The sequence below is a fragment of the Ruegeria sp. BE9 genome (assembly GCF_056538765.1).
The window spans coordinates 1-115,343 of sequence record NZ_JBQFTS010000009.1 but is presented as its reverse complement, the minus strand read 5'-3'; the positions used below and the strand labels follow the sequence as shown (position 1 = coordinate 115,343).

The window sequence follows — 115,343 nt, the reverse complement described above, 5'->3', positions numbered from 1 at the left end:
GCAGGAAGAGGTCTTTGGCCCACTTGGTATCGTGGTACGAGCTCGAGACGTCGATCAAATGCGTCAGATCGCACGCGCGATCGAGGGTCAGTTGACCTGCACGCTGCATCTGGACGAAGGCGACAAACAGACCGCCCTGACATTGCTGCCGTTGTTGGAACGAAAAGCAGGACGCCTTTTGGCCAACAGCTTCCCGACCGGTGTTGAAGTTTGCGACAGCATGGTCCACGGCGGCCCCTACCCTGCGTCGACCAACTTTGGGGCCACTTCTGTAGGCACCTTGTCCATTCGACGCTTTTTGCGGCCTGTCTGCTACCAAGACATCCCCGTGGACCTTCTGCCAGAAAACATGTGAGGCGCGATATGCCAACTTCGATCTCATCCAACCGCCTGTCCGGTAAAACTGCTCTGATCACCGCTGCGGGCCAGGGCATTGGCCGCGCAACGGCAGAGCTATTTGCGGCAGAAGGCGCATCTGTCATCGCCAGTGATATCAATGACAACGCCTTGGCGGAACTGGCCGAGATTGAAGGTGTCCGGGCACTGAAACTCGACGTTACAGATGCCGAGGCGGTTCAGGCGGCGGTGGCCGAAATGCCGCCGCTGGATGCTCTGTTCAACTGCGCAGGATATGTTGCAGGCGGTTCCATACTGGAATGTAGCGAGAAAGATTGGGACTTCAGTTTTGATCTGAACGTGAAGGCCATGTACCGCCTGATCCGTCTAACATTGCCAAACATGTTGGAAAACGGCGGCGGGTCTATCATCAATATGTCCTCGGTCGCGTCCTCAATGAAGGGGGTCCCAAACCGGTTCGCCTACTGCGCGTCCAAAGCAGCAGTCTTGGGTTTGACCAAGTCTGTCGCCGCCGACTTCGTGACACAAGGTATCCGATGCAATGCCATCTGCCCTGGTACAGTCGATAGCCCCAGCCTGCACGACCGGTTGCGCGCCACGGGTGATTACGAACAGGCCATGACGGATTTCATCGCGCGCCAACCGATGGGCCGTATAGGCACAGCGGACGAGATCGCGGAACTCGCGCTTTATCTGGCTAGTGACGCCAGCAAATACACAACTGGTCAGCCGTTTGCCATTGATGGCGGCTGGACCATCTGAGTTGAAAAGGAAAACCAAATGAAGCTTTTACGCTACGGGCCGGCAGGCTCGGAAAAGCCCGGTGTATTGGATGATGCTGGCAATATCCGCGATCTATCAGGTGTGGTCAGGGATATCGCTGGCCCGACGCTGGGAGAAGACGGTCTTGCCGAATTGAAAGCACTTGATCTTTCTTCGTTGCCCCTCGTCGATGGGAACCCGAGGATTGGCGCCTGCGTCGGTCAGGTTGGCAAGTTCATTTGCATCGGCCTCAACTATGCAGATCATGCAGCAGAAAGCGGTATGGAACTGCCCGAAGAGCCTGTGATTTTCTTCAAAGCGACCTCAGCCATCATGGGGCCGAATGACACTGTGGAAATTCCACGCGGGTCGGTCAAAACTGATTGGGAGGTCGAGTTAGGCATCGTTATCGGTAAAGAAGCTAAGTATGTTTCAGAAGCCGATGCGCTCGACTATGTCGCTGGCTATTGTGTGGTCAATGACTTGTCAGAGCGAGATTTCCAACTGCACCGCTCTGGCCAGTGGGTCAAAGGTAAATCGGCCGATACATTTGGCCCCATCGGCCCCTGGTTAGTAACGCGCGATGAAGTTCCTGATCCGCAGAACCTGCCTATGTATCTGGAAGTAAACGGCCATCGATATCAGGACGGCTCAACCAACACGATGCACTTTGGTGTAGCTACGGTCGTTTCGCACCTGTCGCAGTTCATGTCTTTGCAACCTGGCGATGTGATTTCGACCGGCACCCCTCCTGGCGTTGGAATGGGACAAAACCCCCAAACCTATTTGAAACCAGGCGACAGAATGGAACTGGGGATCCAAGGTTTGGGGGTCCAAAAGCAGGAAGTTGTACAGGGTTAAGCCCCTAATCTGTCTACAAAATTTTGCGCCCCCGGCTTGTTACTCAAACCGGGGCATTTTTTCGCAACTTGACTGCACAAACGGTGACTGGTTGTTCGGGCCTAGGTAGCGACTTTCTCCATTTCGCGGCGCATTTTCGGGAACAACGGCTCAGCAATACAGTTGCCAAAAGCACCGGCCATTGCGGGGTTGTTAATACTTGTATCGATACCAAAATCCGAAAATGTCCAATCGACGATCGCGTCTTGCATATTGACTGCCACAGATCCAGATAGGCGGACATAAGACGTCGTTGATGAACCATCCGCCAATTGCCGAACCTCACGTGATTTCATGCTCAGACGAGATTAACCTGAAAGGTCTGAAGGTGTTTACAGAACGCCAGCACGTTCCAGATGTTCGGGTGCCACCTGAAAGTTGCGAACATAGACACAAGAACTCGGAAGCGAATGGAACAATCGGCGGACGCCCAGAGGTGACGCTGAGATCGTTGGGGCTGGTGAACTATGGGACCACCGAATGAGCCAGAAGGTTAGTACCAGTCTCACGAATACGCTTGAGCGTCGGATTCAGTCCCTTGGCAATGGCGATCTCAAGATTTTCCGGCTCGCAACCGTCAAGACAAATGGCAATCGCAAGAAACTTGAACTAGGGATAAACACGCTCTTTCCCAGTAATCGGGGTATGCAACGTCACAATCTATTCCTTTTTTTTGCCGGCTTGATCAATTGCGCAAATCTGACCGTTTGTTGCTAAGCTTCAGTGTCTGGCGCGTTACGCTACTTTCGTGTTCTCGGTGAGTAATGAGTCTGCTGCAGTGAGGAAGGCTTCTTTGGTGCCTGCAAAGTTTCGCCCGCGTTTACCGGCAAACGCTTCTTCGATTATGTCCATGCGCTGGCCTTCCGATATACAATAGTCAGAAAATCGCGTGGCGACGCCCAACCTGTTCAAAAACGCATTGAGATCTCTTGAACCTGCTTTAAGGTCCGGTCCAAAGATGTCGTGAAGCGCCGATTGTCTAAAACCGTCGATACCATCAATCGATCGTAGCATTGCAGGTAGAGTAAACGAACAAGCGAGACCGTGCTGCACCCCCCAACCCAATGTGACTGGATAGGAAAGGTTATGGGCGATGGCCGTTTTTGTGTTGGAGAAGGCGAGGCCAGCGCTCAAGGATGCCTCTGCCAGACGGGTGCGCAAATCCAGGTTTCCTAGGTCGCTTAACAAGGCTGGCAAAGTATCCAGAACAGTCTTGGCTGCGGCAATCGCATGACGCGCAGAGATCGCGTTGGCATTGATGTTCCAGATGCTTTCAAGCGCGTGCGACAGCGTGTCCAAACCCGTCGCCAACGTAAGCCCATAAGGTTTGTTCACCATCAATTCGGGGTCGATCACCGCTGTTTCAGGATACAAATTTGGGCGTGACAACGAATATTTCTTACCATGCTGTTCGTTCCAAACAGTCGCCCAGCACGTTACTTCGCTCCCTGTTCCAGCGGTTGTGGGAATGGCAATTATTGGTGTTGATCCAAGGCTATTCGGCTCGGATTTTGCCTCCAAATATTGCGCAACCCGGCCAAAGTCTCCGTCGGCGGCGGCAAACACTTTGGCTGAGTCAATCACTGACCCCCCACCCAAAGCGACAATCACTTCAACCTTCCGCCCTGTTCCGCTGAAACGCGCGCATTGTTCAGTTAAAATTCGGTAATCAGGGTTGGGTGCAATGTCGTCTACCACCAATGCCGCCGGTCCCGTCAATTCTACTAGGCGATCGGCTAGTTCGCGGAATGGAGCCTCTGGGTAGGTGATCAGAGCATAGCTCCGGTCACCGATCAAATTGGGAAGTTCCCGGAAGGATCCAGCACCAAAAATGGTGCTCACCGGATTGTAATACGTCCACATCGCAGACCTCGTAGGATTCACCAAACTTGGCGGCAATTTGGGGTAATATTTTCTATCGGTCCAATTGATTGTTTGGATTAATTCTATTTACTGACTGAATGGACGGAGTTGCTGAACTCAACCGACACCGTCATGTGCCCACGAACGGCGAAAATTGTGAGGGGAGATCTTGTAGCGGCCACGAAAATGAACCGACAATCGATCGGTGCTGGAAAAACCCGAAGCAAAGGCGATTTCGGAAACGCTCAGATTCGTCTCGTTCAATAGAGCAAAGGCCCGGTCCAACCTTAGATTGTTATAGAAACGGCCAGGCGACATATTGGTATGTTGTCGGAATAGACGTTCCATATGGCGACGCGACAACGATGCCTGATCAGCCACCGCTTCTAGGCTAAGTGGCGTTTCAATGTTTTCCCTCATGATCTGTACAGCTTCGATCAGCTTGGCGTTACGCGTTCCCAACACCGCAGATACGGATGAGACTTGCTGACTGCTGCTTTCGCCGGAACGCCGATGCAAGCACATCTCTGAAACGCTTACGGCCAGAGCGTTGCCGAAGGTTTCCTCGATCACTTCCAGCATCATATCTGTGCTGGCATGCCCCCCGCCACATGTACGCAGTTTACCATCAATTTCATAGAGGTTCTGCGTTGGGACCATCGTTGTGAAGTTTTCACAGAAACCAGGGCGGTTCTCCCAATGAACAGTGAACTTTTTATCTCCGATCAATCCAGCCTTAGCCAGGGCAAATGCGCCGGTACATATTCCACCAAAATCACAGCCATGAGCTTTTTGTTTGCGAATCCAGTTCAGGACAGCCGTGTCAAAAGAAGCCATCGGTTCTGTCCCGGAGCAGACAAATGTATAAGCTCCCTTGTCCAGATCGTTCATTGCATGGTCAACCTGAATGCCAATCCCGTTCGAACAGGTCACAGGAGCGCCGTCTGGAGACAGGACATACCATTCGAATAACTGCTTTCGCGCCAACTGATTTGAAATACGCAGCGGTTCAATTGCGGCGCTAAAGGCCAGCATTGTGGTCTTGGGAAGCAATAGAAAATAGAAGGTTTTGGGTGGGCCGTCGTATGGCACGTCGACGGAAATCGCGCCCTTGGGCAAAAACCGCTGATCGTCCATAGCTCCCCTCCTTTAGCTCAGGCCCTTGCTGGCTACCCGGTTTCCAGCTGACACCTTTTTACCCGCGATGAAACATTAAACACCAAATAGATATCACTATATGCAAGGCTCTTGGAAATCGCCTTCTCATTTTGTATTTTGGATACAACTTGCAATTTGAGACCGCCCTGATGCCCAGAACCCGAGCGATCCCACGGCAGAGCCTGCCCGATGTTATCACAAACGACCTGCGTGAGCGGATTCTGAGTGGTGAAATGGCTGAAGGTGAAACTATCCGTCAGGAAGCACTTGCCGAAGACTACGACGTGTCTCGAATGCCGATCCGTGAGGCGCTCAAACGGTTGGACGCCGAAGGTTTGGTGCAACTCACCAACAACCGTGGCGCATCGGTCACCAAACACTCCTTGTCAGAGATCGGTGAGATCTTTGACCTGCGCGTTTTGCTGGAGGTGGATTTGTTCCAACGCGCAATCCCTCTTATGACGAGTGTGAATTTTGACGAATGTGAACGCATTCTCGATGCAATGGAAAAGTCATATGACGCTTATGACGTAGGTCGCTGGGGCAGCCTGAACTACGAGTATCATATGGCACTCTATGCTGCGGCAGGCCGTGGACTAACGAATGAGATCCTGCAACGTGTAAATCGGCAGTCAGATCGTTATGTCCGCATGCATCTAAGCGTCATGGAACAACGCGAACCAGCCAAAAGAGACCACCGTCAGCTCTTGTCACTGGCGCGCGATGGTCAGGTGGACGAGGCGTGTAGCCTACTAACCAAACACATCGAACGCACCAAGGAACAGTTGCTAGATATGGTCACCGCCACGCGACATTCAGAATAGGCGGCCTCAATCCAACGGATGTAAGCACGCGACCATGTGATTTGTCCCGGTCAGCTCTGGCGGAGCAGCCCGGCATTCTTCGGTCGCCAACCAGCAGCGTTGCGCAAACGCACAGCCTTTGGGGATATTCATTGGTGAAGGCAACTCACCTTCCAGTTTAATCCGGTCTTTCTTTGCCTCCGGGTCGGCCCGGGGTGTCGTAGACAGCAATGCTTTGGAGTACGGATGGCGTGGGGCGGCGAAAAGCAGCTCTTTCGGAGCCTTTTCAACTGCACGGCCAAGGTACATGACGATCACATCATCAGCAAAGTGCTTCACCACCGACAAATCATGCGAGATGAACAGATAGGCGAGGTTCAGGCGCTCCTGCAATTCGACAAGCAAATTCAGAATCTGAGACTGAATCGAAACATCCAGCGCTGAGACAGGTTCGTCCAAAACCAATACCTTGGGGTTCAACATCAGCGCTCGGGCAATCGCGATCCTCTGACGCTGACCGCCTGAGAACATGTGCGGATAGCGGTCGTAATGCTCGGGACGCAAACCAACGAGTTCGATCATCTCACGGGCACGGGCCTCGCGATCCGCTGCGGACATGTCCGGGCGGTTGATAATCAAAGGTTCTTGCAGAATTTGCCCAATCCGCTGACGCGGATTCAGTGAACCGTAAGGGTCCTGAAACACGATCTGCACCGTCTCACGCATTTGTGCCCATTTCGACGGAGTTATATCTACCCCATCAATGGTCAGATTGCCCGATGTCGGCTCTTCGATCATCGTGACAACCCGGGCTAGCGTGGATTTACCGCAGCCCGATTCACCGACAATAGCCAGCGTCTTTCCCGGGCTGAGGTCAAAATCTACGCCAGACAACGCTTTGACCGTCGCCGGTTTCGACAACAACCCGCCCTTTACAATGTAATGCCGCGCTAATGCGCTGGCCTGTACGATAGGTGCAGTCATGCCAGTTCTCCGGCGGTAATCTTTTCGACGTGGTGGCAACGGGCTTTACCGAACTGAACACTGTGCGGGGTCGGTGGCAGGCTGTGGCAAAGCTCATCCGCGAATGCGCAACGAGGGCTGAACAAGCAACCCTTGGGACGGTCGAACTGCCCGGGCACAACACCCGGGATAGTCGGCAGCATCTTAGACGTGGCCCTTTCAGGTAACGCGCTCAGCAAAGCTGATGTGTACGGATGCCGCGGTGTTCGGAACAGGTCTTTCACCGGCTGTTCCTCGACCTTTTGACCGGCGTATTGCACCTGCACCCGCTCGGCTGTTTCGGCGACCACACCCATATCGTGGGTGATCAGCACCAAACCCATGCCCTGTTCATCACGCAGCCTGACCAGCAAGTCCAAAATCTGGGCTTGAATCGTCACGTCCAGCGCGGTTGTCGGTTCGTCAGCAATGAGCAGTTTGGGGTTACAGGCGATCGCCATTGCGATCATGACCCGCTGGTTCATACCGCCCGACATCTGGTGCGGGAAAGTGTTTAAGCGACTTTCAGGGGCCGGGATGCCAACCTGATCGAACAACTCGATTGCCCGTTGGTGCCGGTCTTTACGGTTCAGACCCAGATGGATGCGCAAAGCTTCCTTGATCTGGAACCCAACTGTGAAACAGGGGTTCAACGAGGACATCGGCTCTTGAAAGATCATGGCGATGTCTTTGCCGATGATCTTTCGGCGATCTCGAGCCGAGATTTTAGTTAGGTCTATACCCTCAAAGCTCAGCTGATCGGCTGTGATCGTCGCGGTCCACGGCAACAGGCCCATCAGTGCCAACATCGAGACAGACTTGCCCGACCCGCTTTCGCCGACGATGGCCATAAGTTCGCCCTTGTCGACGGAAAGATCGACGCCGTCAACGGCACGAAACTTCCCTGAGGCGGTTGCGAATTCGACAGTGAGATTTCGGATGTCCAACAGGCTCATGTCGTCAGCTCCGCTTCAGTTTCGGGTCAAGCGCATCACGCAATCCGTCACCCATCAGGTTAATTGCCAGCACGGTGACCAGGATGGCCAGGCCGGGGAAGGTGACCACCCACCAGGCACGCAGAATGAACTCACGTGCTTCGGCCAGCATCGTGCCCCATTCTGGTGTCGGTGGCTGTGCGCCCATACCCAGAAATCCAAGCGCCGCGGCGTCCAGAATGGCGGTCGAGAAGGACAGCGCCGCCTGCACGATGATCGGGGCCAGACAGTTAGGCAGCACAGTCTTGAACATCAACCGCGCCTTGCCAGCGCCAGCCACACGGGCCGATGTTACGTAGTCCTTTTGCCGTTCCGACAGCACTGAGGCACGGGTCAATCGTACGTAATGCGGCTGAAATACGATGGCGATGGCAATCATCGCATTTGTCAGCGACGGCCCAAGGATAGCCACCAGCACCAGCGCCAGCAGCAGCGAGGGGAAGGACAGGATGATATCCATAACCCGCATGATCAGGGTATCGACCCATTTCGGCGCAAAGCCGGACAAAAGCCCGATGATCACGCCGCCTGTTACAGCCACACAGACCACAACGATACCGACAAAGAAGGAATAGCGTGATCCCATGATCAGCCGCGACAACATATCCCGGCCCAACGGGTCGGTGCCCAGCGGGAAGGCCCAGCTGCCGCCCTCCTGCCACGCTGGTGGTTGCAGGATGTGATTGCGGAATTGCTCGGTTGGGTCATACGGGGCCAGCAGCGGCGCAAAAGCCGCACACAGTACAAAGGCCGCGAATACCCACAACCCAAACACGGCGCCGCGGTTTTCACTGAAATAGTACCAAAATTCGCGAAGCGCGCTGGGGCGGTCTTCGGCTTTCGGTGCGTTTGCAGACAGTTCAGCCATCACCGCCTCCGGATTTTGGGGTTGATGATGCCGTAAAGGACATCGACCAGCAGGTTCACCAGCATCACGATCACGGCGATCATCAGCAGCCCGCCCTGCACAACCGGGTAGTCGCGGCGGAAAATGCTATCGACCATCCACTTGCCGATGCCCGGCCAGCTAAAGATTGTCTCGGTCAGAATGGCGCCAGCCAGCAAAGTACCAACCGACAGGCCAATTACAGTGATCACAGGAATCAGTGCATTGCGCAACGCGTGCAGCCCGTTGATCCTTGCAGGGGCAAGGCCTTTGGCGCGAGCCGTTCGGATATAGTCCTCACCCAGCACCTCAAGCATCGCTGAACGTGTCTGGCGCGCAATAACCGCCAGAGGAATGGTGCCCAAAACGATTGTCGGCAGGATCAGGTGTCGCACAGCCGAGCCAAACGCTCCTGTTTGCCCCGACAAAAGACTGTCGATCAGCATAAACCCAGTGACGCTTGGGAAGTAGTAAAGCAGGTCGATCCGACCCGAGACCGGCGTCCAGCCCAGATTGCCCGAGAAAACGATGATCAGCAGCAATGCCCACCAAAAGATTGGCATCGAGTACCCTACCAATGCCGAGGACATTAGTGCGCGATCAAAGAACTTGCCTCGGTTCACGGCGGCGATCACACCGGCAGGCAAACCCAGAGCCACCGCAAAGATCATAGCGCAGATCGACAGTTCCAACGTTGCGGGAAAGAGAGCAAAGAACTCATCCCAGACCGGTTTCTTGGTGACAAAGCTTTCACCCAGATCGCCATGCATGACGCCAACCAGATAATCCCAGTATTGCTGCAGGACAGGTTTGTCGAAGCCCAGCTTCTCGACCATCTCCTGATAGCGTTCCTCGGTCATGCCGCGTTCACCGGCCATAACGATGATGGGATCACCCGGCAAAACCCGGATGAACATGAAGGAAATTAGCGTCACGCCCAGAAAGGTCGGGATGAACATACCCAGGCGGGTTAGAAAATAGCCAAACATCAGCGACCTATGATTGTGAGATCTTTGGGAAAGCTGGTCAGCGACCGACAACCGTTTTCAGTCACCAGTACGTCATCTTCGATGCGAACGCCGAAATTGTCCAGTTCATAAAGGCCCGGCTCATTGGTCCAGACCATACCAGGCAGGATTTTCTGTTCATTCCCGCGCATGATATACGGCGCCTCGTGCACATCTCGACCCAGCCCGTGGCCAGTCTTAGTACGGATACGATCTGCATATGGCGAAGCTTCAAGCACGCTGATGACCGTATCGTCGATGTCATGTGCGGTAACGCCGGGGCGGCAAGCTTCGAAACCGGCTAGATTGGCGCGCAGAACAGTGTCGTAGACATCCCTACCCTCGTCCGAGACTTCTTCGACAAAAAAAGTGCGAGTGATGTCTGCCGCAAACCCGTGTTTGCGCGCACCAAAATCAAACAACAGCGCGTCGCCGGGTTTGATTTGGTAGTCAGCACGGGCCTTGCCATGAGGTCGCGCCGAGTTGTCGCCTGCCGCAACTATTGGCGCAAAAGCCAGCGAGGCTGCGCCTTCGGCAAACAGGGCTTGGATAAGAGCTTGCTCGATTTGAACTTCGGTCTGGCCCACTCGCACATCCGCGATCACTCGGGCCAAAGCACGTTCCGAGATATCAATCGCAGCCTGCATAGCGGCAATGTCGGCCTCGGTTTTGCAAATCCGCAGGCCGGATATCTCACGTTCCGCATCCACGATCCGAAGGTTCGGCAGCGCGTTGGTGAAGGCCTTTGACACGAAAACGCGCATTACCTGCCCTTCGACGGCCAAAGACGTAAGGGGCATGTGATCGGCCAGCGCCGCGAATGCGTCGTTATAGCCGGTTTGATCGAACCAGTCGAAAACAGCACCTTCGAACCCAACCAGTTCCCATGATCCCAGCTCAAGATTTGGGACAACCGCCGCAGGCGCGCCTTCGGCCGGAATAACGACCACAAAGGGCCGTTCGTGGCTCATAAAGGGTTTTCCCAAAGCGCGGGTAAAGTTGGGACCGGGCACCAGCGCCACGGCATCCACTGACATGTCCTTTGCCAGTTGGCGGTACTCGGACAAATCCGGCATAGGCGCCGTCCTCCAGAATAAAAGAAGCCGGAGCCGCCAATTGGGCGGCTCCGGCCAGTGAGTGGTGATTTATTCGACGCTCACACCGTAGAAGATGTGGCCGCCCAGCGGGTGTACTTTGTAACCCTGCACTTCGTTGCGCATCGGCATGAAGACAACTGAGTGCGCGATGGTCGCCCAAGGCGCCTGCTCTTTGAAGATCACCTGTGCGTCTTCGTACAGCTTAGTACGTTCAGCTTGGTCAGTGGTCTGTTTAGCTTGCAGGATCAGATCTTCGAACGGCTGGTGGCACCACTGTGCACGGTTCGACGCTTCGCGACCGTCACAGCCCAGCAGCACGGCGAGGAAGTTGTCTGGATCGCCGTTGTCACCGGTCCAACCCAGCAGAACTGCGCCATCGCGGTTCAGTTCCTTCGAACGCGACAGGTACTCACCCCATTCATAGGACACGATCTCAACATCCACGCCGACTTTGGCAAAGTCCGCCTGAATCAGCTCGGCCATACGACGTGCATTCGGGTTGTACGGACGCTGTACCGGCATCGCCCAGACTTTCATCGACAGGTCGGAGACGCCTTCAGCTTCCAGCATCGCCTTGGCTGCTTCTGGGTCGTACGCGTCATCGGTGATTGCGTCGTTATAGCCCCACATTGTCGGCGGGATCGGGTTCTTAGCAACTTGACCAGAACCTTGGAACACAACGTCGATGATCGCGTTCTTATCGATCGCCATGTTCAGCGCCTTACGAACGTTCGGGTTATCGAACGGTTCCATGGTGGTGTTGTAAGCCAGATAGCCAACGTTCAGGCCTTCTTGCTCCATCATGTTGATGTCAGCGTCATCCTTCATTGCCTGAATGTCGGCAGGGTTCGGATAAGGCATGATGTGGCACTCGCCTGCCTTCAGCTTTTGGTAGCGAACCGACGCGTCCGGAGTGATCGCAAAGATCAGGTTTTCCACGTCTGCAGGCGCCTTCCAATAGTCGGCGTTCTGAGCATAACGGATCACGGCGTCTTTTTGATAAGCCACGAACGAGAACGGACCTGTGCCGATCGGCGCAGTGTTCAGCTTTTCAGGAGTGCCAGCTTCCATCATCGCGTCCGCGTATTCTGCAGACAAGATCGATGCGAAGTCCATCGCCATGTTGGCAACAAAGGGCGCCTCGGGCTTGGTCAGCGTGAACTTGACCGTGTAGTCATCAACCTTTTCGATGGACTCGACCAAATCAGGCATGCCCATACCCTGGAAGTATTCCCAGGTTCCGCCGGACACTTGGTTGTAAGGGTGACCTTCGTCTTTCTGACGCATAAACGAGAAGATCACGTCGTCTGCGTTGAAATCGCGGCTCGGAGTGAATTCGTCGTTCGAATGGAACTTAACACCCTGACGCAGTTTGAAGGTGTACTCCAAACCATCATCGCTGGCCTCAACGCTTTCCGCCAGACCGGGGATAACGTTGGTTGTGCCGGTTTCGAATTCGAGCAGGCGGTTGTAGATCGGGTGCGACGATGCATCAAAGGTCGTACCGGCTGTGAACAGCGCCGGGTCGAAACCTTCGGGTGAGCCCTCAGAGCAATAGACAAGCGTGTTCGCTTGTGCCGCAGCGCCCGACAAGGCGATCGCAGCGGTTGCGGCCATTAATTTCAGTTTCATGAGTATCTCCCAGAAATGTTTTTTCAGACATTCGCGTTGCTCTTTTTGGCCAGAACAATCTTTGACGACTCTCATCGCCGCGAAATCTCTGCCCAATGTATCCAAAATACAAAATCCATTGTCAACTGGCTTCCCGGAACGACGCCGGGTCGCATTGCCACTGGCTTGGACACGGTATCACGTTGAGATGTTTCCCGAGCGGCTACAAGGCAAAAACCTACCCCATTCGTCCCCGAGATCGGAAACCCAGGGCAATTGCCAAGCTCTAGGAAGAGCGCAGGCTACTAAGCGAATGTGGGCGTAACGCCAATCGGTGGGTTTTCCCTAATGTACGATCCGATGCGATTCAACAGCGGACGACGAGGACACCCGGGCCGGGTCGCGGCCCCCAAATCCCGAAGATTGCCCGGCGCATCAAAAGGTACAAAGCACAAAGGCCAGTTGTCTCTTTTGAACTGTTCGGCAGCCAGGGCCGAAACGATGGTACAGTCATCCGAATGGCAGATATGACGACAAATCGTCTCGAACCGAAGAGCGCTAAGGTCAAAACGTTTTCCAGCCCGCTTCGAAGGATCGGTTTTGGGCAGGCGATTTTCCAAGTCATATCCAAAGCTGTGAGGAAGTCTGATGAAGTCGTGCGCAGGCACTTCCTCGGGCTTGATGGATGAGAGCGTACACAAAGGATGGCCTTCGCGAAGAGCGAGGTACAACGGCTCCGACCAGATAGACGTGAATTCCAATGTCTCGCAGTTATTAACTTTAGCGACCAATGCCAAATCCAGAGTATGGTCTTCGACCATTCTCAGCATGTTGTGCGGCAGGTCTTCGATCATCGTAACACGCATCTTTGGGAACAGCGTGCTGAACAACTCGGAAAAATACTGTGTCAAATAAGGCGCCAAAGTCGGTGTCATCCCGATGTTGTAGGGAACCGCTTCAGGGTCACGGAATTGGGTGGCCGTATCCCGAATTTTCTGCGCGTCGCTTAAAATACGCTCAGCTATCGAAATAACGCGCATACCACAATCAGTGGGACGCACTTCGTTGTTGAGCCTCAAAAAAAGATCCGCTCCCAACTCCTGTTCAAGCTTTTTGATCTGATTGGAGAGTGCGGGCTGTGACACGTTGCAGACCACGGCCGCCTGACTGAATTGGCCGCACTTTGCAATAGCGAGCACATATTCCAAATCTCTGAAATTCATGATCGTGAACCGGTTAGCTATCCTGAGCCTGCAGCTGAGGCTCTTTCATACTCTAAGCTGGGTACGACTGCAGAAAATCGGGATCACAATCACTGACAAAACCGTCAGAAGCCGCCACTGAATAGCCCCGCGCAATTTCTTTGAAATTCTTAAGGCTATGATTCTGCGCATTTTAATTCATCCGCCACTCACGAAACCCGTGACTATTTGCGTAAGTTATACCCCCAATTCGCAGGATGAATTTTAGCTGACTGGCATCGGTAACTACCCCTTTGCTACGTGGAACGCCCAGATCAGCGGGTGGGCCGCATAACGCAAAACCAATGACGGAGTTACCCATGCTGTCCCAACTTCTGGCAGGCTTACGTGCGCGTCTTTTGACCACGTCCTCACTGGCGCAAGAGACAACCCGCGATGGCCAATCCCTTATTAACAATTTCTTCCAAAGTACTGTGGTCGATGACACGCCGGCATTTGTACTGGCGAACGACTTTTCACGGCTGCTGAACTTTGGAGAAATCACCACAAACAACGCCGTTACGGCCATTCTGGCGCAAGGTCAGGATGTCGACGTCTTCAACTTCCGCTCTGCTCGGATCGAAGCCAATAGCGGCCCAGATGCACTTGCGACCGGAATTCAAGTCACTGGAAGTGCGTCGGTCCGCAACTTTGGTGAGATAGCCGGCGCGTTCAACGGCGTTCAATTCGCAGGTGCAGGAAGCTCGGGCAGCCTCGACAATTTCGCAGGCGGCGTAATCAGCTCGGACAGCCGGGCGGTCGACATTCAGGGCCAAGGAATCGAAGTGCGAAACTTCGGTGACATCATCGGCACCGGAGATCAGCGTAACGGAACCATCTATACAAACAGCACGGCTGAGGACATTTCGATCTCGAACTTCTCGGGCGCAACAATTGATGCGGGCGAAGGCAATCAAGGTGCCGGTGTTTCGCTGCAAATCGGAAACGAATTTGGCGATCGCGTTGAAACCGACGTCTTCAATGGGTTTGGCGCAACCATTCAGGGGCGTGGCCAGGCGGCTTCGAATACGCCTTTGGCTGGTGACGGCATTCGCATCGACGACGGTGCTGGCGGCGCGGTCCTCGAAACCGATATCGTCAATAGCGGAGTGATCTCGACCGAAAGCAACCAAGGCACGGCCGCCGGTATCCGCATCGCGGACGGTGCAAACACCGAAGGTGAGATCCTGAACACTTCGACCGGCGTGATCGAGGGCCCGCGCAACGGCCTCTATGTCGGAATCGGTGAACATGACCTGGACGTGCTGAACTTTGGAACCATCCAATCAGGCAGTCGTGCAGTGAATATTGACGGTTCGGGCGTCGACGTCATCAACGGCGGTGACATTCTGGGCACCGGAGATCAGCGTAACGGCACCGTCTATACAGACGACACCGCCAGCGACTTCTCGATCCAAAATTTGGCCTCGGGCACCATCGACGCGGGTGAGCACAACAATGGTGCAGGCGTTTCCCTGTCACTGGCCGAGGACGGCAATGGTCAGGTTTCGATCACAAACGACGGCACCATCGCAGGTCGTGGTAATGCTGGCGCAGCACTTGGAACTGCGGGCGATGGCATTCGCCTAGAAGGCGTTCGTCAAGAAGGCGGCGGGTTCGGTCCGGCCCTCTTCACCGGGACCATCACAAATACCGGCTCCGTTACTTCCGAAGGCGCAAACGGAACAGTTGGCGCTTTCCGGTCAGTAAACAACGTCAATTTTCGCGGCCAACTGGTCAACGAGGAAACCGGCGTGTTCGCAGGGGTCCAGAACGGCGTTTACTTTGGCACTGGCGATCATACGGGCGGTTCGTTTGTTAACCGCGGCGCCGTCACATCGGATAGTCGTGCTTTGAACATCGACGGCACCGGTCTGAATGTCACCAACGAAGGCGAAATCCTCGGCACAGGCAACCAGCGCAACGGCACTGTTTACGCCGATGGCACTGCGGACAATTACAGCTTTACCAACAGCGGACTAGTAGACGCAGGTGAAGGCAACAACGGTTCAGCCGTTTCGCTACAAACCGGCGAAGTCTCGGGCGATGTTGTCTCGGCCACAGTGGTGAACGAAGGCACGCTGCAAGGACGCGGTGATGCGGTCGAGGGCAATCAGGTTGGTGACGGCCTGCGCCTGTTCACCAATCAGGACGATGCGTCGTTTGCAGGTGTTGTAGTCAACGAGGGCCTGATCGCAGGATCCGAAGACTCGGATGCCGCTGCGGGTATCCGTGTTGACGGTGGTCTGAACCTTCTGGGTGCAATTCTGAACGAAGGAGAAATCCGCGGCACTATAAACGCAATCGATGCATCCGATGCTGGCTTCGTCACCATAGTCAATGACGACGAAGGTGTGATCAACGGCAACGTTCTGTTGAGCGATGGCGATGATATCTTTGTCGATCTGGGAACCACCAATGGCGATATCGTTGGTGGAGCGGGCGACGACGTCCTGATCGCAGGGGACGCAGACAATGTGCTGGCCGGGGGCTTGGGTAACGACTTTATCGACGGTGGCGATGGTTTCGATACGGCCGACTTTTCGGACCTGGATGTTGCCGTCGAAGTGTCTCTGGACGCCAGCGGCAACGGTACAGCGACCCGTGAAACAGGCTTTAACATCTCGATCACTGATGCAGTTGTTGATGACCCGGACCAATTCGGCTCGAGCATCCCAGACCCGTCATGGTTTGTTGAAGAAGCCTTACTGGGCAACTTGTACTACAATATCCACACTTCGGACTTCCCCGGCGGGGAAATTCGTGGGCAGTTGCTGGTAGACAACGTTGAAAGCGAGAACGGCATTCGTACCGTCACGCTCAGCGGCGGTCTGGATGCGGCGCAAGAACCGGGCCCGCTCTCAGACAGCGAAGCCACCGGTCAGGCCACGGTCGTCATCACGCAAAACCTGAACACAGGCGTAGTCACCTATTCCAGTGAACTAAGCGTAACCGGCCTTAACGAAGCGGACCTGAACACACCGATCCCGGGTGTTGTCTCGGCCATTCATCTGCACAATGCGCCTGCCGGTCAGAATGGCCCGGTCGTACTGGACACACTAGTCGACGCGGGTGCAACGCTTGATGTGAATGCTACAGGCGGCACCGGGGTTATCGGCCAGGATGTCATCGATAATCAGGTCGAAGTTGACGTTCTACGTTCGATCGAACGTGTTGTCGGCTCGGACGACAGTGACACGATCGACGTGTCCGGCTTTGACGGGGTGACCGTTGATCTGGATCTGAGCGGGCCTGCACCGAACCCCGCTGGCAATGGGGACGAAGGCCCTCAGGACGGCGCGATTATCGTTAACGGCCAGATCGTCGCCGAAGTCGACAACTTTGAAAACGTTGTTGGCTCCAGCGGAAATGACCTGATCCTGGGCAACAACGAGTTCAACGTGCTCGACGGCGGTGCTGGGAACGATGCAATCCACTCGTTCGGCGGCGCGGACATCATCATTGGGGGCGAAGGCATCGACACCGCGCTGTTCACTGCGGGGCCGGGCGTTGTTTTGGACCTCGACGAAAACGGCAACGGAGTGGCCTCGGTAAATGCTCCGGACGGTGCCACCCTGGATCAGGTGTTTGGGTTCGAAAACATCAATGGTTCGAACAACGAAGGCAGCCCGAATGGCGGCAATGACATACTCTCGGGCAACTCGGGCGAGAACACCCTGAACGGTCAGGCCGGTGACGATGTGCTGAACGGTGAGGGTGGTAACGACGTCCTGATTGGTGGCGCAGGTCAAGACACCTTTGTCTTTGCCGGTAACTTTGGCGACGACGTTGTTCAGGACTTTGAAGTTGGCCTCGATCAGCTGCAATTCGGCGACTTTGGTCCCGATTTTGCAACCGACCTCAATGTCGCTCAGGACGGTGCAGATGCGCTGATCTCCTTTGGCGACGTGGGCTCGGTCCGCCTGACCGGCGTCAACAGTGCTGATCTGAGCGACGACGACTTTGTTGCGTAAGTGACCAAACGCGGGGCGGCCTCTGGTCGCCCCTTTTTCTTCGAACCGGAAAGGGTCAAGACATGTTCCAGAAAGCCAATCCCGTCAAAACCGCCTGGGGATCGCTGCGCAAAGGCTTTGTTGCGGTCGCCTTCTTCAGCCTGTTTCTGAACCTCCTAATGTTGGCTGGCCCACTTTACATGCTGCAAGTCTATGACCGCGTGTTGACCAGCCAAAACATTGATACTTTGATCGCTCTATCTCTGCTCTTGGGCGGAGTGTTTGTGGTGATTGCGTGCCTCGACCTGATGCGAATGCGCATCCTAGGTCGCCTTGCCGCTCGCTTTGAAATGGCCGTAGGTGCTCCGGTTCTTGGAGCGGCGATGCGGCGTCGTGTTCAGGGCCAAAGCGAAGCTGGCGAAAACCTGATCGAAGACGTCAACGGGTTTCGAGAATTCATCTCCGGCACAACACTGACTGCCTTTTTCGACGCACCGTGGATACCAATCTACTTGTTGGTTTTGTACGCTCTTCATCCTTATCTAGGTTTGCTCGGACTGGCCGGAGCACTCACTCTGACCGTGATGGCGCTGATCAACAACGCACGCGCCCGGGCTCCGATGCAGCAAGCCTCGCAGGCGCGAGGACACTCTGACGCGTTGTTTAACACCGGAGATAAAAACGCCGAACTCGTGCACGCGCTTGGTATGAAATCAGATCTAGTGCGCCGCTGGACCACACTCCAGGCGGACGCCCATCAATACAAAACACGCGCCGCCGACCGGGTCGCCAGCTTTTCGGTAATGTCAAAAACAATCCGAATGGGGCTGCAGTCAGCCATTCTGGGTTTGGGTGCTGCACTCGCCATAACCGGAGAATCCACGGCGGGCGTAATGATCGCGGCGACCATCGTTCTGGCCCGCGCTCTGGCACCGATTGACCAGCTGATCGGTCAATGGCGTACATTCCTCGCCGCGCGCGGCTCTTACACCAAGATCAAGAAACTGACCGAGGAGTTTGCAGAGATCCCATCCAACCTGCACCTGCCACTTGCGTTCAAATCACTGGATGTCAAAATCGCACAGGCCGGCCCCCCGCATGCCATGAACGCGACAGTCCGGGGCATTGATTTCCGTTTGGATGCCGGAGACGTGCTGGCCGTTATCGGGCACAGTGGATCAGGCAAGACCACTCTGGGTAAAATGCTGGCTGGCATTTGGTTCCCTCAACGGGGCGAGATTCTGCTGGACGGCAGCCCAACGTCAAAATGGAACCACGAGGATCTTGGCAAGCAAATAGGATACTTGCCGCAGGACGTGGAACTGTTTGACGGCACCATCCGTGAAAACATCGCCCGATTTTCGACCGAGATCGACGATACAGAAGTATTGCGTGCAGCCAGAGAGGCAGGCGTACACGAGCTGATCAGCGGTCTGCCCGATGGTTATGAAACTCGTATAGGACGAGGTTTTTTCCTGTCCGGGGGGCAACGCCAACGTCTGGCATTGGCGCGCGCACTTTATGGCGACCCCTTTGTGCTGATCCTCGATGAACCGAACTCTGATTTGGACGCAGAAGGAGAGCAGGCCCTGCGCGAAGCGTTGCTTACTGTTCAAGAACGACAGGGCATCGCCATCGTCATGACCCATCGCCCGGCGACCTTGCAAGCGGCCAACAAAGTCATGGTTCTGCGCGACGGCAATCAGACCCAATTTGGGGACAAGAATGATGTCCTAAAAGTCAATCGCCGTAACGTACTGAACAATCCGGCCAAGCCAAACGAGACGAAACCCGAATGCCAAACGACCAATGAAACTCAGATCAGCGGAGCAGCCCAATGACACATTTGGTTCAACACTCCCAACCCCAAAACGCCGTTGCACTGCACGAAGCCCAATTGAAAGTAATCACAGAAAGCTCTGTGGGTATCGGACGCTATGTCATGTTTGGTCTTTTGACCCTGACGGCTTTTTTGGGCGGCACCGCGTACTGGGCGTTTGCATCCAAGCTGGACGGGGCCGTCGTTGCTCCGGCATCGTTTGTGGTTGAAGGGGATCGCAAAACCGTCGAGCATCTAGACGGGGGTATCATCCGGTCGATCTTGGTGACAGATGGAGAGTTCGTACAAGCCGGTCAGCCCTTGGTCCGGCTCGACAGCACAGAGATAGATGTCGAGCTCAGCGTTCTTGGCAGTCAATTGGGCGAACTATCTGTACGCCGTGCTCGCCTATTGGCACAGATGAGCGGTCAGGATCAGTTTGATGAAACAATGGCGTTGGCAGGGTTTCGCAAAGGCATGGAGCGTCTGCATTGGGTTTCGCCTTTTTTGACGCAAAAACAACTGTTTGACGCCGAATCCCGGGCAAGGCGTGCCGAAGCTCAGATCAATGCACAACGCATCACCAGTTTACGAAACCAAATTTTAGGTCTCGAAGAGCAACGACGCTCTACGCAAAACCAGACCGAGATTACCGAGATAGAACTAGCCAATTTGCAGACCTTGCTGGCCAAAGGATTGGTCGCCGTTCCCCGGGTCAGCTCGCGGCAGATCGAACTGGAACGATTGAATGGTACAGACGCCTCTTTGCGTACTCAGATCTCTCAAGCCGAAGACCAGATGCAAGAGCTTGAGCTGTCCCTTTTAAGCCAACAAAAACTGCGCGACGAGGTAATCGCCGGAGAGTTGGCCGTGGTCGAAGCGCAGCTTGATCTGGTGCGTCCACAATACGCGGGCACTTCAGAGCGGCTCAAGCGGACACAGGTCCTGGCACCGACCAGTGGCCGTGTGGTGAACCTGGGTGTGTCGACCTTGGGTGGCGTTGTCCGTCCGGGTGAGCCAATCATGGACATTGTCCCGCTTGATCAGGACTTGATTGTCGAGGCAAGGGTCAAGACCGGCGATATAGACAAACTGAGGATCGGCCAATCGACACGTATCCGTTTGTCAGCATTTACCCAGGCGGATGTACCTGAGGCCAGCGGTGAGATTTTCGACATTTCCGCCGATGCGCTTGAGGATGAACGCACCGGTGAGACATTTTACAAAGCGCGCGTCAAACTGGACTCTGAGCAGCCACATGACGTGGCCGCACTGGAACTTGTACCGGGGATGCCGGCAGATCTGTTCGTTAATACCGGTGAGCGGGCTGTCATCTCCTATCTCTCTCAACCGATAAGCGACCGACTGGCACGAACATTCATCGAGTGAGATACCACCCCCGTGCCCAAAAAATAGGCGCGGGCGCGCTGTTTGATCGGAAATTCGTCAGTACGGATTGCAATCGCCCTATCCGGACCGTCTACTTTTTGTGCGATGAGAACTGACTGTAGCTGCTTGATCCTATGAATCCTTCCCTTCCCCTGTTGGTGTTTTCCGATCTGGATGGGACATTGCTGGACCACCACGACTACTCTTGGGCTGCAGCCCAACCGGGGCTTGAGCGATTGGTGGAAATTGGCGCCGGCCTAGTTCTTGCCAGCAGTAAAACCTCGGCGGAAATCCGGCCATTGCAGCAAGAATTGGGCGTCTCAGATATGCCCGCGATCGTTGAGAACGGAGCTGGTGTTCTTTGGCCCGGCGATGAAGTCGATGATGCTTGGGGAGTTTACGAGGAACTTCGCTCAACGCTCCAACAATTGCCGTCAGGATTTCATGGGTTTGGGGATATGACGGACCTTGAGATTTCTGAAATCACTGGACTTAGCACGAAACAAGCCGCACGCGCCCGACAACGCCAATTCAGCGAACCCGGCAAATGGACTGGATCTGATGCAGAACTGAAACGTTTTCTGTCTTTGGCGGCAGAGCGAGGGATTGCTGCGCGTCAAGGTGGGCGTTTTTTGACGCTGTCATTCGGGAAGTCCAAAGCAGACGCAATGGGTGAGGTTGTCGAGCGGCTCAAGCCTGCCCGAACCATTGCTTTGGGTGACGCGCCCAACGACATTGAAATGATCCAGACCGCTGATCAGGGCGTTGTGGTCGCCAATCCCGACGGGCCAACCATTCCCGATTTCCCTCCCGAAATTGAGGCCCGGGTTCTCAGAACAAAACACAGTGGACCCCGCGGCTGGTCGGATGCGATCCTGTCGCTGACGGCGGCTTCCGAATAGAACGAGGCATTCGATATGGCAGACTTTCATCAAAACGGTAACATCACCACCCTGCACAATCTCCGCAGCCGCCCCGCCGGACACCTGGCGCATGAGATTTCGGTTTATGCCGAGACACGCAAGATCACTTTGATCCTGCCTTGCCTGTTTTCCGAACTGGAAGGCCCTGCCCTTGCTGGCATACTCAAGGAATTGGCGCAGGTGCCCTATTTGCACCGCATCATTATTGGTTTGGATCAAGCCGACGAAGCCCAGTACCGGCAAGCTCGAGCGTTCTTCTCCGATCTGCCTCAGAACCATGCAGTAATCTGGAACGACAGCCCGCGGCTAACCGAACTTGAAAACCATTTGCGCACTCTGGGGCTTGCGCCTCAGGAGCCCGGGAAAGGCAAGAATGTATGGTCGTGCATTGGGTATCTGCTTTCCTGCGCTGACAGTTCCGTCATGGCGATCCACGATTGCGATATCGTGACTTACAATCGTGAGATGCTAGACCGGCTGGTATATCCGGTCGTCAACCCAACCTTTCCATTTCAAATGGCCAAGGGGTTCTATCCGCGTATAGGCGAAGGCAAGCTGAACGGTCGCGTCACGCGCTTGCTGATAAGTCCTCTGCTGATCGCACTCAAGAAAGTGATCGGAGATCGGGACTATCTCGATTACTTGCGCAGTTTCCGCTACCCACTGTCGGGCGAGTTCGCCATTCGCACCCCTACCCTCCCCGATTTGCGCATTCCTTCTGATTGGGGGCTAGAGATCGGCGTTCTGTCCGAAGCATGGCGCAATTTGGCGCCTAAATCTGTCTGTCAGGTAGAAATCGCAGACAACTACGACCACAAGCATCAAGACCTTTCGCCCCAAGACGCCAATCGGGGCCTTTCCCGCATGTCGACTGATATCTGCAAGGCAATCTTCCGTAAATTGGCCGCAGATGGAACCGTCTTCACACCCAACATCTTCCGCACACTTAAGGCAACGTACTACCGTTCGGCATTAGACTTGCTCGAGGGATACTACACCGACGCCAAAATGAATGGGCTGGAACTGGATCGGCACAAAGAAGAGAAATCCATCGAGCTCTTTGCCGAAAACATCATCCGTGCCGGCCAGATCTTCCTCGACAACCCACATGAGACGCCGTTCATTCCAACATGGAACCGCGTGCATTCGGCGGACCCAGAGTTCCTTTTGCGCCTGAAGGACGCCGTGTCTGACGATCTTGCGGAATTCACTTCGCGTTCGTGATCCATCTGCACTGGTAGGGCGCCAGAACAATATCAGGGCCATTGGTCGCCAGAATCTCTCCGGTCAAGGCATCAGTCCAGACCTCCTCGGCGATCATATTGATATCGGATGGGCTGACGTTGACCTGTTCGGGGGAAACATTGTGCAGCGCAAAGATCGACTGACTGCGGTCCAAGCTTTGCCGCCAAACACCAAAAACCCGATCGTCCAGCCGCAAAGTGAACTGGGTAGCGTTGGGATGGAACGCAGGCTGGAGTGCCCGCAGGCGCAGACGCCGTGACAATTCCGACAGGACAAGCGCCTGATTGGACCCCGGATCGGCCAGCCTGGCCAATAGATCGGGATAATGCCAGCGGTGCCGATTGATCGCCCGGTTCATGCCGCGACGTTGTACGGCCTCATGATCGTTTGGCGTGGCCAGCAGAGAGTGGATGTAAAAGGCAGGTATACCCTCCAGCGACATCACAACAGTCTGCGAACAAATGAACCGCGCCAAATGATACTGATCTTCACCTGCAAAGGTCTCGCGCATCGCCTCGAAGTACCCGCAATTCAGCTCATAAGGCTCCTCGCGCCCGTCCGGTAGAGCTCGCATTGAAACCAGCCCTCCGATGCGGCGAACGGTGTCGATCATACGATCCTTTTCTTCGGGTGGCAGAACACCTTCAGCAGGGCGCATGCCAATGCCGTCATGGCTAGCGGTAAAGTTCAAATAGGCACAACCCAACTGTGCAGGTGGCATTGCGGCTTGCCATTCGCGCAGGTAGCGCGCCGTTCCCGACTGCATCGCATGTAAAATCAAAGGCGGTAGAGGGAAATTATATACCGCATGCGCTTCGTTCCGGTTGCCAAAATAGCTCAGGTTTTCAGTGCGCGGGACGTTGGTTTCCGTCAAAAGGACGAGAGTTTCGGTAGTGTAATCACAAAGCAGCCGCAAAAGCTGCACGATGGCATGCGTTTGAGGCAAGTGGATGCAATCGGTACCGATCTCTTTCCAGACAAAAGCCACCGCGTCCAAGCGCAGAATGCGTACCCCTTTGTCGATATGAAGACGAATAATCCGCAACATCTCGATTAACACTTCAGGGTTTGAAAAATCCAGATCGACCTGATCGTGGCTGAACGTACACCAGACATACTTCTCACCATGATTGGTATCGACCTGCCTCAACAGCGGAGTGGTACGCGGACGGACGACCCGAGAAAGATCATCTTCCGGCGACGCCTCAAAGAAAAACCGGTCGTGCGGAGGCTTCCCCTGCAAGAAGTTGGTGAACCAGGCACCCTGGCTTGAGACATGGTTCAGCACCAGATCAGACATCAAGTGAAAGTCACCCGCGATCCGTGTTATATCCGACCAGTCACCTAATTGCGGGCTTACGGTGTAGTAGTCAGAAACAGCAAACCCGTCGTCCGAAGTGAATGGAAAAAACGGCAGGATATGCACTCCATTCACCACGCCACTCAGATGACGGATCAGAAAGTCGTGCAGCAGGTCCAAGGGTTTGTGGACCTGATCCTCGATTGAGTTTCCATAGGTGATAAGAACACTGTCCTTTTCGGACCATAGCCCGTTACCAGGCTTGCGGCCCTGCTTGCGCCTGTGAGCAGACGGAGGCCAAAACGCTTCGGTGATCCGACCCGAAAGATCGGCTAGATCATTATCGGGGTAAATCTGAACGAGCAAATCGCTCAGGCGCCGGGAAAAGTTGGTATTCGCGCTGGTCAATATTCACAGGCCCTCACTGCATCCGTCTGATGGTTTTCCAGAACGGTCGGCCTGTCAAATCTCAATACTCAGACAACCGCTTTGCTAAGCAGTCGCAATTTCCTGTGCACAAATTTTAACCAGCGTCAGACGCCATATCGCGCCATGAACATGTCCACGGCCTGCAGCGCAATCTCGTCAATTTCAGATTGGGTAAAGCTGGTCTGAATCCCAAATGCAGCTCGGGGCCAAATTCTGACTTTGCACAGTTCCGAAAACTGCTCGGCGGCAATTTGGACATCTTCAATCGCTAACTCGCCCTTCTGCACTGCCTTCTCGAGGTACTCAGCCATTTGCCGCTGTCCATTCTGCGGACCGGCTTCATAAAAAGCCTTTCCCAGTTCGGGGAACCTGTCGCGCTCGGCCACACAGATCCGAAAGACCTGTTGAGCAAACTCGGACACCAAAAAAGCAGTCAGCTGAGTTGCTGTGATTGTCAGAACTTCTCGGGCAGGTTTACTGTCATCGATCATAGCGATGACGTTTTCTGCCATTCGCTTACACTCGGTCTGCGCGACCTCCATGAACAGCAAACGCTTGTCAGGGAAGTAACTGTATAGCGTCGCTTTCGAAACCCCGGCCGCACGCGCGATATCATCAACGCTTGCACCTTCGAACCCATCCGCCATGAAAACTTCTCGGGCACCCCGCACGACTTGGTCGAATTTACGGCCCGTACGTAGAATGGCGGCGGTTTGGGTCATGACCTCTCCTTCAGCAATAGGTTCACTGAAACTATAAACCGATCAGTTCAGATACAACGATTCGCATAAATTGGGCGCCATCGGAACAAGAATCTCGGCGACCATTCCCCTGAAACGTAGCGTCCTCGGCCTTGCTAACACATAGGAACCCGCAGTTGCCTCTGGACTTGCGACCCGCAAAAACCGTGCTAACACTGCGGCCATGGTCGATATATTTCTGCGCACACTTCCCTTCTTCGCGATCATCGGCCTTGGATACTGGGCCGGTCGCAGCAGATTTTTTTCCGAAGACGCGACGGCCTATCTAACCAAATTCGTCTTTTACTTTGCCTTGTCGGCCATGCTGTTCCGTTTTGCCGCCACCCTGCCCTTTGCCGAGATTTTCAACGGCCGACTGGTTCTGGGCTATCTGCTTGGGACGGTTGTTGTTTATTCACTGGCAACGTTCGTCGCGTGGATTCGGGGGCTCGATATACCCACAGCCGCCGTCGAAGCCCAATGCGCCGCGATCGGAAACGTCGGTTTTCTCGGCCTTCCCATGCTGGCCTTGCTGTTTACCGAAGCGGCCATCGGTCCGGTCATGCTGGTGCTGACAGTTGATCTGGTCGTCTTCTCATCTTTGATCGTCATCCTGATCAACGGCGGCCGCGACGGCAGGCTTACACCGGCCACATTTCGATTGATTGGGTTGGGGTTACTCAAGAACCCAATGATCGTATCGATTTCTGCGGGTATGCTTTGGTCTGCTTTGCAAATGCCAGTCCCCGCACCTTTAAATGACTTTCTTACGATCCTCGGCGGCGCCGCTACTCCTGGTGCTTTGTTCGCAATCGGAGCCTCGCTGGCCAGCAAATCCGCTGAGCGGATTCAAGTCGCGGGTTGGTTGAGCTTTTGTAAGCTCGTGATTCACCCGGCTTGTGTTGCCATAGCGCTCATTTGGATCATACCCGTTGCTGCGTTCCCTGCCGCAGTTGCAATCGCAGCGGCGGCGCTGCCCGTGGCCGGCAATGTTTACATGCTGGCGGCGCACTATGGCGTCGCCCCTCATCGGGCATCAGCGGCGATCTTGCTGTCGACAGCGGCCAGCATTTTGACAGTTCCGCTCGTCATCGCATGGGTTGGGACAACCTGATCTTCAACATTTGGAAAAATAGTCTCGCCGAAGGCACACAGCCTTTACGGCGCGTCATTGGATCGTTAGCCATGTCGCAACCCAAAACGAAGGATATAGCCTGATGGAAACCCTCTCGGAAAATGCATGTTTTGGCGGTGTGCAGGGCGTTTATCGTCACGCCTCGACCGCGTGTCAGTGCGACATGACCTTTGGTCTTTTTCTGCCGGCCGAGGCCAAGGATGGGCCTGTTCCTGTCCTGTGGTATCTGTCCGGCCTGACGTGCACGCATGAAAACGCCATGACCAAAGCTGGCGCGCAGGCATGGGCGGCTGAACAGGGTATCGCCATTGTGTTCCCGGACACATCACCGCGAGGCGAAGGTGTGGCCGATCACGAGGATTACGACCTCGGCCAAGGCGCTGGATTTTATGTCAACGCCACTCAGGATCCTTGGGCACCGCATTTCAACATGTGGGATTATGTTGCCGAAGAACTGCCTGCCTTTTTGATCGAGAACTTCCCAATCGACGGGAACCGCCAGGCAATCACAGGTCACTCGATGGGCGGTCATGGCGCGCTTACACTGGCAATGAATTTGCCGGGTCGGTTCCGATCGGTGTCTGCTTTCGCACCTATCTCGAATCCAACCGGTGCCGATTGGGGCCGCAAACAGCTCAGCGCATATCTGGGTGCAGAGGAAGCCGCATGGTCCAAACATGACGCATCGTTGCTGATGAAAGAAAAGGGCTTCGACGGCCCCATCCTGATCGACACCGGATCGAATGACCAGTTCATCGACCTTTTGCGCCCCGAAACACTGGCGCAGGCAATTGCCGAAAGTCGTCAGCAGGCAACTTTCCGTCTCCAGCCCGGCTATGACCATTCGTATTTCTTTGTGTCGACCTTCATGGAAGATCACATCACCTTCCATGCCGAAGCGTTGTACGGAGACTAACGCATGAGCAAATACGACTATGACCTGATTATCATCGGCTCTGGCCCTTCAGGCCGCTCGGCCGCGATACAGGCTGGCAAACTGAAACGGCGCGTGTTGGTGATTGACCGCAAGGATCGGTTCGGCGGTGTTTCGGTGCACACCGGGACGATCCCATCCAAGACCTTGCGGGAAACGGTTCTGAACTTGTCAGGCTGGCGCGAGCGCAGCTTTTATGGCCGTTCTTACCGGGTCAAAGATCAGATCCGTGCCGAAGACCTAAAGGCACGCCTGCATATGACTTTGGACCACGAAGTCGATGTGCTTGAACACCAATTCGCCCGCAACCACGTTGAAACGCTTAACGGGTTGGCAAAGTTCATCGGCCCTCACGAAGTCGAAGTAGCGACAGACGCAGGTGAATCCACCCGCCTGACAGCTGCCAAGTTTCTGATCGCCACCGGCACCAAAACTTATCGACCGGACTACGTACCGTTTAACGGCAAAACTGTCGTCGACGGTGATGATTTCCTCGACATGGCCGAAATTCCCCGCTCGCTCGTTGTAATCGGGGCCGGTGTGATTGGGGTGGAATACGCGACCATGTTCTCAGCGCTGGACGTTAGGGTAACTCTGATCGAACCGCGCGATACATTTCTGGATTTCATCGACAGCCGCCTCATCCACGACTTCACACACCAGATCCGCGAGAATGGCGTGGATCTGCGCTTGGGATCTGCGGTGGAGAAAATTGAGGACGCTGGTGGCCACGTCGAGGTTACGCTGGAAAACGGTCGCCATGTACGGGCAGAGATGCTCTTGTTCGCTGCTGGTCGCATGGGGGCAACCTCTGCGCTGAACCTCAAAGCGGTTGGATTGGAAACCGACCATCGCAATCGGATCAGTGTAGATCGAAAAACCTACCAAACCGCTGTGCCCCATATCTATGCAACGGGTGATGTGATCGGACATCCATCGCTGGCGTCGACCTCTCTTCAACAGGGTCGGGTCGCGGCATGCCATGCGCTTGAAACGCCGACGCTTCCGGAAAGCCCTTGGTATCCTTATGGGATCTATTCGGTTCCCGAGATATCGACCTGCGGCATGTCCGAGGAAGAGCTACAAGAGCGCGGCATTCCCTACGAGGTCGGAGTGGCCCGTTTCCGCGAAACTTCGCGCGGACACATCATGGGGTTAGAGCACGGTATGTTGAAAATGCTGTTCTCACTGAAAACCCGCCGGGTGCTTGGGGTCCAAATCGTGGGTGAAGGCGCAACCGAGCTTATTCACATCGCGCAGGCTGTATTGAACCTGAAAGGTACAGTGGATTACTTCGTCCAGAACACCTTCAACTACCCGACATTGGCCGAGGCCTATAAAATTGCCGGTCTTGACGCGTTCAACCGAATGCCAATCCCCGAAGAATTCAAGGTGAAGAAGAAAACCGCCGAGAAACAGGCGACGAAAGCGTGACAACGCTCTACATCGACGCTGATGCCTGCCCTGTGAAGGCAGAGGCAGAACGAGTCGCCACTCGGCACAAAGTGCCGATGGCGCTTGTTTCAAACGGCGGGCTTCGACCGTCGGCCAACCCTTTGGTGCAGGTGATCGTTGTTTCAGAGGGCGCAGATGAGGCGGATAAGTGGATTGCCGAACGTTGTGGCAAAGGGGATGTTGTGGTGACCTCCGACATCCCACTTGCAGCGAAATGTGTTGAGGCTGGTGCACGTGTTCTGCGCCCCAACGGTGAGGCCTTTACAGCAGCCAATATTGGCCAACAGCTGGCTATGCGTGATCTGATGGCCGACCTTAGGGCCGCCAACCCCTTAGGAGCCGGAGGCGGTGGTAAGCCCTTTGGGAAAAATGATCGTTCCCGCTTTCTTGACGCACTGGAACGAGAGTTACGGGCAGCCGCACGTAGCTAAAGCGCCTATCTCGGAATGGATCTCCACCGGTTAAAACTGGACGGGCCAGCCAACACCGCGCGCCGCGTTTGTCGCTTGAATTTCCCTTTAAGGGTTGTTTCAGTCTGCCTTGGAAAAGAATTGATTTAAGCGGGGATCAACAATGCCCATTGAAGCCGTCGTTTTTGATATCGGAAATGTTCTGATCGAATGGCAACCAGAGAGATATTACGACAAAGCAATCGGTGAGGACCGGAGAAAGGCGATGTTTTCCGAAGTTGACCTGCACGGTATGAATGACTTGGTCGACCAAGGGCATCATTTCACTGATACGATCTACGCTTGGGCCGAAAAGTATCCAGAATGGCGCGACGAAATCCGGATGTGGCACGACAAATGGATAGAGCTGGCCGCCCCGGAAATCCCCCATTCAGTACGTCTGCAACGCGCGCTTCGAGCAAAGAACATCCCTGTCTTTGCACTAACCAACTTTGGCGTGCAGAACTTCGATTACGCGACAACCGTCTATCCATTTCTGGATGAGTTTGACCGACACTATGTCTCGGGCCGTATGAAGGCTGTCAAACCCCACGTTCCGATTTACGAGATGGTTGAGGCCGATTGCGGTTTGGCACCAGAAACACTGTTGTTTACAGATGATCGCATCGACAACATCGAGACCGCGCGGTCTCGTGGCTGGCAGACGCACCATTTCACTGAGCCGCAGGGGTGGGCCGACCGATTGGTGGCAGAAGGCCTTTTGACCTCAGACGAAGCGCTTTAGGCTGCGACTGCTGTTCCCCGGTTTTCACGGACAGGAAGATGGACAATGGCACTGAAGGCTCCGATCGCGACGCCGATCCACCAAACCATGGTGTAATCACCGTACTGATCGTACATGCGACCGCCCAACCAAACTCCTAGGAAACTGCCAACCTGATGGCTGAAAAAGATAATGCCATACAGCGTGCCCATGTAGCGCAATCCATACAGGTGAGCCACCAGACCAGAGGTTAGCGGAACCGTCGCCAACCAGAGCGACCCCATCACCAGTGAAAACACGATGACCGACACGGGTGTTATCGGGAAGATGATGAAAGCCGCTGCGGCGATCGTACGCCCGGTATAAACGAACGCCAGCAAGTATTTCTTAGGGAAGTGGTTTCCCGCCCAACCGGCCAACAGGGTACCGCAGATATTTGCCAAACCAATCAAGGAAATGGCAACTGCTCCAAGGGCAGAAGTCGTCTGAATACCAATCGAGTGCAGTACGCCGCCGGGCTGAATCGGGCCGCACATCTCGGTCACGAAAGCCGGGAAATGCGCTGTGATAAAGCCCAACTGATAGCCGCAGCTAAAGAACCCCAAAAAGATCAAGGTGTAAGACGGGTCCCGGAAGGCTTTGCCAAGTATCTGACCCATACTCTCTTCAAGCTCGACCTTATTCACCGGCCGAGGCACGCGCATGAACGGCAAAGTCAGGGTCAACGCGAGAATTGCGACAGCAAAGACGATGAACACCTGTTGCCAAGATAGGAAGGTCAGCATCCATTCGGCTGTAGGCGCCCCTAGAACTTGGCCAAAGCTGCCCGCCGCAGTCACAATAGCTAGCGACATTGAACGGTTCTCATCCGTCGAAGCGCGCCCAACCACAGCCAAGACAACACCGAACCCAGTACCAGCGATACCAAAACCGACCAACCACGCGTACATCTGATGCTCGAAAGGCGTCACAGACCACGCCGACATCACCATACCGGCGGCATAGGTCAACGCCCCTAAAATGATCGCACGGCGGTCCCCCATTTTTTCGGCAATCGCACCAAAAATGGGCTGACCAATCCCCCAGGCGAGGTTCTGTATCGCAATCGCCATGGAAAACTCAGTGCGCAACCAACCGAATTCATCCGCAATAGGAATCTGGAAGACCCCGAACGACGCGCGCACGGCGAAACTAACCGTGATGACGATACAGCCGACAACAAGGATCGGGTTCAACAGGCGGCTGGGCTGGGGCATTACAACCTCGAGTTAAAGGAAAGACGAAATTATCCAGAAAAGCCCGTGCGTCAATTCAGGAGTTTTGCGGTTATAGATAAGCAAAATTGATGTGTCGTCAAAAAGGCTGCTTTTCAACGGACAAGCCGGGCGCTATGCCTCAATCTATGACGGACTTAATTTCGCTTTACGACACGCTGGTTGCCGACGGAACTCTGACCAGAGATGACGCACAAGAGGCCGTTCTTCCCCATTTCGAACGCATTCGAGCAGCTTTGGCCGAACCGGTAAAGCGCGGCTTTTTTCGCAAAGCGCCACCGCCACCCAAAGGATTGTACCTGTGGGGTGGCGTGGGTCGCGGCAAATCCATGCTCATGGACATGTTCGTCGATGCACTCGGAGATATTCCTGCGCGGCGGGTTCATTTTCACGCCTTCATGCAGGAAATTCATGCTGGAATGCACAAGGCCCGCAAGGACGGGATCGAGGATGCTTTGGCGCCGGTCGCTGCTTCGGTGACTAAGTCGGTCCGTGTTCTGGCTTTTGATGAGATGCAGATCACCGACATCACAGACGCCATGATTGTTGGCCGCCTGTTCGACCTGCTGCATGAGGGCGGTGTGGTAGTTGTAACGACATCAAACCGTCATCCCGACGACCTGTACAAAGATGGGCTGAACCGCCAGCTTTTCCTGCCTTTTATTGCGCATATCAAAGAGCAACTTGAAGTTTGGGAGCTTATCTCACCGACTGATTACCGACAAAACAGGCTAGAGGGGGCACCGGTGTACTTTACTCCGATCGGCCCCGAAGCGCGGCAAAACCTTCGTAGCGTATGGAACGATCTTTCAGGTGGAGCAGCAGAGCCGTTGATTTTGCAGGTGAACGGTCGCGCAGTGGAACTGCCTGCCTTTCGCAATGGAGTAGCTCGTGCCAGTTTCTATGATCTGTGCGGACGGATGCTTGGACCCGCAGACTACCTGGCTGTCGCCGATGAAGTGAAAGTTCTGGTTCTAGAGGACATTCCGCGCCTTTCGCGGAACAACTTCAACGAAGCCAAGCGCTTTGTCACACTTATCGATGCTTTGTACGAGGCCAAGGTCCGTTTGATTTGCTCGGCGGCCGCCGAACCCGAAATGCTGTATGTCGAAGGTGAAGGGACGTTTGAGTTTGAGCGTACCGCCTCGCGACTGCGCGAGATGCAGGATCAGGATTGGGGGAAATAGGGGGCACTGCCCCCTTTGAAAACCGATCGTTTCCACCAAAACCACAAGTGGCCAGATAAACCCCGGTTAAGGACTTTCCTCAGCCGTTTTCACGCAGGATGTTGCCGGCCAGGTAAAGGGACCCGCAGATAAGCACACGCGCTTGCGGATCACTTGCAGTGATTGTCTCCAAAGCCTCAGCAACACTATCGGCAGTTGAGGTGGGTAAATCGACTTTGGCAGCTGCGGCGGCAGTCTCTTCGGCGCTTAGCGTGGCGGCTTCTCCGGGAATCGAAACCGCGGTCAAGGATTGCGCGCGCTCCGCCAGCGGGGCGAGATAGCCGGTGACGTCTTTGGTGTTGAGCATACCGCAGATCATGTGCGTCGGACGCACGGGCAGTTTTGCCAAAACGTCAGCCAACGCAATTCCTGCGGCAGCGTTATGACCGCCGTCCAGCCATAGCTCAGCCAGCGGTGCAGCTTCGACCAAAGGACCTGTTTTTAGACGCTGCATCCGAGCCGGCCATTCGGCCTTGGTCACCGCGGCCTCATAGGCATCATCGCCCAAGTTCAGGTGGCGCAGAACCGCCAGCGCGGCGCCAGCGTTCTGGATCTGGTGCGCACCCAGTAGGTTTGGCAGCGGCAAGTCGCGCAGACCGACTTCGTCCTGATAGATCAGACGACCGTTTTCCTCATGCACGTGCCAATGCTGACCATGTACGAGAAGTGGCGCACCCAGCCGGGCAGCGGTATACTCAATGACCTCCAGCGCCTCGTCCTGTTGCGGGCCAACAATACACGGGACACCAGGCTTAATAATGCCAGCCTTTTCGGCTGCGATCTTACCCAGAGTGTTGCCGAGAAACTGTTCATGGTCGATCGAGATGGGCGTAATTACAGTTACGGCCGGATCGTGAATGACATTGGTCGCGTCCAGTCGACCGCCCAGCCCCACTTCGAGCAAAGTGTAATCCGCCTTCGCCCGGGCAAAAGCCAGTAGAGCGGCACAAGTCGTGATCTCAAAGTAGGTGATGTTTTCGCCACTGTTCGCTGCGTAGCATTCATCAAGAACCGCAGTCAGGTCTGGTTCTGAAATCAACTCTCCGGCTAGGCGGATACGCTCATGGAACCGCGCCAAGTGGGGCGACGTATAAGCGTGAACTGAAAGCCCTGCCCCTTCCAAACCGGCGCGGAGCATGGCTTGCGTTGAACCCTTGCCATTCGTCCCGGCGATATGGATGACCGGAGGCAGTTTGGTCTGAGGGTCATCGAGTGCCGCCAACAAGCGCCAAACACGGTCCAAGGTCAGGTCAATGATCTTGGGGTGCAGCGCCATCATCCGTTCAAGGATGAGGTCGGATGTCTGAGACGTCATTTTTCGCCTTCGTCCTCAGCCGGGGTTTCGGCAGGGGCTTCTTCTGGTTGAGGCGCCGGAAGGTCGCCTTTCACCGCCGGCGGTTGATTCATCAACATACGCGTGATCGTAATCAGTTCATCGCGCATCTCGGTACGTTTGGTCACACGATCCAACATACCGTGATCCAACAGGTATTCAGCGCGCTGGAACCCTTCGGGCAGTTTTTCACGAATGGTCTGTTCAATCACACGCGGTCCGGCAAAACAGATCAGCGCGTTAGGTTCCGAAATGTGCACGTCGCCCAGCATTGCATAGGATGCAGTCACACCCCCAGTGGTCGGATGGGTTAGAACGACGATGTATGGCAGGTTCGCCTCTTTCAACATCTCGACCGCCACAGTGGTCCGAGGCATCTGCATCAGGCTAAGAATACCTTCTTGCATCCGCGCGCCACCTGCTGCCGAAAACAGGATCAGAGGACGCTTCAGCTTCACCGCTTCTTGTGCGGCTGCAATGATGGCATTACCAACATACATACCCATCGAACCGCCCATGAACGAGAAATCCTGAGCAGCCGCGATAATCGGCGTGCGTCCGATCTCTCCGCTCGCAACCAGCATCGCTTCTTTCTCGCCGGTCTTTTTCTGGGCCGCTTTCATGCGGTCAGGGTATTTCTTCTGATCACGAAACTGCAGCGGGTCATCTTTGGGCGCAGGCACTGCGACCTCAGTAAAGATGCCACCGTCGAAGAGGTGATTGAAACGTTCGCGCGGTGTGATTGCCATGTGGTGATCACATTGCGTGCAAACATTCTGATTTTCCGCCAATTCGCGGTGGAAAAGCATCGTGCCGCACTCGTCACACTTGTGCCATAGGTTTTCGGGCACTTCCCGGCGTGAGAAGATCGAGTTGATCCGGGGGCGGACGTAGTTTGTGATCCAGTTCATATCGGAACCTTGCTAGTGCGGCTTTGACGTCAAATAAGACGCAACGGAAGGAAATGCAATCAGCGCCTGAGCGCAAGTCGTGCTGTCAGCCAGCTAACGATGATTATAAAGAAATCAACATAGAGCCATTGCCGCAGCATACCTGTGTCTGACATATCCAGAGGCAAAAGATAAAGAGCCAGCCCGCTAAGGCTGTCAGGCAACGAGATAAACAGTAACGCAACTGTATTGTTGAAGAAATGCAATGCGATAGCAGGCCCCAATGTCCCTGAACGGGCGGTTAGGTCAGCCGCGGTGAGGCCAAACAGGCAGGACCAAACGGCAACGAGCAAGGCGTTGTCTCCAGCGGCCGCCGGGGCATAGTGGCCGGCAGCGAAAAGCACGGATGGAATCCCCATCCAGATAAAGGGCGAGCTAAAACGCGCCGCCAAACTCTGCTGCATGTAGCCCCGGAACAGAACCTCTTCGGCGCTGGTCTGAATCAGCACCGCCAGTAAAGACAGCGGCAAAAACATGAGCCACTTGGAGAAGGCCAGGTTCTGCTCAAGAGGTTCCCCCATACTGTAAGGCGGCAAAAGCGCGAGAATGATTGTCAAAACCACCAGCGCTTTGAACACTACCCAAAACTGCGAAAACCCGAGACTGTAAGACCCTAGGATCGAACCTAATGAGCGGTGTTGCATCTGTCGGGCTGCTAAGGCCACTCCGAGGGTGGTGAAGCTAAAACTCCCTAACAGAACAACCATAGCCATTGGGGTTGATCCCGTCAGAAGGTCCTCTGCCCAATCATTAGATCCAAGCCCGGCAACTGAAGCAAACAGAACCAAGTTCAACACTGTCACGACCACTGCGACAATCGCTAGACCGACCAATAGCCTCCACAGCTCTGGCTTCGCACGAACGTCGCGCACAAGCTGCTCATGAGCGGCATAGGCTGACTCACGCATTTTCACCTGCATCTTCCACCCCGACCATCTGAGGGACCTCTGGGAAAAAGGCGCTGGAGTTGCCCGTCTCAGATATTCTGCTCGCAAGACCCGTCAGGTTTAGAGCGACCGACTTCAAAAGTTGCGTGGCAACTGACGCATCACTTTCCAACACAGCACGGAATTCTTCCGCCCCGATGCGCAGGAAAGAACAATCGGTCGTCGCAACCAAATTCAACTGCCGTGTCTCTTCTGTGATGATAGAGAGATCACCAATCAAACGCCCGGGTTCAATGATGGAAACAGTGCGAACACTTCCACTGTCGTCCGGCCAGTCCAAACGCGCCTGACCAGTGATGCATAAGTAGGCCGCGTCAGGTACCTGCCCCTTGGAAAAGATGGTCTGACCAGCGGCTGCGTCGTACCATTGCGCCGAAAACGCCAACAACCGTTGATTTCGGCCGTCAATTCCAGCGAACAGGTCCGTCGAAGAAAGAATTTTGAGTTTGCGGCTCAGATCCGCACTCGCCACTGGTTCATCCAGATCACGCGTTTTCGAAACGCCGTCTATACGCCCGTCCTTAATTTCTACGAAAAGATCATATGCTTCTGGATGGGCAAAATGGTCTTCCATAAATATCATGATGGAATCCGGCAGCAACTCACGCAGTTTTAGACGGGTTCTCAGTCGGCTTTCCGAGTCGTGGCTTGCCAAAGCCTTGTCCAAAATAAGAACATCAGGGCGTTTGATCCCCGCTCGAGAGAAGGCCGCCCTTTCCTGGAACACAGTCGGCAAGTTGTTTCCACCCAAACCCGATGGAAGATCATAGATGATAGCGGCCGCGCGTCGGCGCAGACCCGCTTCGTTCAGAGCCTCGGCCACCACATCTTCAATTTCGTCCTTGTGCGCACCTGCCATCAAGGAAATCCGCCCGTACAGAGCATTCTCCATCACAGTCATTCGAGCAATATACGCGTCCGGTGTGACGGGCACGAACATACCCTGCAACGAGTCCCTTAACCGCTCGGCCTGACCGCTTCGGATCGACAGGATCTTGTCCTTGTACTCGTCCGGGAAGTCGGGGCCGATCTGTTCCGCCGTCAAAAGGAAGGGAACGGTCAGCAACAAGGCACGCTCTCGCTCGCTGATGCCAGCGTCCCCCTTGGCCTTTCGTTGCTCTTCAATATCGAGAAGGCGGTGATACATGTCCTTGGTCATACCCAGACGCAGGAATAACGGGTGGTCCGTGCCGTCCCGTCCGAACGTCTGACTCAGCGTCTCGATCACGGCGTTTGAGATCGCCATTGCATCATCGTCTAGCTCATGGCTGCGCAACATCGACATAAAACGGTCATCACCGGCCAAAATGTCCGGCGAAATATCATGAGAAGGAGCGGCATACAGCAGGTTACCACCGAGTGGGACAGCTGGGTTAAACCGCTCGGGATCAAACCGATAGACATAACGGTCCAAACCCTTTTCACGCAGCCGCTCAGCCACGGTTTCGCGCAGATCGACAATTTCCCGCGCCAAAACCGGGTGCTGCACGGGGTTAAACTGGGTGCGCAGGGTGCGGCGGAACATAAACTCATCGATGCCCATCGCCTCGACGAGCTTGAACCACCAATCTCGAATCTCTTCGAGATTGTCCAAACCAGCCAAACCGGGATCCACCCATTCGTCCGAAAGGGAATCTGTCGGATTGCCTGCCCGTGCGGCCTCAATCTGCCAGCGGGCCGGGTCGGATTTCGCCTCGGCCTCATGCTGGGGGTGCGTCCGTAGGGGCATCAAAAGATTGTCGCCCAGCGTCCCGTCAAACAGATACGGCCTAGAATAGGCATAGCCAATCCGAGCTGCGATGACAGATTGATGTAAGGTCGTCAGGTTGTGCCCGTCTATAATCACTTCACCCTGCACCGGTAACAGTTCGCGTGTTAGAAGTTGGGCCAAAGCACTGCGCTCAGCGGCGCTGGCCGACTGAATAGCAACGCGCGCGCCCTTGGGAATTGTCAGATCGATATCTTCAAGAATGGTTTTGCCGTCGTCGTCCCGCACGGTGACGTTGTGCAGTTCGATGTCTCCGGTCAGGTGAGGAATTGTCTCTGGCTCCCCGACGAAAAGATGCTCGGGGATCATATTGTCCGGGGCGAACCGTTCCGTGACAACTTCCCAGCGCAAAGACATGTCCTGCACCTGGTTGTAATAGGTCAGCAAGTCCTTCCATGGACCGCTGAGATCCTTGTAGGCCCCGAGCGCCGCAACAAGAGCGCCAACCGTGACCTCTCCTTTGATCGCCAGATATCCGCCGACCGAGTAGAAAAGGAACGGCGTCATCTGAGTGATCAGGTTATTGAGGAACTTCATAAAGAATTTCTTGTTGTAGATCTTGAACCGGATCTCGAACAAGTTCCCCAGTCGGTAGCTAAATTGCGCCAGCCTGTACCGCCAGCCGCCATTAGTACGCAGGTCACTGATACCCGCCGCACTTTCCCCGATTTCCGAGCTAAGGTGACGAACCTCTTGAATGCGTTCTTTGTTCAGCAAGTTTATCTGACGCTGCAGCTTTGGGATCAGCCAGGCTTGCAGTGGAATAAGCGCTATACTAGCCAGTCCAAACCAGACGCTTTGCATGAACAAGAACGTAACAATCGTCATCATCTGGCCGAACTGGAACACAGGCTGAGCTATCGCATCACCCATTAGTCCACCCATAGGCTCGGCTTCAGAGGTGATCATCGAGACCAGTTCACCTTGGCTGGTAGTGGCAAAATACGATTTGGGAAACCGCATGCTGCGGTGAATCAGTGTGAATCGCAGACGACGAAGCATACGCTCGGCCAGAACACCCTTCATCGTGTTGATGCGCATCTTCATCACGCCACTGGCGATAACGGTGGCCAGGAAAGCGACACACAAAATCATCAGGTACTGAACCTGAGTGACTGTGAACCCTAGAATGGACACGGTGTCGGTCGGGGCACCGATCGCATCGTTGATGATCTGCTTTGGAAGTTCAAGCGAGGCATAGAGAAACGGGAAGGACAAAACTGTCAGCACCAACAGCACAAGCTGTTGTTTCTTCGAATGCTTCCAAATGAACGTGAAAAGAGTGGGTTCCATTCCCCGGCCTTGCCTCGGTGAGTTTTAGGTGCTTTGGCGTATTCCTCTGCAACCGGATGTCAGACGGTAAGCACTGGCAGAGTCGATTGCAAGAATGGCGGCTTGTCTTCCAAACCTTGCCGTAGATGCCCAGTCACAGTTAACTGATTTTTGGCGTGTGAATTGCAAATTCACCCTTATCCCCCGCTCCGTCTTTCACTAAAGAGGGAGCAAGTTCAGACGATGGGACCATGGGCAGACTTCTGGATCGCTATATTCACCGCAAGGTATTGGAGCGTTGGCGCAAAGCATCGTGCGACGCCGAAGAGATTCCGACACAGGTCCTGCGTCAACAACGAGACGAAGCGCGCAAGCTGCGGACCCATCTCGACGTGCTGCTACACAGGGCCGAAGGACGGCTTTCACGTCCTTTGGTAGGGTCCTCTCAGTTCCCCAAGCCTTTGGGCACCGATTGGTCTTGGAGGCCCGATCTCTGGCGGGGGCCGCTGCCGCGTCGAGGGCTGGCTTCGGCATCACGAAAAGCACCTATGGATCGCCAAGTCACCCTGTTTCATGATTGCAAGCTGTGTGAAATCGGGATGCGGCAAACACGAAACGGTCGCGACAGCGATCTGGCAGCTTTCGGGCTATCAGTTGAAGTGTTTGGGTTTGAGGGGTCATTCCTTTCCTTATCCGTAGAATTGCCGCCCGAGGCAGCGGAGGATCTGTCGAAATTACATCTGGTCCGCGTAGATGCTCTGATCGAAGCCGAATGCCCACTAGAAGTGTTCGGGCGCTTGAACATCCAGCATGGCCCGAATACCGATAACGTTTTGCGCAAACTGGACCTAAATGACCCGTCGGTTTCGGTTGATTTTGATCTGGCCCATCTTCCCTTGAATGAACGGCGGGTCGAAAAAATTTGGCTGGATTTGATCTTTGAAAACCCTCGGATGAATCGTGTGAACCTGCGCGATTTGACCTTCTGCCGCCACCACCGCGCTGATCTATGAGTTCCCGTATGATGCATCCGACATTGACCCCCATCCGGTTCGAAAACGGTATCTGGACGGGCCATTTACAAGCAGACGGAGAACCGCGGATCGAAGTGCGATATCAAGATCAAGTTCTTAATGATGTTGCGATCACAGCGGCTGAGTCTGGCTGGTCTCTGAGCATTACGGTCCCTGTTTCCGCACTGTCGGATGGGGTGCATTGCTTTGTGATCGTGGATGCGGCGACAGTTGAAAAAGTTGGTGATTTCACGATCATTGCTGGCACGCCCGCAGCCGAAGACCTGCGGGCTGAGATCGAACTTCTCCGGGCCGAACTGGACATGTTGAAGCAAGCGTTTCGCCGGGTCCAAAGCGCCAAGGGCTAGTCCATCCCCGGGTAAATCCCTATCTTTTGAACGATTTCCGTGCATCATTGAGTGACCCGCAGCAAATGGGGCAAGCTCATGGACCGCAGCAGCATAGTCAAAGTAATAGCTTTGATGGTGACAGGGTTCGGGATCGGCATCGACTTTACCGGCGCACTGATCCTGGTACCGGCTATCGAGAACAGTTTCGACGCAGACATCACCAGCACCCAATGGGTTTTAAACATCTACGCCCTGTTTTTTGCGATGACTATGGTTGCAGGAGGGCGAATGGGCGACATGTTCGGGCATCGAAAGATGATGCTGATCGGACTGTCCATCTTTCTGTTTTCATCCATCATGTGCTTTGTTTCCCCAACCCTGGATTTCTTGATTTTCTCTCGTGCACTGCAGGGGATTGGAGCCGGGTGCGTTTGGCCATGTACACTGGCGTTTGGTGCGACCAAGGTCTCTCGCCCCGAGCATCGCGCCATGATCATGGGCTTGATCCTGGCTGGTGTCACCTGCGGCAACGTCATTGGCCCACTGATCAGCGGGACGGTCGTTAGCCTCGGTGATTGGCGGCTGTTCTTCCTTGCGAACGTCTTGTTTTCGACCATCTCGATGGTGACAGCGCTGATCCTGATGCAGCGCGAAACCCAGCATAAGCAAGGTGAGCATATCGACTTTGCCGGTATGGGCATCCTGTCATTTGCCGTTCTTTTGTTACTTTACGGACTGGACGTGGGCGCGGATTGGGGTTGGACATCCGCACCCCTTCTCATGCTGTTTTTCGTAAGTGCTGTACTCTTCTTTCTGTTCCCGAAAGTTGAAAAGCGTGTGAAAGAGCCGCTGCTGCTGCCTCAAATGATGCAAAACCGGGAGTTTCGGATCACCCTAGGCCTCAACATGTTCAACGTTTCGGCGGCCTTTGTTGGGTTGATGTATTTCCCTCAGTACATGCAAAAGGTTCTGGGCTGGTCGACCCTTCAATCGGCGTTTGGCTTGGCCCCCTTGACGGTTTTGCTGGCCGTAGGCTCCATCGTATCAGGCAAATTGTACAACGACTTCGGACCCAAGCGGCTTTTGTTCTGGGGATACCTCTGCGCAACGATTGGAGCAGCGAGCGTTGTCGTCTTGCCGTCGGGGTTCGGATATTTTCAAATTTTACCCGGGATGGCCATGATCGGGCTGGGCGCCACGTTGACCGTTGGGCCATCAGGCACCGCCGCCGTTTGCGCCGTGAAACCGGAAAGGGCTGGTTTGGTGGGCGGCCTAAGCTTTATGACCCATCTCGTCTACGGTGCGATCTCCGTCGCATGCGCCACTGCAATCATGTACCTCGTCAGCTTGCGAAGTCTTGGTGAGGACCTCAAAGCGGCCGGAGTTAGCATTTCGGAAGCCGGTCAGCGGGCTATCAACGGCGGCACACTGACTACACCTTCGGCAAAGGCCGTAATGGAAAAACTAAGCGCAGCCGACGCCGAAAAGGTTAAATCAGCAATTTCCGCCGCCTTTGATACAGGAATGAATACGGCGTTCATCTTCGCGACCCTGTCCGTGTCGATTGGCGTTCTACTGGCGATCATGCTGGACGAAGAAAAATTACATAAGGTCGAGAGTTGATCAGAAAAAAGGCCGCCTACAAGGCGGCCTTTTCTCTATTATTGTGACGGCCCATTCGGGTTGAATGCAGACAGCCCTTTGAGGATATCAATTGCATAAGCCAACTGATAATCCTGCTCCCGCAATTCGGCTGTGGCTTCGGCGCGGGCACGGTCTTCTTCGATCTGACGAACTTCGTCCTCGCTCAGACTGTCGTTATTCAAGCTGCCACGCAAATCTGCCTCGGACCGGGTAAAGGCGTTTTCGTCCTCTTCTTCGGTATCCGGCGTCGGACGCGGCTGCTCAACGATAATATCAGGGCTGACGCCAAGCGCCTGGATCGAACGTCCCGATGGCGTGTAGTAGCGCGAGGTCGTCAAGCGCATCGCGCCATCGCCGCGCAGTGGCATGACTGTCTGAACCGAGCCTTTGCCAAAGCTCTTGGTGCCGACCACGATGGCCCGACGGTGATCTTGCAATGCACCGGCCACGATTTCTGAAGCCGAAGCAGACCCGCCATTGATAAGGACCACGATAGGTTTGCCTTCGGCAAGATCGCCGGGGGTCGCGTTGAACCGCTCGCCCTCGCCCGGATCACGCCCACGGGTCGAAACAATCTCACCTTCGTTAAGGAATGCATCCGAGACCTTGATCGCCTGCGTCAGCAAACCACCCGGGTTGTTACGCAAATCCAGAACAAAGCCATTTACCTTGTCGATACCTCCGGCCTCTTCGATTTGCTCGTTCAGCCCCTCTTCAAGGTTCGGGAAGGTCTGGTCGTTAAAGGTGGTCACACGCAGCACAACGCTGGTACCTTCGGTACGGGCGCGGACGGCTGTCAGTTTAATGGTGTCACGGATAATGGTGACGTCGAATGGCTCTTGCTCACCTTCACGAACAACGGTGATCACGATTTCGGACCCGACAGGGCCTCGCATCAGATCAACCGCCTTGTCCAGAGTCAGACCCAGGATGCTCTCACCATCAACATGGGTGATAAAATCGCCGGCTTCGATCCCGGCTTCATCTGCCGGGGTATCGTCGATCGGCGAAACCACTTTCACAAAGCCCTCTTCCTGAGTGACTTCGATGCCCAGACCGCCAAATTCGCCACGCGTCTGAACGCGCATCTGTTCAGCGTCGTCGGGGGACAGATAGCTGGAATGCGGATCCAGCGAGGTCAACATACCGTCGATGGCAGCTTCAATCAGCTCTTCGGGCTCGACCTCTTCCACATATTGCGCACGGATGCGTTCGAAAATGTCACCGAACAAATCCAGCTGTTCGTACACAGTGGTCTTGCTGTCGGCCTCTTGGGCCAGCAACGGCCCTGCGATCTGGGTAGTTGCGATTATACCTGCCACGGTTCCGGCCAATCCGGCCATCACAAATTTCTTCATTCTCGTTCATCCATCCTTGTCGGTCCGAAACCACGATTCCGGGTCCACGGGGCTGTTGTCTTGTCTTACCTCTATATAGAGCGTTTCTGACCGGTCAGTTCCAGTGCCATCACTGCTTGTTGACAAAATAGCGCCGATTCCGGGCGTTTCACCGGGCATCAGGCCTACCGGCGTGCCTTCCGGGATCACCTGACCGGCATTACCATAAACTTCTTGGAGACCTGAAAATACGAACAAAAGTCCCGGTTGAGGTTCCAAGATCACCAGATTCCCCAAGTCCAGTAGAGGTCCGCGATAACGAATCGTCGCGGCCGTCGGAGATGTCACAATAGCACGCGGCCGGGTACCCAAAACCACGCCCGGTCGCTTCACGCCAGCAGCATCCGTCTCTCCGGCTCGGTGCAACAGCACCCCATGCGTTGGCAGAGGTATCTCGCCTTTGCGATCGGAAATGTCCGCATCCGTCTCAGCAATTTCTCCTTCCGAAATCTCTGACAGGCCGCTGGCAAAACCTTCAAGAGTCTCTGTGGATGAAATCAAGATCGCCGTTCTCACTGGGTCTTCAACAAAGCGGCGCGGCAAGTCAGTACGATCTGCAATGGCCGTGCTCAACCGGGTACGGGCTGCCTGCACACCAGACAAGCCTTCGGTCAATGTGTCGGTGGCGCTTTGCTGAAGTTGCCGCAAAGTCTGAACTTCCTGCAAATCATGAGCCAAGGCCTGTGCCCGGGCATTCAGGCCTGGCGTGACTTCGGAAAGCATCATCCCCGCTCTGGCCGACCCCAAAGGACCCGAGGGGTGCAACATGAGAACTGGCGGTGCGGTTGTTTCAATAGTTTGCAGCACGCCCAGCAATTGCGCGATCTCTTTCTCACGGCTACGCAATTCCGCGTTTAGCTGCGCCTCACGCGTTGCGGCCCGTCGTAAACCATCGCGCATGGCTGTCAGCCCAGCCTCGTAAGCCTTTATGGTTTCAGTCAGAGCACGCACGCGATCTCGGGCGCTGTCAGCCTCGGTCAAAGAAACCGAGGCTTCCTCGAGCATCTGCGCGGCATTCAATGCGGCTGTTGCCGAGTCCGTCTGTGCGTTGACGGGTGTCGTTAAAAGCGCTGCGAAAAGAAGCGCGCGCAACGTCATGACAAGAGGCTCTTTCCGGTCATCTCAAGAGGTTGCTCCAACTCCATAAGCGCTAACAGCGTCGGCGCCAGATCCGACAGACGGCCATTGCGCAATGTGGCACCTTGTGGACCGCCTACCAGTGCAACCGGGACCGGGTTGAGTGTGTGTGCTGTGTGCGGGCCACCAGTCTCTGGATCAAACATAACTTCGCAATTGCCGTGATCGGCCGTGATGATCATTGCGCCGCCTGCTTTTTCAAGCGCGGCAACAACTTGCGCCAAGCCCTGATCGACCGCTTCGCAGGCTTTGATTGCGGCTTGCAGATCCCCGGTGTGGCCGACCATATCGGGATTGGCATAGTTGGTGACAATCAGGTCGTAACCCGCCTCAATCGCTTCAACAAATTTGGCTGTGACTTCGGCTGAGGACATTTCCGGTTGCAGGTCATAAGTCGCCACCTTGGGCGATTTCGGCATATATCGATCCTCACCCACCTCTGGGGCTTCCTTACCACCGTTCAAGAAGAAAGTGACATGAGGGTATTTCTCGGTTTCAGCCAGACGGAACTGCCGGAGCCCCTTCTTTGCAACCCATTCCCCCAACGTGTTCACGATGTCCCGCTTTGGAAAGACCGTGGTCATATAGGCGTTGTGACCGTCCGAGTATTCGACCATTCCCAACAAAGCCGACAGATGTGGGCGTGGGCCGGTGTCAAAGTCGGAAAATCCGGGTTCTCCAATGGCCCGCAATATTTCTCGTGCTCGGTCGGCGCGAAAGTTGAGGCAGAAAAAACCATCGCCATCTTGGACCCCATGAAAGCCCTCCAATACAGTCGGAGCAATGAACTCATCGGTTTCCGATTGGTTGTACGCGTGATCAACGGCTCGATGAGCCGTATCGGATACTCTGCCCTGCCCTTTGATCATCGCTTCGTAGGCTTCGCTGACTCGCTCCCAACGATTGTCACGATCCATCGCAAAATACCGCCCGCTGACCGTCACAATACGCGCGCCATCAGGTAGGCGATCTTGAAGCTCAGCAAGGTATGTAAAGGCCGATTTAGGGGCTACATCGCGCCCGTCGGTTACCGCATGCAGAGCAACAGGAACACCTGCGTCGGTAATCGCCTTGGCCGCAGCAACGACGTGGTTCAGGTGCCCATGCACCCCACCATCTGAGACCAAACCCATCATATGCGCGGTTCCACCAGCCGCTTTCACTTTGGCGATGAAATCCTGCAAAGCTTGGTTCTTGAAAAACGAACCGTCCTCTATGGCCAGATCAATCTGACCAAGATCCATCGCTACAACACGACCCGCGCCTATGTTGGTGTGTCCAACTTCAGAATTCCCCATTTGACCACTGGGAAGGCCCACATCCGGCCCATGCGTGATCAAGGTCGCACTGGGGCCTTTGGCTATGATCGCATCAAAAGTCGGAGTTTCGGCCAGATACGGCGCGTTGGCTTTTGTATCATCCGACAAGCCCCAACCATCTAGAATGCACAGGACAACGGGTTTGGGGGCGGTCATTTTCGGCTCTCCGGTTTCTGCTCTTGGTCCGTCTTTTATCGCCTGACCCCGCGCAGTTGAACCGCCTTTCGTCACGCGCGACCCAGAATTAACCCATGTGGGGCTTGATATACTCGGTGAAAGGTCGGGCCTTACGCCCGCGATATTTCACCGTCAGATTCAATGGGGCGTCATTTTCGTCGTATACACCTAAGACCACGCCTTTCCCCCGACTTTTGGTCCGCATCTCGATCAGTTGCTCCTCGGACCGAGTTGTACGCTGCGACTGCCTGCGCGTCCATTTGAACAGGTGGTCGTACATTTGGGCAACGACATCCTCATGGTCTTTGCTTTCGCCCAGATCTGTCAGCTCATTTGGGTCGTTCTCGAGATCAAAAAGGATGGGGCGGTATCCGCCTTCGCAATGGATCAATTTCCACTTTTTGTTTGCGACCATGAACAGCGCTGCATCACGGACTGAAACGCCTAACAGTTCGGCGATAGGCGAAGCAGAATAATCGTATTCACAGATCACAAAATCCCGCGAAGTTTCATCAGTCGCGCCATGCAGGATAGGCAACAAGGACTCTCCCTCGAGGATGTGGCTCGCAACTTCCCCTCCGGCGGCTTCGACAAAGGTCGGCGCCAAATCTATGGACTCGACCAGAGCATCGCAGACGGTGCCTCGGGTCGCGTCAGCTTTGGTAGATGGGTCATAGATGATGAGGGGCATCTTGGTTGAGGCGTCCTGAAAGAACGTCTTTTCACCCATCCAGTGATCACCCAGAAAATCACCGTGGTCCGAGGTCAGCACGATCATTGTGTCGTCCATTCGCCCGGCCTTTTCCATCCAGTCGAACAGCCGGCCCATTTGATCGTCCGCCTGTTTGATCAATCCCATGTAGGCCGGGATAACCGCATCGCGCACATCCTGGCGCGAAAACGTCTGACCTATTTTCGTGTCCATGAACGCTTTCAGCACCGGATGCGCGTTCTGGCGTTCTACCTCAGACCGAACGACTGGCAAAACATGCTGAGGCCCGTACATCGAAGCATAAGGTTCGGGCACAACATAAGGCCAATGCGGTTTGATAAAGCTAAGGTGACAACACCAAGGGCCTTCGTGGGTTTCCATAAATTCGATGCCCCGACCTGTCAGGTATGGCGTTTCACTGTCCTCTTCAGCGATATTAGCCGCCTCTGTTGAGTTCTTAAGAAACCACCCCGACAACACGTTACCGTCAGCGTCCAACCCTGAATTTGCAAAGTCGTGCCAAGGGTTATCGCTCTCATAGCCTTTTTCACTCAGGTATTTGTTGTATTGCTTGGCACCATTTGGGTCGTAAAATCCATCAGGCCCTTCAGGCAACATACCGTCATCGCGCTCGAACACATCGAACCCACATTCAGCTACACGCGCCCCAATCAGGCTGTCTGGTTCCAACCCTAGACGGGCCATCCCCTCGGCGTCAGCCCGCATGTGGGTTTTGCCGACCAACCAGCAATCCATCCCGGCCTTGCGCAGATGGTCGCCCATTGTCATCTCACCAACCTTTAGCGGAATCCCATTCCACGAGGCACCGTGCGAGTGAACATAACGCCCGGTGTAAGTAGACATTCGGGAACTGCCACAGATTGGCGACTGAATGTAGGCTCGGTTAAATCTGACACCTTTCGCTGCTAGGCGATCAATATTCGGCGTATGCAGGTGTGGATGGCCGTAACAACTTAGGTAATCCCAGCGCAGCTGGTCGAACATAATGAAAAGGATGTTTTTGGTTCTGGCCAAAGCTAGTTTCTCCGGAAATCTTCCGAAACTTGTTTAAGCATTTCCATCCTTAGTGCGAAGCTTAAACTTGCGTCAGGCCTGCCGCTCCATTTGCTCAAGCATTTTCTGGGCGCGTTTGCACTGCAGTTTGTCACGAAGCGGGCTGTCCGGATCAACGTCTTTCTGGCAGACGACGCATTTGTCCGCCCCAGAGATCGCATTCAAACCACCGCAGCTGCCTTTGATGGTTTTACCCATCAGCATAACGCCCAACGACATGCCGACCGTGATGATCAGCAACAATACAAAGGCCAGAATAAAGGTGCTCATCATGGTCCCTACCCCGTCAGTTGGTGCCCAAAGCGTCTTTGAACGCACTGCTATGTACCGTGATATAGGCATCTTCGCCAGCTGTCACATCCCGCGAGATGAAATACACGGCAAGTTTATGCTTTTCGGCCAATTCCATTCCCTTGTCCTGGCCAAGCGCCAACATTGCAGTCGCCCAAGCGTCCGCCATCATTGCATTTTCGGCCAAAACAGTGACCGAAGTTGTCCGATGCGTGATCGGACGGCCGGTCGTCGGGTCGATGATATGCGAATATCGCACCCCATCCTGTTCAAAGAAGTTCTTATAGTCACCCGAGGTGGCCATCCCCAAATCGTCCAACTTAACTATCAGCTGAATATTCTGAGCACCCGCTTGCGGTTTCTCGATGCCAATCCGCCAGGCCTCGCCCTTATCGTTGTTACCCATGGTGACAAGATCGCCGCCGATCTCGACCATATAGTTGGCAATCCCAGCATCTCGCAGCGTTCCAGCTACGGCGTCGATACCATATCCTTTGGCAATTGCAGACAAATTAACGCCTACACCAGCGTCTGACTTGGACAGAGTTCCCGCATCACGATCAAGCTTGAGAAGACGAGACTGACCGACACTACCCAGTGCGGCCTCGATATCTGCATCCGAAGGCACAGGATCTTCGGGCTCACGCGGACCGAACCCCCATAGCTCGATCAGCGGCCCGAGGGTCACGTCGAAAGTCCCACCGGACTTTTCATGGACGTCCTGTGCCGCCGCAATAACTGTGGCGAATTCTTCCGAGACCGGCGTCGGTTCAGTGCTGTTCGCGGCGGAAAAGGTCGAAACCTCGGAGTTGGGGTCCCAATTGGACATCTTGCCGTTTACCGCGGCCAAGGTCTCTTCAACCGCTGCCGCCAGCGCGACTTCGTCGACATCAGTACCTATGGCGGTCACATTAAAGGTGGTTCCCATTGTTTCACCAGACAGGCGGACCACTTCGGGTTCCTCGTCGAACAGGCAACCGGAAACAAGCGTGGCAACAGCCAAAACGGGCAAAAGGCGCATAGGAAACCTCCTGATGATAGCGTGTTCGGCGTATGCCAGCGCCCCCTATCAGAGTCAAACCGACATCACATCTTCAGTGGCAGGAACCCGAGCGTTAGTAAGCCGATGCCCGCCGGCACACCAAACAACCATGCCTTTCTTTGCCAGCCGGGCTTTTGTTGTTTCCAGGCCATCCTGAAATTATGCCCGCAAACAACAACAAAGAAGAAGATCAGCGCAGCAATTGGCGGGGTGAGAAACAGATTAGACAAAAGGCCGGATATCCTTGGTTCGCAGCAGTTTTCCCCAGTTGGGGCATTTGTACTCTATACAGGTCAGTTGGCTGCGGTAAGGTAATAGTAAGCCATCTCAGGTTTAAGAGGAGAATGCCAATGGCCCCAAGCTCTTACAAGCCGCCCACCCGCGGCGACAAGGCGGACAAGTCGACACACAGCCAATCCGTTGATTCCAACCTGTCCCACACACAGACAACGGTTGCGAAATTGCTCGAAGGCAAAGGCGATGCCGTTTTTTCTGTGCGCCCAAACGAAACGATCCACTCGGTCGTCAATACTCTAAAAGAAAAGCGGATCGGTGCAGTTCTCGTGACGGACCAAAACGGTTCTCTGATGGGAATTCTATCCGAGCGAGACATCGTGCGCCGTATGGCGGACACACCCGGCCAAACTCTACCACAATCAGTCGAAGACCTGATGACGAGCGAGGTAAAAACCTGCGCGCCAGAAGATTTGTTGAACGATGTGCTGAAAACCATGACCGAAGGCCGTTTTCGTCACATGCCAGTGTTGAGCGGCGGCAACCTGCAAGGTGTAATCACGATCGGTGACGTCGTTCATTTCCGTCTCAAGGAACTGGAATACGAAGCGCTGCGAATGAAACAGATGATCGTCGGTTAATCGAATTCGCCCAGATTTCCCTTGACCTTGCCTTGGTGACAGTATCCCTGATGCATCAAAGGTTGCATTAGGGTCGAGGGTTTCATGAAACGGGTTCTGATCACAGGCACAGCAGGATTTATTGGATTTCATCTAGCAAAACTCCTGCTGTCCGAAGGGTTCCGCGTACATGGCTATGATGGGATGACGGACTATTACGACGTCAACCTGAAACGCCGCCGCCACCAGATGCTTTTGCAGACGCCTGGGTTTTCGGCAACCGAAGACCTGCTGGAAAACCACGAACGTTTGATGCAGGTGGCCGATGAGTTTCAGCCCGATGTGATCGTACACCTAGCTGCACAGGCCGGTGTTCGCTATAGCCTTGAAGACCCGCGCAGTTACATAAACTCAAATGTCGTCGGCACTTTCAACGTGATGGAAGCCGCCCGTCAGCACAAAGTCGATCACCTCTTGATGGCTTCGACCTCCTCAGTTTATGGCGCCAACGAAGTTATGCCCTTCACCGAAGTCGAAAAGACCGACTCTCCTCTGACGATCTATGCTGCGACCAAAAAGGCGAATGAGGCGATGGCCCATTCCTACGCCCACCTTTGGAACCTGCCTACCACCATGTTTCGGTTCTTCACCGTGTACGGAACCTGGGGCCGACCAGACCTGGCTTTGTACAAATTCGTGGACGCAATATTGGATGAGCGGCCGATCGACATTTATAATCACGGCGACATGTACCGCGACTTCACATACATCGATGACCTTGTTCGAGGAATTAGACTGCTGATCGATGTGCCTCCGGTACGTCCCGCCAGAGCCGATGAGATCGAAGAAGGCGACAGCCTGTCACCAGCCGCGCCCTGGCGTGTAGTCAACATCGGCAACGGAGACAAAGTGCGTTTGATGGATTTTATTGAGGCCATCGAAGAAGCCTTGGGGAAAAAAGCGATCCGAAACTACATGCCAATGCAGATGGGAGATGTTCCGGCTACTTGGGCCGACAATGATCTACTACAGAAGTTAACGGGTTATCGGCCTCAAACGGACTTCAAAGACGGCATTGCCCAGTTTGTCGAATGGTTTCGGGACTATCATCGCAAATGACCAAAGTGTTAGAAAACGACCCCAATGCGCGGCGCATCGCAATTATTGGTCTAGGCTATGTCGGACTGCCCTTGGCCGTAGCATTTGGAAAAGTCGGCCAAGTCGTGGGGTTTGACATTAACCCCGACCGAATAAATGCTCTTCAATCCGGACACGATGCAACCCGCGAGGTTGAGCCTGGCGAGTTGGCCGAGGCAACCGGTTTGACATTTTCGACCAATCCAGATGACCTCGCCTCATGTGATACGTACATCGTTACGGTTCCAACCCCGATCACGGCCCAAAAGCAACCCGACCTTGTTCCTTTGTTAAAGGCTTCGGAAATGGTTGGTGGATTGCTTAAGCCGGGTGATCTTGTGATTTACGAATCCACTGTCTACCCGGGCGCGACCGAAGAAGACTGCGTACCGGTTCTTGAACGTGCCTCAGGCCTGACATTCAACGCGGATTTCTTTTCTGGCTACAGCCCCGAGCGGATCAACCCGGGTGACAAAACGCATAGGATTTCAGATATCTGCAAAGTTACGTCCGGCTCGACTCCTGAGGTAGCCGAACTGGTGGATGCTTTGTATTCCCGGATCATTTCCGCTGGCACACACAAGGCCGAAAGTATTCGTGTGGCCGAAGCGGCCAAGGTCATCGAAAATACTCAACGTGACTTGAACATTGCGCTGGTGAACGAACTGGCAATGATCTTTGGTCGAATGGATATTGATACTGACGCCGTTTTGAAGGCAGCGGGAACCAAATGGAACTTCCTTCCGTTTCGCCCCGGTCTGGTCGGTGGGCATTGTATCGGTGTAGACCCCTACTACCTGACCCACAAAGCCGAAGCTGTCGGACATCACCCACAGATCATTCTCGCGGGTCGGCGACTGAATGACAGCATGGGCAGTTATGTCGTCTCACAACTGGTCAAACGCATGATGCGCGACGGTATCAACGTAGGAGCAGCCCGTGTGTTGGTAATGGGACTGACCTTCAAAGAAAACTGTCCGGACCTACGCAATACTCGCGTCGTCGATATCATCGAAGAACTGCAGGATTATGGAGTAGCCGTAGACGTTTACGACCCACACGCCGACGTAGATGCAGCTCAAGCCGAATACGGGATTTCATTGATAGAAAAGCCAGAGTCGGGTGCCTATGACGGCGTTATTCTAGCCGTTGCGCATCAAGCGTTTCTGGATCTAGATCCTGAGCAAATACGCGCTTTCGGCAAGGATCAGAGCGTCTTGTTCGACGTCAAATCCTGTCTGCCCAAAGGTTTGAATGATCTTCGACTTTAAAAAAACCGGCGCGTAAAGCGCCGGTTTTTCGTTTTGTTACCCGCCAAAGTCGTCGAGCATAATGTCTTCGCGATCCACGCCCAAGTCCAACAGCATGTTAATGACTGACTGGTTCATGATCGGCGGACCACACATGTAGAACTCACAGTCTTCAGGCGCGGGGTGGTTCTTCAGATACTCTTCGAAAAGAACGTTGTGGATGAAGCCGGTGTAGCCTTTCCAATCGTCCTCTGGCTGCGCGTCTGAGAGCGCAACATGCCATTCGAAATTGTCGAATTCTTCAGCCAACTGATCGAAGTCCTCGACAAAGAACATCTCTTTCTTCGACCGCGCTCCGTACCAGAAGCTGATCTTCCGATTGCGGTTCTCAAGCCGCTTGAGCTGATCAAAGATGTGGCTGCGCATCGGAGCCATACCGGCACCACCACCGATGAACACCATCTCTTTCTCGGTCTCGCGGGCGAAAAACTCACCAAACGGACCAGAGATCGTGACCTTGTCACCCGGCTTCAGGTTGAAGATGTATGATGACATCTGACCCGGAGGGATACCTTCAGAGCCCGGAGGCGGCGAAGCAACCCGAACGTTCAGCATGATCATGCCTTTTTCGTCCGGATAGTTGGCCATCGAATAGGCCCGCTCGATCGGTTCGTTCACAACCGACTTGTATTGCCACAGATTGAACTTGTCCCAGTCTTCCCGGTACTCTTCTTCGACATCAAAATCGGTATAGGCCAACTGGTGCGCAGGCGCTTCGATTTGGATGTAACCACCGGCGCGGAAGTTCACATCTTCTCCCTCGGGCAGATCAAGAGTTAGCGCTTTAATAAAGGTAGCAACGTTCTCATTCGAGCGAACTGTACATTCCCACTTCTTGACGCCAAAGACCTCTTCGGGAACTTCGATGTCCATGTCTTGCTTGACCGCAACCTGACAAGACAGCCGATCGCCGCAGGCGGCCTCACGCTTGGTGATGTGGCTTTCTTCGGTCGGCAGGATCGACCCGCCACCAGAGTGTACTTTCACCCGGCACTGAGCACACGTACCGCCGCCGCCACAGGCGGAGGGAACGAACAGCTTCTCGGCCGCGAGTGTTTGCAGCAGTTTGCCACCAGCAGGGACTGAAACAGTTTTCTCACCGTTAATCGTGATGTTGACGTTGCCAGTCGACACCAGCTTGGACCGCGCGGCCATAATGATGGCCACCAGCGCCAGAACGATCAGGGTAAATAGAACGACGCCTAAGCTAAAGGTTTCCATGCGCCCCTCCTTACAGTTTCACGCCAGAGAAGGACATGAAGGCCATCGCCATCAAACCTGCGGTGATGAAGGTGATCCCCAGACCCTGAAGGCCATCGGGAATGTCCGAGTACTTGAGCTTTTCACGCACACCGGCCATCGCGGTAATTGCCAATGCCCAGCCAAAGCCCGAAGACAAACCGTAGGTGGCAGCCTCGGCAAAGTTGTAGTCGCGCTCTACCATGAACAGCGAACCACCCAGGATCGCGCAGTTCACCGTGATCAGCGGTAGGAAGATACCCAGCGCGTTGTAAAGCGGTGGGAAGTACTTATCCAAAACCATCTCGAGGATTTGCACCATCGCTGCGATCACACCGATATACGAGATCAGGCCGAGGAAGGTCAGGTCCACATCAGGGAACCCGGCCCAAGCCAGCGCGCCCGGCTTTAGCAGGTAGCTCAGCAACAGGTTGTTTGCGGGTACAGTGATCGCTTGCACCACCATAACCGAAATGCCCAGACCCAGCGCCGTCGAAATCTTCTTGGAAACGGCGATGAAGGTACACATCCCGAGGAAGAAGCTAAGCGCAAGGTTTTCGACAAAGATGGCCTTTACGGCCAGTGAGATAAGCCCTTCCATCAGTGCGCCTCTACCTGCTGGATTTTGTATTCACGTTCTTCGACCTGGTTCGGCTTCCATGTGCGGAACGCCCAGATGATCAAGCCGATGATGAAGAACGCCGACGGAGGCAACAGCAGCATGCCGTTAGGCACGTACCAGCCACCATTGTTGACGGTTTGCAGAATGGTTACGCCGAACAGCGATCCGGCTCCGAACAGCTCACGAATGAAGCCGACCAGCAGCAGGATCAGGCCATAACCCATACCGTTGCCCAGACCGTCGATGAACGACGCGACCGGAGGGTTCTTCATCGCAAATGCCTCTGCGCGGCCCATCACGATACAGTTGGTGATGATCAGACCAACGAAAACCGACAGAGTTTTCGAGATCTGGAAGGCATAGGCCTTTAGGACCTGATCAACCAGGATAACCAACGACGCGATGATTACCATCTGCACGATGATCCGGATCGAACCCGGGATCTGGTTGCGCAGCATAGAGATGAACATCGACGAGAACGCGGTAACGAAGGTCACCGCCAGCGCCATCACAAAGGCCACCTGCAGCGAGGACGTCACCGCCAAGGCGGAACAGATGCCCAGAACCTGTAAGGTGATCGGGTTATTGTCGACAAGCGGGTCGACCAGCATCTCTTTCTTGGTCTGAGACATTAGAACTCTCCTGCTTGCAGTTTGGCCAGGAACGGAGCGTAGCCCGCGTCACCCATCCAGAATTTCACCAGGTTATCGACACCGACCGAGGTCAGCGTGGCACCGGCCAGCGCGTCGACGTAGAAATCAGGGCCAGCGGCTGGCTGCGATTTGGCGACTGTGATCTGTAGTTCACCCGCGTCATCGCGCAGCTTCTTACCGCTCCACAGCGCTCTCCAGCGCGGGTTGTCCACCTCGGCACCAAGGCCCGGTGTTTCACCGTGCTGATAGAACTGCAGGCCGTAGATATCGTTGCCGTTGCTCTCCAACGCGATAAAGCCGTAAAGCGTGGACCACAGACCATAGCCGTGCAGCGGCAGGATCACTTTGTCCAGATCGCCTGCATCGTCGCGCAGCAGGTAGATCACGCGGTATTTTGCCTTGCGGCCGATCCCTGCCGGGTCGTCATCGAGCGCGACGCTCAGCTCGGGGTCGCTGGCGGCTGCGGTATCGTCGAAAGTGGCCGCGTCGAACTGATCATCGACGAACTCGCCAGTGGCCAGTTCCAGCACATGCGGCTCGAATGCGGCGAAGGCCTCGGAGACGTCAATGCCGGGCTCATAGACACCCGCCACCTGCAGAACGTTCATTTGCCTGTCTTTCAGAGCGTTGGCTTCCTGCACCGGGCGCAGACTGACCGCAGCGGCGGACACGACCATCGAGGCAACAAGGCAGACGGCGACGGCAACAAAAATCGTCTTGCCAACCGAGTCCGGCGAAGCCGCCAAAAACTTGGCAATCGCGCCTTTAGGTTCTTGGGATTGCGTATCAGACATGGCGACGCGCCCTCCGTTTGATGTTTGCCTGAACGACGAAATAGTCGATCAGCGGGGCAAAGACGTTACCGAACAGGATTGCCAGCATCATGCCTTCGGGGAAAGCCGGGTTCACCACACGGATCAGCACAACCATGATACCGATCAGCGCGCCGTAGATGTAACGCCCGACATTTGTATGGCTCGCGGATACCGGTTCCGTGACCATGAAGGCCAGACCAAACGCATAACCACCCAAAACGAGGTGCCAGTACCAGGGCATGGCGAACATCGGGTTGGTGTCCGATCCGATCAGGTTGAGCAGCAGTGTAAACCCGATGGTGCCACCCAGACAGCCCACGATCAGGCGATAGTTGGCGATCTTGGTCATCAGCAAGAAGGCCAGACCGATCAGACAAGCCAGTGTCGACGTCTCGCCGAAGCTACCCTGAATGGTGCCGAAGAAAGCGTTCGACCAATTGATGCCGTCTGCCGCCAGTGCTTGAACACCCTCAGCAGCAGAAACAGCCAGAGCTGTCGCGCCGGAAAACCCATCAACTGGTGTCCAGACTGAGTCACCAGACATCTGCGCCGGATAGGCGAAATACAGGAACGCTCGACCAACCAGTGCAGGGTTGAGGAAGTTCTTACCCGTGCCGCCAAATACTTCTTTACCGATCACGACGCCAAAGATGATACCCAATGCCACCTGCCACAAAGGCGTGGTTGCGGGCATGATCAGCGTGTAAAGCATTGACGTGACAAGAAAACCTTCGTTCACCTCGTGACCGCGGACGGTCGCAAAGATGACTTCAAAGATACCACCGGCAACCAGAGTCACGATATAGATCGGCAGGAAGTAGAGCAGACCGTGCATGACATTTGCAAACAAACTGGACGGGTCCAAAGAGATGCCGAACATCTGCAGCAGAGCAATCCGCCAGCCTGTCGCTGAATCGGGTCCCAACGCGGCAATCGCCGAGTTCGCCTGATAGCCGGTGTTCCACATCCCCCACAGGATACATGGGATCGTCGCAATCACGACGTAGGTCATGATCCGCTTCATATCCACATAGGACCGCGCATGGGGGGCGACGGTGGTTACGGTTTTCGGAGTGTAGATGAAGCTTTCCACCATCTCGTAGATGGGGAAGTACTTCTCGTACTTGCCGCCCTTCGTAAAGTTCGGCTCGATCCGGTCAAAGAAGTTGCGCAAACCCATTCGGATTAGCCCTCCTTTTCAATCTTGTTCAGGCAGTCGCGAAGCGCCAGCCCGTATTCATATTTCGCGGGACAGGCAAAGCCGACAAGGCCCAGATCCTCTTCGTCCAGCTCTAGCGCGCCCAAAGCCTGAGCGGTATCGGTGTCCATCACCAGCAGCGCACGCAAAAGCTGCGTCGGCAGATAGTCCTGCGGCATAAGCTCTTCGAAAACACCTGTGGGAACCATTGCACGACGTCCGCCGTTCAAGTTTGAGGTGAACGCGTAGAGCTTTTTGGCAAAAGCCGAGCCCAGTACCGGCTGAACCGCGTATTTCGACGGCATCGGACGAATCCAACCCATCGGAATCTGGTCGGGATCTTCGCGGATGATGGTAATCTGACGAGCAAAACGCCCCAGATAGGCGGTCGGGCCTTCGGCTTGGCGACCGGACAGAACCGAACCCGAGATAACGCGGGCTGTGCCGTCGACATTGATCTCATCACGGGTCAGGTCATCGGTTGATGCGCCCATTACCGTGCGGATCAGACGTGGTTGACGTGCGCCTGGGCCAGCCAGAGCGATCACAATGTTCGGATCCAGATGTCCGGTCTGCATCAGGCGACCAATGGCGATCACGTCCTGATAGCCGATGGTCCACACCTGTTTGTCGCCAGCCAGCGGCTCGAGGAAGTGAATATGCGTTCCAGCCAAACCTGCCGGATGTGGCCCATCAAAGCTGGCGGCTTCAATGCCTGCGATGTCCGCGCCGGGAACCGATGTGCCTTCTTTCTGGCACACATAGGTTTTGCCATCGGTCAACTGACTAACAGCTGCCAGACCTGCTGCGAACGCATCGCCAGAGTCGGCGATGATCAGCGCGGCGTCAGGTGCCAATGGCTCCGTGTCCATCGCGGTGACAAAAATCGCTGCGGGTTTGCTGCCCGGAGCAGGCATCTTGGAATAGGGCCGTGTCCTGAACGCCGTCCAAAGACCCGCCGCGCACAGCTTAGCGGTTACACCTTCTGCGCTGTCCGAACCACCAATGCCCGAGAAATCAACGCCGGTATCATTGGCATCCGAAACCTCGATCACAACGCTCTGCAACACACGGCGCGCACCGCGGTTGACGGCGACGACCGTACCGCTGAGCGGCGCAACCATCATCGCTTCGGGCGCATCCTTATGGCAGAACAGTGGTGTTCCGCGTTGAACCTCATCGCCCTCCTGCACCAGCATCTTGGGTTTAAGACCGATAAAATCGCCCCCCAAAACGCCGACATAAGAAAATTCCGGTCCAGGCTGAATCGTCTGGTCGGGAGCACCCTCAATGGGCAGGTCCAACCCTTTTTTCCGTTTGAAAGTTTGCATGTCGCTACGTTCTTCCAAGCTTCTTTTTCTGCACCCGCTAAGCGAGACATCCCTTCGGAGTCATCCCATAACATGTTTTTTCACGCTGCGGTCGCAAAAGCGATGAAAGCCGTCCAAAAAAACCAAGCGCACTTCTGATCACGGCTCCTTTACGCGGGGACGGACTTAAACGCAAACCTGTTACCGCCGAAAATGACTCTGGAAATTCACTTTCCTCTGAATTTGAGCAGGTTACTCTCGGTTTGAGCCCTGAAATTGCCTGTCGCACCTACCAGACATTCGGTATAAGCAGCCAAAATGGAAAACACCGACGACTTAGAGATCTTTCTGATCGCCACACCGGGGCTAGAAGCACCCTTGTGCGCCGAGGCAAAAGAAAAGGGATTCGCAAAGGCCCATGCCGTACGCGGGGGCGTTGTTTGTCGTGGTGACTGGCCTGAGGTATGGCGCGCTAATCTGGTTTTACGCGGTGCAAACAAGGTTCTGGTACGTATTGGCAGCTTTCCAGCCGTACATCTCGCTCAGTTGGACAAGCGATCACGCAAGTTTCCATGGGCCGACGTGCTGCGCAGTGATGTTCCCGTCAAAGTAGAAGCAACCAGCCGCAAATCACGCATTTATCACGCTGGCGCCGCACGTCAGCGGGTTGAAAAGGCAATCTCGGAAACGCTGGGCGCGCCAATTTCGTCAGAAGCCCCTGTTCGCGTCATGCTGCGAATAGAGAAAGACATCTGCACCTTTTCTATCGACACATCTGGAGAGCCACTGCACAAACGCGGACACAAGGCCGCTGTCGCCAAGGCTCCGATGCGCGAAACGATGGCGGCCATGTTCCTGCGCGAATGCGGGTTTGATGGCAAAGAGCCTGTACTGGACCCCATGTGCGGCTCAGGCACATTTGTAATTGAAGCCGCCGAGATTGCTTCCGGCATGAACCCCGGCCGTACCCGTAAGTTCGCGTTCGAAGAACTGGGCACGTTTGATTCAAAAGCGTGGGGCGCAATGTGCGAACAAAAAGAACAACCGACTTCAGGTTTGCAATTTTTTGGGTCAGATCGAAACGCCGGAGCAGTCGAATCCTCAGTCGCAAATGCCGAACGAGCGGGTGTCTCACAAATCACATCTTTTCAGTGTCGGCCTGTGAGCGACATTAAACCCCCTGCTGGCCCTGCAGGGTTGGTCATCGTTAACCCCCCATATGGGGCGAGAATCGGCGATGAAAAACGCCTTAAGTCTCTTTACGGCAGTTTGGGCAAGGTTTTGGCCACACGATTTTCGGGGTGGCGCGTGGGCATTGTGACCAGCAATCAGTCGCTTGCCCGTGCAACACGATTGCCATTGTTACAACCGGGTCCGATTGTAGATCATGGTGGCACAAAAATACGTCTGTATTGCACCGATCCACTGCAATGAAACCGCGGTTCAGCTCATTGCCACGCGCGTATTTTTGGTCGCGCCCAAATCCTGCGATCACACTTAAATAGCCTCTTGCACATCCATATCCCCGGGTATAGATCACGCGCCACGGTCGGAGTGTAGCTCAGCCTGGTAGAGCACTGTCTTCGGGAGGCAGGGGTCGGAGGTTCGAATCCTCTCACTCCGACCAAATATTCATAAAATTACTATGTCTTATGAAAAAGCCAAATGGCTTACTACAATTACTGCTGTCGCTGGGTAACACCGGGGCAGCACCAAAAGCCTGCTTTTTACGAGCTTTCGATTTCCGATTGCAGGCCTTCAAGTTGATCAACGTGATCTACCACCTCTTGATCTTGATGGCCTTAATCAACCCTTTTGGGCTGTATACATCGCTCCCGCCAATTGTTGCAGCGAACAAGTCCAAAGCAGCACGAGTTGGTACAACCCACACCATATTACCACTTACTCTTTCACGCATTTCCTCAAATAACCCAGACACTCAAATATCATCTGAAACACAAGAATTATACGTCATCTCAGATATGAAAAATTACTGAATATATTTGGGCGGCGGGAAATGCGCGAAGACCGGCGGTGGCGGTCGCAACTGGCCTAGAGGCCTGTTAAAACTCAGAAACTCGCAGGCTTGAGTCAGATAGAAGTTGTGAAGGGTGATTTGAAAGAAATGAGTGATTGCTGGAGCGTCTACACGGTGACCAGAACTCGAACTCACATCATGGCTCTTCGAACTTTCGAAGAGATTGAAAAGCGCCTCCAACGCGGCGAAGGAACGATCAACCAAATCAGTTTTGAAAAGGAAAGGTAAGCGTCGCAACACGTGCAAGCGCAAACGCTAGCATTAGTTCGCTCCGCAGAAGTACATTTTCAAGTCGCTGTGCAAGCAACGTTCGGATATCGAAAAGGCGTACGAGAGGTTATAGAGATCGTGGCAAATGTTCTTCGCTTCGGATCACTCGTCGGAATCACTTCTGTTTAACATTTTTAGATACATCCGGGCGCTTTAGGCGCGCTTTACGTCCGATTTTGCGAACCCTTTCTTTATCTAAAGTGAATCTGCTCGCCCTTTCGCCTGTTAAGATATGACGAGTCATTCGCAGACGAAATCTTCGAGAAAAATAGAGACGTTAGGCATGTTCTCGAAGCTATTTTGCGGCTGGTCTAGTTAGCCAACCAGAAGGGAAGCCGTTCGCTAGAAGGTATAATGCTCTAAAACGTCATGCCGCGCGCCGTCAGGGCGCAAGGTGGATTGATAAAGGGTAAAGCCGGTGACGAGCATTTCTTGTAGAGCGGTTACTTTGCCAGAGCATTGTAAGTGCTGAACAGTCCCACGTTGCTTTGGTTTAAAGCGGGCAATGGTAATGTGCGGACGGAAACGCCGACGGGGCAGCACGATACCGGCTCGCCGCGCGGCGGTCTGTACTTTTCGATGCAAAGCAGCGAGCTCGGGGCAATCCGCCGCCTCGACGGCCATCACGTGACCAAAACTGCTGATCCCTTTAAATGAGACTTTGAAGGGCGGGGAGGCAAGCGTTAAAAGCTCTTCATGCAATGCCTCCAAAACCTCCACGGGATGATCATCCAAAAACGCTAGCGTTAGATGCATGTTGTCTGGCGATACCGGTCGACCGGCCGGCAACTCGCGTTGAAGTAGTGTGAGAGCATCTTTTGCCTCATCGCTGAGCGATATAGCCACGAATAACCGCATAACCCCCTCGGGCTTTCCTTGCTCTTACAAATAGCATCACGCCAGACGTTCATCAAAGCTAAGCCAAATATTCCCATACCCACTGAATTTCTGGCCATGGCCGTCGGCGGTCAAACAACTAACTTTTTTGCTGATACAGCCAGTCGCGATCGCGCGGTAGCGGATGTTCCTACTGTTGCTCACAAATGCCTGCTTTGCGGACCAAACGGTCAATGACGGCAAAGCAGCGAATGACCGCATTGATGCCGCGCACCACTGTTTTGATGCGCGGCTTGCGATATCACTCGCTTCGAACAATGCCCGAGTAAGCACCATTCAGGTTGAGCGTGACTGTAACTGGCTCATCGTCCCTATTGCGCCAGAACCAGCCGTGATTACCGGCGAAGGGAGTTTCAAAGCTGCCCTCGCCTTCGGTTAGACCGCGCCCTTTCTCGTACGTCACTTTTTGGTCACCCGCATGTGCATGGAGGTCGAAGTTGATACGACCACCTTCGGCCCCCCATGAGTAGAACAGGGTCGCACCCTCTTCCATGGTCGCCTTGATCTCGGCGAACTCCCCCGGTTCGAGCGTGAACGTGATTGTATCCTGCCACGCCTCCTGAGCGTGTGCTGCACTTACGAACAGACCGAACACGTTGTCCCATAGACTGGACGACTGATCAGCACCGTGAAGCTGTTGGTCTTGTTTAGCTTCATCCGCCAGTTCCTGCTTGATTTCACCCATCTCAGTTAGACCAAGCATGCGGCCAGCACCTGTTGGGTCGATTCCGTATTCCGAAGGCAGCACAATAACGACCAGTATCGCCACGGCACTGATAGCTGCGATTATCGTGGACCGAAGGAGTTGGGCTGAGCTTGGTAATTCTTCGAGGCTCGGTTTTTTTGCGTTAAACATCTGTGCTGCTCCTTATGCGGCCACGAAGTAGCCAGTGAGTTGGTATCCCATCAGCACAAAGCCGATGGTCATCATGACGACGTTGACGGTGTAAGCTTGCTGGAAAAACTTGGCGCTCTTGCGCCAATACCCCATGACGATGAGGATGGCTGCCAGTGCCAGAAGTTGACCGATCTCGACGCCAACGTTGAACGCGAGAAGGTTGGGCAGAAGCCCATCTGGTGCGATTTTATAGTCCAGTATCTTCGTGGCCAAGCCGGTGCCGTGGAACAGGCCGAAGATGAAAGTCGCTGCCTTGGTGTTGGGCTGGAAGCCGAACCACCGCTGATATGCCCCAAGGTTGTCGAGCGCCTTGTAGACAACGGACAGACCGATGATGGCATCCACAATGTAGGAACTGATGCCCCAGCCAAACCAGACGCCCGCAAGCATCGTGATGGAATGCCCCACGGCAAAGAGGCTCACGTATACTGCAACGTCTTTCGACCGATAGAGGAAGAAGACGACGCCAAGGAGGAACAGGATATGGTCGTAGCCCGTCACCATATGTTTGGCTCCGAGATACATGAAGGGGATGATGTGCACGCCCCAGATTTCTTGGATGTAGCCAGCATCGCCGGGCGTAACATCATGCGCCATGGCTGCGCTGGTCGATAGCAGCAACATGGATAGGACAAAGAACGCGAGACGCTCAGAATTGCGTCTGACGCCTTCATTGAAGGTTCTCATGGATTAACTCCGCTTAGTATTTGGATTGATCAGTGATGCGCGTGAGCCGCGCAGAGCCGATCAAGCGCGCGGAGGTCGGTCTATTCGGAACTGACGAGTGGGACCGTTGGCCGAAGCTAGCCGTCGCCACGCCTCGCCTGCGTGCAATTCAGGAGCGGTGCCGGGACCACTGGAAAGAAAAGCTTGGTTGTGATCGTGATCAGCTACATCGTGACTGTGGCCGTGCATCGCCCAGAACAAATCTTCCTCGAATCCGTGCGAGTGGCCATGATCCTCGACCATTTCCAGATGGTCTTGGATCGTCTCAAATATCGCCGGTGCGTGAGAGAATGATGGCGTTACGGACCAAACGACCAACGATAGACAGAGGGCGACCAAGCCAACTCTCTGAATGTGCTCGTAAGCCTGTTTCATCACATCTGTCTGCCCGTTGATTGCAGCCTTTTTGCGGCCGCCACGATTTCGTTCACCTCTACCGCAGTGTGCGCCACGTGGTCAATTCCGGACAAGAGACCATCGTATAGATTGAGTTGTCTTGGACCTGTCGCGGCACCCGAAACGACAGGTTTGCATAGCTACCCTTCGTTCATCTTGCAGCATCAGTCACGATGGGCTCCTTTTTTGACCTCGGATATACCGTAGTATCTGGCCCAGGCGAAGCTTTCCTCAGCAACAAGGGCGGCCCATACCAACCATTGGCCGAGGTATTTCAATGCTGCCTTCGCACCACCTCTAGCCGCCATTCGCTATATCAGCGAAACCCAAGATCTGGCGAACTTAGTCGGAGAAAGAAAAGAACCCCAAGCTATCCAAATAGCCCGGGGTCCGATAGCGCGCCCTCTATACTTACAGCGGTAGTAAAGCCAGGGTGATGAACGGGAAGGCGACCAGGATCATTACACGGATCAGGTCCGAACCCACAAAGTAGAGCACCGCCTTATAGGTCTCAACCATTGGCGTTTTCCTGTCCATCGCGTTGATAACGAAGAGGTTCATGCCAACTGGCGGCGTGATGAGGCCGACCTCGACAACAATGAGAACAAGGATACCGAACCAGATTGCCGTGTATTCGACGTTTGCCCTGTTCAGCACCCCCTGATTAACGCCACGAAGACCAAGCTCGCGCGTCATTTCGCGGGTCAGTTCCTGACCACTGGCAAGGATTGCCCGGGCCTCTTCCAGAAGCGCTGCCGAAATCTCAGCTCCGTCAGCAACGAATGCCTCGAGCTTTGACGATTGCAGTTCAACCATCGATACAAGTCCGAAATCCAGTTCCTGCATGATCGGCCAGAAGATCGGGATCGTCAGAAGGATCATGGACAAACTGTCCATCAAGCAGCCAAGCAGAAGATAAAAGATCAGGATCAAGATCAGGATCAGCCACGGGCTCAGGCCGCTGGCCGCGACCCATGCGGCACCTTCTTGCGGGAGTTGGGTTAGTGCCAGGAAACCATTGTAGAAAGCCGCTCCCAGAACGATGAAGAAGATCATGGCTGTTGAACGCGCTGTCACGAAGAAGCTCTCAAACAGTTTTGAACGGGTCAGTCCCCCTGCAAGCCAAGCAATCAGACCGGTGCCGAACGCCCCAACGGCAGCACCTTCGGTGGGTGTGAACCATCCAAGGTAGATACCCCCAACGACCAGGAAGAACACCAATAGCACCGGCCAGACATCGAACAACGCGCGCAAGCGTTCGGCGTAAGGGACCCGGGGCCGCGTTCCTGCACTGCCGGGATTGATCCGCACATAGACGGCGATCGCTATCATATAGCCGATGGCCGCAAGAATGCCGGGTATGAAGGCGGCCAGAAACAACTTCGCAATGTTTTGTTCGGTCAGGATGGCGTAAATCACCAGCACGACGGACGGCGGAATTAGAATGCCAAGTGTGCCACCGGCGGCAAGTGTAGCCGTCGAAAATCCGCCAGCGTAGCCGTAGGCCTTCAGCTCTGGCAGGGCGACACGGCTCATCGTCGCAGCAGTCGCCAGAGACGATCCGCAGATTGCCCCAAAGCCAGCACACGCACCAACCGACGCCATGGCAACGCCGCCTTTGCGATGCCCGAGCCAACCCTCTGCGGCTTTGAACAGCGCCTGACTCATGCCTCCGAGCGTTGCAAAATGCCCCATGAGCAAGAACATCGGAACGATCGACAACGAGTAGTTCGAAAAGGTCCCGAAGGTTTCCGATTTCAACCGTGCGAACGGAATCGAGGTATCCCCGGTTACGATCACAAGCCCCACGAGGCCAGCAAGAAACATCGCCAGTCCGATCGGAACACGCAAGAAGATGAGCAGAAGGAGGGCTGGGAAAGACAACAGCCCGATCATGATATCACTCAATGGTCTGCCTCCAGATTGAGCGGCAGTACAATCCTGCCGGTCGCGCTCTCGACGACCCGCATGAGTGCCACATAGATTGAAACGATGGCGGCCACGATTGCAGCAACAAGGCTGACGACGTAGGCCCACCAGATCGGAAACTCGAGGTAGAACGTAGTCTGACCTGAATTGCGTTTGCTTTGCATGCCTTCGAACAGTTGCAAAGCTATGAGAACGAGCACTCCCGCAAAGATCACTTCGATGACGGCGGCAAGCAGCCGGTTCGTCCGCAAAGACAGTTGTGTGGTGAAGATGTCGACTGATGCGTGGGCGCCGTTCAACTGGCACAGCGGCAAAAACGCGAAGATGGCAAAGGCCATGCCCGCTTCCACCAACTCGAAGTCCCCTTTGATCGGCCCGATGCCCCAGTTCAGGATCATCGCAGCAAGTTCCGGAACCAAAGATTGTACGATTTCAGTGTTCAGCACCGTATTCAGGGAACGCCCCAGAACCGACAGGCAGGTAAGAATGATCAACGCCGTTAAAACAAACCCGCCAAGCTTTGCGAAAAGTCGCGCCAGATGGTCAAAGAAACCGTACATGGCAGTGCTCCCCAGTTGATGAAACGCCGCCGGGCAACCACCCGGCGGCGCGCAATAGGTTTAGAATTGGGCAGTGGCGCCCTTGCATTCACCGGCCATCAGCGAGCGGGCCTGGTCGATCATGGCCTGACCGTCGATGCCTTTGCCGTTCATGTCGGCGACCCATTCGTCATAGATGGGCTGGACGGCTTCAAGCCAAGGTTGGGTGTCGTTGACCGTGTAGATCTCGTTACCATTGTCCACGGCGATTTCGCGCGCCGGGCCATCCGCGTCCGCTTGGGTCCCGCCCCCGAAAACCGAGAACTCAAGGCCGGCATTCGCGTCGATAACGGCCTTTAGGTCATCGGGAAGCGAGTCGTATTTGTCCTGGTTCATGGCAACTACGAAGGTCAGTGTGTAGAGGCCTGCTCCTTCGAATTCAGTATGAAATTCAACCAGTTCCGGCACCTTGAGCGCTGTCGTCACTTCCCACGGGATTGTCGCACCATCAATAACCCCCTTCGACAAGCTTTCCGGGATAGCGGGTACGGGCAAACCAACAGGTGTAGCACCTGTCTGCTCCAGCAATTTGTTCACGAGGCGCGAACCGCCGCGAATTTTCATGCCCTGAAGATCGGCCGGGCTTTCAACGGGATCGGAGGTGTGGAACATTCCCGGTCCATGGACCCAGGTTGCCAGAATTTTGACGTCCTTAAACTCACTACCCTGCATGTGCTCTTCGTACATCTTCCAGTACGCACACGAAGCAGCGCGCGCGTCTTCGACAAAGAACGGAAGCTCAAACACTTCGGTCGTGGGGAAACGGCCAGGCGTATAGCCAACCACAGTCCAGATCACATCGGCAACGCCGTCGATTGCCTGGTCCATAAGCTCAGGTGGCTTACCACCCAGTTGCATGGACGGGAAACGGTCCACCTTGATGCGGCCTTCGGAATCTGCTTCGACCTTGTCGGCCCAGACGTCGAGCACCAGCTTGGGGACGTTCGCTTGCGCCGGCAAAAACTGATGCAGCTTCAACGTGACTTCTTGTGCGAATGCACCGGTGGCAGCGATTGCAGCCAACGCCGTTCCGGCCAAAAGATTCCGGGTTGTCTTCAACATGGTCATATGAGTTCCTCCCTTAAACCACCTCGAGGCAGCTATCGTCATCCGTTGAAGGATCTATGCCCTTAGGCACATTCGCGAGTGCCTCTCTGTTCGCGAAAACTGCAGAGAGATAAGCCATGGCAGGGAGTACCTGTCACGGTCTCGGTTGATACCTTTTCAGTGGTAGGATGTCTGGTGGGCCTGACGACAGAACAAGACACGCGTTGAATACAGTCAGAGTTGGCATTTAGCTTGCCAGACCCTTCCGATTAACCGCGATTGTTGTCGCCGTTTCCGCGTCAATCAGCGGCTTGTACGGCAACGAATGGTCTGTGTTGATTTAGGAGAACACACCGGCAGCTTGGTAATCGTCTATGATCGCACGAAGTTCACAAGCGATCTTTATGCGCATTTGAATTGGCCAGCTTGGCCCTCTGTTCCATGCGCAATGAAACGCACTGCCGCTATTACATCCAGCGTCCGCTCAGTGATAAACCCAAAGATCGTACCGGCAAGGCCTTTTGGCGGCTTCTGATTTGCTCACGTCTTTCTATTGCCTGTCCGCGGCTGCACAGCCCTCGTCAGAAAGTGCACGGCGATCCCAATAACCACGCCCCAAAACGCAGAACCGATCCCAAACAAGGACACACCGGACGCGGTGAACATGAAGGTGAGCAAACCGGCCTGAGCATCATCGGATGCCAGCATCGCACCCGTGAATTTCAGGATAGGTTGCAACAGAGCCAAACCAGCCAGCAACGCAATGAGAGCGGACGGCAAAAGGACCAAAGTTTCAACGATGCTTCCGGCGAAAACCCCTCCAAGACAGAAAAAAACTCCGCAGGCGATCCCGGCTACATAGCGGCGGTTGGGGTCTTCGTGGCTATCTGGTCCCGCGCAGAAGGCCGCCGTGATAGACGCAAGGGCAGTGGTGATCCCCCCCAAGAAAGCTGCCGCGACAGAGGCGAGGCCACCGACGATCAAAATCGGATTTGCTGAAGTCTGGAAACCACTCGCACGCAGGATCGCCATGCCCGGAAGGTACTGGCCACTCAGTGTTGTGATCAGCAAAGGCAACGCCAAGCTAAGCAGGGCGCCCGTTGAGACCTCCGGTCCCGACCATTCAAGAGTTGCGAATGCAATTCCGACGGATCCGATCGATGCATCATAGAAGCTGGCGCTGATCAGCAGGGCCGAGGCCAGCAAGACTAGCATGGCGTAGCGAGGAAAGATAACCGCACAGACGGCAAAGATGACAATCAGCAGAGCAATGGCGGGAGGATCCGTCGCCAACCCCCCGGCAGCTTTCAGGCCAAAACCGAAAAGAATACCCGCCATCATTCCGTTGGTCACAGAGGGCGGCAGGAGTTTTACAAGGCGTTCGAATACACCGGAAACGCCGATCAATATCAAAACCATGGCCACAGCCAGATAGGCGCCGATCATCTCGGCGGGCGACATGGATGTACCAAGCGATATCAAAAGGACCGATCCAGGAGCCGACCACGCCATTGCGATCGGAACGCGGAACCACAGGCTGAGGCCGATGCTTGAAAGACCCGCTGCGACTGAGATTGCAAAGACCCAAGAAGAGAAGCCGTCTATGGAGATTCCCATTGCTTCGGCGGCGCTCAAATAGATCAGAAGAGGACCGGAATAGGAAACGAGAACCGCAAGAAAACCGGCTCCGATTGCGGAGCCGGAAATGTCCCCCAGGCGGAGTCCCTGATATCCCGCTGAGTTAGACAAGCGTTATCTCAGATGCTCTTACACAGACCTCAGTCACGCAGCCTGTCCTTTCTCTGTATTCTTGGGCAGACGTAGGCCAAGAATGCGGCGCGCCTCTTGCCAGTCCGCCACTTGGCGATTGTTCCTGTCACAGATTTCCACGGCCTGGCGCACCAGTGCGGCATTGCTGGGCGCCAGCGTGTCGCGATCAAGGCGAACGTTGTCCTCAAGCCCCGTTCGAGCATGACCACCTGCAGCAATCGCCCATTCGTTTAGCTTGAGTTGATTGGCACCAATGCCAGCGGCGCACCACGGCGCGTCTTCGCCAAAAAGACGGCGCACGGTATGGATGTAGTAGTCGAACACGTCGCGATCGACTGGCATCGCGTTCTTCACACCCATTACAAACTGGACGTAAGGGGTTCCCACAAGCTGGCCCTTGTCCGCCATATCTTTGGCTTTCAGGATATGGCTAAGATCAAAGGCTTCGATTTCGGGTTTGATCTCGTATTTCAGCATTTCAGAAGACAGCCAGTCCACCAGCTCTGGCGGATTTTCGTAAACCCGGGTCGGAAAGTTATTCGATCCAACAGACAAAGAGGCCATGTCAGGCCGCAGCGGCAGCATACCACCGCGCGTCTGCCCCGCGCCCGACCGGCCACCTGTCGAGAACTGGATGATCATGCCGGGACAGTGTTTCTCGATCCCCTCTTTCAACGCAGCGAACTTATCGGGGTCGGAAGATGGGGTTTCATCGTCGTTGCGGACATGGGCATGAACGATGGTCGCTCCGGCCTCAAATGCTTCATGGGTGGATTCCACTTGCTCCGAAACAGTGATCGGAACGGACGGGTTATTGGCTTTCGTCGGCAAGCTACCTGTGATCGCCACGCAGATAATGCAGGGTTTGGTCATGATCGTCTTCCGTGTTGGACACCCCTGACAACTCGCAGGGGCGTCTGGCGCAGTCAGGGTTCAGGAGTGCGCATCCGCAAGGGTTGGCGCCTTACTCGAGCTTTCCGCGGCCCGACGCTCTTCATCCGTGAAAAACAGCCAGGCAGCATCGACCTTCTTGTGTTTCTTGCACCCGGCGCAGGGTTTGTCAGTGTTCTTGCACATGGCTCCTCCTCCCGTGCAGGGGTTGATAGGTTAGGCGGCTTCTGCTGCCCGCTTCGGCATTTTTTCTAGAGCTTCGACAAAGAACGGGCGGAAGCCCGCGGGATGTTCGCTCATCGGGAAATGGCCCAGTTCGTCCATTACGGCCAAAGTGGCACCCGGAATTGCCTTGGCTGTGCGCTCAGCATCTTCCGGCGTGCACGTCAGATCGTAGGCGCCAACAATGATGTGTACCGGCGTCTGCGCTGTATCGATCGTCGGAAGGCGCGGGATCAGGCTGTCGTCCTTGGTATAAAAGCTAAGATCACCTCGGAAAACGCCTGGCCCACTTTGCATGAACATCCAAAGCGTATTCCAGCGCTCGGAATCCGGTGCGTAGGGAGAGATATTCGCGGAAACGAGGGCTGCGCCCATTTCGCCACCATGGGCATCGGGACGGTGGAACCAGTCGATATCGTACCACGCAGGCTGGAAGTCCGAGGCTTCAATCGCGATGAATCCGCTGAACTTGTCGGCGTGCAGAGCCGCCAATTGCAGGGCGATGCGCCCCCCCATCGAACAGCCCGCCAAAACTGGACGATCGAGGCCCAAACCGTCGATAACGGCCAGTACGGTTTCGATATAGGCTTCGGTCGTGAGCAAGTATTCCTGCGTCTCGAACCCTTCAGGCGGCAGTGATTTACCGTGCCAGGGCATGTCGAAGGCGATGAGGCGGTTGGATGCCGTGATCGCGGCATCGTTCATCAGATGCCGCCACTGACGGGTATCCGCTCCGGCAGTGTGCAGGCATATGACCGGGCGCCCCTGCCCTGCCTCTTCGAAATAGATGCGGCGCGGGGCACCGCCCACGTTGACGGTCACATAGCGGCCCGTGATCGGCTCGATGCTCATGCTGCGAGCTCCTCTTTTGCGCGGGCAAGTGTCAGCACTTCCTTAAAGAAGCGTAGGTTCTTGACGAGGCTCAGTATGTCGCCGTCGATACGACCGCGGCCGATCTTCACCAGCCCGAAGATGTCATGAAAGCCCGGCTCGGGTCTCGCCTGCCAGAATTTGTTCAACGCTTCTGCATCTGTACGCAAAGCAAAGCGCCAGGGGGTCTTGCGACTTGGGCCTTCCGCGACCGAAACGATGCGTCCTTTTTCGAAGAACAGATAAAATTCATGGCCATCGATCTCGATGAGTACGGTTTCGGAAAACAATCGACCGAGGCGCAGCAAGTGTGGCGTTGCCTCAAGGCGCGTTTGGATTTGCTTGAAGGAATCGATCACCTTGACCTCCCATGCGTTCAAGTGCTGAAACGTTCGTGCCATGGCTGCGTGCCATGACGCCATGCCATCAAGGGTATGGGTCAATACTCTGACCCGCCCTTTGCCACCCAGTGCACCGAAGCCGTCACAGGGACTTGGTTCCCGGCCGCCAGGTCAACGTCGGTATCACCTCATACCGTAACAGGCATTGGGCGAAGTCGCGTTTTGGGCAACATCTGTTTGATAACGAGGGGCGGTGAAGCGTCTCGTGAAGGTATATCAGATTGCCAGGAGGAGGAATTACCCATGGGCATCGTCAACCAAGCGAACATCACCGACGTCGTGATCGATAGCCTCGGCAAGCACGGCGACATCACTGACCGTCAACGCGAGATCATGACCGGTGTCATCAAGCACATCCACGCTTTCATCAAGGATGTAAAACTGCAGCATCACGAATTCCTTGAGGCATGCGGGTATCTGGAACGCGCCGGCAAGCTGTGCAACGACAACCGTCAGGAGTTCATCCTGCTGGCCGATATCATCGGCGTCGAAGTTCTGGTGGACATGATGACCAACCCGGTCGAAGGCAATGCCTCGGAATCTACCGTGCTTGGCCCCTTCTACCGTGAGAACCCGCCTGTCCTGCCAAAGGGTGCGTCTACCATCCAGAAGCACTACGAAAACGAAGAAACTGCTTACTTCGAAGGCTACATCAAGGATGAGAACGGAAATGGCATCGCCGGCGTAACCTTGGACGTCTGGGAAGACGCTCCGAACGGAATCTACGAAAACCTGGATCCGGATCAGCCAGACTATAACCTTCGCGGACGCTTCGAGACCGATGAGAATGGCCACTACGCATTTGTCGCTGTGCGCCCCGTGCCCTACCCGATCCCCGAGGACGAAACCGCTGGCGAACTGCTGCGCTTCATGGGTCACCACCCGAACCGCCCCGGTCACATGCACTTCATCATTTCGAAGGACGGGTATCGCCCGCTGATCAGCCAAATCTACGACGCAGACAGCGAGTGGCTAGAAGAGGACAGCGTCTTTGCGGTCAAAGAAAGCCTGATCGGCAAGTTCAAGCCCGCCGCGGAAGAACTTGGGACCGACCTGCATTTCGAGTTCGACTTCGTGCTCAAAGCGGGAGCGGAAGAGAATGCGGTCGCCGCCGAGTAACTCCCGATAGCTCCATGAGAAAGGCCTCCGCTTGGACGGGGGCCTTTTTTCATTTTTTGCTATCGCTTACTCTAAGGTCTTGGGGGGGATGGAAAATGAACTTCAAACAGCTTTCCTATTTTATCGCGGTCGCTGAAGAACTGCATTTCGGGCGCGCCGCTGAGCGCCTGGATATGGCCCAACCGCCACTTAGCCGACAGATCAAACAGCTTGAGGATGAATTAGAAGCGATCCTCTTCAACAGGGGGCGCAGCGCCATCACCTTGACTCAAGCCGGTGAGCGTCTTCTCGAACGGGGAAAGACAATCATGGCTCAGGTAGATGATACCCGGTTGGAGGTGCGGCGGCTCGGCCAGGGAGCGGAGGGGCGTCTGCGCGTTGGATTCGTAGGATCGGCAACATTTGGAATTCTACCGAATATTATTCGGTCTTACCGCGCGAATTACCCAGAAATGAATCTCAGCCTCAACCCGATGAACAACGGGGAACTCTACCGAGCGCTCGTCTCTAGGGAAATCGACGTGGCGTTTTCGCGTCCAACGCTCAAGGACCCCGAGTTTGTCTCGAAACATCTCACAGAGGAAAAACTGATCCTCGCATTGCCGGACATCGTTGACACAGGAAACCGCACGGTCGCGAAACTCGAGCGTCTTATGACCCACAATCTCATTCTATATCCTGAGCGTCCTCGACCGAGCTATGCAGACATGGTCATCAAAGCCGTTGAGGATGCGGGTTTTCAGGCTCCCTTACGCATCTGGTGCATGGATCTACAAACCGCGCTCAGCCTTGTCGCGGTCGGAGAGGGTGTGTGTGTTGTGCCTGAATCCGTTGCGAATGCTCCGCGCAGAGGTATGAAGTTCCTCAGAATAGAACCGGAGATCGCGAGGACGGAGCTGTCAGTGACCTATCGCCTCGACGAGCAAGGCGTACACGTCAAAAACTTTGTCTCCGTGGCGCAGAAGGTTGCACGAAAGAGCCCGTTAAAGAAATAGCCGCACGATCGGCCTGTCAGTAATCGGTAGACTACATCGGGCGCGCGCAGGTCAGCGGCAGACCTTAAATCGGGCACCGCTCTTTTAGCTTGGTTTTTTCTCACACTTCAGGCGCTATCCAAGGTCTCCGCCACCGATAGGAACGGTGACACCAGTGATGTAGGTTGCGTCGTCCGAGGCAAGAAAGAGGATCGGTCCGACCTGTTCGTCGAGCGTGCCGTATCGCTTCATAAGCGAAGACTGGATTGTCTGATCGACGATCGTCTTGTACCAATCTTCGTGCTGCTCCTCCTCAGCATTGGGATTGCGCGGTACGACCCGAGGCGGTGCTTCGGTTCCGCCGGGAGCTGTTGCGACCACGCGTATTCCGCGTTCAGCGACTTCCCACGCAAGGCTTGCGGTGATGGCGTTTACACCACCCTTTGCCGCAGCATAGGGCACACGGTTTAGACCACGGGTCGCAATCGACGAGACATTGACGATCACGCCCGAACCCTGCGGCAACATCCGCTCAATCGCTGCACGGCAGCTGTAGAGCGTCGGAAACAGAGACCGACGCACCTCGGCATCGATTTGCTTGGGCTCGTAATGTTCGTAGGGTTTAGCCCAGATCGTGCCACCGACGTTGTTCACCAGGATATCGATCCGACCCCATAGATCCATCGCCTTTTGGATCGCCTTGTCGCACCCACTCCAGGTTTCGAGGTTCACCGAGATCGCCTCGGCTGTTCCACCTGCTTCCCTGATAGTGGTGACAACTTCCTTGCGAGCCGGAGAGCGGTCTACGATCAGGACGCGCGCGCCTTCGCTTGCGGCACGTTCGGCGACGCAACGCCCGATACCCTGCGCCGCGCCGGTTACGACCATAACCTTGTCTTGGAAGCGGCGGGTCATGCCGCTTCCTCAGTGGCTTCGGTCGGATTGAACTTCTCGTAGTAGAAATTGACCGGCTCGACGCCCAACTCGCCGAAATGCGCCCGGACGGCATCCACCATCGGAGGCGGACCGCAAAGATAGACGTCGCAATCCCCGCTGTTCAGGTCATCTGCGGTGACGTGATCGGTGACAAAGCCCTTGCGCTCATGTGCGTCTTCGTCGGCAGCCAAGATCGTGATGACCGTCACGTTGCCGATTTTCTCGGCAAGCGCCTGAACACGTTCTAGCTCAACCAGGTCAGCAGCGCGGGTCACAGCGTAATAGAGGACGATTGGGTGATCTGCCCCCTGCTCCGCTACCTGTTCGAGCATTGACAAGAACGGTGCGAGACCAGTGCCACCGGCCAACCACAATTGCGCGCGTTCGATGGGCCGCAGATAGAAAGCACCCATCGGACCCGTTGCAGTCAGAGCGTCGCCCGGCTTGGCTTTTTGGCCGAGATAGCTACTCATCACACCACCGGGCAAATTGCGGATCAGGAAGGTCGCCTCGACCTCACCGGGTGCCGACGAGAATGAGTAAGAACGGTGCTTATCGGTTCCCGGCACCGTCAAGTTCACGTACTGTCCCGGCAGGAAGCTGATTGGCTTTGCCAGCTTCACCCGGAGCCCGAAAGAGGTTTCGGAAAGCTGATCAACACCTTGCACCTCGGCCTCGACCGCTTCGGGTGCAGTCTTGCAAAGGGCGGAAGAGGCTGGAACCTTCACGACACAGTCGCTCTCCGGGGTCATCTGACACGTGAGCGCATAGCCTTGCTCGGCTTCCTCATCGCTCATCGACTCGTCCATGTAGAATTCCAGCTCGTACTCGCCCTTTTCGACAAAGCACTTGCAAGTGCCGCAGACGCCGTCCCGGCAATCCATCGGCAAGTTGATCTTCTGACGGAAGGCCGCATCGGTCACCTTCTCATCGTCATCGCACTGGATGACGCGCGTGACGCCATCTTCGAAATTCAGGGCAACGTTGTAGGTCGTCATGGCATGCTCCTCCCTTGATCGCGCACCCTGACGTGGATGCGCGGAGGTTTTCAGTCTCCCGGGAAACGGGGCTTAGACGTGGTAGACGTCAATCACGTGGTGGATGTGATCGTTTTTCAGAACCACCTTTTTGTCGGTGATCAACGGTTTCGACCCGCTGCTATCGATCGTGTAAAACGACGTACCCCAATGGGTATCAGTCTCACCATATCGATAGCTCAGGGTTTGCCAGTTGAAGCGCAGCTTGATTTCGCTGCCTTCGCGGCTCAGCACTTCGATGCCCGACAGATAGTGGTTGGTGCGCGGCTCGGGCAGCGAGGTCGCGGAAGACCTGTCGGTCTTGATCCGGAATACGCGGTCTTCAATGCCTTGCTTGTTGGGATAGTACATCAACGACATTTCGTTCAGCGGATCTTCGGTCAGTGTGTCGAAGTCATCCCAAGTGGGCATCCAGAACGGACAGTCCGCATGATAGTAGGTCAGCCAGGTGTCCCAGTCGCGATCATCCAAAGCACGTGCCTCTGCAAAGAGGAAGGCTTGGATTTCGTCGTAGCTCATCGCCGTGCCGGGCGCGCGTTCAAGCGTTAGAGTTGTCATGATCTTTCCTCCTCACTCGGCCGCGACCGACGCCTGGGGTGCGGATTCGCGTTCCTTTTCGATGGCCTCACCCATCCGCTCGGACCAGTTGCTGTGTTGAATGACGAAGAGACCTTCGTCCTCTGTGCGTGCGCCGGACATAACCGGATTGATGCCCAGTTCTTTGGCGTCTTCATCAGGACCTTCGATCCATTGCGTCGCGCCACGTGTCAGGTCGTTCCACTGTGCGTGCGATGCGCCGGCGTAGCCACGCTGTGTTGCCCGGAATTCTTCGGTATCATCCGGCGTTGCCATGCCCGAGGCGTTGAAGAAGTCTTCGTATTGGCGAATACGGCGGGTGCGTGCTTCCTGGCTCTCACCTTTCGGAGCGATGCAGTAAATCGTGACCTCGGTCTCATTCACACTCACCGGACGGAACACGCGGATCTGGCTCGAGAACTGGTCCATCAGGAAGACGTTGGGGTAGAGGCACAGGTTACGCAGAACGCCAACCATCCATTCCGCTTTCGTCTTACCGTACTTGTCCGTCCACTCTTCCAGGCGTGGATAGCCTGGGCGGTTCGTTGGGTCGGCCCATTCGGTCCAAAGCAGGATGTGACCATTTTCATAAGCATGGAACCCGCCACGCTGTTTGGCCCATTTCGACGCGTCCGTCGCCTTGATGTTATCTTCCTTGCCATCATCGGTACGGTGCGCGGTGGTGGCCACGTAGTTCCAGTGAACCGCAGAGACGTGATAACCGTCTGCGCCGTTCTCAGCCTGAAGCTTCCAGTTGCCATCATAGGTGTAAGTCGACGAGCCACGCAGCACTTCAAGGCCGTCATCAGCCTGATCAACGATCATGTCGATCATCTTGCGCGCTTCGCCAAGGTATTCTTCCAGTGGCTTTACATCATCGCTCAGCGAGCCGAACAGGAAGCCCCGGTAGTTTTCAAACCGCGCGACCTTGGTCAAGTCGTGGCTGCCGTCTTTGTTGAACTGCTCAGGATAGCCAGCGCCTTTGGGGTCTTTGACCTTCAAAAGTTTACCGGTGTTCGAGAAGGTCCAGCCGTGGAACGGGCAGGTAAAGGTCTTCTGGTTGCGCCGCTTGAAGCGGCACAGCTGTGCGCCACGATGCGAACAGGCATTAACCAGCGCATGCAGTTCACCGTCTTTGTCACGAGTTATGACAACCGGCGTACGGCCCATGGTCAGCGTGAAATAGTCGCCCGGCTCCGGGATCTGGCTTTCATGCGCCATGTAGATCCAGTTGCCTTCGAAGATGTGCTTGATCTCAAGCTCGAACAGTTCTTCATCGGTGAAAATATCGCGACGGCAACGGAAGACGCCGTTTTCAGGGTCGTCCTGAATCGCGCCATCGAGCCGCGCTTCAAATTCATCGATATTGGATTGGGTGAACATAGATGGTCCTCCTCCTAGCTGCCGTAACGTGTCCTTAAGCGTTGTGGCTGGGTTCACTATCGTGTCGCGCGGTCACTATCCGGCGACGACTTTCTTCCTCTTCCCTCCGTCGCGGCGAAAGAAATCGATCTTGTCCGGATCAAGGGTTACGCCAATGCCCGGTCCGCGCGGAATTTCGACACAGAAATCGCGGTATACGATCGGGTTCGCGAGGATCTCATCGGTAAGCAGGAGCGGCCCGAAGAACTCCGTGCCCCATTGGAGCGTTTCGATTGTTGCGAAAAGCTGAAGCGCTGCAGCTGTACCAAGCCCCGTTTCGAGCATCGTCCCGCCGTAAAGGCCAAGTCCAGCTGCCTGTCCGATGGCAATTACTTCTGAGCCCCGCTTGAGCCCGCCCGATTGCGCAACCTTGACCGCGAAAACATCTGTGGCGCCTGCGGCAGCGACCTCTAAGGCGTCCTCCGGTCCGTTCAGCGCCTCGTCCGCCATTACGGCGATTTCGTAGCTGCTGGTAAGTTCGGCCATTGCCTGGCGGCAGCGTCCTGGAACGGGCTGCTCGACAAGTTCGCAGCCCGCTTCCTGCAGGCCTTTCAGGCCCCAACGCGCGTCCTGCAGCGACCAGGCCGTGTTGATGTCAACACGCACGCTTGCCTTATCGCCAACGGCTTCTTTGATCCGCGCCACATGAGCAACGTCGTCGCGAACAGACCGTTTGCCGATCTTCAACTTGAAAATGTTGTGGCGGCGGGTTTCGATCATTTCTTGGGCTTCAACGATGTCTGTCTCGGAATTGCCAGACGCCAGCGTCCAAGCGACCGGCAGCTTTTCATGCACGGCACCGCCAAAAAGCTGGGACACCGGGACGTTCAACCGCTTACCCAGCCCATCCCATAAGGCGATTTCGATTGCCGCCTTGGCGATGCGATTGCCCTTCACGATCCTATCTATAAGTTGGATGGCACCGTTCACATCGTCGCCGTCGCGTCCGAGAAGCGCCGGCGTTACATAGGTGTCGATTGCTGATTGGATACCTTCGGGACTTTCCGGTCCGTAGCTTAGCCCACCGATTGTAGTGCCCTCACCGATCCCTTCCGACCCGTCCGAGAATTTGACCCTGACAAGAACGGCTGTCTGCGCGCGCATCGTGGCCATCGACAGCACGTGACCGCGAATGGTCGGAATGTCGAGGATCATCGTCTCGATCTGGTCAATTTTGGTCACTGAGCTCACCACGTCTACAGGTTTTGAATGCAGACAGATTGCCCACGCCAGCCGGATTCTGTCGATGATGGCACGGGTCTTGGGTGATACCCTGGGTGTAGGTTCCGCCTCATCGAAGCTGGGGCCCTTGCCCGCCAATCGGCCTGATTTTCAGCTCGGCAGACCGTCAAAGGGTCTCCATATGGAACCGGCGTTATGGCCTGATCGACGCCCTCACCCACAACAGACTGTAGTCACAAAGATGAACAGTCGGGTTTACGACCCTGGCCAACATGGTGATGTGCAACAACCGTGCAACCTAGCGCTAAGCTGTAGCCGATATCTCCCGAGTCACCACTGCATGAACAGGGTAAACAACTTCTGTCTCGCGTTTCCCATTTGGGTACACATCGGCAAAACGAAGCGATGAGACGCCAACAGCACGCAGTCTGCTGCTCAAAGCATTAACGTGCACTTCTTATGAGGTCGTAAGGGTCTGATAAATCTATTTGGCGGTGCCAGGCGATAAAACGGCAGTCATCGCCGCAATCATCAGTGTTTTCAAGGTTTCGTCCTCTTGCACAGACAACGCGTCTGCACCGACCGAAACACGACCAACGAACACTCCAGAAATGATGCTCAAAAGCATTCCGGCCTTCTGGTGTGCCTGGTCACCTCCGATGAGTTCAGCAAGTTCCTCAACCATAGGATTGCCGAGCTTTTCACGAATGACGCTATGGGCCTCCACCGATCCAGAAGACCTGATCGCCACAACCATCGGGTCGAAATCAAACTGATGATCTGCTTTTGCCAAAGCAATATCGACTAGTGCTGTCACGATTTGATCGGATGACAATCCTTTGAGTGGACCAAGATCAAAGCACGATTCCATCACGGCACTAAACAAACCGATCTTCGAACCAAAATACCGATTGATAAGGGCCGCGTTGCACCCCGCATCCGACGCGATACTTCTCGTGCTGGCCCCTTCATATCCCGCTCTCTGAAATTCCTTACGGGCTGCGCTCAACAGTGCTTCCCGAGTCATAGTTGGGTTGCGCTGCTTGCCTTCAACCTCGACTGACTGTTTCAATTTAGCGCCCAAGTAATCACCCGTTGACTTATCTATTTGCGTCATTGTAATCACCCGATTACTACCAATTTCAGCCAAGTCCAAGAGAGCCAGCAAGATGACCGAAACAATTCAGATCATTGACCACAGTGAACGCGTGGAAAACCTGTTGGCCCCCTACCGTGACATCATTGGCAATGACTACCCGGCGTATCGCGGTCACGTTTATCGCGTTATCACCTACGCGATGCGTTTTCTAAACGGCGACGAAACCGTGAGACCTTTGGTCGAGACGGCATTGGTCTACCATGACATTGGCCTCTGGACTGAGAATGAGCTTGCATATTTGGAGCCGTCAGAAGAACTCGCCTTAGCCGACAATGAAAAATATGGCTGGGGATTGGACCCTCAGTTATTGCGCGATGCAATACACTGGCATCACAAGGTATTCCCGTATCGTGGTCCAAATCAAAGGGTCGTGGAAGCAGTACGCAAAGGGGATTGGGTTGACGCCACCGATGGCAAAGTTCGCAAAGGTCTTAGTAAGACGCAGGTCAAAAGCGTGCAGGATGCGATCCCGAATTATGATTTCGGAAACGTACTTCAAAGGCTTGCAGGCGATCTCGGTGGAAACAAAGTGAACGGGAACCTTCGTGTCCTGCGCCACGTTTTTAAGTGGTAGCCGATCGTCGGCATCGGTCGACCATGCAAAGACAGCATTGGTCCGTAAAGCCACCTCTCCACGAAGGTACTTGAAACCGCCCAACGCGCTGCCTCAACGAACGGCTAAGTCCGGTGCGAAGAATTAGAACGTGTAGCGCTTCCCGATTTAAGTGTAGTTCTGGTTTAAGGTTAGATCGGCTTTCCTACTGCCCTTGATGACAAGTTCAGCATTAGGCAGATCGTTCGTTTTCGCTCGTTCCAGTGCATTTTTTGGATCAAAACCATGCTGGATCCAGCGGTGTTGCAACCTGTCTTTGAGCTCTTCCAAAGTCGGGCTGACAAAAACCGTTGCGCCATAGACGTCAACCAATGTTCTCCACGGATCGCGATCCATCAAAAGATAGTTTCCTTCAACGACGACTATCGGAGTTTCCGGGTGAACGGCAATCGCGTTGGCAACGGCCAAGTCCATATGGCGGTCAAATTTTGGGTAAAAGGTCTCATGTTGCGCAATCTGCAATGTTTTGATTGCATTGCAAAACCCAACTCCATCGAAAGTTTCTGGCGCGCCTTTTCTCGCCAATAGACCACGCGCCTCAAGCACTCGATTGTCCAGATGGTAGCCATCCATTGGTATCAACGTAGCCAATGGAACCGACGAAGACGGTTGCGCGTTTAGCGATTGCACGACGACGTCTGCCAAGGTCGACTTTCCAGATGCAGGGGGGCCGGCGATTGCGACAATCGTCCGACCCCCAACCTGCCTCCGGGAGGAGATCAGATCGCAAACGCGCTTTGCATCCTGTTCAATCACGCCGCGTCTTCTTTTGGTGGTTCCTTGGCGCCAGTCATAAAGGCCACCGCGTCAGACATTGTGTAGTCCTTAGGATCAATTGTGCAGAGGCGTTTGCCCAAGCGGTGTACGTGAATGCGATCTGCGACTTCAAAGACATGAGGCATGTTGTGGCTGATCAGAATGATCGGAATACCGCGTGCGCGCACATCCTGGATGAGTTCGAGAACCTTCCGGCTTTCTTTGACCCCCAAGGCAGCGGTCGGTTCATCCATGATGATGAACTTGGTCGCAAAGGCTGCGGCGCGCGCAACGGCGACGCCCTGGCGTTGACCGCCTGACAGCGTCTCAACTGCTTGATTGATGGATTGGACTGTCATCAGTCCGAGCTCGGTCAATTTTTCACGGGCGAACTTTTCCATGGCGGGTCGGTCAAGCTGACGCAGATACTTGCCCATGAAGCCCTGTTTACGGATTTCACGACCCATGAACATATTGTCCGCGATCGACAAAGCGGGCGACATGGCGAGCTGCTGATAGACAATCTCGATCCCCATGTTCCGTGCGTCGATTGGAGAGGTGAAATTTACCTTCTTTCCTTCGATCAGGATCTCACCCTCATCCGGGATTGTGGCACCACAGATCGCCTTAACGATGGACGATTTGCCCGCGCCGTTGTCCCCGATGACGGCCAGAATTTCACCTTGGCGCAGCTCAAAGTCGGAATGGTCAATAGCGGTGACATGGCCATAGCGCTTCACGATCCCGCGGCCTTGGACGACTGGAGTTGGCTCTGTCATTAGCCCGATACCTTTCTGATCCACTGGTCAACTGCGACCGCTGCGATGATGAGAAGACCGATGAGCAAGAAGGTCCACTGCGCGTCTGCGCCCAGCAGCCTCAGACCGAGGGTGAAGACGCCAACGATTAGCGCTCCAAAAAGCGATCCTAAAATGGATCCCCGCCCACCGAATAGGGAGATACCTCCAATCACAACAGCGGTGATGCTCTCGATATTGGCCAGTTGGCCCGATGTTGGAGAGACAGATCCGATGCGTCCGATCAGAGCCCAACCAGCGAAGGCACAGATCAGACCAGATAACATGTAGACGGACATGAGCGTTCGGTGGACGTTGACACCTGACAGTTCGGCTGCCTCAGGATCGTCTCCCACAGCATAGACATGCCGGCCCCAAGCCGTGTGTTTGAGTGCGTAGGCCAACACAAAGATCAGGACGAGCATGAAAATGACGCCAACGGTAAACGTTGCGCCACCGATAGAAAATTTAGTGCCGAAGAACTGAAGGAACGGGGCGTTTGCTTCGATGTCCTGGCTGCGAATTGTTTCGTTTGCGGAATACAAGAAGTTGGTCGCGAGAACGATCTGCCACATCCCGAGAGTGACAATAAACGGCGGCAGTTTAACGCGACTGACAAGCCAACCGTTCAGTGCTCCGATCATCGTGCCAACAGCCAAACCGCACATCACGGCGATTGGCACAGGGATGCCGTACCGGAACGTGAACTGCCCCATGATTACGGACGAAAACACCATGATCGCGCCAACGCTCAGGTCGATACCCGCAGTCAGAATGACCAAGCTTTGCGCCGCGGCGACGATACCAACAATCTGAACCTGCTGAAGGATCAGCGTCATTGCAAAGGGTGAGAAGAACTTTGAGCCCAGAAGCAGACCAAATATTATGATTGCTCCGACCAATACGATAAGCGGTACAAAGGAAGGATTGACATGGAGGAGATGTTGCAACTTCCCGAGAACACCATGCCGATTATCTTCAAATTCCGCCACAGTTTCTGATTTGTTTGCGGCGGTTTCATAACCTTGGGCGCTTTGGTTTGCTTCAGACATATCTCCCCCTTTTCGTGACCGGCATTACGCCCACGAGATCATTGTACAGGAAGTTTCGGTTTGCTGGTGAAAGGAATGATGAGGCGCTCTTATGCGCCTCATCCATTGGGTCAGTTTTAACCCCAGCAGAGCTCCAAGCCTTCGGCGACCGAAATTGACTCCACACCGTCAACAGGTTGGTCAGTAATGAGCGCAACACCGGTGTCATAGAAGTCTTTACCGGGCGTGTTTTCAGGCTTAACGCCCTCGTCGGCCCATTTCTTCACAGCCTCAACCCCAAGTGAAGCCATCAAAAGCGGGTATTGCTGGCTTGTCGCCCCGATTACACCGGCTTCTACATTTTGTACGCCGGGGCAGCCGCCATCAACGGATACGATCAGAACGTCGTTTTCGCGTCCGATCGACTTCAAGGCTTCGTATGCACCCGCTGCCGCTGGTTCGTTGATCGTGTGCACCACATTGATCGTTGAGTCTTTGGCCAAGAGGTTTTCCATGGCGCGGCGCCCACCTTCTTCGTTGCCATCGGTTACGTCACTACCAACCAGGCGAGCGTCAGTCTCATCGCCGATCACATTGGGGTCAGCGAGGTCTACCCCAAAGCCGTCGAGGAAGCCCTGATTGCGCAGAACATCCACTGTTGGCTGACTAACGTTCAGGTCAAGAGTCGCGATTTTGGCATCCGCTGCCGCATCACCCATTTTTGCCTTTGCCCATTGACCGATCAACAGGCCAGCCTTGTAGTTGTCCGTCGCAAAGGTTGCGTCCGCAGAGTCAATCGGGCTTAGCGGTGTGTCCAAAGCAATCACCAACACACCAGCGTCACGCGCCTGCTGAACCGCAGGAACAATCGAGCTTGTGTCAGACGCCGTGAGCAAAATGCCTTTTGCACCGTCAAGGATGCAGGTCTCTATAGCCTGAACCTGAGTTTCGTGGTCGCCGTCGATTTTCCCCGCAAAGGCCTTCAGTGTCATGCCAAGCTCTTCAGCCTTAGCTGTGGCGCCTTCCTTCATCTTTACAAAGAATGGATTGGTATCTGTCTTCGTGATCAGGCAGACAGTTTCACCGGCCGCTTGGGCAGATGCAGCCGCTACCGTGAGTGCGGTCGCCGATGCGGCAATCTTGAATAGATTTCTCATATTGTCCTCCCAAAAAATGTTGTGCCTCGCATGACGTGCCTGCGAGGTCAGACCTCATCCTCCAATGAAGGTCTCAATCAAGAAACCGTGATTCTGGTATCCCTGTCAATAAATAAATAAAGTTTATTTATTAATTTACCCCGACACCTTTTCATAAGAAAACAAGGTGTTTATGCTTAATTTTATGGAGAAAGAGGCGCTCAAAACACTGACCGGCGGGGTAAGTCAAAGTGGTGTTCGCGATCACAACGAACGACTGATTTTGACGGTTTTACAACGGCATGGGCCTGCCGCTGGCGCCGACGTAGCTCGGCTGACAGGCCTGTCACCTCAGACCGTTTCCATTATTTTACGGAAACTCGAAAAGGACGAGATTCTCAAGCGCGGCACCCCTCTCCGCGGTAAAGTTGGAAAACCTTCGATCCCTATGGAGCTAAACCCGGAAGGCATTTTATCTGTCGGGATGAAGATAGGGAGACGCAGCGCCGACCTTCTTTTGATCGACTTTACAGGCAGACCGCGACGCCAGCTTTCCACGACCTATGACTATCCGCTGCCAGAGGTTATCTTCGGGTTTCTGGAGACTGGTTTGGAAACACTATTGTCCCCCGAACCTCAAAGGCTTCGCGACCGGGTCTGCGGTATTGGAATTGGAACGCCGTTCGAGCTTTGGAAATGGCACGACCTGTCCGGGCTTGCCGCCAAGAAATTCCGTTCCTGGAAAAACGTGAACTTTTTTTCCGAGGTTGCCAAGTTCAGTGACTTGCCGGTTTTCGTGGTCAACGACGCGACGGCCGCGTGTCACGCAGAGCACCTTTATGGTCGCGGCGCTGAATATCGCGACTATTTTTATTTCTTCATTGGTTCCATGATCGGCGGCGGCGTCGCGCTGAACGGCACCGTATTCGAGGGCAACCAAGGCAATGCCGGCGCGCTAGGCGCAATGCGTACGACAGGTCCATTGGGTGAAAGCCAGCAATTGATCGACACGGCCTCGCTGTTTCTGCTTGAAGACAGGTTGATCGAAGGGGGCGTCGATCCAGAAATCCTCTGGAAGAAGCCGCAGGATTGGAGCACTATTTCCCGGTACGTTGAACCATGGATTGGCACCACGGCGCAGGAATTGGCCAAAGCTGCACTCTCTATTTGCGCGGTCATCGATTTTGAGGCGATTTTCATCGATGGTGCATTCCCGCCGGAAGTGCGGGAGGAGTTGGTATCGAGGGTTCGCCGTTATTTAATCAACCAAGACAAACGCGGCTTGATTCCTCCGGTCGTAGAAGCTGCTTCGGTTGGAGAAAACGCCCGTGGCATTGGGGCGGCAAGCAGCCCGATTTTCCGCCAGTTTCTTTTGAATACAAACGCAGGGCTTTCGGGGATGTAATGGAAGTTCCTCGCATTGAAACTCCCAGAAAAACGATGGGCCCCAGATTCTGCTATCAGCGCTTCTCCAGAATTTTGCTTCTGTGATGCGCACCAAAACCCGGAACGTTCTAAGATTGGTTATCTGAATTCACTTCGTTTTATTTCACGCTGATGCCGCACCGGACTTAAGAACCCTGTAAACATCTGCGTTTTGTGTTTTCAGCGAAAAAAAGACAGGGTGTAAGACTTTTGCTAGCCACAGGAAGAACTCATTGTGAGGCAATCGGCGCATAGCTACCGTCCTTTCGGTGTACTTCACGCCCGCTGAGTGGCGGATTGAATACGCAGACGAGCCTCAAGTCAGCATCTGTCGCTTTCACCAAATGCCGGTCATGTTGGTCCAAGGCATAGAGAGTAAATGGCTCGAGGGAATGCCAGGTTTCATCGCCGAGCGCCCTAATCTGCCCCCTGCCCTCGATGCAGTAGCACGCCTCTAGATGGTGGGTGTATTCAAGCTCGAGCTCTTCGCCCTGTTTGATGATCGTATCCGTCAGCGAAAATCCCATGCCATCAGAGGCAAGCAACAACCGTCTACTCTCCCAACCCGGACCAGAAACATCTCGTTCCGTACCCAGGATCTCTTTGAGCGCCCTTACAATCATCTTTCATTGCCTTTTTGCTATCGTACCGCACGATTCATCCCGCCATCGGATAGTATACTCTGTCCGTTTATATACCGGGCACCTTCACTGGCTAGAAACACGCAAGCCTGTCCAATTTCCTTAAAGGTTGCGGGCCGCTGAGCAGGAATTTCCCGTCGGGCTTGTTCGGACAGGTTTACGTTTTCGCAGAATCCCGGGAGCAGGTTGTTCATGCGAATGTTGTGCCGCGCATAACGATCCCCGTAAAGCTTTGAGAAGCTGTGCAAAGCACCCCGTAACATGCTCATAGGATAAGGTGCTCGCGGTTCGACCGTATTCATGGATGAGATGTTTACGAAAGCACCCCCGCCTTGTTCGATCAATATGGGCGTAACAATGCGAGCAATCTTCACAACGTTCAGTACATACATATCCAAACTTTCGTGCCAAAGCTCGTCGCTTAGCTCCAAGAGGGGCCCGTCAAAATCAGGATCGAAGCCCACTGTCTTGATGGCTTCGGGTACCGTTCCTCCATGACCCATGTTGCTGACAATTGCATCAATCCGTCCATACTTGCTCATGGTGTCGTCGATCATTGCCTGCAAGTCACCCACATCCAGAACAGAGCCACGGCGGCCAATGCCCCCAAGTTCTTCCGCCAATTCCACGGACCGATTGGACGGGGACATCAGAGAAACTTTATAGCCTGCCTTTGCCATCTCAATGGCGCAGCCCCGGCCGATCCCTTGTCCTGTACCTGTCATCAGCGCGACTTTGACTTCGGGCATGGTGTCTCCTTTCTTCGGACGCATTGTGTGAGGTTTTTCAAACTGAAGTCATTGTAACTCTCAGGCTTTCAGTTGCCCTATCGAGTTTTTAGGTTCCTCCTGTTAGTTTTTCTCACATGGCAGAGAACCTCAGACACCTTCGCGCCCTTCAGGCCTTTGACGAAACCGCAACCCACTCCAACGTGACCAAGGCAGCGAATGTTCTGAACGTCACTCACGGGGCGATCAGTCGGCAGATTAAACTGCTAGAACTTCATCTCGGCGTCTCGCTCTTTCATCGCCGCCCCAATGGCGTTGAACTGACCAAAGCCGGAGAACGCCTGTATCAATCGACACGCGGGGCGTTTTCAGCGCTACAACTGGGCGTAATGGATGTGAAGCGGCTACATCACCGACAGTCGCTTACAGTTTCATTATCCACTTCACTGGCGCTCAAATGGCTTGTGCCGTTACTGAGTTCATTTCAACAGAAGCATCCGGGTATTGCCTTGTTGCTGGACACGAACGATGCCCTTGCGAACTTCGACACATCTGAGGTCGATGTAGCTCTGAGGTTTGGAGAACCCGGCTGGGACGGGCTCTATCATGAGAAAATTAGACAAGAGGAATTGATTGTCGTAGCCGCGCCCTCACTTGTTGAGAAAACAGACTTGCCCTTGAGCGCCGAAGACATCGCCAACCTTCCCCTCTTACACGATGCATTTAACGTCGGATGGGAAAGCTGGGCCGAGCAAGTTGGATTGAACCCCGAACGCATCAACGCACAGAGCATAAAATACGTGGATAGTGCTGTTCTCTTGGAAGCTGCGATTGATGGGCAAGGCGTTGCGTTGGCCAGACACCTTTTGGCGGAGAGGGACTTAAAGCTTGGCCGACTGACCCGTCTCGATCAAAGCAATGTTCCTCTGGACCGCGGATTGTATTTCGTCTGCCGACCCGGCGATCAGGAACGAGTCACAGTTAGAATTTTCAAAAAATGGCTCATGTCCATCTGAGCTTTGTATCCACAAGGTACAACCCGGCTTGCCTTCGCGGTACATAGGTCCGGTCTTGTAGGTTTTGCGTCGTACTGGCGATTGTAACGTTTGCGCCGTCAATCAATTTGCGGGATCTGAACTCCACCAAACTGCACTTTTGGCCAAATCGTTCATGACTGTTGTCCACCGCGAATTGAACGGTAAAGCCCGCCGACCTTTCGCCCTCGTCTCAGAAGAAACCAATTGCCTAATGACGACCTAAAACTACGCAGTCAATTCCTTGCAGATTGCGCTGTGACTAAACGGTTTTATAAGGCATCAAGCAAATAAAGGCTTGTTTCTCGTCCCTGCAACGCGCCGGATCACGCGCACTATTTTGAATATCACGATGTTAGCAAGTCAAAAGAATCCTCAAGCTGCCTCACCCAATATGTTGACAAACCATCACCACCAAACCCAATATGGTGTTGCTTCGGTTCTTTCGATTCATGTCGAAAGCTAAGAGGGAAACCGGTGAAATTCCGGCGCTGCCCCCGCAACTGTAAGCGGAGAGTTCGGCTGAATATGCCACTGAAAGTTTCCTTTTGGGAAGGCCAGTCCGAACATTGATCCGCGAGCCAGGAGACCTGCCGCAGGCGTAGACGATAACCACGAACGGAGGGTTCGGGGGCGCGCATCGGGAACTTATTACCCGTGACGTCCTCGGCTTTGATTAAAAGGACAGAGGACCAATGAGCATTACCGTATATTCCAAACCCGCCTGTGTACAATGCACCGCCACCACCCGCGCGCTGGACGCAAAAGGCATTATATATGACGTCGTCGACCTGACCGAAGACGACAGCGCGATGACCCATGTGACCGAGCTGGGCTATCGTCAGGCACCAGTCGTAATCGCAGGCAGCGATCACTGGTCTGGCTTTCGCCCGGACATGATCGCCCAACTGGCCTGATCCGTGACCGCGCCGATCCCGGCGCTGGTCTATTTCTCATCGAAATCGGGAAACACCCACCGCTTTGTTACGCGGCTGGGCCTGCCTTCTTTACGCATTCCGATAGAGGTGGATCAGCAGCCTGAACCCAGAAGCCCATATGTTTTAATGTGCCCAACTTATGCCGATTGCGAAGGTCGCGGAGCAGTTCCTAAACAGGTGATCCAGTTCCTGAACGATCCCCTCCGACGCGCTGGAATCGTAGGGGTGATTGGCACCGGAAATCGGAATTTCGGTGCGACCTACGCTTTGGCCGGTCGCATCATCGCGCAGAAATGCAAGGTGCCGCTGCTCTATTCCTTTGAACTGGCCGGCACCGAAACAGACATCGCCCGCGTCCGCGCAGGGCTTGAGAGATTAGGGAGAAACCAATGCTCGACAGCAGCGTAAATGAGCAGGACTATCACGCGCTGAATGCGATGCTGAACCTCTATGATAGTGAGGGGAAGATCCGCTTCGACGCCGACCGTATGGCCGCGCGGCAGTACTTCCTGCAGCATGTGAACCAGAACACAGTATTCTTCCACTCGCTGGATGAAAAGCTGGGGTATCTGGTTTCCGAGGGCTATTATGAAGAGGCCGTTCTGGACCAGTATTCCAAGAACTTCATGCGCAAGATCTGGGATGCGGCCTATGCAAAGAAATTCCGGTTCCCGACCTTTCTGGGCGCATTCAAGTATTACACCTCGTACACCCTGAAAACTCGTGACGGACAAAGGTACCTCGAACGTTATGAGGATCGCGTTGTCATGACCGCGCTGGCTCTAGCGCGTGGCGATGAGGCGCTGGCCGTGTCCTTCATGGAAGAAATGTTAGCTGGCCGTTTCCAGCCCGCTACCCCGACCTTTCTGAACGCGGGCAAGGCCTCACGCGGCGAACTAATCTCGTGCTTCTTACTGCGTCTGGAAGACAACATGGAGAGCATCGGGCGCGGCATCAACTCAGCCCTGCAGCTGTCCAAGCGCGGCGGTGGCGTTGCACTGTTGCTGACCAACATCCGCGAGCATGGCGCCCCGATCAAAGGGATTGAGAACCAATCCTCTGGCGTGATCCCTGTGATGAAACTGCTGGAAGACAGCTTCTCCTACGCCAACCAGCTGGGTGCGCGGCAAGGAGCTGGCGCGGTCTATCTGAACGCCCACCACCCGGACATCATGCGGTTCCTCGACACCAAGCGCGAAAACGCGGATGAGAAAATCCGCATCAAAACGCTGAGCCTTGGCGTGGTGATCCCCGACATCACCTTTGAGCTGGCGAAAAAGAACGCCGATATGTACCTTTTCTCGCCGCATGATGTGGAAAAGGTCTATGGCGTGCCGTTCTCGGAAATCTCGGTCACTGAGAAGTACAACGAGATGGTCGATGACAAGCGCATCCGCAAATCAAAGGTCAACGCTCGCGAGTTTTTCCAGACCATTGCCGAGATTCAGTTCGAATCCGGCTACCCTTACGTGATGTTCGAAGACACGGTGAACCGGATGAACCCCATCGCGGGCCGGATCAACATGTCGAACCTGTGTTCCGAAATTCTGCAGGTGAATGAGGCGTCCGAGTTCAACGATGACCTCAGCTATTCCCATCTGGGAACGGATATCTCCTGCAACCTCGGCTCTCTGAATATTGCCAAGACAATGGATGGCGGCGATCTGGGCGGCACTGTTGGCGCTGCGATCCGCGCACTGACGGCGGTGTCCGAGATGTCAGCGATTGACTCGGTGCCGTCGGTGCGTCGGGGCAATGATGAAAGCCACGCGATCGGTCTGGGGCAGATGAACCTGCACGGGTTCCTTGCCCGCGAACATATCCACTATGGCTCGCCAGAGGGTGTCGAGTTCACATCTGTGTACTTCGCGGCTATGGCCTATCACGCGATCCGTACGTCCTGCGATCTGGCCAAGGAACGCAACGCGTCCTTCAAAGGGTTCGAGAAATCGGATTATGCCTCGGGTGCGTTCTTCGACAAATACACCACCCGTGACTGGCTACCCGAAAGCGATCGGGTCAAGGCATTGTTCGATGGCATGACCCTGCCAACGCGCGACGATTGGGCGGCGTTGAAGGCCGACGTGATCAAACACGGCCTATTTAACCGCAACCTGCAGGCGGTACCGCCGACTGGCTCGATCAGCTACATCAACAACTCAACCTCCTCGATCCACCCGATCGTGTCCAAGATCGAAATCCGGAAAGAGGGCAAGATCGGCCGCGTCTATTACCCGGCGGCCTTCATGGATAACGACAACCTCGAATACTACCGTGATGCCTATGAGATCGGCCCTGAAGCGCTGATCGACACCTATGCTGCGGCCACCGAACACGTGGATCAGGGCCTTTCACTTACCCTGTTCTTCCCGGCCGAAGCCACTACCCGCGATATCAACCGCGCACAAATCTATGCGTGGAAGAAAGGCATCAAAACCATCTATTACGTGCGACTGCGCCAGGAAGCCCTTGAAGGGACCGAGGTGCAGGGCTGCGTATCCTGCTCGTTGTAAGGGGAAACGATATGAAAGACATGATCCAAACCAAGATTCCCCGCGCCATCAACTGGAACCGGCTGGAGGATGACAAGGACCTTGAGGTCTGGAACCGCCTGACAGTCAACTTTTGGCTGCCGGAAAAGGTGCCGCTGTCCAACGACATCCAGAGCTGGGCCACGCTGACCGACCACGAAAAGCAACTGACCATCCGTGTCTTCACCGGCCTGACCCTGCTGGACACGATCCAGAACACTGTCGGTGCCCCTGCTCTGATGCCGGATGCTGTCACTCCGCATGAAGAGGCGGTGCTGACCAACATCGCCTTTATGGAGGCGGTGCACGCGCGTAGCTATTCCTCGATCTTTTCGACACTGTGTTCGACCAAGGAGATCGATGAGGCATTCCGCTGGTCCGAAGAAAACCCGCATCTGCAGGCCAAGGCCGAGGCCATCTTGAACACCTACGCCCCGGGCAATGACCCGCTGAAACGCAAAATTGCGTCGGTGTTTCTGGAGAGCTTCCTGTTCTATTCGGGTTTCTACCTGCCGATGTACTGGTCCAGCCGCGCCAAGCTGACCAACACCGCCGATCTGATCCGCCTGATCATCCGCGACGAGGCCGTGCATGGGTATTACATTGGCTACAAGTTCCAGCGCGGATACGAAAAGCTCTCCGAAGCGGAACAGCTGGAACTCAAGGACTATGCCTTTGGCCTGATGTTCGAGCTGTACGGGATCGAAAACCAGTACACCGAAGAACTGTATGACGAGATCGGCCTGACCGAGGATGTAAAGGCCTTTCTGCATTACAACGCCAACAAAGCGCTGCAAAACCTGGGGTTTGAAGCACTGTTCCCACCCGAGGTGTCCGAGGTAAATCCGGCAATTCTGGCGGCTCTCAGCCCGGACAGTGAAAACCACGACTTCTTCTCCGGGTCGGGCTCGTCATATGTGATCGGCAAGGCCGTTGCGACCGAGGATGAGGATTGGGATTTCTGATGCCGAAAGATACACTTACGATCGTTCGAGAATGGCATGAAGCATTCGACGTACCTATCGTCGGCGCCCCCTCAATCCCTGGGCAGCGTGCGCAAATGCGGCTAGCAATCATCGAAGAGGAAGTGGCCGAACTACGCGCCGCCGTCGAAGCTGGCGACTTGGTCGAAGTTCTGGATGCACTTTGCGATATCCAATACGTGTTGGACGGAACATTCTTGGAATTCGGCCTGCACAGCGTCAAGCAGAGTGCGATGGAAGAGGTCCATGCTTCGAACATGTCCAAACTCGGCGCCGATGGTCGCCCGGTTCTGCGTGAGGATGGAAAGGTCTTGAAAGGGCCGCAGTTTCGGCGGCCCGATCTGGCTCGAATTCTTCGACAAAGCTAGTGACAACATCGAAACCGTAGCCAGCTGGTGCCATCCTACGGTTTCGATTCAGCCCGCAGCGTTCTACACCTCGACTTCGACTTTTCCGATTGGGTTCGAGCAACAGGCAAGAATGTAGCCTGCCTCGATGTCGTCTTCAGATATTCCGCCATTGTGGACCATGTGGACCTCGCCGGCGTTCTTCTTGACCTTGCAGGTTCCGCACACGCCGAAGGTGCAACCCGACGGAATGTTCAGGCCAACCGAGCGCGCTGCGGCAAGCACCGTGTCGGTCTCGGCCACTTTGGCAGTCACGCCTGAGGTCGCGAACAGAATCTCGGCGCTGCTGTCTTCGTCCGGGATCAAGTCATCCAGTTCCGGTTGATCGGCCTCGGTTTCCACCGGCGCACCGAAGCTTTCCTGATGGTAGTTGTTCATGTCAAAGCCGAGACCGCCCAGAGCATCGCGTACGGCCTGCATAAACGGCTCGGGTCCGCAGCAATACACCTCGCGTTCAAGGTAATCAGGCGCCATTAGCCCCAGCATTAACTGGTTGAACTGACCTTGATACCCCGTCCATGGGCGGTACCGATCCGGCTCTTCTACAACGAACTTCAGGTCCAAACCGTCGGTGCGGCTGGCCATCTGCTCTAACCGTTGGCGGAAGATGATCTCGGACGGCCGTTTGGCGCAGTTGATGAAGACAACATCCAGATCGCGTCCTTCATCCCACATACAGGTTGTCATCGACATCATCGGGGTAATGCCCGAACCAGCTGAGATAAACAGGTACTTTCCCGCCGCGCTTTGTACGTTGGTAAACAGGCCGGCCGGACCGATAGCCTTAACCCGCATACCGGGTTGCAGGTTTTCCAGCATCCATCGCGTACCGATGCTGTCTGCTTGCGCTTTGGCTGTAATCGTTATCGACCGCGGCCGGGACGGAGATGACGAGATCGTATAGGTTCGATGTACGACACCTCCGGGCTGGTTCGGTGCCGGGATCTCGAGAGTCAGGAACTGACCGGGGTGATAGGCAAACTGCGCCCCAGATGGAGCGCGGAACGAAAAGCTGGCGGTGTTGGGCATCTCGGGCACAACCGAGACACATTCCAGCATCTCACCATCCTGCCAGATGGCCGAAGAGCGCGTGTTCAGGTCTTTCATCAGCCTTACTCCGCCGCCATCGTGTCTGGCGCCAGTCGGGCCGACAACGTGTTGCAATACCAATCCACGAACTGCAGCACGCCAGATTCCTGAATGGGTGAATACGGACCGGGCACATAGGCCGGGCTGTTGATGCCCCGCTGGTTGTCCTCGACCACCTGACGGTCTTCGTCATTGGTGGCGACCCATACTTCGGTCAGACGTTTCACGTCATAGTCAACGCCTTCAACCGCGTCCTTGTTGACCAGCCATTTGGTTGTGACCTCAGTCTCAGTCGGGCTGATCGGAGTGACGCGGAAAACGATCGAGTGGTCGGCGAGGAAGTGGTTCCACGTGGTCGGATAGTGGAATTTCAGAAGCGATCCCGCGTCCGCAAAGGGCGAACGGCCCAACCAGCGGCGTACGGCGGACTTTCCGTCCATCGTATAGCTCTCAGCGCCTTCTTTCAGAGGCATACGAGCAAGACGGTATTGGCCGTCGTCATTAAGGTAGAACTGTGATGGCATGCCCGCATCCTGGCAGCGGTCGAAATGGGCCTGCATGTAGGCTGGCGTTTCACCACCTTCGATCCCTGTCACACCCGGATCATCTGGGAAGGTCCGACACAGAGCGGGATGGTTGCCGCCACAGTGATAGCACTCGCGGTTGTTTTCCCAGACCAGCTTCCAGTTGCCGTTCTCGATGATTGAGCTTTCAAAGGCGACCTTGGCATTTCCCAGATCATGCGGCTCAAGATACGGGCGCGCAATACTGGCGAACGTGTCGAAATCGGGAGCTTCATGTGCCAGGCAGATATAGACCAACCCGGCAAGCTCACGGCAATGGACAGTCTTTAAACCATGCTGTTTGGGATCAAAGTCCGGCCCCATATCACGGGCCCACAGCAACGAGCCGTCAAGCTCATAGGTCCATTGGTGATACGGGCAAACCAGCTTAGGCGCATTGCCTTTTGCAGCTTTGCAAATGATCGACCCACGATGGCGGCACGTGTTGTGATATGCCCGGATCTGGTTGTCAGCGCCGCGTACAATGATGACGCGATATGCCCCGACGTTGTAAGTGACGTAGTCACCTGCTTTCACCAGCTCGCACGCCGGAATGGCAAACAGCCACTCTCGATAATGAATGGTTTCTAAATCGGTCTGAAAAATCTCTGGATCGGTGTAAAACGCCTGTTCCAGAGCGTAGCCTGGGTTTCGACGCGCCAACAGGCTTTGAATGCTGTTCACTTCTGGCTCTCCTACCGCGCCCCGCGGCATTGCTTGGGCAGATGACAAGGAGGTACCGTCCGGAGTCGCGCGAGGATCACGTCCGAAACCAGTGCCCCCACCGCCACCCGCGGTTTGACATATATGCGAGGCTGGTTTCCGGACTTGAAAGGGGCTTACGCCCGGTTTCGACACCTTCCCGGGATCCTCGTCCCAGTGGTTGATTGTCGAACCTGACCTTCCTTACCGTTGCGGGGGCAGTGCCGGATTTACACCGGCTTCCCAATTCTCCACTGCCTAAGACTCAGACAGCGGCACCTCACGATTTCAGGATACTTTTGATCCACTTTGGCGCTGAAATACTTGCGACATTTCCAGAAGCAAAACAGACATGAGGAATGTCTATTCAATACGAAAGAAGAGCTGAAACGCACGTTCCCAGATGTCACCCGGCCGAAATCGAAATTCGTTGCGGCCGGGACTGATTTTCCTTTGAGGCCTGGCAGCCCGCTTGTAGCTCTTTAGGCCGACGGGCAGGGGTTTGACTCTATTCTCCCTCTTCTAGCCTTCAGGTTAGATTGCAAAACGATGGTTGCTACGAGCACCAACATCACGCCGGGCCACGTCGCGAGAGGTGGCAAGGAATCTCCAAAGGCCAGTCCGATGAAAAGAACCAGCGCAGGATTCAGAAATGTATAAGCTGCAACGCGCGTCGGCCCGATCCTGGTCGTGCTCCACTGGAATGCGAAGAACGTAACGATCGTGGTGAATATCGACAGATAGGTGATCCCAGCGAACACCTCGAAAGGAATTTCTGACCAACGGATACCACCCAATCTTGGAAACGATAACAGAAGCAACCAAATCGTGCCGGTCGCAAGAATCCAGAAAGTCATTTGCACCATCGGCTCGCCCCGGTGCAACACTTTTACCAGCGTCCCATAGGTTGCAAGCGTGAAAGTACCGGCCAAGAAAACGATATCCCCTGCGCCGAATTCAAGCGCCACGAACGCCCGGGGATCACCTCGGAAAATAACCCAGATCGCCCCGACGGTTCCTATCGGCAATGCAACACGCGCCGACAGAGACATCTTCTCGCGCAATAGTATCGCGGCAATTGTGGCTGTGATTATGGGGTTCAATGCAAAAATCGCCGCCGTATTGAGGGGAGTGGTCATACGCAGGGCAGTAAACATGCACCAAAAGAACGTGACCAACAGGATGCTAAGTAAACCGTATCGCAAAAAGTCAGAAAATGTGGGGAGAGCCAGCCCGTATCGCCATAGTACGATCGGCGCGAACAAAAGCGTCGCCAAGGCAAAGCGAATGAAGGTAAGCACGACACTGTCTAGTCCGCCAGTTATCGCGGCTGCGACCGGAAACGACGTGGCGACCAATAAAGTCGCCGTCAACATCAATCCGTGAACCGGTAAGTTTGAAACTGCCTTGGAGTTTGAGACGGTTTTTATCGCTTGAGACGGCATAACGACCTCCTACTCCGCTGCGATTGTGTTGAAACGGCTGGGGAACGGCCCTGGGTAAGAGATCTGATCCAGTGGCTTACGTCCGCTTGGTGCTTCGCGGTCTTTCAGCTCATCCGGCAGGCGTTCTGCATCGGCTTGACGCCCGATTGCGATCCCGATCTCAATCTGAAAACGTTCTGGCAATTCCAAAACTTGCGACGCACGGTCAAAGACCAGCCCTGCCATCGCATGAGCGGCATACCCAAGTGCCGAGGCCTGAAGTGCGATCTGAACCCAGGCGGCCCCCGCGTCGAAGCTATTGTAGTGCGAAACCTTATTGGGTCGGCCTTCGTTACCCGGCATCACTGTATCCGATACCAAAAAGACCAAAGCCGAGGCATCTGCGGCCCATTTTTGATTGAACGGGTCGAGGAGCGATACAAACGCCGGCCAATGAGCACTGTCCCGCATAGCATAAAGGAACCGCCACGGCTGAACATTGAATGCGGACGGTGCCCAACGACCCGCTTCAAGAATACTAAGAAGATGTGATTCTGGCATCGCGGAGGCGTCATAGGAACGTGGCGACCAGCGAGATAGGAACAGCGGCTCAATAGGGTGGTCCGGGTTTCTTTTGGTGCGCATTTCAGGCTCTCCAATTCGTTTGCTTAGGATTTTCGGTGAGGATGGCGAGCGTGGTTGAAACGCCTAGCCAGTCTCGTACAAGAAATACGCCTGCGCCCTAGAGTATAGAATTCGGAGATTGGTAATATCACTATTCACTGATAGTGAATAACCATGGACCACATGACAGCACTCAACGTATTCCGCACGGTCGTGGAGCATGGCAGTTTTGCAGCCGCCTCTCGCCATCTTGGCTTGTCGCCAGCAGCGGTGAGTAAGAACATCAGCGAATTGGAAACACACCTTTCAACGCGCCTGATCAACCGTACCACACGTCGAATGAGCCTGACTGAAGAAGGATCACTGTACTTCGAACGCGTCGCTCGAATCCTCGAAGACCTCCGGGATGCGGACGAAACACTGCAGGCCACACAGAATACACCCCGCGGACTGTTGCGTGTTAGTGCCCCGGTGACCCTTACACTGACCGGTTTGTCGGATGCAATTCCTGAGTTTTTAAGCCGCTATCCAGACGTATCACTAGATCTGAACCTCGATGACAGGCGGGTCAATCTGGTCGAAGAAGGTTTCGATATTGCCCTACGCGGCAGTGACAGTCTTGAAGACTCCGGTCTTATCGCGCGCAAGCTGATGACCATGGAACATGTGCTATGTGCGGCGCCGGCGTATTTTGAAAACCATGGTCGACCTGAGCGCCCCGAAGATCTTTCTAAGCATAATTGCATTCAGTTCAGCCTGTCGGACCATGCCGCAAAATGGTCTTTTCAGAACGGCGCCCGTTCGGTCAGTATCCCGATTGGTGGACGCTATAAAGTTTCCTCCAGCCTTGCAGTTCGTGATGCCCTTCGCGCTGGGTTTGGGCTTAGCCTGATCCCACGTTTGTATGTTGCAGACGACCTCGCCTCGGGCCGTCTGTGTACAGCATTGGAAGACTGGAAACCGAACGAAACTTCACTTTACGCCGTCTACCCTTCTCGGCGCTATGTCGTCTCGAAGGTTCGAGTTTTCCTCGATTTTCTGGTCGAGGAGTTTTGTGCTTAGCATGGGCATCTTACCCACCCAGTGCTTCAGACGAAAACGCTGCCAATGGTGCGTAGTGTGACCATCCCTTGCAAAGGTTAGCCCTCTTTAAGATCCCTCAGCACATCTTATTTTAGACGACCTGAAACGGACCTGCGCCCTCAAATTACTACGTGGTAGTTTCGCTGTTGCTTATGCCAACTCTTTCCGGGTGTGGTCGGTAAATAGTTGCGAAAACCGTTGCGTTGCAGTCGATCTATACTGTGTCGGCGGGTAAACGGCGTAAATTCCTCCTGACGGGAGTGACCAATCTGGGAGCAACTGAATCAAGGATTTCTCTGCCAGTTCTCTCTTAACGTAGAAGTCCGGAAGGATTGAGATACCCGCAGATTCAAGCGTCATCGATTTGATTGCGGGCGTTACGTCTGCCGACAGCGCTCGCGTCATTTCAACATCGATCGGATCTCTGGCCTCCCCAGAAAACCGCCAGCGCAATGGGGCTAACAAGGCCTGATGCTCGATAAATGGAAAGCTTGGTAAGTCCCTTGGTGTTTTCGGGGCTCCGAACTCTTCGACAATCTTCTCAGTAGCCACGACGATCTGCCGGAAATCCCCCAGTTTTCGAGCGATATTCGCGGAATCGGTTAGCCAGCCGACACGATATGCGATGTCGAAACGTGCTTCGACCGGATCCATTCGCAAGTCACTCAGCGTAAGCTCAACTGTCACTGCGGGGTACATTTTGCGAAACTTGGCCACGACTGGGGCCACATAGTCCGGTCCTAAATCAAGTGGCGCAGTAATACGCAAAGTCCCCGAAGGTTCAGTGCTGCCGCGTCGCACCATTGCATAGGCTTCTTCGGCCTGAGCAACAGACGCTTGCGCCGCCGCATAAAAAGTTTGGCCGGTTTCCGTTAAATTCAGGTGGCGCGAATTACGGACGATCAGTGTCGCCCCCAGCTCTTCTTCGAGATGCTGCAATTGCTTGCTGACAACTGCCTTGCTTACGCGCATGCGATCTGCCGCCGCTGTGATGGTTCCAGCTTCGGCAATTGCAACAAAATACTCCAAACGGTTCAGGTTTGACTTCGCCATCTATTGTCAACTTTTTACTGACGTTAAGTCCTCATAATGCGTATTTAGCTGACAACGTCGACTCCTTATTTGTCTCGCACAAGGCAACCCCGACGATCAAGCAAGGCTGCCCCTGACAAAGGAGATGACAATGAAAGCAATCCTGACCGCCACAACAGCAATGATGATCTCAACGGCTGCGGTAGCCGCTGATCTCAAAATCACCCACTTCACCCCCAACGAAGGTAGCCTGTTTCCGGTTTCCTCAAATATTGTCGAAGGGCCAAATGAAGTCCTGCTGGTCGATGCGCAGTTCGAAAAGGATGATGCAGAACAACTGGTCAGCATGATTCAAGCCACGGGCAAGCCCCTTACAACTGTCTTCATCAGCCACAAAGATCCCGATTTCTATTTTGGGCTGGATACCATCCGCACTGCCTATCCCGATGTTAAAATCGTTGCCACACCAGAAACCGTGAAAGGAATCGAGAAGACGATCCAACTCAAGTACGATTTCTGGGGCCCGATCCTCGAGGACAATGCACCTGCCGAATTGATTGTCCCAGACGTTCTGAACGGAAACACACTGAACGTGGATGGTGAAACTATTCAGGTTATTGGTCTGGAAGGTCACGATCCCGCCCACACATTCCTATGGGCATCTAGTGAGAAAACCGTTTTGGGTGGTGTAATCCTGTATGAAAATGTTCACGTCTGGCTTGCAGACAACCAAACACCCGAAAGCCGCGACAGCTGGCGGGCCACGCTGGGTCAGGTCACCGCACTGAACCCTGAACGTATCATTCCCGGGCATGTCATCGGTGAAAGTTCCGAAGACGACAGCATCGTCGACTTCACCCGAGAATACGTCTCTGCGTTCGAGACTGCGTCTGAGAAAGCAGAAGACTCTGCAGCGTTAATTGCAGCAATGCGCGCAGCCTATCCCAACTTTGTAAACGTGGGCGATCTTGAACTCAGTGCGCAAGTTATTAAGGGCGAACGCCCCTGGCCTTAAGGGCAGTGGGGTACGGGATAACAGCCCCAGCACTTCCAATAAACAGAGCGCCGGTTCAGGCGCTCTGGGTTTTAACTTGGACCTGAGCACTCAAAGCTGACCCGGATTGCAGCTCATTTGCGAGCTCACGCCAAGTTGCCGTTCCTTGATGATCAAAAACGCTTGCTGGCGGAATTTTACCAAACTTCTCCTCAATGCTCAGCATAAGTATCAAGCTAAGGATGGAGTCCAGATATGGGTGCGTGCTGTCGGGATCAAATCTTGCCAACGGCACTAACCCCTCATGATCTGCGAAACTTCGAAGCACCTCAAGCATTGGGGACAATGGTTCTTTCCCGAGAGTTGCGGTCTCGGGGACTTCAGTCGGCAATTCAGATGTGACGCCGCCCCCATCCTCCAATAGCGATCGAAGCCTTTTACGATCTAGTTTTCCACTTGGCAGACGCGGTAGCTCCTCAGTGTGGAGATATCGTGCAGGGGCGGCGGCGGGAAAAAAGCTTTCGGCAATTGCTTGCCGCATTTCGTTCTCCAGAGCGTCGACATCCTTGCGTTTGCTTTCGACGGCAAGGGCGACCACATCTGCATCACGAATACGCGCAACCGTGGCAAACGCTCGTTCAACACCCGCCACGTTTTCTGCCACGTCGGTTACGCCTATTAGTGACAGTCTACGTCCACGGATATTAACGACATCATCAACTCTGCCCAGTACATCCAAACTACCGTCTGGCAGAACTGTCACCCAATCATCGAGAAGAATAGGATCCGAGAGCGGATCAAAAGCCTGCCCACCTGCTTGCAGGTTCTTAAAGTCGCCCAGCGTTCGGTCGTATCCAACGGCTTTGATCCGGCCAATCTCACCGGGTTGCAAGCCTTCACCTTCCGCGTTGACCGCCTTTGCACCGGGCAAGAGCATTCCACCCGGAGAACCTTGATACTTGGCAAAGTCTTCGGCGGGGAGCTTTCCATGAGAAACTTCAATAAATTCCGAAGCACCATAGGTCGCGTTTATTTCAGCGTCAGTAAACCGCTTCTCGATATCCTTGATAAGCCGCGCGCGACTTGGCTCTCCCCAAGGGTAAAAAACCCTTAATCCTGGCAAGGACTTTGGTGAGAAATCGGGATTTTGCAACATACCATGCAAGACACTGCATGGTGCGGATAAGGCTGTCACAGACGTCGCGGCCATTAGATCGCAAAGCTGTTTCAAATCAGAAAAACCGCCCTTTGGCGGCAAGACAATCGAATGGCCTCCCACAAATGCCGGTAGTGTTTCCAGCGCAGTCGCTGTGTCCCAACGCACGATTGTCAGCAAGGTTTGCGGCTGATCATAATCGAAGACCCGCATTCGCGAAGCCATTCCAGCCGCCAGAACCACGCCTTTGGGTTCTCCCGAGCTACCAGACGTATAAACGACGTATGCAGGGCGACGAAGATCTAGAGGTGGCAAAGCCGGCGCTTTGGGAAAACTCTCAAGGAGAAAGTCTAGGGCAGCTACGTCACAATCGTCATCGATGATCAGAGCGTTCACATTCTCCAACTCTGGGTATGCGGAAATCAAACGACTCCACGCCGAAAACGTGACTAGAACCAAATCAGGATCGAACGCTTTCAGCCGTTCGGCTAGTTGTTCGTCCGTGTCCTCTGGCAATCCGATGCACAGCAAGCTTCCGGCCGCGGTTGAAGCCAGTTGCGTAACAATGGCTGCTGGGCTAGCCGGAAGCAGGCACAAGACCCGATGCTGGTCCCCAAATTCACGATCACTGTTTGTGTGACACGGAGCCGTATCTTGAAAGTGCAATAGCATGCTGGACATACGCAAACACAGACTTGCCAAAATCCCATACGTGATAGACGAAGATGCCATTCGTATCGCGATGTGATCCGGTTCGTGGCCCGAAAGCCAACTCAGCTTGCTTTGGCGTACCGTTTCAGCTTGCACCCAAGATTCCAGATCAACCAATTCGCGCTTTGGCATTGCTCCGCCATACGCGGCAACCAAATGCCGCTGCACAGGCATTTTCTGCTTCAAAACAAAACTGCGGCAAGCGCGCGCCAACTGCTGGGTAAGCCACAATCGCTGCACCAGGTTTGAGCCTAAACGAGGCGGTGATCTAAGTGGGGCGATGTCGATGACAGGTGTTCCGTCATCCTCAACCCATGTAGCAGCAAAGCAGAGGTCCACACCGCTGGAAATTGCAAGTTGCGCGGGAAACCCGGGCAGCTTGCCCGGCCGCAAAAGCCACGGCACCAACAGTCTACGACCCGGCGCTCTCTCCCCGTCAAAGTAGATTTGCAGAACCGAACCAGTGCGCAAATAGTCCAAATACCGGCTTGAATAGGAATTGCGTTTTGACACCCATCGACCCGATAAGGTGATGTCGAAACCCTTTTTCCGCGCCGCGGACAAAAAGTTCGAGGGTTCAACAGGATCGCCCTCTTCTGGAGCAATCGTCACAAGTGTTTGAACTGGCTTCCCCATTCCAGCCAGCGCAACCTGCAAGCGTCTGGAAGCAAAAGCCAGGTTCTGAGAGTGAGGGGAAAAAACTACGATCCCGTTTGAGTTTCCGGCCTCGTTCTCCAACCAAGCCTTCGCCCGACTTGTAAGCGCCGAGGCAACGCCGTGGACCACCCCTTTGGACGAGGACGTATAGTCATGATCTGCTTCAAATGCGGTGGGCATTGATTCCGGGCCAACCACTCGCACACCCTGCGCTTTTGCCAAGTCAATCAGAGGATCATTTCCAAACAATGCCCTACCGGTCGTAAGACGCAACAGGCTATCGAACAGTTGCCGCTTAGAACTCTTCTTCTTTGGCGGTGATATTCGACCCGACATCGCGCGAATGAGCGAAACTGCAACGTGGTAGGTGTGCCCCTGTGAGATTGCCTCTTCCAGTGCGTTGGCCAGATGCTTTTCATCGACCCAATGCCAGTGCGAAAAGATCACGAAACGCGCCATTGGCGCCAAGGGTAACACCGAAGCAATCAACTGGGGCTTGTAGCTGGCGTCGAGAGCATTGTTCAAAAAGTTTGCCAAGGATAAGGCACGCTCTGGGTCAATTGAGACATCCGAAAGCAAAGTCTCAATATCTGCAGTGCTCCCATTTCCATCAGTTAAGAGGGCACTAATCACTTCTTGGTTTGCGGTTCGCCAACCTGTTTCAAATAGGTGCTCGGAACCGAGTGAAATGGACAGAGCTTCGCTTAGGCGACCTGCTACTCTCTGGCCGCATTCCGAAATGGGCGGCCCAAACTCCTGCCGGGCTAACCGTTTATGGAGCAGTTTGAAATTACCGCGAAGTTCGGCTCTATTTTTCACTAACAGCTCACGTGCGCTGTCAAACGCACGCAGGCTGATAAGGCTCCGAATTCTCTGCGCGATGCGTTCAGCTCCATCGCCCGGAGTGCCGGATATTGCCTGGTTCACTTCAAGGGCATACGTTTTTTCTAAGGCGACTGTCGCATCATCGATTGCCTGCAACAGTTTCCTTTGGGGGGTTTTCGCGAGTTCCACATCCTGAAGTGATTTCAGAACAACCCTGCCCAGCTTTTTGCGCCGCGTTATGCCAAACAGGTAAAACAGCCACCCAACTGCGCAAATCTGATTTTGTCTTACCTGATAAGCAAAATCGGGATTCGAGTGATCCGAGTTTGGATATTCTGGCGCAGTCGCTGCCTGACGTTCCAAACCCTCGGAAATAGCGCTCAGGATTTTCTCTAATTTAATCGCACTGCTTTCAACTGGCGCCATCTGATTTTTCCCGACACAATATCCCGAGGTTCGCCGCGACCGTTCTCTCGGGCCTTAGCTTTCGCATTAAGGCCGAGATTTTTTCACTCACCAGCCGGGCTCAAGCACAAAACAAACGCTGATTGCGGTTTACCCGATCTTAGATACCCGCCGAGATTTCCTGCGATATATGTTGGGGCAAACTGAAAAGCTATGCCCTGCCCCAACAAATTGCCTGCACAGATTCAGGGTCACGCAAGAACAGAGTTCCCGCTAAAAATAGCGAACTACAGTCCGGATTTAACCCGCGTCCACATACGGGTTACGAAACGTTGTGTATCAGCATCCCAAGGGTTTTTCATATACAGGTTCTTCATACCCTCTTCCGAAGGATAAAGAGCCGGATCATTCGCAATCTCCTCTTTCAGGAACTCTTGCGACGCAAGGTTCCCATTTGCATACCAAACATAGTTTGAGATCGCGGCCGCGTTTTCTGGCTCCATCAGGAAGTTGATAAACTTGTGGGCCAGTTCCGGGTTCGGTGCATCTGCGGGGATCGCTATCTGATCGAACCACATACCCGAACCTTCTCTGAAGGCACTGTACTCTATTTCGACCCCATTCCCTGCTTCTGCCGCACGGCTTCGTGCTTGCAAGCCGTCGCCCGACCAAGCCAGTGATACGCAAACTTCACCGGTGGCGAGGTCCGAGATATATCCTGTCGAGTTAAACTTTCTCACATAAGGGCGAACTGCCGTGAGAACCGGCTCAGCTTTTGCAATAACATTCGGATCACGCGAGTTCGGATCCTCGCCGATATAGGTCAGCGCCGCGGGCACAAGCTCGGAAGGTGCATCCAGAAAGTTCACGCCACAATCAGCCAGCTTCGAAACGTATTCCGGGTTGAATATCAACTCCATCGTGTCCAGCGGGATTTCATCGCCAAGCGCCTCGCGAACCTTTCCGACGTTCACGGCAATACCCGTGGATCCCCACATATAGTTCACTGAGTAGCTGTTTTCCGGATCGAATGTCGCGGTCCGCTGCTCGATAGCATCCCAAAGGTGAACTGCATTCGGCAGCTGGCTTTTGTCGAGCGGCTGAAAAACACCGGCTTCAATCTGGCGTTGTAAAAACGTACCCGAGGGGAAAACGACATCATAACCGGAGTTGCCCGCAAGCATTTTCGTTTCCAGCAGGTCGTTGGAGTCGAAGTTATCATAAACCACTTCGATCCCAGTTTCGGTTGTGAATTTTTCCAGCAAAGATTCGTCGATATAGTCCGCCCAGTTATAAACATAGACCTTTTCGCCAGCGTGTAGCGCTGTTGTCAGGAACAAGGTCATCGACGCTGCCGTCAAAATTGATTTCATTGTGTGCTCCTAGGGCTTTGAAACACAGTCCCGGTGGGCCATGAAAGACGCGTTCCAATCGTCTTATGTTCATGGGCTTGGTTGAACAAGTCTGAAACGAGAACCAGGCTTTCGCGAATGGGTGTCGTAAGTTTTCGAACAGGAGTCAAAACACGCCCTGCTTGTATCAGAGCAGAGCGTGTTGAGTGAGTGGTGGTGGTGTTTTTTCGGCGCTACGAAGGTAAGAGGCTTCGTCGCCGAGTGGTTTCGTAAATCGGCTAAGGATTTTCTTTAGCCAACCTTAGCTGGCAGCGGTTCAAACATCTGTTGGCTGGATAGGCGCGCACTCATGCTGTCATGCCAACGCTTTACGTTTTCGAGGTCGGGCCGCGAGAGCCACGGCACGACATGACCCATAGTCGAAAGGAAGCCATTCAGAAGTATGTCTGCCATCGACAATTGGTTGCCGCCGATAAACGCTCGCCCTTCCAAATCTGCATTCAGCCGCTCTAACCCGAGCTCTGCCTGCACTTTCATCCAGCCTTGCGCTTCGGTCGCGGGGACACGATTGCCTTGATAGAATTGAATTGCCATTTCAGTTCCACGCCACCAGGTGACGATGGGATAGGCAACTTCAAGGTACATACGGCGCGTCCACATATTCGTGACCGCGCGCTCTTCGGAAGTGGTACCAAATAGGGATATGCCGCCTTCTGCGACTTCATCGAGGTAAGCGCAGATTGCAGTAATCTCAGTGATTACTGTGCCGTCGTCCAAGCGAAGCGCTGGCACTTCCCCACGCGAGTTGACTGTGTTCATGTACTCGGGCTGGCGGTTCGCCAAACCAGCAAGGTCAATATGTTCGACGTCCATGGAAATGCCGCCGCGCTCCAGAATGAACTGGCGTACGACTACCGGATTGGGGCCGGGAGAGTTAGCGTCATAGAGCAACATTCGAGGGGTCTTTCGTAAGGATGCTGTGTAAACGATATCGTATACCTAGAGTGAGTCGAGACGCGTGTAAACGGTAATGTTTACTCCCTTCGGAAATTTTTTTAATCTGGCCACATGAGTACAAAACGCGAAGATATCCTGACCGCCTCGTTGATCGTTTTTCAGGAAGAAGGCTTAAAGGGCGCCCGAATGGAGCGAATTGCCGAAGAGGCTCGTGTCTCCAAGCGCACCCTCTATAAGTACTTCGAAAGCAAGGATGCCTTGTTTCAGGCCATTGCGGGATCGGTTATCGAAACGCTTTCCGGAATGAACATGCCGACGTACAATTCTGGCTCTCCGATCGAGGCACAACTGCTCGAAGCAGTACGCCAGTATTTTGCACAGGTGACAGAGCCGCATTTTTTAAGTTGCTCACGTGTCCTCATGGCTGAACTTATGCGCAATCCGCACTTCGCCGAAGAGTTCAACGCAACCTTTCAGGACATTGACGCGCCGCTCAGTCAGTTCGTCGCAAGCGCAATGAAAGCGGGCCATCTTGTACGATTGAATCCGGACGAGGCGACTGTTCGACTGCTCTCGCTCTTCAAAATAGCCGTTTATCTTCCTTCGCTTGTGCATGACACTGCAGCTATGACCTCTGTTCACAAAGAAGAAATCGCCAAAGAGTGTGTAAGAACTTTTCTTGACCGTTACTCCAGCAAAGATCACGAAGCACTGGCATCGTGACCCAGCCAAATACTACGCCATTTGAGCAAGTCATAGACGAACGCGACCAGTTTTACTGCACACCTGTTTCCCCATCTTCTACATGCAGTATGTAAATGCCCGACAGGACTATAGTCATGTAGTAAATGAAAACAGTCTGCTGCGCGTTGTAGGTAGGTGACCTCCACATTTGGAACCATTCACCTGCAATTGCCATAAAGCCAAATAGCCACAGTAAAATTGCCCCTGTGAGCCCTATAACGAACGGCGTCTTGGCCGCACGAAATGCAGACGCTGAACCTTTCAACCGAGAGGCCATCATCATTCCTGAAAGTAAGAACAACGAGGCCTGAATTGCTTCGGCCAGAATAATGGCCGCGTAGGCGAGATGGTGAAGGCTGGGGTTCTTGACCGCTCTCCAATAGACGTTGGGATCACCCTGAACGGCCTCCATAGTCATCACCTTTTGCACAAACGACCAGTTTGTTTCGTAATCCGTAATATTTCCAAAGACGACCAAAAGCACCCAAACGCCAAGGATCATAGCCAATACAGCTTTTGACAATCGAACCCAAAGCATCCTGGTCACTCCAATTTATAGACTTTATCTCGCACTGCTATTCATCGACCGCACCCAATAAGACAGAGTTCATTTACCCTTTGTATCGAGGGCCTGCACACCCGGATGCCGAAACAGTCTTGCCATCGCAAGTAACGCCAAGACGCAACAGATGATGGCGATGATAAACGGCATTCTCAAGTTTATGGCCATCAGGGAACCACTTAAGGCCGTTATGGTTCCTGAGCCTAAAGCGTAAATCGCCACTGTTACTCCCATTACCCAGCCTTGCTCGGATGCTCCGACGCTACCTGAGAACAAGGACAGCATCGTAGGATACATGATCGCAAATGCGACCGTTATCGGAACGATCAGCACGTATGAAAAATCGGCCACAGGGTTGAGCATAAAAGCCAATATACCCAGGCCCATAGCTGCTATGGATAGATATAGAATAGGAAATTTCTTGTAACGTTCGTGAAGGGGCGCAGTTAGGTAAGCACTTCCAAATGCCATGGACGCACCGAATACGGCCAAGGCCATGCTGTTTTGCAGTGTGTCAAACTTGAATCGGGTCAGAAGATAGGTGTCGATAAAAAAGAAAAAAGCGTTCAGGCACATAAGCGAGAACAACATCACCACGGAAAGCCTAAGGACAACCGGATGCGAAAAGACCTTCCACAAATTTAAAACAACGTCCAAAAGCCCAAAATCAATTTTCCGCTTTTTGAAACCGGGCTCTGAGAAGAAGAGCAGTATCAATGTCATATTGATCAGAATAAGGCCGATGGCGACATAGAATGGCAGTTCCAGAGATGCGAACGAACCCATCAAATTCTGATCGCTCAGCAATCCTGAAATCAATGGGCCACCGAGCAAACCCAGCGCAGACGCCGCGACAATCATCCCAAGGTTTTTGGACTTTTCGTGATCGTCATGACTGATGTCGATCAAAGCGGCTTGGGCGATGGGTTGATTGGCTGTAGTAAATCCTGAAATGGCTCGCCCCAACAGCAACAGCCAATAGCTGGCTGTCATGATCGCAGCGACTGTCAGAACATATCCAATCAATGCGCCTGTCAGACAGATCATTATTCCTTGTTTTCTTCCGATGTAGTCCGAGACCTTGGCAATGAATGCCGCGCCAAAGAAATAGAACAGGAAGAAGACTGCAATCAGAATTGTGTAGTCAAACTGACGGGCGTGCGCTGACGTATCTTTTGGAAGGAACGTCTGTTGTGGATCTAGCAAAATCGTATTGAAGATTGGCAGGATCAGACCAAAACCCATCACATCAATGAATACGACCAGCAAAAGTGACAATCGCGAAAGATTCATAACCAATTCCTCGACACATTCTTTGAACGGTCCAACCTGAGAAACTCATTTCTTGAAAATCAAGTCGTCAAAAACTCGCAATAAAGGCCAATAGTTATCGCAGTGACGAGTGTAGTGATCGTGCAGCATTGTGTCCAATTAGGTCAAACGACACCTACTTTGTTGCCATTGGTGTCTTGGTACCAAAGAAGAAAGCCCCGCTGCGGATCGCAAAATCCATTTCTGACCTTTCAAGCGAGGCACGTTGACTTTGGCCAGCACTTACATTGCGACAGAGGCATCAGCGTCTACCTTAAGTTTGCAGAAGATCTTTGCTCGCCACAGCAGGCAACACCTAACCACCCATCATGCGTTTGCGCCGCTCTTTCATGCGTTCGTTGGCCTCATTCGTTCCGTCATGGAATGACCCAAAGAACTTGTCCCAAGGTATCTCCAACGAGCCATAGTTACACTCAAAGTACCGATGATGCATTTGGTGATGGAACGTCCCCAGCGCCAGCCTGTTCTTGTCTTTGACCAACAATCCCTCGAAACCGGTATGAGTAGTTGCTGCAGTAAGCGCGTAATATTGCAGGTGAAATAAGATATGCACGGGATTTGCAGGAACAACAAAGTGTATCAGCACGGATCCTAAAAAGATCACATGTTCTACCGGATGCATGGACATGCCGGACCATGGTCCAACGTTTATGTTTCGATGATGCAGGGCGTGCACATGTTTGTAAAAGAACGGTATGTGCAGAAAGCGATGAATCCAATAGAAGTAGAAGCTTTCCCAAATTGGGATCAGCAGGAACATGGCGATGAACCAGATCGGGTGCGCCGCGAATGTAAACATGGGGGCGTAGCCGTTTGCCAATGCCCAGAACATCAACACCTCATAGGCCGTCCAGACGGTCACACCACTGGCTAGGGTCCAAAACATGTTGTCTCGGATCTGGCCTCCCAACGTAAACTGACGACCGTTCTTCATGAGCGGGCGCGGATCGTAGCGCAGCTTTTTGCCTTGCTTGGTGAATGTATAGAAATACAAGTGCAGTCCGCCTGCCACGGCGGTCATCAGAACCAAGTTTCGGATATACATCTCGGCTATCCAGCCGAATGCAAAGGTTTTGCTTTCTTCCAAAGGGGGTTGAAACCAGTAGAAAGACGCAAGGGCGATCCCGACAATGATCAGTTTCTCAGTGATTAGAAACCACGAATTCCAGACCCACATAATCATGTCCGAAGGACGAAGAGGCCAGCGGAAAAAAGGTGACACTTTGAGCGGGACAGCCGGAACGTGATTCCAGCCTTTGAGGGGCGCTTTGTCCATCTGTTGGGCCTGAATGTTGGGAACGTTTCACCTAGATTGACAGAACTCCATACATGTGAAAAACAGTTTTATTGCTCCTAATAGATCTGTTTTTCCGAGGTAGTGATGACTGTATCTCTTAGATCAATGCAGTATTTCACAACCGCCCTGCGGCACGGCAGCATTGCGAAAGCAGCGGATGAGCTCAACATAGCGGCTTCTGCCGTGGCTGCGGCCATTGATCAGGTCGAGGAAGAATTCGATCTCACCTTGGTTACTCGGCAAAGGTCGCGCGGGATCGAGGCCAATTCTAGCGGTCGCCTAATTGCTCAGAAATTCGAGCGTATATTGGAAGACTATCGCTCCGTTCTGGCTGAGGGCGCTGACCTCAAGTCCGCACTCAGCGGTTCTTTGCGGATCGGATATTATGCACCCATTGCTCCGGCCTTCTTGCCACCAATCCTTTCATCATTTGTCCCCAAGGATAGCGATGTCGCTCTTCATTTGGACGAAGCCGATAATGACAGTGTGCAAGAGGGGCTGCTCAACGGCACATATGATGCAATTCTGTTTGTTAGTGAGGGCGCCCGGCCGGCCGTAGATTTTGACGTTCTGATAGAAGCTCCTCCCTACTTTCTTGTTCCCGAAGGGCATCCCCTTGCCAAGCAAACTGCTGTAAGTATGGCACAAATCGCGAAAGAGCCGTTGGTGGTACTAAATCGGCCCGTCGCGACCTCTTACTATCAGAAGCTCTTCGACGCGCACGATCAGAACGTCTCAATCGCGGCCTACGCAAACTCAACTGAGATGGTCCGAAGCCTTGTCAGCGCAAGCCATGGATGCGCTGTTCTGAACATGCAGCCTATGACGCAGCTAAGTTACTGCGGAGCCAAAACGGTGGCCTTGCCAATTTCGGACCCACTGCCGCATTTGACCTTGTCAGTCGGCTACAACAAATCCCGGCCTCGCCGATTGGTCCAGCATTTCGTAGATACATGTCGGACGTATTTTGCAGAACAGGGCGCAAGGCGATGTATCGTAGAGCCAAACTAGGCCGACAAGGGTGCCAAAAAAACGCGTTTGACCTCATTCCGTGACCTGTGGGTTCTAGAGGGCCAAAGCAAAATGACTCATTGGTATTCAACAAACCTTTTGCGCCAGTACTCTGTTGCAGCAATTGAGGAACGGATAGACCGAAGATCAGTGACATCCACATTCCTCGCAGCCATCAAATGTGGAATGAGCGCAAGATTCTCAAACCCCGCGATGACCCCGAAGTGAACAAGATGCGGATAAAGGGCATCCTCCGCCGCGCTTAGAACTTCTTCGTCATCAAAACCGTGTTCTTCAAAGGTTTTTGCATTCTCTGAGAACGACGCGGAGCGCGCATAGGCGGTCCAAGGCGCGACAAGCGACGACAAATGACGCGGCCTATCGATGAAAAAATCTATGAGTGTCGAGTGAACACATTTTGCGTCTGCAAATACTTGCTTCGGAACGACTGCGTCTTGCAGGATAACTCGGCTCCAGGGGTCTTCGATGAATTCGGCTCCCCTGCTCATGGCCCTGCGCGCTATTGCGACCACTGGGCCGGTCAACCACCCACTAACAGCTTCTGTCCACCCCGTCGCTGGCAGATCCAGGCGATCAGCCAACTCAGCCACAGACACGCAAGTGCGCCATTCCTCTGGAGATACGACGTTGTTGAGGTAGCACCCTTCTTCCCGCGCCGCAAAAATCTCTCGGGTATCTTTGTTTTCCAACAAAGCATGAATTGCTTCATGAAAGATCGGCAGAGCAACCTTGTTTTCTCTTTGCCAATCAGCGGATCGAAACTTCAATGCGACGCTCCCTGTGGAATTTACCCCAATAAACCTTGTCCGACTAAACACCTGCCAAGTTTACGCATCTAGTGCCTTCTTTGGATTTCTTGTTCTGATTGACCTTTGCAGCAACAAGCACATCCACCTAGATTCAGCTCACACACGCTAAAACATCGCCCATATTCAAAAACCTTCGCAAAAGCGTTTATTAACAGAGTGATGCAGAAGACACTGCCTCTAAACGTCAGGGCGAATGCAAGTTTAATCCTGTTGCGCTCCACGCCGCGTTCTTCTTTTAGTTGTAGAGATTAGATTAGCAACAATGGATTTGGTTTAAAGAATGGCAAAGGCGTATGTTGCGCTCACTCTTAGCACCTCATTTCCGAACGCGTTCGATTTCAGGTTATTGCAGAACAGTGAACACGGCCGTTCCATGGCTGAGATTGGCGAAGCGATGCTAAGGGGCAAAGCGGTAGACCTAAAAGATTTGCCTATGCGTCTTGAACTCAATGAATGTCCGCTTCCACAACCTTTGCCGAGAATTTTCACGAAAGACGGTTTCCTGATCGTTGCTCCCGATGTTGCCGAGGTCATCTCGAAATTCGATCTTGGTTCTGGCCATATTTGGCCCTTGGAATACCTTGGGTCGGGCGAATGCGCTTACTTCGCAGTCTACATCGGCGGAGGAAAATCGAGCTGGCTCCAGGAGAAGTCCACGGCAAAGATGCCATCGCATCGGGGCAAATTCCGAATAGATTCGATTTCGCTAAAACGCGGGTTGGGCACAGTGGTTCTTAGCCCTGAAGCGCTTGAAGGAGCCGATCTATGGGTCGAGCCTCCTCATTCCACAGAACTCGCGTTTTTCTCAGAGGGATTGGCCGAGGCGTTGATGGATTTACACCTTGCGGATGGGTTTCCACTTTGGGAGTGCAAGATTGACGACTGACGTGGTTTGGCTGAGCAATGTCTACCGCAATTCTTCTGCAGAGCGCGGGTATAGGCCTGTTGGATATCCGGACGTTGTGAACCCGCCCCTCGACAATGAAATTGGTATTGCCTTTCGGTCTGTGATAGCCCGGCAGAAGAAACATTTGCCCATTGAGGACCATGAATTTCCAGAGCAACTCTATGCTGTAAAACGATGGGCCGATCACAAACGACCCAAACGCCACATCATGAGTGCCGGAGGCGCGCTGGTCGTGTCTTCCACCTCTGCAAAAGTTCTGCGCGACCATGATTTGGGTGCAACAAGACTCGTGTCAGTCGATCTTCTTCACCCGGACCAGATGGCAAAACAGGAAGACGATTGGTTTTATCTCGTTTTGGGGGATGGAAAGCCTTGCTTCAGGGCAGATATCTCAAAAGGTGTAATCCCTCTTGGCGACCCGCCATCATTTTTTATGGTCAATAACGCAGATCATGTCAGCGACGGGGATCTGACATTCTCAAAAGACGCCCTGGCTGGCCCAGATATTTGGTTCGATCCGGCGATTGTTGGAGCTCCGATCCTAAGTGATCGTCTATCCAATGCGCTCAAGACTGCAAAGGTAGCGCAGCACTGGGATCTATTGAAATGCGAAGTGATTTAGCAAGGAGACTTACGGTGTTCTGGAGACGAAAAAAAACTGGGTTTTCAGCTGATGGCCCGCGACTAGACCTGGACTTGCCCGAAGGTGATTGGACCGCATCGACTTTGGCTTTTCATAAACGCGTGAACCAACTTGTTTCGGTCATCATGGCCGATGATGAATCTGTGCTCGACCCCCTCCCAATCATTGATCCCGGACCATTGACCTTCAAACAGAATTGGGTCGATCGAGAAGACGAGGAACTCGGGGTACATTTCTATACAGATGTTGAGGGCCAACACGATTTTTTGCTTCGGTTTGCTTATGCAACTTGGAAACAGGCGTCCGAACAAGATCGTCATGCTTACGCCGAGTTCTATGAAGCATGGATATCAAAACACATGAAAGCCGGGCTTATGCGCCGCTTTGAAGATCAGGAAGGCGTGCATGATTGTTGGAAGGTTGGGCCGGATGATGTGATCCGCGTCGGTCTCTATGGAGTTGACGAAGAGTTGTATTTCTCAGCCACGAGGGCGTGGGTCTACAGTGGCTACAAGAACGAATTCAAGTGAGCAAAAGGCAAATCGGCCATTTAAACAACTTGCAAACGCTGACCCTCTGAATCGATTTTCAAATGAGACAATGCCATTTCTTATGGCAAGTTACCCGTTCCGATTCAGTCAGCTCTGTCCAAGAAACCGCCGATTTCTTACCTGTTCAGGCCTTGAATTATAGTGTCTGACAAATGCGCGCGACATTGCGGCTCGGGAGGAAAACCCGGTCGCAGATGCTATCTCCACTAGCGGCATGTCGGTGTGTTCCAGCAAACTGCTAACCCTTTCCAAGCGGAGCTCTTTGTATGTCTCAAGGAGTTTCGTGCCGGTTTTACAAAGAAATCTCCGTTGGAGCTGACGTATTGATGTTCCAACCAAATCTGACAGGTCAGAAATTCTCAACGGGTCTTCGATGTGTTCCAACATCGTTTCTACTGTAAGACTAACCAAGCTGTCGCCGTTGGCCCTGCGAATTAACCGATTTGCTACCTGGCTCTCCGGTGTTTGTCCCGGCTCTTCGAGCCCGACATATCTTCGCAACGTGTCTGCAAGATGTGCACCATGGTCCATCGTCACAAACTCTGCCAACAATCGAAGCGCACTGATCCGAGTATTGGCACTGTGCGTGCGACCACTATCGGAAAAATGGATTGCACGGCCGCAATTTTTTATTCCACGTTCCCGGGCTGCTGCTTCAAAGCTTGAGTGAACTGCAGCGACCTCGCCATCTGAGCTGCCAAATTGGGCCAATAGCATTACAGCACCGCCAACAAAGAAGGACCGGGGCGACAGGTTTACCACCTGAGCGACCCAAGACTTTTCGGCACCTATCAGGTTCCAGGTGTTTTCGAAGTCTCCCCAAAAAATTGCAGTTCGCCCAGCCCAATAGAGGGGTCCGCCAACTGGGTCTTCCACTGGCACACGGAAACTGACAACGTATCTGGTTTTCTCAACCAGATTGTTCAAAGCGCGATAGAATTCTACGATTGTTTGAGCGGATGCTTCTTCGTCACTCCGAGCCAAAATGACATCGATATAGTGAACCCGCTCAGACACTGTTGCAGCTGCCTTGGCGGCGATGGAGCGATCAGTTTTGACGACGTAGTGTTTCATTTTCGATTCACCAACATTGGTTTGATCAGCGCCGAATACGGTACTCCCAATTGCCATTGGACAGCCCACGCAGCATTCACTGCGAGGGCCTATCTTTTCGAACCTGTTTTACTCTGCGGCTTCTTCGTATTCGGACATTGGTGGGCATGTGCAGATTAGGTTTCTGTCGCCGTATGCGTTGTCGACGCGGTTGACGGG

General features: G+C 54.3%; 107 protein-coding genes, 1 tRNA gene and 2 riboswitches (1 of these 110 running past the window's edge). Of the genes, 41 read left to right on the top strand and 67 right to left on the bottom strand.

The features are described 5' to 3' along the window. The 3 genes in view from ACR0EO_RS19790 to ACR0EO_RS19780 are tightly spaced (at most 18 nt apart) and all read left to right on the top strand, a layout consistent with a single transcriptional unit that may run on beyond the window. Positions 1-355: the end of an aldehyde dehydrogenase (NADP(+)) gene (locus ACR0EO_RS19790; protein ID WP_480692534.1), read on the top strand. The gene continues 1,148 nt to the left of window position 1, outside the view; the window shows 355 of its 1,503 coding nt (coding positions 1,149-1,503); its start codon lies beyond the left edge, outside the window; it ends in the stop codon at positions 353-355. 8 nt (positions 356-363) lie between these two features. Then, complete coding sequence (locus tag ACR0EO_RS19785) at positions 364-1,119, top strand: SDR family oxidoreductase (RefSeq protein ID WP_480692533.1); 756 nt, start codon at positions 364-366, stop codon at positions 1,117-1,119. 18 nt (positions 1,120-1,137) lie between these two features. Continuing rightward, positions 1,138-1,980: a fumarylacetoacetate hydrolase family protein gene (locus tag ACR0EO_RS19780; RefSeq protein WP_480692532.1), complete on the top strand. Its 843-nt coding sequence runs from the start codon at positions 1,138-1,140 to the stop codon at positions 1,978-1,980. A 101-nt stretch (positions 1,981-2,081) separates the two neighbouring features. On the opposite strand, the gene ACR0EO_RS19775 is transcribed toward ACR0EO_RS19780, so the two are convergent. Then, the gene (locus ACR0EO_RS19775; RefSeq protein ID WP_480692531.1) at positions 2,082-2,231 is read right to left on the bottom strand and encodes a hypothetical protein; all 150 of its coding nucleotides are present in this window, start codon (positions 2,229-2,231) and stop codon (positions 2,082-2,084) included. Positions 2,232-2,275: 44 nt separating this feature from the next. On the opposite strand from ACR0EO_RS19775, the gene ACR0EO_RS19770 reads away from it, so the two are divergent. Then, entirely contained in the window at positions 2,276-2,503 is a 228-nt protein-coding gene (locus ACR0EO_RS19770) for a hypothetical protein (protein WP_480692530.1), read from the top strand. Between the two features lie 251 nt (positions 2,504-2,754). Here ACR0EO_RS19770 and psrA read toward each other — a convergent pair whose 3' ends face one another. Together psrA and ACR0EO_RS19760 are read right to left on the bottom strand one after the other, a co-directional pair. Then, entirely contained in the window at positions 2,755-3,882 is a 1,128-nt protein-coding gene (gene psrA, locus ACR0EO_RS19765; protein WP_480692529.1) for an iron-containing alcohol dehydrogenase PsrA, read from the bottom strand. 117 nt (positions 3,883-3,999) lie between these two features. After that, positions 4,000-5,019 carry a GlxA family transcriptional regulator gene (locus ACR0EO_RS19760; RefSeq protein WP_480692528.1) on the bottom strand — a complete coding sequence of 340 codons (1,020 nt, stop codon included), beginning with the start codon at positions 5,017-5,019 and terminating at the stop codon, positions 4,000-4,002. A 170-nt stretch (positions 5,020-5,189) separates the two neighbouring features. Here ACR0EO_RS19760 and ACR0EO_RS19755 point away from each other — a divergent pair, with 170 nt between their 5' ends. Further along, entirely contained in the window at positions 5,190-5,864 is a 675-nt protein-coding gene (locus ACR0EO_RS19755; RefSeq protein WP_480692527.1) for a GntR family transcriptional regulator, read from the top strand. A gap of 6 nt (positions 5,865-5,870) precedes the next feature. Here the strand turns inward: ACR0EO_RS19755 and ACR0EO_RS19750 are convergent, their stop codons facing one another. The 7 genes from ACR0EO_RS19750 to ACR0EO_RS19720 form a co-directional block, all read right to left on the bottom strand. After that, positions 5,871-6,827 carry an ABC transporter ATP-binding protein gene (locus ACR0EO_RS19750; RefSeq protein ID WP_480692526.1) on the bottom strand — a complete coding sequence of 319 codons (957 nt, stop codon included), beginning with the start codon at positions 6,825-6,827 and terminating at the stop codon, positions 5,871-5,873. Further along, positions 6,824-7,801 carry an ABC transporter ATP-binding protein gene (locus ACR0EO_RS19745; protein ID WP_480692525.1) on the bottom strand — a complete coding sequence of 326 codons (978 nt, stop codon included), beginning with the start codon at positions 7,799-7,801 and terminating at the stop codon, positions 6,824-6,826. The genes ACR0EO_RS19750 and ACR0EO_RS19745 overlap by 4 nt, the downstream gene beginning before the upstream one ends. A gap of 4 nt (positions 7,802-7,805) precedes the next feature. Continuing rightward, a complete protein-coding gene (locus ACR0EO_RS19740) occupies positions 7,806-8,708 on the bottom strand; it encodes an ABC transporter permease subunit (RefSeq protein ID WP_480692524.1) in 903 nt (300 codons plus the stop codon). Continuing rightward, complete coding sequence (locus tag ACR0EO_RS19735; protein ID WP_480692523.1) at positions 8,708-9,715, bottom strand: ABC transporter permease subunit; 1,008 nt, start codon at positions 9,713-9,715, stop codon at positions 8,708-8,710. Before ACR0EO_RS19735 ends, ACR0EO_RS19740 begins: the two co-directional genes overlap by 1 nt. Beyond that, complete coding sequence (locus tag ACR0EO_RS19730) at positions 9,715-10,809, bottom strand: M24 family metallopeptidase (RefSeq protein ID WP_480692522.1); 1,095 nt, start codon at positions 10,807-10,809, stop codon at positions 9,715-9,717. The genes ACR0EO_RS19735 and ACR0EO_RS19730 overlap by 1 nt, the downstream gene beginning before the upstream one ends. A 69-nt stretch (positions 10,810-10,878) precedes the next feature. After that, a complete protein-coding gene (locus ACR0EO_RS19725) occupies positions 10,879-12,462 on the bottom strand; it encodes an ABC transporter substrate-binding protein (protein ID WP_480692521.1) in 1,584 nt (527 codons plus the stop codon). A 284-nt stretch (positions 12,463-12,746) separates the two neighbouring features. Further along, positions 12,747-13,664: a LysR family transcriptional regulator gene (locus ACR0EO_RS19720; RefSeq protein ID WP_480692520.1), complete on the bottom strand. Its 918-nt coding sequence runs from the start codon at positions 13,662-13,664 to the stop codon at positions 12,747-12,749. A 338-nt stretch (positions 13,665-14,002) separates the two neighbouring features. Here ACR0EO_RS19720 and ACR0EO_RS19715 point away from each other — a divergent pair, with 338 nt between their 5' ends. From ACR0EO_RS19715 to ACR0EO_RS19695, 5 genes are all read left to right on the top strand, one after another. Next, the gene (locus tag ACR0EO_RS19715) at positions 14,003-17,656 is read left to right on the top strand and encodes a beta strand repeat-containing protein (RefSeq protein ID WP_480692519.1); all 3,654 of its coding nucleotides are present in this window, start codon (positions 14,003-14,005) and stop codon (positions 17,654-17,656) included. A 62-nt stretch (positions 17,657-17,718) separates the two neighbouring features. Continuing rightward, entirely contained in the window at positions 17,719-19,476 is a 1,758-nt protein-coding gene (locus ACR0EO_RS19710) for a type I secretion system permease/ATPase (RefSeq protein WP_480692518.1), read from the top strand. Next, on the top strand, positions 19,473-20,843 hold the full coding sequence (locus tag ACR0EO_RS19705) for an HlyD family type I secretion periplasmic adaptor subunit (protein ID WP_480692517.1): 1,371 nt from the start codon (positions 19,473-19,475) through the stop codon (positions 20,841-20,843). The genes ACR0EO_RS19710 and ACR0EO_RS19705 overlap by 4 nt, the downstream gene beginning before the upstream one ends. Before the next feature lie 134 nt (positions 20,844-20,977). Continuing rightward, entirely contained in the window at positions 20,978-21,745 is a 768-nt protein-coding gene (locus tag ACR0EO_RS19700) for an HAD-IIB family hydrolase (protein ID WP_480692516.1), read from the top strand. A gap of 15 nt (positions 21,746-21,760) precedes the next feature. Then, a complete protein-coding gene (locus ACR0EO_RS19695) occupies positions 21,761-22,990 on the top strand; it encodes a glycosyltransferase family protein (protein ID WP_480692515.1) in 1,230 nt (409 codons plus the stop codon). On the opposite strand, the gene ACR0EO_RS19690 is transcribed toward ACR0EO_RS19695, so the two are convergent. Continuing rightward, positions 22,974-24,719, bottom strand: coding sequence for a sugar phosphorylase (locus tag ACR0EO_RS19690; RefSeq protein ID WP_480692514.1), 1,746 nt, complete (start codon positions 24,717-24,719; stop codon positions 22,974-22,976). The two genes, ACR0EO_RS19695 and ACR0EO_RS19690, sit on opposite strands and share 17 nt — an antisense overlap. A 125-nt stretch (positions 24,720-24,844) precedes the next feature. Beyond that, positions 24,845-25,462 carry a TetR/AcrR family transcriptional regulator gene (locus tag ACR0EO_RS19685; RefSeq protein ID WP_480692513.1) on the bottom strand — a complete coding sequence of 206 codons (618 nt, stop codon included), beginning with the start codon at positions 25,460-25,462 and terminating at the stop codon, positions 24,845-24,847. A gap of 202 nt (positions 25,463-25,664) precedes the next feature. On the opposite strand from ACR0EO_RS19685, the gene ACR0EO_RS19680 reads away from it, so the two are divergent. From ACR0EO_RS19680 to ACR0EO_RS19660, 5 genes are all read left to right on the top strand, one after another. Then, positions 25,665-26,594, top strand: coding sequence for an AEC family transporter (locus ACR0EO_RS19680; RefSeq protein WP_480692512.1), 930 nt, complete (start codon positions 25,665-25,667; stop codon positions 26,592-26,594). A 103-nt stretch (positions 26,595-26,697) separates the two neighbouring features. Then, positions 26,698-27,531, top strand: coding sequence for an S-formylglutathione hydrolase (gene fghA, locus ACR0EO_RS19675; protein WP_480692511.1), 834 nt, complete (start codon positions 26,698-26,700; stop codon positions 27,529-27,531). 3 nt (positions 27,532-27,534) lie between these two features. Beyond that, the gene (gene sthA, locus ACR0EO_RS19670) at positions 27,535-28,983 is read left to right on the top strand and encodes a Si-specific NAD(P)(+) transhydrogenase (RefSeq protein WP_480692510.1); all 1,449 of its coding nucleotides are present in this window, start codon (positions 27,535-27,537) and stop codon (positions 28,981-28,983) included. Continuing rightward, positions 28,980-29,435, top strand: a complete 456-nt coding sequence (locus ACR0EO_RS19665; RefSeq protein WP_480692509.1) for a YaiI/YqxD family protein — start codon at positions 28,980-28,982, stop codon at positions 29,433-29,435. The genes sthA and ACR0EO_RS19665 overlap by 4 nt, the downstream gene beginning before the upstream one ends. A 142-nt stretch (positions 29,436-29,577) precedes the next feature. Beyond that, the gene (locus ACR0EO_RS19660; protein ID WP_480692508.1) at positions 29,578-30,198 is read left to right on the top strand and encodes an HAD family hydrolase; all 621 of its coding nucleotides are present in this window, start codon (positions 29,578-29,580) and stop codon (positions 30,196-30,198) included. Here ACR0EO_RS19660 and ACR0EO_RS19655 read toward each other — a convergent pair. After that, the gene (locus tag ACR0EO_RS19655) at positions 30,195-31,433 is read right to left on the bottom strand and encodes an MFS transporter (RefSeq protein ID WP_480692507.1); all 1,239 of its coding nucleotides are present in this window, start codon (positions 31,431-31,433) and stop codon (positions 30,195-30,197) included. The two genes, ACR0EO_RS19660 and ACR0EO_RS19655, sit on opposite strands and share 4 nt — an antisense overlap. A 146-nt stretch (positions 31,434-31,579) precedes the next feature. On the opposite strand from ACR0EO_RS19655, the gene zapE reads away from it, so the two are divergent. Next, positions 31,580-32,638, top strand: a complete 1,059-nt coding sequence (gene zapE / locus ACR0EO_RS19650; RefSeq protein ID WP_480692506.1) for a cell division protein ZapE — start codon at positions 31,580-31,582, stop codon at positions 32,636-32,638. Positions 32,639-32,717: 79 nt separating this feature from the next. Here zapE and ACR0EO_RS19645 read toward each other — a convergent pair whose 3' ends face one another. The 4 genes from ACR0EO_RS19645 to ACR0EO_RS19630 are packed head-to-tail and all read right to left on the bottom strand — an operon-like array spanning position 32,718 to position 38,968. Next, positions 32,718-33,992 (bottom strand): bifunctional folylpolyglutamate synthase/dihydrofolate synthase, encoded by a 1,275-nt coding sequence (locus ACR0EO_RS19645; RefSeq protein ID WP_480692505.1) that lies wholly within the window; start codon positions 33,990-33,992, stop codon positions 32,718-32,720. Further along, on the bottom strand, positions 33,989-34,921 hold the full coding sequence (gene accD / locus ACR0EO_RS19640) for an acetyl-CoA carboxylase, carboxyltransferase subunit beta (RefSeq protein WP_480692504.1): 933 nt from the start codon (positions 34,919-34,921) through the stop codon (positions 33,989-33,991). The genes ACR0EO_RS19645 and accD overlap by 4 nt, the downstream gene beginning before the upstream one ends. Before the next feature lie 59 nt (positions 34,922-34,980). Beyond that, positions 34,981-35,868 carry a CPBP family intramembrane glutamic endopeptidase gene (locus ACR0EO_RS19635; RefSeq protein ID WP_480692503.1) on the bottom strand — a complete coding sequence of 296 codons (888 nt, stop codon included), beginning with the start codon at positions 35,866-35,868 and terminating at the stop codon, positions 34,981-34,983. After that, positions 35,861-38,968 (bottom strand): ABC transporter transmembrane domain-containing protein, encoded by a 3,108-nt coding sequence (locus ACR0EO_RS19630; RefSeq protein ID WP_480692502.1) that lies wholly within the window; start codon positions 38,966-38,968, stop codon positions 35,861-35,863. Before ACR0EO_RS19630 ends, ACR0EO_RS19635 begins: the two co-directional genes overlap by 8 nt. Before the next feature lie 230 nt (positions 38,969-39,198). Between ACR0EO_RS19630 and ACR0EO_RS19625 the strand changes: the two genes are divergently transcribed. The 3 genes from ACR0EO_RS19625 to ACR0EO_RS19615 all read left to right on the top strand — a co-directional run bounded on the left by ACR0EO_RS19625 (position 39,199) and on the right by ACR0EO_RS19615 (position 41,933). Continuing rightward, the gene (locus tag ACR0EO_RS19625; RefSeq protein WP_480692501.1) at positions 39,199-39,960 is read left to right on the top strand and encodes a DUF6478 family protein; all 762 of its coding nucleotides are present in this window, start codon (positions 39,199-39,201) and stop codon (positions 39,958-39,960) included. Positions 39,961-39,968: 8 nt separating this feature from the next. Further along, positions 39,969-40,328 (top strand): hypothetical protein, encoded by a 360-nt coding sequence (locus ACR0EO_RS19620; RefSeq protein ID WP_480692500.1) that lies wholly within the window; start codon positions 39,969-39,971, stop codon positions 40,326-40,328. A gap of 78 nt (positions 40,329-40,406) precedes the next feature. After that, positions 40,407-41,933 (top strand): MFS transporter, encoded by a 1,527-nt coding sequence (locus ACR0EO_RS19615; RefSeq protein ID WP_480692499.1) that lies wholly within the window; start codon positions 40,407-40,409, stop codon positions 41,931-41,933. 38 nt (positions 41,934-41,971) lie between these two features. Here the strand turns inward: ACR0EO_RS19615 and ACR0EO_RS19610 are convergent, their stop codons facing one another. The 7 genes from ACR0EO_RS19610 to ACR0EO_RS19580 form a co-directional block, all read right to left on the bottom strand. Further along, positions 41,972-43,312, bottom strand: coding sequence for a S41 family peptidase (locus ACR0EO_RS19610; RefSeq protein WP_480692498.1), 1,341 nt, complete (start codon positions 43,310-43,312; stop codon positions 41,972-41,974). Between the two features lie 6 nt (positions 43,313-43,318). Continuing rightward, on the bottom strand, positions 43,319-44,449 hold the full coding sequence (locus ACR0EO_RS19605; RefSeq protein ID WP_480692497.1) for a murein hydrolase activator EnvC family protein: 1,131 nt from the start codon (positions 44,447-44,449) through the stop codon (positions 43,319-43,321). Beyond that, entirely contained in the window at positions 44,446-45,963 is a 1,518-nt protein-coding gene (gene gpmI / locus ACR0EO_RS19600; RefSeq protein ID WP_480692496.1) for a 2,3-bisphosphoglycerate-independent phosphoglycerate mutase, read from the bottom strand. Before gpmI ends, ACR0EO_RS19605 begins: the two co-directional genes overlap by 4 nt. A gap of 88 nt (positions 45,964-46,051) precedes the next feature. After that, the gene (locus ACR0EO_RS19595; RefSeq protein ID WP_480692495.1) at positions 46,052-47,731 is read right to left on the bottom strand and encodes a sulfatase-like hydrolase/transferase; all 1,680 of its coding nucleotides are present in this window, start codon (positions 47,729-47,731) and stop codon (positions 46,052-46,054) included. Positions 47,732-47,803: 72 nt separating this feature from the next. Beyond that, the gene (gene nqrM, locus ACR0EO_RS19590; RefSeq protein ID WP_480692494.1) at positions 47,804-48,040 is read right to left on the bottom strand and encodes a (Na+)-NQR maturation NqrM; all 237 of its coding nucleotides are present in this window, start codon (positions 48,038-48,040) and stop codon (positions 47,804-47,806) included. Positions 48,041-48,056: 16 nt separating this feature from the next. Then, complete coding sequence (locus ACR0EO_RS19585; protein ID WP_480692493.1) at positions 48,057-49,082, bottom strand: FAD:protein FMN transferase; 1,026 nt, start codon at positions 49,080-49,082, stop codon at positions 48,057-48,059. A gap of 65 nt (positions 49,083-49,147) precedes the next feature. Then, positions 49,148-49,333, bottom strand: coding sequence for a hypothetical protein (locus ACR0EO_RS19580; RefSeq protein ID WP_480692492.1), 186 nt, complete (start codon positions 49,331-49,333; stop codon positions 49,148-49,150). A gap of 120 nt (positions 49,334-49,453) precedes the next feature. Here ACR0EO_RS19580 and ACR0EO_RS19575 point away from each other — a divergent pair, with 120 nt between their 5' ends. From ACR0EO_RS19575 to tviB, 3 genes are all read left to right on the top strand, one after another. Beyond that, entirely contained in the window at positions 49,454-49,978 is a 525-nt protein-coding gene (locus tag ACR0EO_RS19575; RefSeq protein ID WP_480692491.1) for a CBS domain-containing protein, read from the top strand. An 84-nt stretch (positions 49,979-50,062) separates the two neighbouring features. After that, a complete protein-coding gene (locus ACR0EO_RS19570; RefSeq protein ID WP_480692490.1) occupies positions 50,063-51,076 on the top strand; it encodes an NAD-dependent epimerase/dehydratase family protein in 1,014 nt (337 codons plus the stop codon). Next, positions 51,073-52,365, top strand: a complete 1,293-nt coding sequence (tviB, locus tag ACR0EO_RS19565) for a Vi polysaccharide biosynthesis UDP-N-acetylglucosamine C-6 dehydrogenase TviB (protein WP_480692489.1) — start codon at positions 51,073-51,075, stop codon at positions 52,363-52,365. The genes ACR0EO_RS19570 and tviB overlap by 4 nt, the downstream gene beginning before the upstream one ends. A gap of 36 nt (positions 52,366-52,401) precedes the next feature. Here tviB and nqrF read toward each other — a convergent pair whose 3' ends face one another. The 6 genes from nqrF to ACR0EO_RS19535 are packed head-to-tail and all read right to left on the bottom strand — an operon-like array spanning position 52,402 to position 58,262. Further along, a complete protein-coding gene (nqrF, locus tag ACR0EO_RS19560; RefSeq protein ID WP_480692488.1) occupies positions 52,402-53,625 on the bottom strand; it encodes an NADH:ubiquinone reductase (Na(+)-transporting) subunit F in 1,224 nt (407 codons plus the stop codon). Positions 53,626-53,635: 10 nt separating this feature from the next. Then, a complete protein-coding gene (gene nqrE / locus ACR0EO_RS19555) occupies positions 53,636-54,244 on the bottom strand; it encodes an NADH:ubiquinone reductase (Na(+)-transporting) subunit E (RefSeq protein WP_480692487.1) in 609 nt (202 codons plus the stop codon). Continuing rightward, on the bottom strand, positions 54,244-54,897 hold the full coding sequence (locus tag ACR0EO_RS19550) for an NADH:ubiquinone reductase (Na(+)-transporting) subunit D (RefSeq protein WP_480692486.1): 654 nt from the start codon (positions 54,895-54,897) through the stop codon (positions 54,244-54,246). Before ACR0EO_RS19550 ends, nqrE begins: the two co-directional genes overlap by 1 nt. Continuing rightward, on the bottom strand, positions 54,897-55,712 hold the full coding sequence (locus ACR0EO_RS19545) for a Na(+)-translocating NADH-quinone reductase subunit C (protein WP_480692485.1): 816 nt from the start codon (positions 55,710-55,712) through the stop codon (positions 54,897-54,899). The genes ACR0EO_RS19550 and ACR0EO_RS19545 overlap by 1 nt, the downstream gene beginning before the upstream one ends. Continuing rightward, positions 55,705-56,913 carry an NADH:ubiquinone reductase (Na(+)-transporting) subunit B gene (locus ACR0EO_RS19540; RefSeq protein WP_480692484.1) on the bottom strand — a complete coding sequence of 403 codons (1,209 nt, stop codon included), beginning with the start codon at positions 56,911-56,913 and terminating at the stop codon, positions 55,705-55,707. The genes ACR0EO_RS19545 and ACR0EO_RS19540 overlap by 8 nt, the downstream gene beginning before the upstream one ends. Before the next feature lie 5 nt (positions 56,914-56,918). Beyond that, on the bottom strand, positions 56,919-58,262 hold the full coding sequence (locus ACR0EO_RS19535) for a Na(+)-translocating NADH-quinone reductase subunit A (protein WP_480692483.1): 1,344 nt from the start codon (positions 58,260-58,262) through the stop codon (positions 56,919-56,921). 297 nt (positions 58,263-58,559) lie between these two features. On the opposite strand from ACR0EO_RS19535, the gene ACR0EO_RS19530 reads away from it, so the two are divergent. Together ACR0EO_RS19530 and ACR0EO_RS19525 are read left to right on the top strand one after the other, a co-directional pair. Beyond that, positions 58,560-59,675, top strand: a complete 1,116-nt coding sequence (locus ACR0EO_RS19530) for a THUMP domain-containing class I SAM-dependent RNA methyltransferase (protein ID WP_480692482.1) — start codon at positions 58,560-58,562, stop codon at positions 59,673-59,675. A gap of 116 nt (positions 59,676-59,791) precedes the next feature. Next, a tRNA-Pro gene (locus tag ACR0EO_RS19525) sits at positions 59,792-59,868 on the top strand. A gap of 1,023 nt (positions 59,869-60,891) precedes the next feature. On the opposite strand, the gene thpR is transcribed toward ACR0EO_RS19525, so the two are convergent. From thpR to ACR0EO_RS19465, 12 genes are all read right to left on the bottom strand, one after another. After that, positions 60,892-61,407 (bottom strand): RNA 2',3'-cyclic phosphodiesterase, encoded by a 516-nt coding sequence (gene thpR / locus ACR0EO_RS19520; protein ID WP_480692481.1) that lies wholly within the window; start codon positions 61,405-61,407, stop codon positions 60,892-60,894. 280 nt (positions 61,408-61,687) lie between these two features. Further along, positions 61,688-62,302: a transmembrane anchor protein gene (locus tag ACR0EO_RS19515; protein ID WP_480692480.1), complete on the bottom strand. Its 615-nt coding sequence runs from the start codon at positions 62,300-62,302 to the stop codon at positions 61,688-61,690. A 12-nt stretch (positions 62,303-62,314) separates the two neighbouring features. After that, positions 62,315-63,031 carry a HupE/UreJ family protein gene (locus ACR0EO_RS19510; protein ID WP_480692479.1) on the bottom strand — a complete coding sequence of 239 codons (717 nt, stop codon included), beginning with the start codon at positions 63,029-63,031 and terminating at the stop codon, positions 62,315-62,317. Between the two features lie 60 nt (positions 63,032-63,091). After that, entirely contained in the window at positions 63,092-63,445 is a 354-nt protein-coding gene (locus ACR0EO_RS19505) for a hypothetical protein (RefSeq protein ID WP_480692478.1), read from the bottom strand. A gap of 432 nt (positions 63,446-63,877) precedes the next feature. Next, positions 63,878-65,362 carry a TRAP transporter large permease gene (locus ACR0EO_RS19500; RefSeq protein ID WP_480692584.1) on the bottom strand — a complete coding sequence of 495 codons (1,485 nt, stop codon included), beginning with the start codon at positions 65,360-65,362 and terminating at the stop codon, positions 63,878-63,880. Positions 65,363-65,370: 8 nt separating this feature from the next. After that, entirely contained in the window at positions 65,371-65,955 is a 585-nt protein-coding gene (locus ACR0EO_RS19495) for a TRAP transporter small permease (RefSeq protein WP_480692477.1), read from the bottom strand. 60 nt (positions 65,956-66,015) lie between these two features. Beyond that, a complete protein-coding gene (locus ACR0EO_RS19490) occupies positions 66,016-67,062 on the bottom strand; it encodes a TRAP transporter substrate-binding protein (protein ID WP_480692476.1) in 1,047 nt (348 codons plus the stop codon). A gap of 519 nt (positions 67,063-67,581) precedes the next feature. Beyond that, the gene (locus ACR0EO_RS19485; RefSeq protein WP_480692475.1) at positions 67,582-68,790 is read right to left on the bottom strand and encodes a benzoate/H(+) symporter BenE family transporter; all 1,209 of its coding nucleotides are present in this window, start codon (positions 68,788-68,790) and stop codon (positions 67,582-67,584) included. 33 nt (positions 68,791-68,823) lie between these two features. Next, entirely contained in the window at positions 68,824-69,684 is an 861-nt protein-coding gene (locus ACR0EO_RS19480) for a 3-oxoadipate:acetyl-CoA acetyltransferase (protein ID WP_480692474.1), read from the bottom strand. A gap of 60 nt (positions 69,685-69,744) precedes the next feature. Then, entirely contained in the window at positions 69,745-69,888 is a 144-nt protein-coding gene (locus ACR0EO_RS19475; protein ID WP_480692473.1) for a hypothetical protein, read from the bottom strand. A 30-nt stretch (positions 69,889-69,918) separates the two neighbouring features. Continuing rightward, complete coding sequence (locus ACR0EO_RS19470; RefSeq protein WP_480692472.1) at positions 69,919-70,776, bottom strand: alpha/beta fold hydrolase; 858 nt, start codon at positions 70,774-70,776, stop codon at positions 69,919-69,921. Further along, the gene (locus ACR0EO_RS19465; RefSeq protein ID WP_480692471.1) at positions 70,773-71,153 is read right to left on the bottom strand and encodes a hypothetical protein; all 381 of its coding nucleotides are present in this window, start codon (positions 71,151-71,153) and stop codon (positions 70,773-70,775) included. Before ACR0EO_RS19465 ends, ACR0EO_RS19470 begins: the two co-directional genes overlap by 4 nt. A gap of 285 nt (positions 71,154-71,438) precedes the next feature. Here ACR0EO_RS19465 and ACR0EO_RS19460 point away from each other — a divergent pair, with 285 nt between their 5' ends. Further along, entirely contained in the window at positions 71,439-72,314 is an 876-nt protein-coding gene (locus ACR0EO_RS19460; protein WP_480692470.1) for a dioxygenase family protein, read from the top strand. A gap of 95 nt (positions 72,315-72,409) precedes the next feature. Then, positions 72,410-73,309: a LysR family transcriptional regulator gene (locus ACR0EO_RS19455; protein WP_480692469.1), complete on the top strand. Its 900-nt coding sequence runs from the start codon at positions 72,410-72,412 to the stop codon at positions 73,307-73,309. 114 nt (positions 73,310-73,423) lie between these two features. On the opposite strand, the gene benD is transcribed toward ACR0EO_RS19455, so the two are convergent. From benD to ACR0EO_RS19425, 6 genes are all read right to left on the bottom strand, one after another. Further along, positions 73,424-74,203 (bottom strand): benzoate diol dehydrogenase BenD, encoded by a 780-nt coding sequence (gene benD, locus ACR0EO_RS19450; protein ID WP_480692468.1) that lies wholly within the window; start codon positions 74,201-74,203, stop codon positions 73,424-73,426. Then, the gene (benC, locus tag ACR0EO_RS19445; protein WP_480692467.1) at positions 74,200-75,222 is read right to left on the bottom strand and encodes a benzoate 1,2-dioxygenase electron transfer component BenC; all 1,023 of its coding nucleotides are present in this window, start codon (positions 75,220-75,222) and stop codon (positions 74,200-74,202) included. Before benC ends, benD begins: the two co-directional genes overlap by 4 nt. 72 nt (positions 75,223-75,294) lie before the next feature. Next, a complete protein-coding gene (gene benB, locus ACR0EO_RS19440; RefSeq protein WP_480692466.1) occupies positions 75,295-75,819 on the bottom strand; it encodes a benzoate 1,2-dioxygenase small subunit in 525 nt (174 codons plus the stop codon). A 12-nt stretch (positions 75,820-75,831) separates the two neighbouring features. After that, positions 75,832-77,220 (bottom strand): benzoate 1,2-dioxygenase large subunit, encoded by a 1,389-nt coding sequence (gene benA, locus ACR0EO_RS19435; protein ID WP_480692465.1) that lies wholly within the window; start codon positions 77,218-77,220, stop codon positions 75,832-75,834. A 75-nt stretch (positions 77,221-77,295) separates the two neighbouring features. Then, positions 77,296-78,441: a muconate cycloisomerase family protein gene (locus ACR0EO_RS19430; RefSeq protein WP_480692464.1), complete on the bottom strand. Its 1,146-nt coding sequence runs from the start codon at positions 78,439-78,441 to the stop codon at positions 77,296-77,298. 484 nt (positions 78,442-78,925) lie between these two features. After that, on the bottom strand, positions 78,926-79,597 hold the full coding sequence (locus ACR0EO_RS19425) for a TetR/AcrR family transcriptional regulator (RefSeq protein ID WP_480692463.1): 672 nt from the start codon (positions 79,595-79,597) through the stop codon (positions 78,926-78,928). Positions 79,598-79,610: 13 nt separating this feature from the next. Between ACR0EO_RS19425 and ACR0EO_RS19420 the strand changes: the two genes are divergently transcribed. Beyond that, complete coding sequence (locus tag ACR0EO_RS19420; protein ID WP_480692462.1) at positions 79,611-80,174, top strand: hypothetical protein; 564 nt, start codon at positions 79,611-79,613, stop codon at positions 80,172-80,174. 147 nt (positions 80,175-80,321) lie between these two features. On the opposite strand, the gene ACR0EO_RS19415 is transcribed toward ACR0EO_RS19420, so the two are convergent. From ACR0EO_RS19415 to ACR0EO_RS19400, 4 genes are all read right to left on the bottom strand, one after another. Further along, entirely contained in the window at positions 80,322-80,858 is a 537-nt protein-coding gene (locus tag ACR0EO_RS19415; RefSeq protein WP_480692461.1) for a nucleoside/nucleotide kinase family protein, read from the bottom strand. A gap of 107 nt (positions 80,859-80,965) precedes the next feature. Further along, the gene (locus tag ACR0EO_RS19410) at positions 80,966-81,748 is read right to left on the bottom strand and encodes an ATP-binding cassette domain-containing protein (RefSeq protein ID WP_480692460.1); all 783 of its coding nucleotides are present in this window, start codon (positions 81,746-81,748) and stop codon (positions 80,966-80,968) included. Next, positions 81,748-82,818 (bottom strand): ABC transporter permease, encoded by a 1,071-nt coding sequence (locus ACR0EO_RS19405; protein ID WP_480692459.1) that lies wholly within the window; start codon positions 82,816-82,818, stop codon positions 81,748-81,750. The genes ACR0EO_RS19410 and ACR0EO_RS19405 overlap by 1 nt, the downstream gene beginning before the upstream one ends. 116 nt (positions 82,819-82,934) lie before the next feature. Beyond that, positions 82,935-83,954: a substrate-binding domain-containing protein gene (locus ACR0EO_RS19400; RefSeq protein WP_480692458.1), complete on the bottom strand. Its 1,020-nt coding sequence runs from the start codon at positions 83,952-83,954 to the stop codon at positions 82,935-82,937. A 184-nt stretch (positions 83,955-84,138) separates the two neighbouring features. Between ACR0EO_RS19400 and ACR0EO_RS19395 the strand changes: the two genes are divergently transcribed. After that, positions 84,139-85,338 carry an ROK family transcriptional regulator gene (locus ACR0EO_RS19395; protein ID WP_480692583.1) on the top strand — a complete coding sequence of 400 codons (1,200 nt, stop codon included), beginning with the start codon at positions 84,139-84,141 and terminating at the stop codon, positions 85,336-85,338. A 250-nt stretch (positions 85,339-85,588) separates the two neighbouring features. Here the strand turns inward: ACR0EO_RS19395 and ACR0EO_RS19390 are convergent, their stop codons facing one another. Next, complete coding sequence (locus ACR0EO_RS19390; RefSeq protein WP_480692457.1) at positions 85,589-85,981, bottom strand: ectoine synthase; 393 nt, start codon at positions 85,979-85,981, stop codon at positions 85,589-85,591. A gap of 17 nt (positions 85,982-85,998) precedes the next feature. Further along, positions 85,999-86,748, bottom strand: coding sequence for an SDR family oxidoreductase (locus tag ACR0EO_RS19385; RefSeq protein WP_480692456.1), 750 nt, complete (start codon positions 86,746-86,748; stop codon positions 85,999-86,001). Positions 86,749-86,864: 116 nt separating this feature from the next. On the opposite strand from ACR0EO_RS19385, the gene ACR0EO_RS19380 reads away from it, so the two are divergent. From ACR0EO_RS19380 to ACR0EO_RS19355, 6 genes are all read left to right on the top strand, one after another. Beyond that, positions 86,865-87,743, top strand: a complete 879-nt coding sequence (locus ACR0EO_RS19380) for a LysR substrate-binding domain-containing protein (protein ID WP_480692455.1) — start codon at positions 86,865-86,867, stop codon at positions 87,741-87,743. Positions 87,744-88,181: 438 nt separating this feature from the next. Continuing rightward, a riboswitch (cobalamin riboswitch) is annotated at positions 88,182-88,373 on the top strand. An 83-nt stretch (positions 88,374-88,456) separates the two neighbouring features. Further along, positions 88,457-88,678: a glutaredoxin-like protein NrdH gene (gene nrdH / locus ACR0EO_RS19375; protein ID WP_480692454.1), complete on the top strand. Its 222-nt coding sequence runs from the start codon at positions 88,457-88,459 to the stop codon at positions 88,676-88,678. 15 nt (positions 88,679-88,693) lie between these two features. Continuing rightward, entirely contained in the window at positions 88,694-89,107 is a 414-nt protein-coding gene (gene nrdI, locus ACR0EO_RS19370) for a class Ib ribonucleoside-diphosphate reductase assembly flavoprotein NrdI (protein ID WP_480692582.1), read from the top strand. Then, positions 89,089-91,212 carry a class 1b ribonucleoside-diphosphate reductase subunit alpha gene (gene nrdE / locus ACR0EO_RS19365; RefSeq protein ID WP_480692453.1) on the top strand — a complete coding sequence of 708 codons (2,124 nt, stop codon included), beginning with the start codon at positions 89,089-89,091 and terminating at the stop codon, positions 91,210-91,212. The genes nrdI and nrdE overlap by 19 nt, the downstream gene beginning before the upstream one ends. Before the next feature lie 11 nt (positions 91,213-91,223). Continuing rightward, on the top strand, positions 91,224-92,195 hold the full coding sequence (gene nrdF / locus ACR0EO_RS19360) for a class 1b ribonucleoside-diphosphate reductase subunit beta (RefSeq protein WP_480692452.1): 972 nt from the start codon (positions 91,224-91,226) through the stop codon (positions 92,193-92,195). After that, the gene (locus tag ACR0EO_RS19355; protein WP_480692451.1) at positions 92,195-92,581 is read left to right on the top strand and encodes a pyrophosphohydrolase domain-containing protein; all 387 of its coding nucleotides are present in this window, start codon (positions 92,195-92,197) and stop codon (positions 92,579-92,581) included. The genes nrdF and ACR0EO_RS19355 overlap by 1 nt, the downstream gene beginning before the upstream one ends. Positions 92,582-92,644: 63 nt before the next feature. Here ACR0EO_RS19355 and ACR0EO_RS19350 read toward each other — a convergent pair whose 3' ends face one another. From ACR0EO_RS19350 to ACR0EO_RS19335, 4 genes are all read right to left on the bottom strand, one after another. Next, complete coding sequence (locus tag ACR0EO_RS19350) at positions 92,645-93,727, bottom strand: FAD-binding oxidoreductase (protein ID WP_480692450.1); 1,083 nt, start codon at positions 93,725-93,727, stop codon at positions 92,645-92,647. Positions 93,728-93,732: 5 nt separating this feature from the next. Further along, positions 93,733-94,986, bottom strand: a complete 1,254-nt coding sequence (locus ACR0EO_RS19345) for an aromatic ring-hydroxylating oxygenase subunit alpha (protein WP_480692581.1) — start codon at positions 94,984-94,986, stop codon at positions 93,733-93,735. An 82-nt stretch (positions 94,987-95,068) separates the two neighbouring features. Continuing rightward, positions 95,069-95,272: riboswitch (cobalamin riboswitch) on the bottom strand. A 184-nt stretch (positions 95,273-95,456) separates the two neighbouring features. Beyond that, positions 95,457-96,419: a DMT family transporter gene (locus tag ACR0EO_RS19340; RefSeq protein WP_480692449.1), complete on the bottom strand. Its 963-nt coding sequence runs from the start codon at positions 96,417-96,419 to the stop codon at positions 95,457-95,459. A 9-nt stretch (positions 96,420-96,428) separates the two neighbouring features. Further along, on the bottom strand, positions 96,429-97,043 hold the full coding sequence (locus ACR0EO_RS19335; RefSeq protein WP_480692448.1) for a nitroreductase family protein: 615 nt from the start codon (positions 97,041-97,043) through the stop codon (positions 96,429-96,431). Between the two features lie 153 nt (positions 97,044-97,196). Here ACR0EO_RS19335 and ACR0EO_RS19330 point away from each other — a divergent pair, with 153 nt between their 5' ends. Next, positions 97,197-98,084: a LysR family transcriptional regulator gene (locus tag ACR0EO_RS19330; RefSeq protein ID WP_480692447.1), complete on the top strand. Its 888-nt coding sequence runs from the start codon at positions 97,197-97,199 to the stop codon at positions 98,082-98,084. Positions 98,085-98,255: 171 nt separating this feature from the next. On the opposite strand, the gene ACR0EO_RS19325 is transcribed toward ACR0EO_RS19330, so the two are convergent. Continuing rightward, positions 98,256-99,158 carry a LysR family transcriptional regulator gene (locus ACR0EO_RS19325; RefSeq protein WP_480692446.1) on the bottom strand — a complete coding sequence of 301 codons (903 nt, stop codon included), beginning with the start codon at positions 99,156-99,158 and terminating at the stop codon, positions 98,256-98,258. 130 nt (positions 99,159-99,288) lie between these two features. Between ACR0EO_RS19325 and ACR0EO_RS19320 the strand changes: the two genes are divergently transcribed. Then, on the top strand, positions 99,289-100,152 hold the full coding sequence (locus ACR0EO_RS19320) for an MBL fold metallo-hydrolase (RefSeq protein WP_480692445.1): 864 nt from the start codon (positions 99,289-99,291) through the stop codon (positions 100,150-100,152). Positions 100,153-100,207: 55 nt separating this feature from the next. Here ACR0EO_RS19320 and ACR0EO_RS19315 read toward each other — a convergent pair whose 3' ends face one another. The 3 genes from ACR0EO_RS19315 to ACR0EO_RS19305 form a co-directional block, all read right to left on the bottom strand. Then, positions 100,208-103,906, bottom strand: coding sequence for a class I adenylate-forming enzyme family protein (locus ACR0EO_RS19315; RefSeq protein ID WP_480692444.1), 3,699 nt, complete (start codon positions 103,904-103,906; stop codon positions 100,208-100,210). Positions 103,907-104,172: 266 nt separating this feature from the next. Continuing rightward, entirely contained in the window at positions 104,173-105,258 is a 1,086-nt protein-coding gene (locus ACR0EO_RS19310) for a polyamine ABC transporter substrate-binding protein (RefSeq protein ID WP_480692443.1), read from the bottom strand. A gap of 270 nt (positions 105,259-105,528) precedes the next feature. Beyond that, positions 105,529-106,191 carry a glutathione S-transferase family protein gene (locus ACR0EO_RS19305; RefSeq protein ID WP_480692442.1) on the bottom strand — a complete coding sequence of 221 codons (663 nt, stop codon included), beginning with the start codon at positions 106,189-106,191 and terminating at the stop codon, positions 105,529-105,531. A gap of 114 nt (positions 106,192-106,305) precedes the next feature. On the opposite strand from ACR0EO_RS19305, the gene ACR0EO_RS19300 reads away from it, so the two are divergent. Further along, positions 106,306-106,917, top strand: a complete 612-nt coding sequence (locus ACR0EO_RS19300; RefSeq protein ID WP_480692441.1) for a TetR/AcrR family transcriptional regulator — start codon at positions 106,306-106,308, stop codon at positions 106,915-106,917. A gap of 52 nt (positions 106,918-106,969) precedes the next feature. On the opposite strand, the gene ACR0EO_RS19295 is transcribed toward ACR0EO_RS19300, so the two are convergent. The 3 genes from ACR0EO_RS19295 to ACR0EO_RS19285 form a co-directional block, all read right to left on the bottom strand. Beyond that, positions 106,970-107,476 carry a DUF2165 family protein gene (locus ACR0EO_RS19295; protein ID WP_480692440.1) on the bottom strand — a complete coding sequence of 169 codons (507 nt, stop codon included), beginning with the start codon at positions 107,474-107,476 and terminating at the stop codon, positions 106,970-106,972. 69 nt (positions 107,477-107,545) lie between these two features. Further along, positions 107,546-108,793 carry an MFS transporter gene (locus ACR0EO_RS19290; RefSeq protein WP_480692439.1) on the bottom strand — a complete coding sequence of 416 codons (1,248 nt, stop codon included), beginning with the start codon at positions 108,791-108,793 and terminating at the stop codon, positions 107,546-107,548. 334 nt (positions 108,794-109,127) lie between these two features. Beyond that, complete coding sequence (locus tag ACR0EO_RS19285) at positions 109,128-110,108, bottom strand: sterol desaturase family protein (protein ID WP_480692438.1); 981 nt, start codon at positions 110,106-110,108, stop codon at positions 109,128-109,130. A gap of 105 nt (positions 110,109-110,213) precedes the next feature. Here ACR0EO_RS19285 and ACR0EO_RS19280 point away from each other — a divergent pair, with 105 nt between their 5' ends. Then, the gene (locus ACR0EO_RS19280) at positions 110,214-111,140 is read left to right on the top strand and encodes a LysR family transcriptional regulator (RefSeq protein ID WP_480692437.1); all 927 of its coding nucleotides are present in this window, start codon (positions 110,214-110,216) and stop codon (positions 111,138-111,140) included. Between the two features lie 77 nt (positions 111,141-111,217). On the opposite strand, the gene ACR0EO_RS19275 is transcribed toward ACR0EO_RS19280, so the two are convergent. Then, the gene (locus tag ACR0EO_RS19275) at positions 111,218-111,928 is read right to left on the bottom strand and encodes a hypothetical protein (protein ID WP_480692436.1); all 711 of its coding nucleotides are present in this window, start codon (positions 111,926-111,928) and stop codon (positions 111,218-111,220) included. 415 nt (positions 111,929-112,343) lie between these two features. On the opposite strand from ACR0EO_RS19275, the gene ACR0EO_RS19270 reads away from it, so the two are divergent. Genes ACR0EO_RS19270 through ACR0EO_RS19260 form a run of 3 tightly spaced genes read left to right on the top strand, consistent with a single transcriptional unit; the run spans position 112,344 to position 114,050 of the window. After that, positions 112,344-112,856, top strand: coding sequence for a hypothetical protein (locus ACR0EO_RS19270; protein WP_480692435.1), 513 nt, complete (start codon positions 112,344-112,346; stop codon positions 112,854-112,856). Beyond that, entirely contained in the window at positions 112,846-113,499 is a 654-nt protein-coding gene (locus ACR0EO_RS19265) for a hypothetical protein (protein ID WP_480692434.1), read from the top strand. The genes ACR0EO_RS19270 and ACR0EO_RS19265 overlap by 11 nt, the downstream gene beginning before the upstream one ends. A gap of 14 nt (positions 113,500-113,513) precedes the next feature. Further along, positions 113,514-114,050, top strand: a complete 537-nt coding sequence (locus ACR0EO_RS19260; protein ID WP_480692433.1) for a hypothetical protein — start codon at positions 113,514-113,516, stop codon at positions 114,048-114,050. Between the two features lie 108 nt (positions 114,051-114,158). Here the strand turns inward: ACR0EO_RS19260 and ACR0EO_RS19255 are convergent, their stop codons facing one another. Further along, positions 114,159-115,145 carry a helix-turn-helix domain-containing protein gene (locus ACR0EO_RS19255; protein WP_480692432.1) on the bottom strand — a complete coding sequence of 329 codons (987 nt, stop codon included), beginning with the start codon at positions 115,143-115,145 and terminating at the stop codon, positions 114,159-114,161. Positions 115,146-115,343: the final 198 nt, after the last annotated feature.

Bases quoted from the DNA above. Each gene is read 5' to 3' on its own strand.
- ACR0EO_RS19405 (WP_480692459.1), bottom strand. From the start codon at position 82,818: ATGTCTGAAGCAAACCAAAGCGCCCAAGGTTATGAAACCGCCGCAAAC.
- ACR0EO_RS19645 (WP_480692505.1), bottom strand. From the start codon at position 33,992: ATGACGTCTCAGACATCCGACCTCATCCTTGAACGGATGATGGCGCTG.
- ACR0EO_RS19335 (WP_480692448.1), bottom strand. From the start codon at position 97,043: ATGCGCACCAAAAGAAACCCGGACCACCCTATTGAGCCGCTGTTCCTA.
- ACR0EO_RS19775 (WP_480692531.1), bottom strand. From the start codon at position 2,231: ATGCAAGACGCGATCGTCGATTGGACATTTTCGGATTTTGGTATCGAT.
- ACR0EO_RS19725 (WP_480692521.1), bottom strand. From the start codon at position 12,462: ATGAAACTGAAATTAATGGCCGCAACCGCTGCGATCGCCTTGTCGGGC.
- benD (WP_480692468.1), bottom strand. From the start codon at position 74,203: ATGACCCGCCGCTTCCAAGACAAGGTTATGGTCGTAACCGGCGCGGCG.
- ACR0EO_RS19330 (WP_480692447.1), top strand. From the start codon at position 97,197: ATGGACCACATGACAGCACTCAACGTATTCCGCACGGTCGTGGAGCAT.
- ACR0EO_RS19505 (WP_480692478.1), bottom strand. From the start codon at position 63,445: ATGAAACAGGCTTACGAGCACATTCAGAGAGTTGGCTTGGTCGCCCTC.
- ACR0EO_RS19740 (WP_480692524.1), bottom strand. From the start codon at position 8,708: ATGGCTGAACTGTCTGCAAACGCACCGAAAGCCGAAGACCGCCCCAGC.
- accD (WP_480692504.1), bottom strand. From the start codon at position 34,921: ATGAACTGGATCACAAACTACGTCCGCCCCCGGATCAACTCGATCTTC.
- ACR0EO_RS19495 (WP_480692477.1), bottom strand. From the start codon at position 65,955: ATGTACGGTTTCTTTGACCATCTGGCGCGACTTTTCGCAAAGCTTGGC.
- ACR0EO_RS19290 (WP_480692439.1), bottom strand. From the start codon at position 108,793: ATGAATCTTTCGCGATTGTCACTTTTGCTGGTCGTATTCATTGATGTG.
- ACR0EO_RS19635 (WP_480692503.1), bottom strand. From the start codon at position 35,868: ATGCGTGAGTCAGCCTATGCCGCTCATGAGCAGCTTGTGCGCGACGTT.
- ACR0EO_RS19305 (WP_480692442.1), bottom strand. From the start codon at position 106,191: ATGTTGCTCTATGACGCTAACTCTCCCGGCCCCAATCCGGTAGTCGTA.
- ACR0EO_RS19470 (WP_480692472.1), bottom strand. From the start codon at position 70,776: ATGAGCATCGAGCCGATCACGGGCCGCTATGTGACCGTCAACGTGGGC.
- ACR0EO_RS19685 (WP_480692513.1), bottom strand. From the start codon at position 25,462: ATGACCCAAACCGCCGCCATTCTACGTACGGGCCGTAAATTCGACCAA.
- ACR0EO_RS19255 (WP_480692432.1), bottom strand. From the start codon at position 115,145: ATGAAACACTACGTCGTCAAAACTGATCGCTCCATCGCCGCCAAGGCA.
- benC (WP_480692467.1), bottom strand. From the start codon at position 75,222: ATGACGACCTACAACGTTGCCCTGAATTTCGAAGATGGCGTCACGCGC.
- gpmI (WP_480692496.1), bottom strand. From the start codon at position 45,963: ATGACCGCCCCCAAACCCGTTGTCCTGTGCATTCTAGATGGTTGGGGC.
- ACR0EO_RS19455 (WP_480692469.1), top strand. From the start codon at position 72,410: ATGAACTTCAAACAGCTTTCCTATTTTATCGCGGTCGCTGAAGAACTG.
- ACR0EO_RS19660 (WP_480692508.1), top strand. From the start codon at position 29,578: ATGCCCATTGAAGCCGTCGTTTTTGATATCGGAAATGTTCTGATCGAA.
- ACR0EO_RS19325 (WP_480692446.1), bottom strand. From the start codon at position 99,158: ATGGCGAAGTCAAACCTGAACCGTTTGGAGTATTTTGTTGCAATTGCC.
- ACR0EO_RS19780 (WP_480692532.1), top strand. From the start codon at position 1,138: ATGAAGCTTTTACGCTACGGGCCGGCAGGCTCGGAAAAGCCCGGTGTA.
- ACR0EO_RS19755 (WP_480692527.1), top strand. From the start codon at position 5,190: ATGCCCAGAACCCGAGCGATCCCACGGCAGAGCCTGCCCGATGTTATC.
- ACR0EO_RS19545 (WP_480692485.1), bottom strand. From the start codon at position 55,712: ATGTCTGATACGCAATCCCAAGAACCTAAAGGCGCGATTGCCAAGTTT.
- ACR0EO_RS19680 (WP_480692512.1), top strand. From the start codon at position 25,665: ATGGTCGATATATTTCTGCGCACACTTCCCTTCTTCGCGATCATCGGC.
- nqrF (WP_480692488.1), bottom strand. From the start codon at position 53,625: ATGGAAACCTTTAGCTTAGGCGTCGTTCTATTTACCCTGATCGTTCTG.
- ACR0EO_RS19700 (WP_480692516.1), top strand. From the start codon at position 20,978: ATGAATCCTTCCCTTCCCCTGTTGGTGTTTTCCGATCTGGATGGGACA.
- ACR0EO_RS19760 (WP_480692528.1), bottom strand. From the start codon at position 5,019: ATGGACGATCAGCGGTTTTTGCCCAAGGGCGCGATTTCCGTCGACGTG.
- ACR0EO_RS19400 (WP_480692458.1), bottom strand. From the start codon at position 83,954: ATGAGAAATCTATTCAAGATTGCCGCATCGGCGACCGCACTCACGGTA.
- nqrE (WP_480692487.1), bottom strand. From the start codon at position 54,244: ATGGAAGGGCTTATCTCACTGGCCGTAAAGGCCATCTTTGTCGAAAAC.
- ACR0EO_RS19770 (WP_480692530.1), top strand. From the start codon at position 2,276: ATGAACCATCCGCCAATTGCCGAACCTCACGTGATTTCATGCTCAGAC.
- ACR0EO_RS19510 (WP_480692479.1), bottom strand. From the start codon at position 63,031: ATGAGAACCTTCAATGAAGGCGTCAGACGCAATTCTGAGCGTCTCGCG.
- tviB (WP_480692489.1), top strand. From the start codon at position 51,073: ATGACCAAAGTGTTAGAAAACGACCCCAATGCGCGGCGCATCGCAATT.
- ACR0EO_RS19420 (WP_480692462.1), top strand. From the start codon at position 79,611: ATGACCGAAACAATTCAGATCATTGACCACAGTGAACGCGTGGAAAAC.
- ACR0EO_RS19605 (WP_480692497.1), bottom strand. From the start codon at position 44,449: ATGACGTTGCGCGCGCTTCTTTTCGCAGCGCTTTTAACGACACCCGTC.
- ACR0EO_RS19280 (WP_480692437.1), top strand. From the start codon at position 110,214: ATGACTGTATCTCTTAGATCAATGCAGTATTTCACAACCGCCCTGCGG.
- nrdF (WP_480692452.1), top strand. From the start codon at position 91,224: ATGAAAGACATGATCCAAACCAAGATTCCCCGCGCCATCAACTGGAAC.
- ACR0EO_RS19320 (WP_480692445.1), top strand. From the start codon at position 99,289: ATGAAAGCAATCCTGACCGCCACAACAGCAATGATGATCTCAACGGCT.
- fghA (WP_480692511.1), top strand. From the start codon at position 26,698: ATGGAAACCCTCTCGGAAAATGCATGTTTTGGCGGTGTGCAGGGCGTT.
- ACR0EO_RS19550 (WP_480692486.1), bottom strand. From the start codon at position 54,897: ATGTCTCAGACCAAGAAAGAGATGCTGGTCGACCCGCTTGTCGACAAT.
- ACR0EO_RS19270 (WP_480692435.1), top strand. From the start codon at position 112,344: ATGGCTGAGATTGGCGAAGCGATGCTAAGGGGCAAAGCGGTAGACCTA.
- ACR0EO_RS19490 (WP_480692476.1), bottom strand. From the start codon at position 67,062: ATGACCATGTTGAAGACAACCCGGAATCTTTTGGCCGGAACGGCGTTG.
- psrA (WP_480692529.1), bottom strand. From the start codon at position 3,882: ATGTGGACGTATTACAATCCGGTGAGCACCATTTTTGGTGCTGGATCC.
- ACR0EO_RS19655 (WP_480692507.1), bottom strand. From the start codon at position 31,433: ATGCCCCAGCCCAGCCGCCTGTTGAACCCGATCCTTGTTGTCGGCTGT.
- ACR0EO_RS19615 (WP_480692499.1), top strand. From the start codon at position 40,407: ATGGACCGCAGCAGCATAGTCAAAGTAATAGCTTTGATGGTGACAGGG.
- ACR0EO_RS19395 (WP_480692583.1), top strand. From the start codon at position 84,139: ATGGAGAAAGAGGCGCTCAAAACACTGACCGGCGGGGTAAGTCAAAGT.
- benB (WP_480692466.1), bottom strand. From the start codon at position 75,819: ATGACAACTCTAACGCTTGAACGCGCGCCCGGCACGGCGATGAGCTAC.
- ACR0EO_RS19705 (WP_480692517.1), top strand. From the start codon at position 19,473: ATGACACATTTGGTTCAACACTCCCAACCCCAAAACGCCGTTGCACTG.
- ACR0EO_RS19745 (WP_480692525.1), bottom strand. From the start codon at position 7,801: ATGAGCCTGTTGGACATCCGAAATCTCACTGTCGAATTCGCAACCGCC.
- ACR0EO_RS19710 (WP_480692518.1), top strand. From the start codon at position 17,719: ATGTTCCAGAAAGCCAATCCCGTCAAAACCGCCTGGGGATCGCTGCGC.
- ACR0EO_RS19295 (WP_480692440.1), bottom strand. From the start codon at position 107,476: ATGCTTTGGGTTCGATTGTCAAAAGCTGTATTGGCTATGATCCTTGGC.
- nqrM (WP_480692494.1), bottom strand. From the start codon at position 48,040: ATGAGCACCTTTATTCTGGCCTTTGTATTGTTGCTGATCATCACGGTC.
- ACR0EO_RS19785 (WP_480692533.1), top strand. From the start codon at position 364: ATGCCAACTTCGATCTCATCCAACCGCCTGTCCGGTAAAACTGCTCTG.
- ACR0EO_RS19630 (WP_480692502.1), bottom strand. From the start codon at position 38,968: ATGGAACCCACTCTTTTCACGTTCATTTGGAAGCATTCGAAGAAACAA.
- ACR0EO_RS19500 (WP_480692584.1), bottom strand. From the start codon at position 65,362: ATGATCGGGCTGTTGTCTTTCCCAGCCCTCCTTCTGCTCATCTTCTTG.
- ACR0EO_RS19285 (WP_480692438.1), bottom strand. From the start codon at position 110,108: ATGGACAAAGCGCCCCTCAAAGGCTGGAATCACGTTCCGGCTGTCCCG.
- ACR0EO_RS19390 (WP_480692457.1), bottom strand. From the start codon at position 85,981: ATGATTGTAAGGGCGCTCAAAGAGATCCTGGGTACGGAACGAGATGTT.
- benA (WP_480692465.1), bottom strand. From the start codon at position 77,220: ATGTTCACCCAATCCAATATCGATGAATTTGAAGCGCGGCTCGATGGC.
- ACR0EO_RS19610 (WP_480692498.1), bottom strand. From the start codon at position 43,312: ATGAAGAAATTTGTGATGGCCGGATTGGCCGGAACCGTGGCAGGTATA.
- ACR0EO_RS19735 (WP_480692523.1), bottom strand. From the start codon at position 9,715: ATGTTTGGCTATTTTCTAACCCGCCTGGGTATGTTCATCCCGACCTTT.
- ACR0EO_RS19695 (WP_480692515.1), top strand. From the start codon at position 21,761: ATGGCAGACTTTCATCAAAACGGTAACATCACCACCCTGCACAATCTC.
- ACR0EO_RS19575 (WP_480692491.1), top strand. From the start codon at position 49,454: ATGGCCCCAAGCTCTTACAAGCCGCCCACCCGCGGCGACAAGGCGGAC.
- nrdE (WP_480692453.1), top strand. From the start codon at position 89,089: ATGCTCGACAGCAGCGTAAATGAGCAGGACTATCACGCGCTGAATGCG.
- sthA (WP_480692510.1), top strand. From the start codon at position 27,535: ATGAGCAAATACGACTATGACCTGATTATCATCGGCTCTGGCCCTTCA.
- ACR0EO_RS19310 (WP_480692443.1), bottom strand. From the start codon at position 105,258: ATGAAATCAATTTTGACGGCAGCGTCGATGACCTTGTTCCTGACAACA.
- ACR0EO_RS19515 (WP_480692480.1), bottom strand. From the start codon at position 62,302: ATGTTTAACGCAAAAAAACCGAGCCTCGAAGAATTACCAAGCTCAGCC.
- ACR0EO_RS19570 (WP_480692490.1), top strand. From the start codon at position 50,063: ATGAAACGGGTTCTGATCACAGGCACAGCAGGATTTATTGGATTTCAT.
- ACR0EO_RS19380 (WP_480692455.1), top strand. From the start codon at position 86,865: ATGGCAGAGAACCTCAGACACCTTCGCGCCCTTCAGGCCTTTGACGAA.
- ACR0EO_RS19350 (WP_480692450.1), bottom strand. From the start codon at position 93,727: ATGAAAGACCTGAACACGCGCTCTTCGGCCATCTGGCAGGATGGTGAG.
- ACR0EO_RS19535 (WP_480692483.1), bottom strand. From the start codon at position 58,262: ATGCAAACTTTCAAACGGAAAAAAGGGTTGGACCTGCCCATTGAGGGT.
- ACR0EO_RS19410 (WP_480692460.1), bottom strand. From the start codon at position 81,748: ATGACAGAGCCAACTCCAGTCGTCCAAGGCCGCGGGATCGTGAAGCGC.
- ACR0EO_RS19530 (WP_480692482.1), top strand. From the start codon at position 58,560: ATGGAAAACACCGACGACTTAGAGATCTTTCTGATCGCCACACCGGGG.
- ACR0EO_RS19340 (WP_480692449.1), bottom strand. From the start codon at position 96,419: ATGCCGTCTCAAGCGATAAAAACCGTCTCAAACTCCAAGGCAGTTTCA.
- thpR (WP_480692481.1), bottom strand. From the start codon at position 61,407: ATGCGGTTATTCGTGGCTATATCGCTCAGCGATGAGGCAAAAGATGCT.
- ACR0EO_RS19730 (WP_480692522.1), bottom strand. From the start codon at position 10,809: ATGCCGGATTTGTCCGAGTACCGCCAACTGGCAAAGGACATGTCAGTG.
- ACR0EO_RS19750 (WP_480692526.1), bottom strand. From the start codon at position 6,827: ATGACTGCACCTATCGTACAGGCCAGCGCATTAGCGCGGCATTACATT.
- ACR0EO_RS19300 (WP_480692441.1), top strand. From the start codon at position 106,306: ATGAGTACAAAACGCGAAGATATCCTGACCGCCTCGTTGATCGTTTTT.
- ACR0EO_RS19625 (WP_480692501.1), top strand. From the start codon at position 39,199: ATGGGCAGACTTCTGGATCGCTATATTCACCGCAAGGTATTGGAGCGT.
- ACR0EO_RS19585 (WP_480692493.1), bottom strand. From the start codon at position 49,082: ATGCGCCTTTTGCCCGTTTTGGCTGTTGCCACGCTTGTTTCCGGTTGC.
- ACR0EO_RS19715 (WP_480692519.1), top strand. From the start codon at position 14,003: ATGCTGTCCCAACTTCTGGCAGGCTTACGTGCGCGTCTTTTGACCACG.
- ACR0EO_RS19460 (WP_480692470.1), top strand. From the start codon at position 71,439: ATGGGCATCGTCAACCAAGCGAACATCACCGACGTCGTGATCGATAGC.
- ACR0EO_RS19315 (WP_480692444.1), bottom strand. From the start codon at position 103,906: ATGGCGCCAGTTGAAAGCAGTGCGATTAAATTAGAGAAAATCCTGAGC.
- ACR0EO_RS19385 (WP_480692456.1), bottom strand. From the start codon at position 86,748: ATGCCCGAAGTCAAAGTCGCGCTGATGACAGGTACAGGACAAGGGATC.
- zapE (WP_480692506.1), top strand. From the start codon at position 31,580: ATGACGGACTTAATTTCGCTTTACGACACGCTGGTTGCCGACGGAACT.
- ACR0EO_RS19475 (WP_480692473.1), bottom strand. From the start codon at position 69,888: ATGTGCAAGAACACTGACAAACCCTGCGCCGGGTGCAAGAAACACAAG.
- ACR0EO_RS19355 (WP_480692451.1), top strand. From the start codon at position 92,195: ATGCCGAAAGATACACTTACGATCGTTCGAGAATGGCATGAAGCATTC.
- ACR0EO_RS19540 (WP_480692484.1), bottom strand. From the start codon at position 56,913: ATGGGTTTGCGCAACTTCTTTGACCGGATCGAGCCGAACTTTACGAAG.
- ACR0EO_RS19620 (WP_480692500.1), top strand. From the start codon at position 39,969: ATGATGCATCCGACATTGACCCCCATCCGGTTCGAAAACGGTATCTGG.
- ACR0EO_RS19720 (WP_480692520.1), bottom strand. From the start codon at position 13,664: ATGAATTTCAGAGATTTGGAATATGTGCTCGCTATTGCAAAGTGCGGC.
- nrdH (WP_480692454.1), top strand. From the start codon at position 88,457: ATGAGCATTACCGTATATTCCAAACCCGCCTGTGTACAATGCACCGCC.
- ACR0EO_RS19345 (WP_480692581.1), bottom strand. From the start codon at position 94,986: ATGCCGCGGGGCGCGGTAGGAGAGCCAGAAGTGAACAGCATTCAAAGC.
- ACR0EO_RS19480 (WP_480692474.1), bottom strand. From the start codon at position 69,684: ATGACCAAACCCTGCATTATCTGCGTGGCGATCACAGGTAGCTTGCCG.